The organism is Rhodococcus sp. RCBS9 (genome assembly GCF_029457415.1).
Taxonomy (GTDB): domain Bacteria; phylum Actinomycetota; class Actinomycetes; order Mycobacteriales; family Mycobacteriaceae; genus Rhodococcus_F; species Rhodococcus_F qingshengii.
Genome location: NZ_CP120422.1, coordinates 1,657,933 through 1,770,142, shown reverse-complemented (window position 1 = coordinate 1,770,142; position 112,210 = coordinate 1,657,933). Strand labels below are relative to the sequence as shown.

116 protein-coding genes and 1 tRNA gene (2 of these 117 running past the window's edge) are annotated in these 112,210 nt (G+C 62.1%); 70 read left to right on the top strand and 47 right to left on the bottom strand.

Going from position 1 to position 112,210, the window contains the following annotated elements:
• A protein-coding gene (locus P0M12_RS08455) for an alpha/beta hydrolase (protein WP_019745522.1) crosses the window boundary here: on the bottom strand, positions 1-67 show its start. It extends 776 nt beyond the left edge of the window; 67 of the gene's 843 nt are visible here — the first part of the coding sequence; it begins with the start codon at positions 65-67; its stop codon lies off the left edge, out of view.
• Between the two features lie 146 nt (positions 68-213).
• On the opposite strand from P0M12_RS08455, the gene P0M12_RS08450 reads away from it, so the two are divergent.
• Positions 214-1,323 carry a DUF6670 family protein gene (locus P0M12_RS08450; protein ID WP_277377587.1) on the top strand — a complete coding sequence of 370 codons (1,110 nt, stop codon included), beginning with the start codon at positions 214-216 and terminating at the stop codon, positions 1,321-1,323.
• An 18-nt stretch (positions 1,324-1,341) separates the two neighbouring features.
• The gene (locus P0M12_RS08445) at positions 1,342-1,917 is read left to right on the top strand and encodes an AAA family ATPase (RefSeq protein WP_277377586.1); all 576 of its coding nucleotides are present in this window, start codon (positions 1,342-1,344) and stop codon (positions 1,915-1,917) included.
• Here P0M12_RS08445 and P0M12_RS08440 read toward each other — a convergent pair.
• Together P0M12_RS08440 and P0M12_RS08435 are read right to left on the bottom strand one after the other, a co-directional pair.
• Positions 1,900-2,544 (bottom strand): SUMF1/EgtB/PvdO family nonheme iron enzyme, encoded by a 645-nt coding sequence (locus P0M12_RS08440; RefSeq protein WP_030536540.1) that lies wholly within the window; start codon positions 2,542-2,544, stop codon positions 1,900-1,902. The two genes, P0M12_RS08445 and P0M12_RS08440, sit on opposite strands and share 18 nt — an antisense overlap.
• A gap of 26 nt (positions 2,545-2,570) precedes the next feature.
• Positions 2,571-4,091 (bottom strand): PucR family transcriptional regulator, encoded by a 1,521-nt coding sequence (locus P0M12_RS08435; protein ID WP_277377585.1) that lies wholly within the window; start codon positions 4,089-4,091, stop codon positions 2,571-2,573.
• A gap of 175 nt (positions 4,092-4,266) precedes the next feature.
• Between P0M12_RS08435 and P0M12_RS08430 the strand changes: the two genes are divergently transcribed.
• Positions 4,267-4,731 carry a nucleoside deaminase gene (locus P0M12_RS08430; RefSeq protein WP_003940577.1) on the top strand — a complete coding sequence of 155 codons (465 nt, stop codon included), beginning with the start codon at positions 4,267-4,269 and terminating at the stop codon, positions 4,729-4,731.
• Positions 4,728-6,059: a cytosine permease gene (gene codB, locus P0M12_RS08425; RefSeq protein ID WP_030536542.1), complete on the top strand. Its 1,332-nt coding sequence runs from the start codon at positions 4,728-4,730 to the stop codon at positions 6,057-6,059. Before P0M12_RS08430 ends, codB begins: the two co-directional genes overlap by 4 nt.
• A gap of 94 nt (positions 6,060-6,153) precedes the next feature.
• Here codB and P0M12_RS08420 read toward each other — a convergent pair whose 3' ends face one another.
• Entirely contained in the window at positions 6,154-7,017 is an 864-nt protein-coding gene (locus P0M12_RS08420) for a mechanosensitive ion channel domain-containing protein (RefSeq protein WP_277377584.1), read from the bottom strand.
• Positions 7,018-7,103: 86 nt separating this feature from the next.
• On the opposite strand from P0M12_RS08420, the gene P0M12_RS08415 reads away from it, so the two are divergent.
• From P0M12_RS08415 to P0M12_RS08400, 4 genes are all read left to right on the top strand, one after another.
• Positions 7,104-7,742, top strand: a complete 639-nt coding sequence (locus tag P0M12_RS08415; protein ID WP_003939783.1) for a DUF2461 domain-containing protein — start codon at positions 7,104-7,106, stop codon at positions 7,740-7,742.
• A 428-nt stretch (positions 7,743-8,170) separates the two neighbouring features.
• Positions 8,171-9,163 (top strand): ABC transporter substrate-binding protein, encoded by a 993-nt coding sequence (locus P0M12_RS08410; protein WP_007729992.1) that lies wholly within the window; start codon positions 8,171-8,173, stop codon positions 9,161-9,163.
• An 83-nt stretch (positions 9,164-9,246) separates the two neighbouring features.
• Positions 9,247-10,032: an alpha/beta hydrolase gene (locus P0M12_RS08405; protein ID WP_050654629.1), complete on the top strand. Its 786-nt coding sequence runs from the start codon at positions 9,247-9,249 to the stop codon at positions 10,030-10,032.
• 70 nt (positions 10,033-10,102) lie between these two features.
• Positions 10,103-10,831, top strand: a complete 729-nt coding sequence (locus tag P0M12_RS08400; RefSeq protein WP_081558480.1) for a Clp protease N-terminal domain-containing protein — start codon at positions 10,103-10,105, stop codon at positions 10,829-10,831.
• A 69-nt stretch (positions 10,832-10,900) separates the two neighbouring features.
• Here the strand turns inward: P0M12_RS08400 and P0M12_RS08395 are convergent, their stop codons facing one another.
• Positions 10,901-11,104, bottom strand: coding sequence for a cold-shock protein (locus tag P0M12_RS08395; protein WP_003939930.1), 204 nt, complete (start codon positions 11,102-11,104; stop codon positions 10,901-10,903).
• A gap of 346 nt (positions 11,105-11,450) precedes the next feature.
• On the opposite strand from P0M12_RS08395, the gene P0M12_RS08390 reads away from it, so the two are divergent.
• A complete protein-coding gene (locus P0M12_RS08390; RefSeq protein WP_277377583.1) occupies positions 11,451-12,500 on the top strand; it encodes an ABC transporter substrate-binding protein in 1,050 nt (349 codons plus the stop codon).
• Positions 12,501-12,546: 46 nt separating this feature from the next.
• Complete coding sequence (locus tag P0M12_RS08385) at positions 12,547-13,266, top strand: dienelactone hydrolase family protein (protein ID WP_030536547.1); 720 nt, start codon at positions 12,547-12,549, stop codon at positions 13,264-13,266.
• Here the strand turns inward: P0M12_RS08385 and P0M12_RS08380 are convergent, their stop codons facing one another.
• A complete protein-coding gene (locus tag P0M12_RS08380; protein WP_030536548.1) occupies positions 13,267-13,992 on the bottom strand; it encodes an SDR family oxidoreductase in 726 nt (241 codons plus the stop codon).
• Positions 13,993-14,064: 72 nt separating this feature from the next.
• Between P0M12_RS08380 and P0M12_RS08375 the strand changes: the two genes are divergently transcribed.
• A complete protein-coding gene (locus tag P0M12_RS08375; RefSeq protein ID WP_099698127.1) occupies positions 14,065-14,604 on the top strand; it encodes a MarR family transcriptional regulator in 540 nt (179 codons plus the stop codon).
• On the opposite strand, the gene P0M12_RS08370 is transcribed toward P0M12_RS08375, so the two are convergent.
• Genes P0M12_RS08370 through pcaH form a run of 6 tightly spaced genes read right to left on the bottom strand, consistent with a single transcriptional unit; the run spans position 14,605 to position 20,533 of the window.
• On the bottom strand, positions 14,605-15,816 hold the full coding sequence (locus P0M12_RS08370) for an acetyl-CoA C-acetyltransferase (RefSeq protein ID WP_007730007.1): 1,212 nt from the start codon (positions 15,814-15,816) through the stop codon (positions 14,605-14,607).
• Between the two features lie 24 nt (positions 15,817-15,840).
• A complete protein-coding gene (locus P0M12_RS08365) occupies positions 15,841-16,665 on the bottom strand; it encodes an IclR family transcriptional regulator C-terminal domain-containing protein (RefSeq protein WP_007730008.1) in 825 nt (274 codons plus the stop codon).
• Complete coding sequence (pcaD, locus tag P0M12_RS08360) at positions 16,662-17,843, bottom strand: 3-oxoadipate enol-lactonase (RefSeq protein WP_054188426.1); 1,182 nt, start codon at positions 17,841-17,843, stop codon at positions 16,662-16,664. The genes P0M12_RS08365 and pcaD overlap by 4 nt, the downstream gene beginning before the upstream one ends.
• A complete protein-coding gene (gene pcaB, locus P0M12_RS08355; protein ID WP_030536552.1) occupies positions 17,840-19,168 on the bottom strand; it encodes a 3-carboxy-cis,cis-muconate cycloisomerase in 1,329 nt (442 codons plus the stop codon). Before pcaB ends, pcaD begins: the two co-directional genes overlap by 4 nt.
• A gap of 11 nt (positions 19,169-19,179) precedes the next feature.
• Entirely contained in the window at positions 19,180-19,821 is a 642-nt protein-coding gene (pcaG, locus tag P0M12_RS08350) for a protocatechuate 3,4-dioxygenase subunit alpha (protein ID WP_007730014.1), read from the bottom strand.
• Positions 19,814-20,533 (bottom strand): protocatechuate 3,4-dioxygenase subunit beta, encoded by a 720-nt coding sequence (gene pcaH, locus P0M12_RS08345; RefSeq protein WP_007730015.1) that lies wholly within the window; start codon positions 20,531-20,533, stop codon positions 19,814-19,816. The genes pcaG and pcaH overlap by 8 nt, the downstream gene beginning before the upstream one ends.
• 171 nt (positions 20,534-20,704) lie before the next feature.
• On the opposite strand from pcaH, the gene P0M12_RS08340 reads away from it, so the two are divergent.
• Positions 20,705-21,451, top strand: a complete 747-nt coding sequence (locus P0M12_RS08340; protein WP_030536554.1) for a CoA transferase subunit A — start codon at positions 20,705-20,707, stop codon at positions 21,449-21,451.
• Positions 21,448-22,095: a CoA transferase subunit B gene (locus P0M12_RS08335; RefSeq protein WP_003940102.1), complete on the top strand. Its 648-nt coding sequence runs from the start codon at positions 21,448-21,450 to the stop codon at positions 22,093-22,095. Before P0M12_RS08340 ends, P0M12_RS08335 begins: the two co-directional genes overlap by 4 nt.
• A 63-nt stretch (positions 22,096-22,158) precedes the next feature.
• Here P0M12_RS08335 and P0M12_RS08330 read toward each other — a convergent pair whose 3' ends face one another.
• Positions 22,159-23,037: an AraC family transcriptional regulator gene (locus P0M12_RS08330; RefSeq protein WP_064114170.1), complete on the bottom strand. Its 879-nt coding sequence runs from the start codon at positions 23,035-23,037 to the stop codon at positions 22,159-22,161.
• A gap of 154 nt (positions 23,038-23,191) precedes the next feature.
• On the opposite strand from P0M12_RS08330, the gene P0M12_RS08325 reads away from it, so the two are divergent.
• The 4 genes from P0M12_RS08325 to P0M12_RS08310 all read left to right on the top strand — a co-directional run bounded on the left by P0M12_RS08325 (position 23,192) and on the right by P0M12_RS08310 (position 27,293).
• Positions 23,192-23,764, top strand: coding sequence for a peroxidase-related enzyme (locus P0M12_RS08325; RefSeq protein ID WP_003940498.1), 573 nt, complete (start codon positions 23,192-23,194; stop codon positions 23,762-23,764).
• A gap of 133 nt (positions 23,765-23,897) precedes the next feature.
• Complete coding sequence (locus tag P0M12_RS08320; RefSeq protein WP_277377582.1) at positions 23,898-25,595, top strand: hypothetical protein; 1,698 nt, start codon at positions 23,898-23,900, stop codon at positions 25,593-25,595.
• Positions 25,567-26,184 (top strand): sortase, encoded by a 618-nt coding sequence (locus P0M12_RS08315; RefSeq protein ID WP_064114176.1) that lies wholly within the window; start codon positions 25,567-25,569, stop codon positions 26,182-26,184. The genes P0M12_RS08320 and P0M12_RS08315 overlap by 29 nt, the downstream gene beginning before the upstream one ends.
• Before the next feature lie 26 nt (positions 26,185-26,210).
• Positions 26,211-27,293 (top strand): M20/M25/M40 family metallo-hydrolase, encoded by a 1,083-nt coding sequence (locus P0M12_RS08310; RefSeq protein WP_064114177.1) that lies wholly within the window; start codon positions 26,211-26,213, stop codon positions 27,291-27,293.
• On the opposite strand, the gene P0M12_RS08305 is transcribed toward P0M12_RS08310, so the two are convergent.
• Complete coding sequence (locus tag P0M12_RS08305; protein WP_042446970.1) at positions 27,254-28,279, bottom strand: LacI family DNA-binding transcriptional regulator; 1,026 nt, start codon at positions 28,277-28,279, stop codon at positions 27,254-27,256. The two genes, P0M12_RS08310 and P0M12_RS08305, sit on opposite strands and share 40 nt — an antisense overlap.
• A gap of 234 nt (positions 28,280-28,513) precedes the next feature.
• On the opposite strand from P0M12_RS08305, the gene P0M12_RS08300 reads away from it, so the two are divergent.
• The 8 genes from P0M12_RS08300 to P0M12_RS08265 are packed head-to-tail and all read left to right on the top strand — an operon-like array spanning position 28,514 to position 35,489.
• Complete coding sequence (locus tag P0M12_RS08300; protein WP_003940276.1) at positions 28,514-29,356, top strand: BtpA/SgcQ family protein; 843 nt, start codon at positions 28,514-28,516, stop codon at positions 29,354-29,356.
• A 2-nt stretch (positions 29,357-29,358) separates the two neighbouring features.
• Positions 29,359-30,258 (top strand): PfkB family carbohydrate kinase, encoded by a 900-nt coding sequence (locus tag P0M12_RS08295; RefSeq protein ID WP_042924967.1) that lies wholly within the window; start codon positions 29,359-29,361, stop codon positions 30,256-30,258.
• Positions 30,255-31,262 carry a substrate-binding domain-containing protein gene (locus tag P0M12_RS08290; protein WP_019745494.1) on the top strand — a complete coding sequence of 336 codons (1,008 nt, stop codon included), beginning with the start codon at positions 30,255-30,257 and terminating at the stop codon, positions 31,260-31,262. The genes P0M12_RS08295 and P0M12_RS08290 overlap by 4 nt, the downstream gene beginning before the upstream one ends.
• A gap of 2 nt (positions 31,263-31,264) precedes the next feature.
• Positions 31,265-32,035: an ATP-binding cassette domain-containing protein gene (locus P0M12_RS08285; RefSeq protein WP_003939830.1), complete on the top strand. Its 771-nt coding sequence runs from the start codon at positions 31,265-31,267 to the stop codon at positions 32,033-32,035.
• Positions 32,032-33,075 (top strand): ABC transporter permease, encoded by a 1,044-nt coding sequence (locus P0M12_RS08280; protein ID WP_003939698.1) that lies wholly within the window; start codon positions 32,032-32,034, stop codon positions 33,073-33,075. Before P0M12_RS08285 ends, P0M12_RS08280 begins: the two co-directional genes overlap by 4 nt.
• On the top strand, positions 33,030-34,121 hold the full coding sequence (locus tag P0M12_RS08275) for a phosphotriesterase (RefSeq protein WP_277377581.1): 1,092 nt from the start codon (positions 33,030-33,032) through the stop codon (positions 34,119-34,121). The genes P0M12_RS08280 and P0M12_RS08275 overlap by 46 nt, the downstream gene beginning before the upstream one ends.
• On the top strand, positions 34,114-34,866 hold the full coding sequence (locus P0M12_RS08270; RefSeq protein WP_003939869.1) for a glutamine amidotransferase: 753 nt from the start codon (positions 34,114-34,116) through the stop codon (positions 34,864-34,866). The genes P0M12_RS08275 and P0M12_RS08270 overlap by 8 nt, the downstream gene beginning before the upstream one ends.
• Complete coding sequence (locus tag P0M12_RS08265) at positions 34,863-35,489, top strand: TenA family protein (RefSeq protein ID WP_030536563.1); 627 nt, start codon at positions 34,863-34,865, stop codon at positions 35,487-35,489. The genes P0M12_RS08270 and P0M12_RS08265 overlap by 4 nt, the downstream gene beginning before the upstream one ends.
• Before the next feature lie 97 nt (positions 35,490-35,586).
• Here the strand turns inward: P0M12_RS08265 and P0M12_RS08260 are convergent.
• Positions 35,587-35,660, bottom strand: a tRNA-Met gene (locus tag P0M12_RS08260).
• Between the two features lie 53 nt (positions 35,661-35,713).
• A complete protein-coding gene (locus P0M12_RS08255) occupies positions 35,714-36,424 on the bottom strand; it encodes an FCD domain-containing protein (protein ID WP_058226614.1) in 711 nt (236 codons plus the stop codon).
• Between the two features lie 98 nt (positions 36,425-36,522).
• Here P0M12_RS08255 and P0M12_RS08250 point away from each other — a divergent pair, with 98 nt between their 5' ends.
• The 4 genes from P0M12_RS08250 to P0M12_RS08235 are packed head-to-tail and all read left to right on the top strand — an operon-like array spanning position 36,523 to position 40,286.
• Positions 36,523-37,272 (top strand): (Fe-S)-binding protein, encoded by a 750-nt coding sequence (locus P0M12_RS08250; RefSeq protein ID WP_277377580.1) that lies wholly within the window; start codon positions 36,523-36,525, stop codon positions 37,270-37,272.
• The gene (locus tag P0M12_RS08245) at positions 37,269-38,789 is read left to right on the top strand and encodes a LutB/LldF family L-lactate oxidation iron-sulfur protein (RefSeq protein WP_277377579.1); all 1,521 of its coding nucleotides are present in this window, start codon (positions 37,269-37,271) and stop codon (positions 38,787-38,789) included. Before P0M12_RS08250 ends, P0M12_RS08245 begins: the two co-directional genes overlap by 4 nt.
• The gene (locus tag P0M12_RS08240) at positions 38,786-39,412 is read left to right on the top strand and encodes an LUD domain-containing protein (protein ID WP_042446955.1); all 627 of its coding nucleotides are present in this window, start codon (positions 38,786-38,788) and stop codon (positions 39,410-39,412) included. Before P0M12_RS08245 ends, P0M12_RS08240 begins: the two co-directional genes overlap by 4 nt.
• A gap of 58 nt (positions 39,413-39,470) precedes the next feature.
• Positions 39,471-40,286, top strand: a complete 816-nt coding sequence (locus tag P0M12_RS08235; protein WP_042446953.1) for a mycofactocin-coupled SDR family oxidoreductase — start codon at positions 39,471-39,473, stop codon at positions 40,284-40,286.
• Positions 40,287-40,292: 6 nt separating this feature from the next.
• Here P0M12_RS08235 and P0M12_RS08230 read toward each other — a convergent pair whose 3' ends face one another.
• Positions 40,293-40,931, bottom strand: a complete 639-nt coding sequence (locus tag P0M12_RS08230; protein ID WP_003940076.1) for an LON peptidase substrate-binding domain-containing protein — start codon at positions 40,929-40,931, stop codon at positions 40,293-40,295.
• Complete coding sequence (locus P0M12_RS08225; RefSeq protein ID WP_003940372.1) at positions 40,931-41,407, bottom strand: DUF309 domain-containing protein; 477 nt, start codon at positions 41,405-41,407, stop codon at positions 40,931-40,933. The genes P0M12_RS08230 and P0M12_RS08225 overlap by 1 nt, the downstream gene beginning before the upstream one ends.
• A 140-nt stretch (positions 41,408-41,547) precedes the next feature.
• Between P0M12_RS08225 and P0M12_RS08220 the strand changes: the two genes are divergently transcribed.
• Both P0M12_RS08220 and P0M12_RS08215 read left to right on the top strand, forming a co-directional pair.
• Positions 41,548-41,892 carry a YciI family protein gene (locus P0M12_RS08220; RefSeq protein WP_007730031.1) on the top strand — a complete coding sequence of 115 codons (345 nt, stop codon included), beginning with the start codon at positions 41,548-41,550 and terminating at the stop codon, positions 41,890-41,892.
• Between the two features lie 6 nt (positions 41,893-41,898).
• Positions 41,899-43,140 (top strand): RNA polymerase sigma factor, encoded by a 1,242-nt coding sequence (locus tag P0M12_RS08215; protein ID WP_211920960.1) that lies wholly within the window; start codon positions 41,899-41,901, stop codon positions 43,138-43,140.
• Between the two features lie 8 nt (positions 43,141-43,148).
• On the opposite strand, the gene P0M12_RS08210 is transcribed toward P0M12_RS08215, so the two are convergent.
• Together P0M12_RS08210 and P0M12_RS08205 are read right to left on the bottom strand one after the other, a co-directional pair.
• Positions 43,149-44,561, bottom strand: coding sequence for an FAD-binding oxidoreductase (locus tag P0M12_RS08210; RefSeq protein WP_234551259.1), 1,413 nt, complete (start codon positions 44,559-44,561; stop codon positions 43,149-43,151).
• A gap of 61 nt (positions 44,562-44,622) precedes the next feature.
• Positions 44,623-45,201 carry a hypothetical protein gene (locus P0M12_RS08205; RefSeq protein WP_211920958.1) on the bottom strand — a complete coding sequence of 193 codons (579 nt, stop codon included), beginning with the start codon at positions 45,199-45,201 and terminating at the stop codon, positions 44,623-44,625.
• A 633-nt stretch (positions 45,202-45,834) separates the two neighbouring features.
• Between P0M12_RS08205 and P0M12_RS08200 the strand changes: the two genes are divergently transcribed.
• The gene (locus P0M12_RS08200; RefSeq protein ID WP_139182788.1) at positions 45,835-46,119 is read left to right on the top strand and encodes a hypothetical protein; all 285 of its coding nucleotides are present in this window, start codon (positions 45,835-45,837) and stop codon (positions 46,117-46,119) included.
• A 633-nt stretch (positions 46,120-46,752) separates the two neighbouring features.
• Here the strand turns inward: P0M12_RS08200 and P0M12_RS08195 are convergent.
• A complete protein-coding gene (locus P0M12_RS08195; protein WP_193594905.1) occupies positions 46,753-47,352 on the bottom strand; it encodes a TetR/AcrR family transcriptional regulator in 600 nt (199 codons plus the stop codon).
• 140 nt (positions 47,353-47,492) lie between these two features.
• On the opposite strand from P0M12_RS08195, the gene P0M12_RS08190 reads away from it, so the two are divergent.
• The 3 genes from P0M12_RS08190 to P0M12_RS08180 all read left to right on the top strand — a co-directional run bounded on the left by P0M12_RS08190 (position 47,493) and on the right by P0M12_RS08180 (position 50,218).
• The gene (locus P0M12_RS08190; RefSeq protein WP_007730036.1) at positions 47,493-48,638 is read left to right on the top strand and encodes an acyl-CoA dehydrogenase family protein; all 1,146 of its coding nucleotides are present in this window, start codon (positions 47,493-47,495) and stop codon (positions 48,636-48,638) included.
• A 73-nt stretch (positions 48,639-48,711) separates the two neighbouring features.
• Positions 48,712-49,473 (top strand): SDR family oxidoreductase, encoded by a 762-nt coding sequence (locus P0M12_RS08185; protein ID WP_003939707.1) that lies wholly within the window; start codon positions 48,712-48,714, stop codon positions 49,471-49,473.
• Positions 49,474-49,570: 97 nt separating this feature from the next.
• Positions 49,571-50,218 carry a TetR/AcrR family transcriptional regulator gene (locus tag P0M12_RS08180; RefSeq protein ID WP_134932101.1) on the top strand — a complete coding sequence of 216 codons (648 nt, stop codon included), beginning with the start codon at positions 49,571-49,573 and terminating at the stop codon, positions 50,216-50,218.
• 2 nt (positions 50,219-50,220) lie between these two features.
• On the opposite strand, the gene P0M12_RS08175 is transcribed toward P0M12_RS08180, so the two are convergent.
• Positions 50,221-50,682: an SRPBCC family protein gene (locus tag P0M12_RS08175; RefSeq protein ID WP_277377578.1), complete on the bottom strand. Its 462-nt coding sequence runs from the start codon at positions 50,680-50,682 to the stop codon at positions 50,221-50,223.
• An 89-nt stretch (positions 50,683-50,771) separates the two neighbouring features.
• Between P0M12_RS08175 and P0M12_RS08170 the strand changes: the two genes are divergently transcribed.
• From P0M12_RS08170 to P0M12_RS08160, 3 genes are all read left to right on the top strand, one after another.
• Positions 50,772-51,398, top strand: a complete 627-nt coding sequence (locus P0M12_RS08170) for a TetR/AcrR family transcriptional regulator (protein ID WP_030536574.1) — start codon at positions 50,772-50,774, stop codon at positions 51,396-51,398.
• Between the two features lie 737 nt (positions 51,399-52,135).
• Complete coding sequence (locus P0M12_RS08165; protein WP_021331879.1) at positions 52,136-53,428, top strand: MFS transporter; 1,293 nt, start codon at positions 52,136-52,138, stop codon at positions 53,426-53,428.
• A gap of 104 nt (positions 53,429-53,532) precedes the next feature.
• A complete protein-coding gene (locus tag P0M12_RS08160; protein ID WP_073512607.1) occupies positions 53,533-54,036 on the top strand; it encodes an NUDIX domain-containing protein in 504 nt (167 codons plus the stop codon).
• A gap of 175 nt (positions 54,037-54,211) precedes the next feature.
• Here the strand turns inward: P0M12_RS08160 and P0M12_RS08155 are convergent, their stop codons facing one another.
• Together P0M12_RS08155 and P0M12_RS08150 are read right to left on the bottom strand one after the other, a co-directional pair.
• A complete protein-coding gene (locus tag P0M12_RS08155) occupies positions 54,212-54,631 on the bottom strand; it encodes a hypothetical protein (protein WP_125052065.1) in 420 nt (139 codons plus the stop codon).
• A 237-nt stretch (positions 54,632-54,868) separates the two neighbouring features.
• Positions 54,869-55,888: a Gfo/Idh/MocA family oxidoreductase gene (locus tag P0M12_RS08150; protein ID WP_042923914.1), complete on the bottom strand. Its 1,020-nt coding sequence runs from the start codon at positions 55,886-55,888 to the stop codon at positions 54,869-54,871.
• Between the two features lie 361 nt (positions 55,889-56,249).
• On the opposite strand from P0M12_RS08150, the gene hisD reads away from it, so the two are divergent.
• From hisD to P0M12_RS08115, 7 genes are all read left to right on the top strand, one after another.
• Positions 56,250-57,572, top strand: a complete 1,323-nt coding sequence (gene hisD / locus P0M12_RS08145) for a histidinol dehydrogenase (protein ID WP_042923916.1) — start codon at positions 56,250-56,252, stop codon at positions 57,570-57,572.
• Positions 57,569-59,002, top strand: a complete 1,434-nt coding sequence (locus P0M12_RS08140) for an aspartate ammonia-lyase (RefSeq protein ID WP_042923920.1) — start codon at positions 57,569-57,571, stop codon at positions 59,000-59,002. Before hisD ends, P0M12_RS08140 begins: the two co-directional genes overlap by 4 nt.
• A 153-nt stretch (positions 59,003-59,155) precedes the next feature.
• Complete coding sequence (locus tag P0M12_RS08135; protein ID WP_257237590.1) at positions 59,156-60,742, top strand: GMC family oxidoreductase; 1,587 nt, start codon at positions 59,156-59,158, stop codon at positions 60,740-60,742.
• A gap of 41 nt (positions 60,743-60,783) precedes the next feature.
• Positions 60,784-62,583 (top strand): thiamine pyrophosphate-binding protein, encoded by a 1,800-nt coding sequence (locus tag P0M12_RS08130; RefSeq protein WP_031330783.1) that lies wholly within the window; start codon positions 60,784-60,786, stop codon positions 62,581-62,583.
• Between the two features lie 31 nt (positions 62,584-62,614).
• Positions 62,615-63,451 (top strand): sugar phosphate isomerase/epimerase family protein, encoded by an 837-nt coding sequence (locus P0M12_RS08125; protein WP_054188413.1) that lies wholly within the window; start codon positions 62,615-62,617, stop codon positions 63,449-63,451.
• A 50-nt stretch (positions 63,452-63,501) separates the two neighbouring features.
• Entirely contained in the window at positions 63,502-63,642 is a 141-nt protein-coding gene (locus tag P0M12_RS08120) for a hypothetical protein (protein WP_156778931.1), read from the top strand.
• A gap of 125 nt (positions 63,643-63,767) precedes the next feature.
• The gene (locus tag P0M12_RS08115) at positions 63,768-63,920 is read left to right on the top strand and encodes a hypothetical protein (protein ID WP_164490599.1); all 153 of its coding nucleotides are present in this window, start codon (positions 63,768-63,770) and stop codon (positions 63,918-63,920) included.
• Here the strand turns inward: P0M12_RS08115 and P0M12_RS08110 are convergent.
• Genes P0M12_RS08110 through P0M12_RS08100 form a run of 3 tightly spaced genes read right to left on the bottom strand, consistent with a single transcriptional unit; the run spans position 63,913 to position 66,822 of the window.
• Positions 63,913-64,692, bottom strand: a complete 780-nt coding sequence (locus P0M12_RS08110) for an ATP-binding cassette domain-containing protein (RefSeq protein WP_019745466.1) — start codon at positions 64,690-64,692, stop codon at positions 63,913-63,915. The genes P0M12_RS08115 and P0M12_RS08110 overlap by 8 nt on opposite strands.
• 33 nt (positions 64,693-64,725) lie before the next feature.
• Positions 64,726-65,694, bottom strand: a complete 969-nt coding sequence (locus tag P0M12_RS08105; RefSeq protein WP_054188412.1) for a sugar ABC transporter substrate-binding protein — start codon at positions 65,692-65,694, stop codon at positions 64,726-64,728.
• 48 nt (positions 65,695-65,742) lie between these two features.
• Positions 65,743-66,822 (bottom strand): ABC transporter permease, encoded by a 1,080-nt coding sequence (locus tag P0M12_RS08100; protein WP_021331893.1) that lies wholly within the window; start codon positions 66,820-66,822, stop codon positions 65,743-65,745.
• 346 nt (positions 66,823-67,168) lie between these two features.
• Here P0M12_RS08100 and P0M12_RS08095 point away from each other — a divergent pair, with 346 nt between their 5' ends.
• Positions 67,169-68,710, top strand: coding sequence for a PucR family transcriptional regulator (locus tag P0M12_RS08095; protein WP_021331895.1), 1,542 nt, complete (start codon positions 67,169-67,171; stop codon positions 68,708-68,710).
• A gap of 924 nt (positions 68,711-69,634) precedes the next feature.
• Entirely contained in the window at positions 69,635-70,681 is a 1,047-nt protein-coding gene (locus tag P0M12_RS08090; protein WP_081377525.1) for a LacI family DNA-binding transcriptional regulator, read from the top strand.
• Between the two features lie 29 nt (positions 70,682-70,710).
• On the opposite strand, the gene P0M12_RS08085 is transcribed toward P0M12_RS08090, so the two are convergent.
• Positions 70,711-71,874, bottom strand: a complete 1,164-nt coding sequence (locus P0M12_RS08085; protein ID WP_042923934.1) for an iron-containing alcohol dehydrogenase — start codon at positions 71,872-71,874, stop codon at positions 70,711-70,713.
• 63 nt (positions 71,875-71,937) lie between these two features.
• A complete protein-coding gene (locus P0M12_RS08080) occupies positions 71,938-73,428 on the bottom strand; it encodes a CoA-acylating methylmalonate-semialdehyde dehydrogenase (RefSeq protein WP_277377577.1) in 1,491 nt (496 codons plus the stop codon).
• A 114-nt stretch (positions 73,429-73,542) separates the two neighbouring features.
• Between P0M12_RS08080 and P0M12_RS08075 the strand changes: the two genes are divergently transcribed.
• Positions 73,543-74,436 (top strand): LysR family transcriptional regulator, encoded by an 894-nt coding sequence (locus tag P0M12_RS08075; protein WP_042924016.1) that lies wholly within the window; start codon positions 73,543-73,545, stop codon positions 74,434-74,436.
• Between the two features lie 127 nt (positions 74,437-74,563).
• On the opposite strand, the gene P0M12_RS08070 is transcribed toward P0M12_RS08075, so the two are convergent.
• Positions 74,564-75,142 carry a TetR/AcrR family transcriptional regulator gene (locus P0M12_RS08070; protein ID WP_042923936.1) on the bottom strand — a complete coding sequence of 193 codons (579 nt, stop codon included), beginning with the start codon at positions 75,140-75,142 and terminating at the stop codon, positions 74,564-74,566.
• A 34-nt stretch (positions 75,143-75,176) separates the two neighbouring features.
• On the opposite strand from P0M12_RS08070, the gene P0M12_RS08065 reads away from it, so the two are divergent.
• Positions 75,177-76,154, top strand: a complete 978-nt coding sequence (locus P0M12_RS08065; protein WP_047272155.1) for a DMT family transporter — start codon at positions 75,177-75,179, stop codon at positions 76,152-76,154.
• Here the strand turns inward: P0M12_RS08065 and P0M12_RS08060 are convergent.
• The 6 genes from P0M12_RS08060 to P0M12_RS08035 form a co-directional block, all read right to left on the bottom strand.
• On the bottom strand, positions 76,141-76,962 hold the full coding sequence (locus P0M12_RS08060) for a tyrosine-protein phosphatase (protein ID WP_047272157.1): 822 nt from the start codon (positions 76,960-76,962) through the stop codon (positions 76,141-76,143). The genes P0M12_RS08065 and P0M12_RS08060 overlap by 14 nt on opposite strands.
• Positions 76,963-77,000: 38 nt before the next feature.
• Positions 77,001-77,414 carry a phage holin family protein gene (locus tag P0M12_RS08055; protein WP_020970904.1) on the bottom strand — a complete coding sequence of 138 codons (414 nt, stop codon included), beginning with the start codon at positions 77,412-77,414 and terminating at the stop codon, positions 77,001-77,003.
• 27 nt (positions 77,415-77,441) lie between these two features.
• Complete coding sequence (locus P0M12_RS08050) at positions 77,442-78,419, bottom strand: DUF1214 domain-containing protein (RefSeq protein WP_003940299.1); 978 nt, start codon at positions 78,417-78,419, stop codon at positions 77,442-77,444.
• 65 nt (positions 78,420-78,484) lie between these two features.
• Positions 78,485-78,793: an SHOCT domain-containing protein gene (locus P0M12_RS08045; RefSeq protein ID WP_030537230.1), complete on the bottom strand. Its 309-nt coding sequence runs from the start codon at positions 78,791-78,793 to the stop codon at positions 78,485-78,487.
• A gap of 1 nt (position 78,794) precedes the next feature.
• A complete protein-coding gene (locus P0M12_RS08040; RefSeq protein WP_083056591.1) occupies positions 78,795-79,232 on the bottom strand; it encodes a DUF6325 family protein in 438 nt (145 codons plus the stop codon).
• A complete protein-coding gene (locus P0M12_RS08035; protein ID WP_030537228.1) occupies positions 79,229-79,603 on the bottom strand; it encodes a PLDc N-terminal domain-containing protein in 375 nt (124 codons plus the stop codon). The genes P0M12_RS08040 and P0M12_RS08035 overlap by 4 nt, the downstream gene beginning before the upstream one ends.
• Positions 79,604-79,773: 170 nt before the next feature.
• Between P0M12_RS08035 and P0M12_RS08030 the strand changes: the two genes are divergently transcribed.
• Positions 79,774-81,309: a LuxR family transcriptional regulator gene (locus P0M12_RS08030; protein ID WP_221742394.1), complete on the top strand. Its 1,536-nt coding sequence runs from the start codon at positions 79,774-79,776 to the stop codon at positions 81,307-81,309.
• On the opposite strand, the gene P0M12_RS08025 is transcribed toward P0M12_RS08030, so the two are convergent.
• Complete coding sequence (locus P0M12_RS08025; RefSeq protein WP_030537226.1) at positions 81,244-81,831, bottom strand: TetR/AcrR family transcriptional regulator; 588 nt, start codon at positions 81,829-81,831, stop codon at positions 81,244-81,246. The two genes, P0M12_RS08030 and P0M12_RS08025, sit on opposite strands and share 66 nt — an antisense overlap.
• Before the next feature lie 95 nt (positions 81,832-81,926).
• On the opposite strand from P0M12_RS08025, the gene P0M12_RS08020 reads away from it, so the two are divergent.
• The 4 genes from P0M12_RS08020 (at position 81,927) to P0M12_RS08005 (ending at position 86,748) form a co-directional block, all read left to right on the top strand.
• Positions 81,927-83,705, top strand: coding sequence for an ABC transporter ATP-binding protein (locus P0M12_RS08020; protein WP_007729612.1), 1,779 nt, complete (start codon positions 81,927-81,929; stop codon positions 83,703-83,705).
• A gap of 75 nt (positions 83,706-83,780) precedes the next feature.
• Positions 83,781-84,992, top strand: coding sequence for an acyl-CoA dehydrogenase family protein (locus P0M12_RS08015; protein ID WP_277377576.1), 1,212 nt, complete (start codon positions 83,781-83,783; stop codon positions 84,990-84,992).
• Positions 84,989-86,014, top strand: a complete 1,026-nt coding sequence (locus P0M12_RS08010) for a phosphotransferase family protein (protein WP_007729609.1) — start codon at positions 84,989-84,991, stop codon at positions 86,012-86,014. The genes P0M12_RS08015 and P0M12_RS08010 overlap by 4 nt, the downstream gene beginning before the upstream one ends.
• Complete coding sequence (locus P0M12_RS08005) at positions 86,011-86,748, top strand: SDR family oxidoreductase (RefSeq protein ID WP_277377575.1); 738 nt, start codon at positions 86,011-86,013, stop codon at positions 86,746-86,748. Before P0M12_RS08010 ends, P0M12_RS08005 begins: the two co-directional genes overlap by 4 nt.
• Positions 86,749-86,752: 4 nt before the next feature.
• On the opposite strand, the gene P0M12_RS08000 is transcribed toward P0M12_RS08005, so the two are convergent.
• A complete protein-coding gene (locus P0M12_RS08000) occupies positions 86,753-87,298 on the bottom strand; it encodes a hypothetical protein (RefSeq protein ID WP_007729604.1) in 546 nt (181 codons plus the stop codon).
• Positions 87,299-87,442: 144 nt separating this feature from the next.
• Here P0M12_RS08000 and P0M12_RS07995 point away from each other — a divergent pair, with 144 nt between their 5' ends.
• Genes P0M12_RS07995 through P0M12_RS07980 form a run of 4 tightly spaced genes read left to right on the top strand, consistent with a single transcriptional unit; the run spans position 87,443 to position 89,922 of the window.
• Complete coding sequence (locus tag P0M12_RS07995; protein ID WP_003940613.1) at positions 87,443-87,943, top strand: methylated-DNA--[protein]-cysteine S-methyltransferase; 501 nt, start codon at positions 87,443-87,445, stop codon at positions 87,941-87,943.
• Positions 87,930-88,484 (top strand): sigma-70 family RNA polymerase sigma factor, encoded by a 555-nt coding sequence (locus tag P0M12_RS07990; RefSeq protein ID WP_080961251.1) that lies wholly within the window; start codon positions 87,930-87,932, stop codon positions 88,482-88,484. The genes P0M12_RS07995 and P0M12_RS07990 overlap by 14 nt, the downstream gene beginning before the upstream one ends.
• Positions 88,481-89,080: a methylated-DNA--[protein]-cysteine S-methyltransferase gene (locus P0M12_RS07985; RefSeq protein WP_007729599.1), complete on the top strand. Its 600-nt coding sequence runs from the start codon at positions 88,481-88,483 to the stop codon at positions 89,078-89,080. The genes P0M12_RS07990 and P0M12_RS07985 overlap by 4 nt, the downstream gene beginning before the upstream one ends.
• Positions 89,077-89,922, top strand: a complete 846-nt coding sequence (locus P0M12_RS07980; protein WP_277377574.1) for an AlkA N-terminal domain-containing protein — start codon at positions 89,077-89,079, stop codon at positions 89,920-89,922. The genes P0M12_RS07985 and P0M12_RS07980 overlap by 4 nt, the downstream gene beginning before the upstream one ends.
• 4 nt (positions 89,923-89,926) lie before the next feature.
• Here P0M12_RS07980 and P0M12_RS07975 read toward each other — a convergent pair whose 3' ends face one another.
• From P0M12_RS07975 to P0M12_RS07955, 5 genes are all read right to left on the bottom strand, one after another.
• Positions 89,927-92,152, bottom strand: coding sequence for an MMPL family transporter (locus tag P0M12_RS07975; protein WP_277377573.1), 2,226 nt, complete (start codon positions 92,150-92,152; stop codon positions 89,927-89,929).
• Between the two features lie 102 nt (positions 92,153-92,254).
• Positions 92,255-93,805, bottom strand: a complete 1,551-nt coding sequence (locus P0M12_RS07970; RefSeq protein WP_058226599.1) for a bifunctional 3'-5' exonuclease/DNA polymerase — start codon at positions 93,803-93,805, stop codon at positions 92,255-92,257.
• Positions 93,806-93,851: 46 nt separating this feature from the next.
• Positions 93,852-94,715 (bottom strand): biotin-dependent carboxyltransferase family protein, encoded by an 864-nt coding sequence (locus P0M12_RS07965; RefSeq protein ID WP_064074238.1) that lies wholly within the window; start codon positions 94,713-94,715, stop codon positions 93,852-93,854.
• Entirely contained in the window at positions 94,712-95,344 is a 633-nt protein-coding gene (locus tag P0M12_RS07960) for an allophanate hydrolase subunit 1 (protein WP_065351446.1), read from the bottom strand. The genes P0M12_RS07965 and P0M12_RS07960 overlap by 4 nt, the downstream gene beginning before the upstream one ends.
• Complete coding sequence (locus P0M12_RS07955; RefSeq protein WP_065351445.1) at positions 95,341-95,820, bottom strand: MarR family transcriptional regulator; 480 nt, start codon at positions 95,818-95,820, stop codon at positions 95,341-95,343. The genes P0M12_RS07960 and P0M12_RS07955 overlap by 4 nt, the downstream gene beginning before the upstream one ends.
• A gap of 74 nt (positions 95,821-95,894) precedes the next feature.
• Between P0M12_RS07955 and P0M12_RS07950 the strand changes: the two genes are divergently transcribed.
• On the top strand, positions 95,895-96,728 hold the full coding sequence (locus P0M12_RS07950; RefSeq protein ID WP_064443692.1) for an alpha/beta hydrolase: 834 nt from the start codon (positions 95,895-95,897) through the stop codon (positions 96,726-96,728).
• Between the two features lie 4 nt (positions 96,729-96,732).
• On the opposite strand, the gene P0M12_RS07945 is transcribed toward P0M12_RS07950, so the two are convergent.
• Positions 96,733-97,176, bottom strand: coding sequence for a hypothetical protein (locus P0M12_RS07945; RefSeq protein WP_054188400.1), 444 nt, complete (start codon positions 97,174-97,176; stop codon positions 96,733-96,735).
• A gap of 49 nt (positions 97,177-97,225) precedes the next feature.
• Here P0M12_RS07945 and P0M12_RS07940 point away from each other — a divergent pair, with 49 nt between their 5' ends.
• Positions 97,226-97,504: a hypothetical protein gene (locus P0M12_RS07940; RefSeq protein ID WP_058037626.1), complete on the top strand. Its 279-nt coding sequence runs from the start codon at positions 97,226-97,228 to the stop codon at positions 97,502-97,504.
• 134 nt (positions 97,505-97,638) lie between these two features.
• Here the strand turns inward: P0M12_RS07940 and P0M12_RS07935 are convergent, their stop codons facing one another.
• Together P0M12_RS07935 and P0M12_RS07930 are read right to left on the bottom strand one after the other, a co-directional pair.
• Positions 97,639-99,015 carry an NAD-dependent succinate-semialdehyde dehydrogenase gene (locus tag P0M12_RS07935; protein ID WP_039973099.1) on the bottom strand — a complete coding sequence of 459 codons (1,377 nt, stop codon included), beginning with the start codon at positions 99,013-99,015 and terminating at the stop codon, positions 97,639-97,641.
• A gap of 99 nt (positions 99,016-99,114) precedes the next feature.
• On the bottom strand, positions 99,115-100,428 hold the full coding sequence (locus tag P0M12_RS07930) for a DUF3533 domain-containing protein (RefSeq protein WP_007729572.1): 1,314 nt from the start codon (positions 100,426-100,428) through the stop codon (positions 99,115-99,117).
• Positions 100,429-100,599: 171 nt separating this feature from the next.
• Between P0M12_RS07930 and P0M12_RS07925 the strand changes: the two genes are divergently transcribed.
• The 9 genes from P0M12_RS07925 to P0M12_RS07885 all read left to right on the top strand — a co-directional run bounded on the left by P0M12_RS07925 (position 100,600) and on the right by P0M12_RS07885 (position 110,510).
• Positions 100,600-101,232, top strand: coding sequence for a DUF4178 domain-containing protein (locus P0M12_RS07925; protein ID WP_065455864.1), 633 nt, complete (start codon positions 100,600-100,602; stop codon positions 101,230-101,232).
• A complete protein-coding gene (locus tag P0M12_RS07920) occupies positions 101,229-101,729 on the top strand; it encodes a DUF2617 family protein (RefSeq protein ID WP_047272090.1) in 501 nt (166 codons plus the stop codon). The genes P0M12_RS07925 and P0M12_RS07920 overlap by 4 nt, the downstream gene beginning before the upstream one ends.
• Before the next feature lie 26 nt (positions 101,730-101,755).
• A complete protein-coding gene (locus P0M12_RS07915) occupies positions 101,756-102,133 on the top strand; it encodes a DUF4247 domain-containing protein (protein ID WP_050793959.1) in 378 nt (125 codons plus the stop codon).
• Positions 102,134-102,162: 29 nt separating this feature from the next.
• Positions 102,163-102,633 (top strand): DUF350 domain-containing protein, encoded by a 471-nt coding sequence (locus P0M12_RS07910; protein ID WP_003939942.1) that lies wholly within the window; start codon positions 102,163-102,165, stop codon positions 102,631-102,633.
• A complete protein-coding gene (locus P0M12_RS07905; RefSeq protein WP_277377572.1) occupies positions 102,633-104,207 on the top strand; it encodes a polyamine aminopropyltransferase in 1,575 nt (524 codons plus the stop codon). Before P0M12_RS07910 ends, P0M12_RS07905 begins: the two co-directional genes overlap by 1 nt.
• 141 nt (positions 104,208-104,348) lie before the next feature.
• Positions 104,349-105,911, top strand: coding sequence for an acetolactate synthase large subunit (locus P0M12_RS07900; protein ID WP_007729556.1), 1,563 nt, complete (start codon positions 104,349-104,351; stop codon positions 105,909-105,911).
• Between the two features lie 49 nt (positions 105,912-105,960).
• Positions 105,961-106,638 (top strand): GAP family protein, encoded by a 678-nt coding sequence (locus tag P0M12_RS07895; protein ID WP_007729555.1) that lies wholly within the window; start codon positions 105,961-105,963, stop codon positions 106,636-106,638.
• Positions 106,639-106,656: 18 nt separating this feature from the next.
• Positions 106,657-108,552, top strand: coding sequence for an SEC-C domain-containing protein (locus P0M12_RS07890; protein WP_275232532.1), 1,896 nt, complete (start codon positions 106,657-106,659; stop codon positions 108,550-108,552).
• Between the two features lie 35 nt (positions 108,553-108,587).
• A complete protein-coding gene (locus P0M12_RS07885; RefSeq protein WP_277377571.1) occupies positions 108,588-110,510 on the top strand; it encodes an SEC-C domain-containing protein in 1,923 nt (640 codons plus the stop codon).
• Positions 110,511-110,546: 36 nt separating this feature from the next.
• On the opposite strand, the gene P0M12_RS07880 is transcribed toward P0M12_RS07885, so the two are convergent.
• Entirely contained in the window at positions 110,547-111,977 is a 1,431-nt protein-coding gene (locus P0M12_RS07880) for a coniferyl aldehyde dehydrogenase (RefSeq protein WP_007729546.1), read from the bottom strand.
• 109 nt (positions 111,978-112,086) lie between these two features.
• On the opposite strand from P0M12_RS07880, the gene P0M12_RS07875 reads away from it, so the two are divergent.
• Positions 112,087-112,210: the beginning of an enoyl-CoA hydratase gene (locus P0M12_RS07875; RefSeq protein WP_003939812.1), read on the top strand. 674 nt of this gene lie beyond the right edge of the window; only the first 124 of its 798 coding nucleotides appear in the window; it begins with the start codon at positions 112,087-112,089; its stop codon lies beyond the right edge, outside the window.

Sequence of the window (112,210 nt, the reverse complement as noted above, 5' to 3'; positions counted from 1 at the left end):
GTGTCCACACGTCGTAGACGATCTTGGTACCGGCGACTCCGGTGAACGACGACTCTTCGTGCTGCATTGTTGCGCCCTCTCTGCGACCGGTTCCGGTACGCGGATTCTCACATGCTATTCGCCCGGTGGGCAGGGCGCGGGTGTTCAGGGTGTGAGGTCGTCGAGGAAACTTCGACACTTGTTTGTTACGGCTGGTTACATTAACTTAGGGGCGTGACCGGACAAACCGTTGATCGTTCCGACCCTGTTCCCGCCACCCGCTCGCGCCGATTGTGGCGACCCGCGGTTCGGGCTTTGCTGGACGGCGCGCTACCGCTGATCGACAAGCGAATGGCGGAATCGGTACGCCCGTTCGATCGGCCCGAGATGCTGCGTCCGCACCTGGCTTCGCGGAAGTTTGCGTGGACGCACTACGGGATCTTCGTTCCCCGGCTGCCAGGGCCTTTCCGTTACCTCAACACCATGACGTTGATCGGTGCAACCGGGACGGTGGTGTTCGACAACGACTATCTCGCTGCACCCGACGCGCGAAACACCGCAACCGTGCTGAGTTCCACCGCAGCGCCGGGCCATCACTTCTACCGGGCGTACGACGCTGCCGATGAGTGTGCGTTCGAAGAAGATGGTTCGCGAATCGCCTTCGGTGACAACCTGTTCATCGAGAACAGCTATCCGAACTTCCGAGTCACCGGGCGATACGACTCATTCGACGTCGATCTCGAGATCGTGGCAACGGACCAAGCGTCGTGGTTCGTGCGTAATCCCGTCTACGACCACGTCAGTCTGCTGGCACAGTGCTCCGGAACAATTGCGAGTCCGGATGGACCGGTGAGTATTTCGGCTCCGTGCACCGTCGAGTACGCGCGGTGCATGACACCGCAATCGTTGACTCGCCGCGCGCTTCCCGAGTCGTGGAAGCTCCCGGCCGACTTTTTCACCTACCAGATCGTTCAACTGGACGACCGGCATCAGTTGTTGCTCACCGATGTTCGAGCGTCAGGGGTTACGGCGTGCAAGCTCGCCTACATTCGGACTGTCGACGGTAGTGCGAAGGTCTTCGACGACGTCGAGTTCGACGTGCTCGAGTACGCCGACGCATTGCACGTCGACCCACAGGGTCGCGAGATGCGTGTGCCGCGCGTACTGCGTTGGCAGGTACGCGATCACGGCAGGACGGTCGTGGAGTTCGAGGCCGAGATCGACTCGGAGTGGCGCTACGGTCACGGCAAGGGATACGTCGGCGCGTATACCTACCGGGGAAGCTTCGACGGTGCGTCGATCAACGGCACCGGTTACATCGAATGGGTGGACTGCGAAGTGTAAGGCCCCTAGGGTGTATCGGTGCCTTTCGTAGACCCCGCCGCGCTGACGATTCGTCCGCAGAAGATCCTTGTCGCGGGGACTTCCGGTGCCGGAAAGACGACTCTCGCCGGTCGAATCGGGCGGCTTCTCGAGATCGAACACACTGAGCTGGACTCGCTGTTCCACGGGCCCGGCTGGATTCCGCTCGACAGTTTCGAAACCGAAGTACGACGCTTTTCCAGCGAGCCGGCCTGGGTGACCGAGTGGCAGTACGGTGCGGTGCGTCGACTTCTGGCCGAGCGTGCGGACCTGATGCTGTGGTTGGATCTGCCTCGGCGGACGGTGATGCGCCAGGTGATCACACGAACCGTGCGTCGGCGATTGCAGCGAGAGGTGTTGTGGAATCGCAACATGGAGCCTCCACTGCACACCATTCTGTTCGATCCGGATCACGTGGTGCGCTGGGCCTGGCGAACCGACGGACGCAACGCCGAGCGAATGGCCACGGTTCTTGTCGATGTGCCGTCGTTGCCGATAGTTCGGCTGCGCAGTCGAGAAGAGATCGAGGCTGTGCTCGAAGTCCTCGGCCGTCTGCCCTCAGATCGTTTGAGCTAGGCGAAATCCCAGGTCGTCGATTGCAAACGTCGGATGGCTTCGCCTCCTTACGGTAGCGCCGCAACCGCGCTCGCTTTCGGCCCAACTGCCGCCGCGGAAGATCCGGTACGTGCCGTAGACCTCGGGGTCGTAGAGATCCCAGCACCATTCCCAGACATTGCCGATCATGTCGTACAGGCCCCAGTTGTTGGGTGCCTTCGTTCCGACGGGACGAGCCCTACCCTCTGAATTGTCGCTGTACCAAGCAATCTCGTCGATCTCGCCGTAGCGGTAGCCGGAGGTGCCGGCCTTGCATGCGTACTGCCACTCGGCCTCGGTGGCGAGCCGGTAGCCAGTTGCGCCCCGGTCCCACTGCGGAGAATCGGTGTCGACGTCTCGATATGCGGGTGTCAGACCGTCCGCGACCGAAAGTGCGTTGCAGGTTGCGATGGCGTCCTTCCATGAAAGGTTGACCGCTGGTTTGCTCGAATCGTCCGACGAATCTCCGTGAAGCAGCGCCCTGGTGGTGAGATGGCGTGCGAGGCGGAAGGATTCGACTTTCGAGGTCCACGCAGTACCTTTGCGGTCGTCCCGAAGGTGCACCTCGCCGGCAGGGATCTCGATCATCAACTCCGCTGCTCCGGTCATTCGTTCATCATCGCAGAGGTTGTCGCTCACCCGGGGAGACGCTCGAACGCTGCTTGTGGATCAAGGCCGGTGCGCATGCGCCATGCGGTCAGCGCAAGCCCGAGGCAGACCACCTGTGCCGGATCGTCGAGGGAAACACCCATCAGCTTCTCGATACGCGTGAGCCGTGCATAAAGCGACTGACGCCGAATGCCGAGGAAATCCGCGGTTCTCGCCTTGCCGCCCCGATGTGCGAGGTACGCGTCGAGCGTTCGGACGAGATCGGCGGAATGTGCTGTGTCGTATGCGATCAGCGAACCGAGTTGCTCGGTTACGAACATGGACAGCGAAGCGGGTGTCGTTCCGGCGGCGAGCAGTCGTTGGACGCCGACGTCCCTCGCGAGGATCACTCCGGTCCGGGTGCCGAAGCGCCGCGCGATCTGGACGACTTCGCGAGCTTGCGCGACCGCAGCCCCGACGCCCGACAGGTCCGCGACCGGCGTCGCCACTCCGAGCGTGCGTACCGCGGAACCGCCCGGCCCGCGGCGTAGCAGCTCGTCGGCTTCGGTGAACGCAGTCCGCACTCGAGCGGGGGATGCGGACGCCCACCCGTGCGCGAGCACGATGACGTGATTGGCCGCAGTCCCGACGACACAGGAGCCGAGCACGGCCCGTACGGCGTCGCGTACTTGGTCAGCGAGCTCTCGAACCGGGGTTTGCCGATCGATGTCGACAGCGGCGACGAGGACGTGGTGCCCCTCCGACAACGGCGTCCACCCGGCCGCTGTCAGTCGCTCGGACAAGTCGCCGTGCGATGTGAGCACACCGCCCACCACGTCGGTGATCACCGATTGGGCGAGTGACTGTCTTGGGCCGAGATCGCCGTGACGGCCGAGTTCCAGAGCTACCGCGACGGCGGCGCAGTTTGCGACGGCGGTTCGGCGTGTGGTTGCCGGCCCGCACAGGACAAGTCGACCGAGTGAGTTCGTCGGGCCGCGTACGTCGTGGATAGTGCGTTCGGTCTCGGATCGCTCTGCGCCGGTTGTGCTGCGCTCGACGGTTCTGCCATCCGCGTCGAGCAGATCGACGCCGCACCCCGCGAGTCGTGACACTTTGTCGAGCAGCGCGGTCATGCCCTGGCCTGCAACCACGAGACTCAGAAGTTCTTGCCAGACAGGCTCGCCCGCTTGCGCCGAACCGAGAGTGCGGCGGAGCATGAGGTCGTGAAAGTCTTCGACCATCCGCTCGAAGGGCACTACTGCGTGCAGGGCCAAGAACGCGAGTCCCCGTCGGCGCGAAGCTTCGACGAGTTCGGGAGGGGCCGTGAGGAACGAGCGCCCGACTTCCATCGCGAGTGCGACGCATCCCGCGTCCGCCAATTGGTCGATGTAGGCGGTGAGCTGCTCGGGAGATCGCCCGTGCAGACCGAGGCCCGTGGTCAGAAGGACCTCACCTCCGGACAGCAGCCCACCCATCTCGTACACCTCGGACGAATGGACCCAGCGGACCACCGCGGTATCGATGTCGCCCGCGAGCACCTCGATTGCGGCGGCCTTGAACGAGGGCATCGCAAGAACTTGTCGCAGAGTCGGGAGCATTTCTATATCGTCCGCCGAGGGGGCACTTCGTCATAGAGCTAGTTCTGCCGAACTGACAGGTTGTCCCTTGTCGGGCTGTTACCACCGTGGTCGGATTGTGACACGAGCCACAATCGACGATTTTGGTCAGACTCCAGGAGCGCACATGAATCATCCGGCACACACCGATGAGTATTTTCTCGGACTTGCGATCGAACAGGCGAAGATCGGTTGGGAGGAGGGCGGCGTGCCGATCGGCGCGGCGCTGATTCACCGGGGCGAGGTTCTCGCAGTCGGACGTAACCGTCGGGTCCAGATGAACAGCGCCATCCGTCATGGAGAGACCGACTGCATCGAGCGCGCCGGACGACTGCCGGCCTCGGTGTATCGCGAGTGTGTCCTCTACACGACTTTGTCGCCGTGCTTCATGTGCGCCGGAACTGCGCGCCTGTACGAGATCCCTCGAATCGTGGTCGGCGAAAATCGTTCCTTCGAGGCATCGGAGGAATGGTTGCGCAGCAGCGGAATTCAGGTCGACGTCGTCGACGACGCGGAGTGTGTGGCACTGATGGACCGCATGCTGGCCGAGCGCCCGAGCCTGTGGCTCGAAGACATCGGCGAAGTTGTATGAGCAGCGCCGTCGAACCTGCCACGGTCGCAGGCGATTCGGAGAGCCCAGGCCACCCGGTCGATCCTGACTATCCCGTCACTCCGGTTCCGCTTCATGCACGTAAGCCGTTCTTCTCGCTCGCGGTGGTGTTGTTGGGGTTCACCATCTTCACGCCGACGATGTTGGCCGGAGCAGCGCTCGGTACCGCGTTCTCGTTCTGGAAACTGATGGTGGTGATCGCCGCCGGATCCGCCATCTTGGGGGTCTACGTCGCCATGATGGGGTTCGTCGGAGCCCGAACCGGACTGACTACAGTTGTGATGGCGCGCTACAGTTTCGGCACTCGCGGGTCCAAGCTCGCTTCGATCCTGCTGGGCGGTACTCAGATCGGCTGGTACGGAGTCATCATCGGCACGATCGGTGATCTCACCGCGCAGGCATTGGGCTGGGAGTCCTATCTCGCGCGGGCGTCGGTGATGATCGCGGCGAGCATCTTGATGTGCGTCACCGCCTGCTACGGCTACCGCGGAATGTACTGGGTTTCGCTCGTCTCGACGCCCTTGATCCTGGCGTTGGCCTGCTGGGTCGTGTTCCGGTCCCTCGAAGAGGTCGGTGGATTCTCCGGCCTGGTCTCGGTTCAACCGCAGACGACCATGACGATCGCGCTCGCAATCACCACTGTCGTCGGCACGTTTGTATCGGCGGGAACGCAAGCGCCCAACTGGACCAGATTTGCTCGCTCCGGATCACAAGCGGTGTGGGCCTGCGTTATCGGGTTCCTCCTCGGAAACGGATTGATGATCCTGTTCGGCGCCATCGGAGCCATCACGTTCCACGAGGGTGACTTCGTGTTGATCCTCTACAACCTCGGGCTTGTCGGCTGGGGCCTGGTCTTGCTGTTCGGAAACCTCTGGAAGAGCAACGCAGACACCGCATACGCCTTCGGAGTGGCCGGTGCCGAACTGTTCAGAAAGCCTCGCAAGACCCCGTTCGTCATCGGTGGATGTGTGATCGGCACGGCGCTCGCTCTGACCGGTGTGCACAACCATCTGGTCGACTACCTGAGTCTGCTCGGAACTTTCATCCCGCCATTGGGCGGCGTGATCATCGCTGACTTCCTGTGCCGGTGGCGGCGAGGCATTCCCGAGGGATACACCCCGCAGCCGGTCCACTGGCGAAACCTGGCCGTCTATGCCGTCGCAGCGTTCCTCGCTTGGCTTTCCGGTGAGTTCGAGGTGGGAATCCCACCGCTGATCGGAATCGTGGTAGCAATTGCTCTGACGATGTTCCTGCACAGGGCGTTTGGCAACAGATCGGCAGATCGGGAGGTCTCGACCTCCACCGTCTGAATCATGCTTCAGGCACCAGCGAGCCCCCGGCGGTATCGACCGCGCCGGGGGCTCGCGTAATTGATGGAAAGGGTAGCCGATTCCGTCTCAACCGTCAGCGCAGAACAGGCAGGTAAGGTGCCTCGATTCCCTGCTCTTCGAACGCAGTCAGCGCCGAGCGTGCAAATGCGCGCTGGACTGCCCATTGGCGCCCAGGCTTGACCTGCGCCGTCACTCGAATGGTAATTGCCTCGGCAGTAACCGAATTGACTCCCAGCATCTCCGGCTTGTCGATCATGTCCGCCCTGATCGGTTCGGACTCTGCCGCCTCGAGGACAGCTCGCGTCGCCACCTCACACGCTTTGTGCACGTTCGCATTGTGGGCGATCGGGAGATCGAGAACTGCAGTGGCGTAACCCTGACTCATGTTGCCCACTCGCAGGATTTCGCCGTTGCGGCAATACCACAAGGTGCCGTTGACATCTCGAATCGTGGTGACGCGCAGGCCCACTGTTTCGACGGTGCCGACCGCGTCGCCGAGATCGACGACGTCGCCGAGATCGACGACGTCGCCGACACCGTACTGATCCTCGAGCAACATGAAGATGCCGGAGAGGAAGTCACGCACCAGGTTTTGTGCACCGAAACCGATGGCAAGGCCGATGACGCCGGCGGATGCGATGAACGGCGCGACGTTGATCCCGAGGATGCCGAGAATCTGCAGCACACACCAGACCAGGATGACGATGGACACCGTCGATTTGAGTACCGAACCGATGGTCCGGGCTCGCTGCGATCTGCGCTCGTTCACCTTGGCGTTCGGAGACTTGCGAGGCTTCGACATTCGATCGATCCCGCGGTGCAGTGCGAAGCGCAGAACGACTGCGAGTGCCACGTAGATCGCGATCTCGACGGGTCGGTGAATCAACCAGTCTCGGTTGGTATCGGTCAGTTCCCATGCTTGTATTTCGGAAATCATCTCCATGCAGTCTACGGATTCGGGCCGATCCGGGCATCGGTGCAGGGCAGACGGTCCAAAGCCGAACAGGCAGCTAGGCTTACGTCATGGCTGCGTTCACTGGCATACCCGTTGCTGCACTCGACTTCTACGAAGACTTGGAGGCCGACAACAGCAAGACCTGGTGGGCAGCGCACAAGGAGACGTACGACGAAGTGGTTCGTCGTCCGATGGCGTCGTTGACCGCGGCGTTGGAGGACGAATTCGGCACGGCCAAGCTCTTTCGGCCGTATCGTGACGTTCGATTCTCGAAGGACAAGATCCCGTACAAGACGCACCAGGGAGCCTTCGTCGGTCTCGCCGAGAGCTGTGGCTACTACGTGCAGATCGACGCGGCAGGGTTGATGGTGGCCGGTGGTTTCTACGCCAGCAGTTCGGAGACCATCGCGCGTTATCGTGCGGCTGTCGACGACGACGTTCGAGGCCCGGAGCTCGAGAAGATCCTGGCCTCCGTCGAGAAGGCCGGATTCACGATCGGCGGCGACAAGCTCAAGACGGCGCCTCGCGGATACACGGTCGATCACCCGCGGATCGAATTGCTGCGTCACAAGTCGCTGACTGCTGGTCGTAGTTACCCAAGCCCGTCGTGGCTGGACAGCGCCAGGACATTGAAGGAAGTTCGCACTGCGTGGCGCGCACTGACGCCTTTGGTCGAATGGTCCGGACAGGTGCTCGGACCGAACTGACCGTCCGACAGAAAAGTGTGACGTAGCCGTAGGAGAGTTCACCTCGAGTTCATCAAAACTCGAGACGCCTGGGGCTAGCGTGGTGTGTGTAACCGAAAGTTTCGGCCCCGCTTCGAGTCGCAGCGCCGCAGTTCGAAGCCATTTTCTCTCGATCGACATCGTGAACAACCCGTGTCAGTGGAGACCATCATGGCTATGTTTCTCGCTCTCGTCCTGATCATCTCGGTCCTCGGAATCGTCGGCACCTACCTCGCGTTCAGTGCGGTCTACTTCGTCGAGATGCGCAAACTCGACAAGTAAGGGGTGCGAATTGGCCTGATTCGACTATTTCTGGGCCGATCGCGACGACCCTCCCTGCGTACGCTGTTAGGGCATCCTTATCCGCTCGCAACAGTGGATGAATCATTTCTTTTGGAGGTTCGACACGCATGCCCGCTCAATCCACGCTCTTGCTTCCCGAGGGCTACTCCGACAACCGCCTCGTTTCGGACCTCACACGTCGGCAGTTCGGCTTCGGTGCCGGGATCGCCGGGCTGGGCGCGTTCCTGGCGGCCTGCGGTGACAGCGGGAGCAGTTCGGGTGAAACCGAAATGCGTTCTGTGACGACACCTCTCGGAACGTACGACATTCCTGTCAATCCGAAGAGGGTTGTCGCGATCGACTCGCGGCTCGATCTGGAACCTGCTGTAGCTCTGGAACTTCCGCTCGTCGGCTACACGTACGCCCAGGCGACACCGTGGGTGCCTATCGATTCGTCGGTACCGTTCCTGTCGGAGATCCCCAACCGCGAGCAGATCTTGGCGCTCGAGCCCGACCTGATCGTGTGCCTGAACTACGAGAGCGAGTGGTGGCCGGTGGCCGAGATGTCCACCATCGCACCGGTTCTGACGACAGAGTTCACCGACGACTGGCGCACAAACCTCTCGCGGTTGTCGGGCTGGCTCGGTCGAACGGCCACACTCGATCGATTGACGCTCGACTACGACAATCTGATTTCCGACATCCGCAGTCGTCATGCCGAGAAGATTGCGTCCAAGACCGTCGCCAGTGTCTCGTTCATGCCGGACACGAACACGCTGTACGTCACGAGCATCCGTACCTCCGAGAAGGGCGACAAGCCCAGCGACATGACGCTCGGCGACATCGGTGGCAAAACCGCCACCTCGGAGGGGCTCGATCCCGAGGGCGGCGTCAGCCTCGAAGGCCTCGACGTGCTGGCCGGCGTCGACGGCTTCATGATCACCGAGAACGAGGACAGTGCCGCGTACCAGGCATTGGTGGCGAGCAAGCTGTGGCAGCGACTCCCGGCAGTGCAGGCGGGCAACGTCACCAGTCTGGGTGGCTCCACGTTCTACGGTTCGATCTACACGATTTCGTACGTGGCACAGGGTTGGGATGCCCTGTACAACAAGATCAGCTGAAGCCTCTGCCGACCGGACCGATGAGTTTAGGTAACGCGGGCGGTCTAATCAGGTAGGCATTGACCAGACCTGAGGAGATCGACGTGCAAACAGAGCAATCCCCAGCGGTAGTGCAATCCCGCGACGGTACGACCATCGCATACGAACGCTCCGGTGCCGGACCAGCAGTGGTCCTGGTCGCCGGAGCGTTCTGCGACCGCGGATGGTTCGATTCCCTGGCTGCAGAGTTGGCGGCGGACTTCACGGTGTACTCGTACGACAGGCGCGGACGCGGGGACAGCGGTGACAGTCGCGCGTTCTCGATCGACGCCGAGGTGGAGGACTTGCGGGCGGTCGTCGCTGCCACCGGTGAAACACCGCTCGTTTACGGATTGTCGTCGGGTGCCGCGCTGGCTTTGGAGGCCGCTGCGCAGGCCGTTCCTATGCGTAAGCTCGCCGTCTACGAGGCGCCGTACATGGACGACGACCAGCGTGACGAGACTGCCCAAAGTGACCTGGAGCGATTGATTGCGGGCGGCGACAGGGAAGGTGCTGTGACGCGTTTTCTGGATCTGACCGGCGCGTCTCCGGAGATGGTCGACGAGATCAAGCGGAGTGCCGATTGGCCCGACATGTGCGCCATCGCGCACACCTTGCCTTACGACGTCGCTGTGTGTGATCACGGCTGTCAGTCGCTCGACTGGCTTGCCTCCATTACCGTCCCCACGTTGGTCATGTACGGCGGTGACAGTGGTCAATGGGCACCTGCCTCGGCGACGAGAATCGCTGCAAAAGTCTCGGGGACAAAGACTTTGGAGATCCCCGGTCAGGGCCACGGCGTCGCCGACGACGCTATTGTCCCGGCTCTGCGTGAATTCTTTTCCGGCTGAGCACTGGGCGGCGAAGACGATCGTCAACCTAGGGTTGACGCTTTCGATTGCGTCAACCTATGGTTGACGCATGAGCAAACCAGTGGAAATGACCAACAAGGTTCGACTCGACGACCTCATCGACGCGATCAAGAAGGTGCACACCGATGCTCTCGACCAACTCTCCGACGCCGTGATTGCCGCTGATCATCTCGGTGAAGTTGCAGATCACCTGATCGGTCACTTCGTCGACCAGGCGCGCCGGTCGGGAGCGTCGTGGACGGAGATCGGCGCGAGCATGGGTGTCTCGAAGCAGGCTGCGCAGAAGCGTTTTGTTCCCAAGGCGCCGAGTGATCAGAAGCCGATGGATCCGAACGAAGGGTTCAACCGGTTCACTCCCCGGGCGAAGAACGTCGTCATGGCCTCGCAGAACGAAGCCCGCGCCGCCGGTAACGCAGAGATCCGGCCGGAGCACCTGCTCCTGGGGCTCGTCGAGGAGCCTGCCGGGTTGGCTGCGAAGGCGATAGTGGCGCAGGGCGTGGAGCTCGGATCCGTCCGAGCTGCAGTGGCCGGTGTACTACCGGCTCCGACTTCCGAACTACCAGAACTCATTCCGTACGACGCTCGTGCGCGCAAGGTCCTGGAACTGACGTTCCGTGAGGCTCTTCGCCTGGGCCACAACTACATCGGAACCGAGCACATCCTGCTCGCGCTGCTCGAACTCGAAGACGGATCAGGTGTTCTGGCTGATCTCGGAATCTCGAAGTCGGTGGCGGAGTCGAACATCGTTGGAGCGTTGGCCGTCATTCAGGATCAGTGATTCAGAGGTGAATCCGATGCAGAAGAGGGCCGCACCCTTGCGGGTGCGGCCCTCTTCTTGTGTCACTGATCAGACAGCGCGCACATTGGTGGCCTGAGGACCCTTCTGGCCCTGGCCAACCTCGAACTCCACACGCTGGTTCTCGTCGAGCGACTTGTAGCCGTTGCCCGAGATTTCAGAGTAATGAACGAACACGTCCGGTGTTCCGTCGTCGGGAGCGATGAAACCAAAGCCCTTTTCGCCGTTGAACCACTTCACGATGCCCTGTGCCATACCGATACTCCCTACAAACTCGATCCGGGCCCTCACATCGAAGTCCCGATCTCGATATGTCTATCCTCCCACGCCGCGCAAGTCGAACGGTGGGCGACGTGCAAAAGACGGTAATTCGGAAGCTTTCGAGGAGGGAATGGCAACTGATCTTCGACTGATTTTCGACGCTGGAGCGACCCGATCGCCGAAGGCAGGGACTGGTGGCTCGCCCAACTGCCTGCGGTGATAGATCAGCGGGAATGTACTTGTCCGCTCGAGAACGGTCCATTTTTATCGCTCCGATCTCTCGGAATCGCAAACGTAGGAACCCTATGGAAGATGAGGGTGGGCTAACCTCTCTTTCGCTGTGCCCTCGGCGCGCGCAGCAGTCGCCGAGAAGGAGAGTGCATACATGTACGGAACGATTTGTGAATCCACGACGTCTGAACTTGTGGACCAGCTCAGTCGCCGTGGGTTCTTCGGGGTCGGCGCAGTGGCAGCGGCCGCCATCCTTGCGGGGTGTTCGACTACATCAGATGCTTCTGATGCCGGCGAACAACGTGAGGTGACCAATGCGCTCGGAACCACCACGATCTCGGGAAAGCCGGAAAGGATCGTTGTTGCCAGCGACTTCACGGATCTGGAATTCCTGCTCTCGCTCGGTGTTCACCCAGTCGCTTACGGCAATACGGGTGCGTGGGACCGCGGTGCACTGCCTTGGCAGAGCACCGCTGGAATAGCCGACCTCGAAAGCTTCGGCACCACAGGCGAAATCAACCCGGAAATCATCGCGCGCTACTCGCCGGACCTCATCATCGGAATGAAGACTTATCTCGAACCGGCAGCCGAGAGGCTCAGTCAGATCGCGCCGGTCATCGCGCTGGACTGGACCACCTCGTGGCGTGACGGCGTCGCCACGGTCGGGCAGGCCGCATTTGTCGACGAGGCCGCTGCTGCAGCGATCGCCCGGACCGACGCCCTGATCTCCGACACCGCAGCTTCGCTGAACGGCTTGGGTGGCAGAACGATCATGATCGGCTCGATGTACGGCGATCAGTTGTATGTGCAAGGGGATGCCAGTGCGCCCGGGGTTCTGCTGCGCGAACTCGGACTCGACTATCGCGGATACAACGCCGAGCAGATGACTGCGCTGTCGATGGAGCAGGCGGAGGTACTCGCACCCGCAGACATTTTGCTCAGCCTCGCTTCTGATCAGGAAGCGACGACGAGGTTGGAGAACTTCGCAGTTTTCCAGAACCTCCCCGCGGTGAAGGCGCGAGCCTATGCGCCGGTCGAACTTCTGCTCTCGAATGCCTTTGTCGACAATTTCGGTCCACTGAGCGCGCCGTACGCCTTGCCGCAGCTCGCCGAGGTCTTGACCGGGCTTGCGGCGGGCCAGGGGAAACAACTCCCCTGACCTCGCTTCCGAGCGTACGGACCCTGCGTCGGCCTAGCATCGAAACATGGTGGACATAGATCTGACGGGCCGCGCCGCAGTAGTCGGCGGATCACAACCGCTGCGAGCGATACTCGAAACCCCCACTACCCCCGGCCCGTGGCCGGGGGTAGTGATGATTCACGAGGCCTTCGGGCTCGAGGAGGTGATGCAGCGGCAAGCCAAGCGGCTGGCCGCTGCGGGATTCCTGACGCTCGCTGTCGACCTCTACAGCGCGGGCGGGGCGAAGCGGTGCCTAGTGCCCACCATGACGTCGATGCTTCGAGGACACGGCAAGGCGTTCACCGACATCGAAGTCGCTCGCAGTTGGCTGGTGGAATCCCCGGACTGCACCGGAAAGATCGGTGTCATCGGATTCTGCATGGGCGGCGGCTTCGCGATGGTCAGCGCCGGAGATTTCGACGCTGCCTCGGTCAATTACGGTCAGCTTCCACGCAAACTCGATGAGGCCGTGGTGGATGCGTGCCCGATCGTCGGGAGTTTCGGAGGCAAGGACTTTTCGCTCCGGGGCGCGGCAGCGAAGCTGGAGACGGCGCTCAGCAATGCCGGTATCGAGAACGACGTCAAGGAGTACCCCACCGCCGGCCACGCGTTCCTCAACGACGCGGAGGCCGGACCCAAGGTGCTTCGTCCTTTGGAGCGCATCCTCGGAATCGGTCCCGATCCTGTTGCAGCGCAGGATGCCTGGAAGCGAATCGACTCGTTCTTCGAGCGCCACCTGGCGTGATCAGCGACTGGTTCTCTCACCGCCGTTGACTGCCAATACCTGACCGGTGATCTGCCGGGCACCCGGTGAGGCCAAGAAATGGACGGCTGATGCGATGTCGTCCGGGGTTCCGGCGCGCTTGGTGCTGGTGGATTCGATCAGCATCGCGCGACGCTCGTCCGTCAGAAAGTCCCGGAAGAACTCGGTGTCGGCGATGTAACCGGGGGAGACGATGTTCGCCGTGATGCCTTCTGGGCCCAGTTCGGCGGCCAGATCGACATTCCACGTCGCAACTGCTGCTTTGGCAGCGCCGTACGCTCCAGCTCCCTTGTCGGCGGCAATCGATCCGATGGTGATGACGGCACCGCCACTGGGGATTCGATCTCGAACTGCTGCTGTGGTCAACACCGCCGAGATCAGATTGGAGTCCAGATTGGCCCGCCACCCGGCGGCCAGGGATTCCAGATCTGACGGCGCTTCGCGATCGAAGTCCGTGTTACCGCCGGCGCAGTGCACCACGACGTCGATGGTTCCCGGAAGTGAATCCTGCAGCCGCTTCAGGTCTTTCGGGTCGGAGTTGTCACACGTCAAGGCGTGAACATTATCGCCCAACTCCTCCGCGGTCTTTTCGAGTGGTTCCGTGCGTCGGCCGGTGACAAAAACGGTGTCTCCGTCTCGGGCGAACGCCGCTGCAACTGCGCGCCCGATCCCTGTTCCGCCGCCGGTTACCAGAACTGTGCGTGTCATGCCTACCTCCGTGAGCTACGTTTAGACCTATACGAAGAACGTATCATTTAGAGCTAAACGAGGTGTGCAGTGGTGGGCGACTACAACCCGGACGACGCGGTGGACGCGGTCGCGTTGGCCTGGCTTCGCGAAAGGCCGGGCACGCCGGTAGAGGGCATCGGCATCGTGACCAGGCTGTGGATGTGCGCCAAGCTGCTCGGTGAGGATCGCCGACGGGTACTCGCCTCGGCCGGTGCGGACACAGCCACGCTGGACCTACTCAGTGTCCTGCGGCGATCCGGCGAGCCGTATCAGTTGACGACTCGCCAGATCACCGAGCAGACCGGAGTCACGGCCGGTGCGATCTCGCAACGACTCGCGCGCGCGGAGAACGCGGGTCTGGTGGAGAGGTCCTCCGCCGCGCAAGGGTCACGAATAGTGCTCGTGACCCTCACTGCCGCCGGTCACGAGCTGGTGGAGCAATTGGTGGACCGAGTTCTCGGCCGTGAAGCCGAACTGACGTCGATTCTCACCGAGCAGCAGCAGGCCGAACTCACCGAACTGCTGCGTGTCTTTCTCGACGGCCTACGCGGCGAACTCGGTGACTCCGGCGTCGCGCACGTCGGGGCTTGATCAGGACAGGCGCTCGAAGACCGCAGCCAGGCCCTGCCCGCCGCCGATGCACATCGTCTCGAGGCCGTAACGCGCTTCGCGACGGTCCATCTCGCGCAACAGGGTGGCCAGGATTCGTCCACCCGTAGCTCCGACCGGATGTCCGAGGGAGATGCCGGAGCCGTTGGGGTTGATGCGTGGGTCGTCGGCCTCGAGATTCCAACTCTGCAGGACTGCAAGTGCTTGTGCCGCAAAGGCTTCGTTGAGTTCGATGACGTCCATGTCCGCCAGGGACAGCCCGAGGCGGCCGAGTGCCTTCTCCGACGCCGGTACGGGGCCGATGCCCATGGTGCGCGGCGGAACGCCCGCAACGCTCCAACTCGCGAGGCGTGCGAGCGGTCGCAGTCCGAGGGTACGAGCTTTGTCGGCGGTGGTGACGATCGCCAGTGCTGCGCCGTCGTTCTGACCGCTGGCATTACCTGCAGTCACGGTGGAGTCGGGGTCGATCTTTGCGCGCATGGGACGAAGGCGCGCAAGCGATTCCATCGAGGTGTCGGCGCGTGGATGCTCGTCGGTGTCGACGAGCAGGGCCTCGCCCTTGCGCTGCGGAACGGATACCGGAACGATTTCTTCGGCGAAGACGCCGTTCTTCTGTGCTGCGACGGCACGCTGATGGGACTGAACCGCGAGTGCATCTTGATCCTCGCGGCTGATGGAGAACTCGGCGCGCAGGTTCTCTGCCGTTTCGATCATTCCGCCGGGAACCGGGAAGTCACGTCCGCCGGCTGTGACGCGGGCGCGCGCGAGACGATCGCTGAGCGCAACTCCTTCACCCTTGACGCCCCAACGCATTCCGGTTGCGTAGAACTCGGCCTGGCTCATCGACTCGGCACCGCCCGCGAGGACCAGGTCACTGCCACCGGACTGAACCTGCATGACGGCCTGGATGACTGCCTGTAATCCCGACCCGCACCGGCGATCCACCTGCATGCCGGGAACATCGATGCCCAGACCCGCGTTGAGCGCCGCGATGCGTCCGATCGCCGGAGCCTCACCGTTCGGCGAAGCCTGGCCGAGAATGACGTCGTCGATCTCCGCGCCGGAAATGCCGGTACGCGTGACGAGTTCGGTGATCAGCGTCGAGGCGAGATCTTCCGGGGCTACGTCACGGAAGACACCGCCGAAGCGGCCGACAGGGGTACGGAGCGGTTCACAGATGACAACGTCAGGCATTGGTTCTTCCTTGGGTCTGCTCGGTCAGCGGGTGGCAGCCGAGTGATTGTTGGACGACTGAGTACGTCCGAGATCGACGGAGATGGCGTCCGCAGTGGCGACTGCGGCCGGAACCAGTTCACCGCGAACAGCTTCGGCGCTGTAGCGGGCGGCTTGGGTGGAGATGTTGACGGCCGCGACCACGTCACCGGTCGCGTCCCGGATGGGTGCGGCGAGCGAGCGCAGACCCTCTTCGAGTTCCTGATCGACAATCGCGAACCCGTCGGCGCGAATCTTCTCGAGTTCGGCACGCAGTCCGTCGGCGGTGGAGATGGTCTTGCCGGTCAGGCGGGCGAAGGACACTCGGGCGAGGTAGGCGTCCAGTGCGTCGTCCGGCAAGCCGGCGAGCAGAACTCGACCCATGGATGTGGCGTACGCGGGAAAGCGCGTGCCGATGGTGATGGAAACCGTCATGATGCGGCTGACCGGAACACGAGCCACGTACACGACGTCGTCACCGTCGAGGATCGACACGGACGTGGATTCACGGACCTTGGCGGACAAGGCTTCCAGATGCGGCCCGGCGATCTCGGGAAGGGACAGACTGGAGAGGTAGCTGTAGCCGAGTTCGAGGACACGGGGCGTCAACCAGAACACCGAACCGTCAGTACGTACGTATTCGAGTTCGACGAGCGTGAGTAGGAAGCGGCGAGCAGTCGCACGCGTGAGATCGGTGTGCCGGGCAACCTCGCTGAGGGTGCGACGCGGGTGCTCACCGTCGAAAGCCTTGATGACGGAAAGCCCACGGGCCAGCGACTGCACGTAGTCCGGGGACGGTCCCGGCGCCTGCTCGCTGCTGTTCTCACTCATGTTGTCTCGTTCTCCTCAGGTTCGGCCGAGAGGTCCGCGAGTGCTTGCTTTCCCAGCGCAAAAGCCAAGTTGCTGTTCGGCACACCCGCATAGACCGCGGTATGGAGAAATACTTCCACGAGTTCGTCGGGATCGATCCCGGCGCGCAGCGCAGCGCGAATGTGCATGTCGAGTTCGTGTTCGTTGCCGACGGCAGTGAGGATCGCGAGAGTGAGGAGCCTGCGGGTGTGGTGATCGAGGCCGGGGCGCGACCAGATGTCACCCCACGCCGTGCGAGTGATGAAGTCCTGGAAAGGGGCGGTGAACTCGGTGGCACCGGCAATGGAACGGTCGACGTGGGCGTCGCCGAGCACCTGGCGTCGTATGGTCATGCCGGCCGACACCGCGGCGCTACGTTGGGCGAGCGCAGATGTGTGCGAGGCAATATGCGTTGCAAGTAGTTTGGTGACGCGCCCGGCCTGTTCGACGCTGGCGAGGTGTGCGCCGGGATCAACGACGTGCAGTACCGCGTCGGCGATACCGTCGGCGATCGCGCTCAACGTCGCCGGAGGCGTCGCCGGATCCTGCTCGCCAGCGATGAGGAGCGTCGGAGCGACGATGCGGGCCAGGTCGGCGCGGCCGTCCCATACCGAAAGCGCCTCGCAGCAGGCGGCATAGCCCTCGTCGGGTGTGGCTTTGACCATTGCGACGTGGCGGGCAACTAGTTCCGGATCGTTGTCGGCCAGACCCGGCGTGAACCAGCGTCCGACGACGGCGGCCGCGATTGACGCGATACCGTCCGCACGGACAGCCCGAGCACGATCGATCCACGGCTGAGCCGGGGCGAACTGCGAGGACGTGCACATCAAGGTCAACGTCTCGACGCGAGTGGGGTGGTGAGCGGCGATCCACTGGCTGACAGCGCCGCCGAGGGAGAGCCCGACGAGATGTACGGACTCGAGTTCGAGCGAATCGAGGAGAGCGATGACATCGCCGGCAAGATCGGCAATGGAGTAGGGGCCCGCAGGCACCGGTGACTTGCCGTGGCCGCGATGGTCGACGGCGATGACGCGGTAGCGATTCGACAGCGCGTGAATCTGCGGCTGCCACATGGACAGATCGGATCCGAGTGAACCCAGGAGAACCACTGCCGGGGCATCGAGATTGCCGGTCTGTTGAAAGTTGAGCGCGACGCTCATCGAGATCCTCCTGTGGGGCGTTCGGCGAGGGCGCGGTCGACCAGATCGGTGGCGTGGCCCAGATAGTGTGCGGGGTCGAGTAGTTCGGCGATCTCGGTTTCGCTCAGGTGCTCTGCGATGGCGGGATCACGATCCAATCTGGTTCCGGAAGTGGCTGCCGCGGTGACGATGTCGCGCGCTCGATCAGTGTGTGCGGACAGGGCCTTGGTGACACGCTCGGCGAGAATCAGGCCACCGGTGATGTCGAGATTGCGAGCCATCGACTCGGTGTGTACTTGCAGGCCGGTGAGGCTCACGGAAAGCTGGTGCGCCGCTCCGCCTGCCAGACGCAGGAGATCGGTGACGGTTTCCCACTCGGCGTGCCAGGGGCCTGCAGCGCGGGCGAATTCGTGATCCATGTTAGACAGGGCTGTGGCGACCAGTGCGGGAGCACGTCGCGCTGCTGCGCGGGCGGTGATGGCCGCGACGGGATTCTGCTTGTGCGGCATGGCCGATGAGCCGCCCGGAGCGCTTTCGGCGACCTCGGAGAGTTCGGTGGACGCCATGACGGTGATGTCGGTGGCGGGCTTGGAAACGGCGCCGGCGACGATACCGAGCGTGGTCGCGAGTTCTGCGATGGTCACGCGGTCGGTGTGCCAGGGAGCAACCTGCCTGGCCAGGCCGAGTTCGTCTGCCAGTGCATCGGCGATCCTGAGCCCGTCGGGATACAACGCAGCGAGTGTGCCTGCGGCGCCGCCGAATTGAACCGGCAACGTGGACAGCACGATCTCGAGGCGAATCGCTGCGGCGTCGAGTGCAGTGAACCAACTCGATGCCAGTAGCCCGAAGGTGGTCGGAAGTGCCTGCTGGCCCAGAGTTCTCGCGACCATCGGAGTGGAGCGATGGAGGCGGGCGAGGTGGGCGGCGGAATCGGCGGCGCGGGTCAGGTCGGCCAGAACCACCGCGCCCGCGCGTCGCGTCAACAGCATCAGCGCACAGTCCATGATGTCCTGACTGGTGGCGCCCGGGTGCACCACGGAGGCAGGCACACCCTCCTGTCCGACCCTTTCGCGCAGCATCTTCACCAGCGGAATGACGGGATTTCCGCCGGCGGCCGACGCGCGGCCGAGCGCCACGATGTCCAGACCGCCCGGTTGTGAGAGTTCGGCCGCGGCAGCAGCCACCGCGGCGCAATGTTCCCCGTCCGCCAATCCGACGGTGGCCATCGCACAACTCAGTGCGGCCTCCACGTCGAGCAACGCGGTGACCCACGCCTGGTCGGACAGGTGCTCCGATACGCGGGTGGCCCCGAACACCGGGTCGAACAGTGCGCCGCGAGTGGGCATGTGTACTCCTCTTACAGTTCGAAGAAGGGCGTCTCGACGCCGTTCGCGTCCTCGTCCTGAACATAGACCGTCCAGGAGTACCCACCGTCGACCTTGGTTGCAACCAGCTTCGCGCGTTCGGTTTCGCTCAGTGAGGACAGCACCGGATCTGTTGCGTGTGCGTCGGCGTCTTCGGGGAAGTACAAGCGGGTGACCAGGCGGTCGAGCATGCCGCGAGCGAAGACCGACACGTTCACGTGTGGGGCCTCGTCCGCATCCGTTTCAGTGGGCTGCGCACCGGGCTTGACAGTGTTGACCAATGCAGTGCCCGTGGGATCCGCTGCGCTGCGGGCGAATCCGCGAAAACCAGCCGGAGTGAGCTCCACTGCGCCACGGGGATCGTCCGGATGGTTGAAGCGTCCGAGTGTATCGGCCTGCCATGTTTCGATCATCGCGTCGGCGACGGGTGTACGGGCGCCGTCGATCACCGTGATGGCCAGCGTGATTCGTCCGGGGGTATCGGCGGGAGCGGCGTCGGGGCCGTCCGTCCAGGGGAGGCCGATGTGCCAGTACGGCCCGACGGTCTGAGAGGGCGTGACACCGAAGGGGGCGGTGGTGAAGTCGCCGGGGACTACCGGATAAGTGGGTGCGGGCTTCGCGGTGTGATCAGTCATCGTGGTCTTCCTCGTTCTCGAATACGGAGGCGTTACGGCCGCGCAGGACGATGTCGAAGCGGAACCCGAGAGCCCAGTTGGGGACTGTGGCGTCGTAGTCGAAGACGCTGACCATGCGGTGACGTGCTGCTTCGGGTACCGCGTTGTAGATCGGGTCCTGGAAGAACATCGGATCGTCGGGGAAGTACATCTGCGTCACGAGGCGCTGCGTGAATGCCGTGCCGAACAGCGAGAAATGGATGTGTGCCGGTCGCCAGGCGTTGTCGTGGTTCATCCACGGGTAGGCGCCCGGCTTGATCGTGGTGAAGCTGTAGTGGCCGTTCGCGTCGGTGACGCAGCGACCCAGGCCGTTGAAGAACGGATCCAGCGGCGCGGGCCAGTTGTCGCCGGTGTGGCGGTAGCGTCCACCGGCGTTGGCCTGCCATACCTCGAGCAGTGTGTGGGGGACGGGTTTTCCGTCGCCGTCGAGTACGCGGCCGTGAACGACGATGCGCTGTCCCTGTGCTTCGCCGCCGTTGGCAATGGTCAGGTCGTTTTCGCCGGCGCCGACGCGATCCTCGCCGAATACCGGCCCGGTGAGCTCCGTGAGCCGCTGGGGGAGCAGCTTCAGCGGCTGCTTCGGGTGGCGAAGGGAAGTCGTCTTGTAGTCCGCGAAATCGGCCGGGGCGTTGACGCCAGTCGGCCGCTGGTACCTCGGCGGTAGATGCAGCATAGGGAACCTCGTCGTTCGGTTACGTGAAGTTGTTCGCAATGTGTACATGTGTTGCGCTCTGCGAACAGAATAGTTCGTAGATGTGACCCAGGCAATGCCGGGGGCGAAAAATGTTCGTTATGCGGACGGGGGTTCACAATACGTACGGGTCGCGCTACTGTGATCGACATGATGGACAAAGTCATTCCCACTGCTGCCGAGGCCGTCGCCGACGTGCCGGACGGCGTCACGATCGCTGTCGGAGGTTTCGGGCTCGTCGGAGTGCCGGAAATCCTCATCGATGCGCTCCTCGAGCAGGGCGCGACATCACTCGAAACGGTGAGCAACAACTGCGGCACCGACGGGTTCGGGCTCGGAGTGCTTCTGGAGAAGGGGCGTATCCGTCGTACTGTCAGCTCGTACGTCGGCTCCAACAAGGAGTTCGCGCGTCAGTACCTTTCCGGTGAGCTGGAAGTCGAACTCACGCCGCAGGGCACGCTCGCCGAGCGCATGCGCGCCGGGGGAGCGGGCATCCCCGCGTTCTTCACCCCGGCCGGCGTCGGCACCCAGGTCGCCGACGGCGGCCTGCCACTGCGTTACGACGGCAGCGGCGGCATCGCAGTTGCCAGTCCGCCCAAGGAAACTCGTGACTTCGACGGCGTCACCTATGTGATGGAGCGCGGCATCGTCGCCGACTATGCACTGGTCCATGCCTGGAAAGGTGACCGGCACGGCAACCTCGTCTACCGCGCGAGTACCCAGAACTTCAATCCGGCTGCAGCAACGTCGGGGCGCATCACCATTGCGCAGGTCGAGCACCTCGTAGAGCCGGGTGAGCTCGACCCCGCCGAGATCCACACGCCGGGCATTCACGTTCAGCGTGTTGTCCACGTCGGCCCCGTGACGGTCGGCATCGAGAATCGGACGGTACGAGCATGACTTCTGTACTACCCACCAAACTCACCCGCGAAGAGATGGCGGCCCGCGTCGCGCGCGAACTCGAGGACGGGCAGTACGTGAACCTCGGCATCGGTATGCCGACGCTGGTTCCGAACTACCTCCCGACCGACATCACCGTTGTATTGCACTCGGAGAACGGCGTTCTGGGCGTGGGGCCGTACCCGACCGAGGACGAACTCGATCCCGAGCTGATCAATGCGGGCAAGGAGACCATCACCGTTCTCCCCGGTGCGTCGTTCTTCGACTCCTCAGCGTCGTTCGGCATGATCCGCGGCGGCCAGGTCGACGTTGCCGTGCTCGGTGCCATGCAGGTCAGTGCCACCGGAGACCTCGCGAACTGGATGATCCCTGGCCACATGGTCAAAGGCATGGGCGGCGCGATGGATCTGGTCCACGGCGCAAAGCGCGTCATCGTGATGATGGAGCACGTCTCGAAGAAGGGTGAGCACAAGATCGTCGAGAAGTGCTCGCTTCCGCTGACCGGTAAGGGCTGCGTCCAGCGAATCATCACCGACATGGCCGTGATCGACGTGACTGACGACGGTCTCCGCCTGGTGGAGACGGCGCCGGGCATCAGCGTCGAGGACGTGGTTGCTGCTACCGGAGCGAAACTTATTCTTTGACAGTCTGTTTCATCTGATGGCTCAGCCGCCGGGTCGTGACTTCCATCCGACCTGGCGGCTGTTTTACGCCCCGACGTCGCTCAGCTCGCTCTCGACCGGAATCCAGAGCTCGAACCGTGCGACGGTGAAATCGTCGTTGTATTCGGTACGCATGATCTCGGGACCAGGTACGGAGCGAAAAGGGTTGGCAGGAAACCATTCCGTGTAGATATCTCGCCACAAATACTGCACAGATTCGATTTCCGACCCGTCGGCGGTGAAGACGGCCCACGTGTGTGCGTCGACCGTCAGCAGATCGAAACCCGTGGGTGAAGGTTTGCCGGTGACCACTCCCAGGTAGTAATCCAGTTCTGTGCCTTCGGTTCTGGGATGCGCCAAATTGTCGACGACACTGACGATTCCCGCCGGGTCCTGATCGGAGAGCTCGCGCAACCCTCGCAACGCAACCTTGTCCACGGAGCGGGTGAAATCTTCGATCGCAGAATTGGGACCTTCGTGAACCAATGGAACCCGGGTCTTGAACCCGACTACCGTCAGGGCAGGTTTGTCCACAAGCATGTAGTCCATCGGTGTGGCTCCTTCCAGTGTCACGTGAATGACAAGTTTCTGTTGGGATTTGAGAACGGCGGGAGCGCGTTTGACCGCGCCGGGGCTCACGCCGTGAAATGCGGTGAACGCTCGTGTGAAGGCTTCCGCGGACGAGTAGCCGTACTTCACGGCGGTCTCCAACACTCCTGATCTGCTGACGGACAACTCGGCACCAGCCAGGGTGAGTCGACGTCGACGGATGTATTCGGATACGGGAATGCCGGCCAGGGCCGAGAACATCCTCCGAAAGTGATACTCCGAGGTGGTTGCCAGCCTTGCCATCTCGGCTGTCTCGATCTCGCCGCTCAGATTGCTTTCGATGTAGTCGAGCGCGCGGTTCAGTCCGTCGATCATCGTGTCTTCCTGTTCACGGGTTTCACGCTACGCAGATCACTTGGGCCGTACCCGACTATCCGTGCCCGAAAAAGTAGGGCAGGAAATGCATCTGGACAACTCAGTTAATCATCATTATCTTGAATCGAACATCGATGGCTGACCAGGAGGCACAGTGAGCACCCGTTTTCCGCAGGCTGAATTGACCGAGGTGCCCGAGGACATCGCCGCCAAGATTCTCGAGATCCAGGAGAAGTCGGGGTTCGTGCCCAACGTCTTCCTGATGTTCGCTCGGCGCCCAGCCGAGTTCCGGGCATTCTTCGCATACCACGACGCGATCATGCTCAAGGAAGATTCCGCACTCACCAAGGGTGATCGAGAAATGATCGTCACCACGATCTCTGCGGCCAACAAATGTACGTACTGCGTTGTCGCGCACGGCGCAATTCTGCGTATCTACGAGAAGAAGCCGCTGGTTGCCGACCAGGTTGCGGTCAACTATCGCACCGCAGAAATCTCCGATCGTCAGCGCGCGATGCTCGACTTCGCCACCAAGGTGAACTCCGCCTCGCACGAAATCGCCGACGCCGACTTCGACGCCCTTCGTGTGCACGGCTTCGGCGACGAGGACGCGTGGGACATCGCCGCGATCACTGCATTCTTCGGGCTCAGCAATCGCATGGCGAGTTTCTCCGGCATGCTGCCCAATCCGGAGTTCTACCTGATGGGGCGCGTTCCGCGGTCCTGATTACTGCGGGTAGAGCAGCAGCTCTCAATTTTTCGGACCGACCGGTCGTAACGTCTGGAAGTCAGCCGACGAAGTAAAGGCTGTCCACGCCGGAATTGCCGTCTTCGTAAAGAAGGCCGAAAGGTTGAGCGCTATGTCGGAGAAGTCCATCGCCCATTCTCGGAGGGTCCGCTCTGCGGCCGCCGGTGCCGTACTAGCTCTCGGATTGGCGGTGGGCGGCACGGGAATTGCATCGGCAGAGCCGGAAACCGTGTGTACCCCGAGCGCTGATCCGCTGGTGACCTGCGCCGAGGAAGAGGCAGCTGCCACCACCGACGCCGACGCGGCGACGAGCACCGAGACCACGCCGGAGAAGGTTGAAGCCGGGGTCGCGGGCACGGGCAGTGCCGAAACCGCTGGTACGGTCGCTGCAGCACTGGCGGAAGCCGAAGCAAAAGCCAAGGCAGCTGCCGACGCGGCAGCGAAGGCCGCCGAAGCAGCCGCGACGGCAGGGGTCGACTCGTCCGCAGCGACAGACACTTCGGTGAAGGCGACCGAGGCAATGACCCAGGCGAGCGTCGAGGCAACCAAGGCGGCGGTCGAATCGACGCAGGCCAAGGCGGAGGCCGGGGCAGCGGAACAGTCTGCCAAGGAAGCGGAAGAGGCGGCCAAGGTTGCGGAGTCCGCGGCGGCCGATGCCAAAGAGGTAGCAAAAACAGCTCAGGCAGAAGCTGATGCGGCTGCAGCCAAGGCTGCGGAACTCGAGGAAGCAGCGAAGGCCGCCGGTTCGGGGACCAAGACCGAGGAGGCGGCACGCGCTCGCGCCGAGGCTAATGCTCTGCAGGCCAAGGCCGATGAGGCGAAGGCTGCCGCGGATGCAAACGCCAAACTGGTAGCGGACAAGAACAAGGAAGCCGAGGAAGCCTTCAAGAACTGGGACATCGCGAAGGGACTCGCCGCAAAGGCTCAGGCGTTGGCCGCAGCTTGGAATGCCAAGCAGCTCGCGATCACCGTCAAGGAAACTCAGAAGGTGGCCACCGCCGCCGAAACCACCGCCAAGGCAGCCGAGTCCGCAGCCGCCACCGAGGTAGAAGCTGCCACCGCCGCCCGTAAGGCCGCAGATGAAGCGGCAGCTACCGCAGCTTCCGCACAGAAGGACGCTGCCGCTGCGCAGAAGGCCGCGGAGACGGCGCAGGCCGAGGCCGATGCTGCAGGGGAGGCGGCCACCGACAAGCGAGCAATCGCCGACGAAAAGGCTGCCGAAGCCGCCAAGAAGGCCGAAGCTGCCGAAGCAGCGAGTAAGAAGGCGCAGGATCTCTACCTGGCCGCCGAAGACGCGAAGGCGGCGGCCGACGCCGCAGCAACAAAGGCAAAGGAAGCTCAGGCCGCCGCAGCCGCCGCAAAGGCCGAAGCGGATGCAGCGCAGAAGATCGTCGACGAGCTCAAGGCAAAGGGCGAGAAGGAGATCGACAACGGAACAGGCGTCGGCGGTGAAGTGATCATCGGTGAGCACACTGACGACGGCTCCGGGGTCACGAAGGTCGACGAGACCACCGCTGTAGTGAACAAGACCGGCGTCAAGCTGGTCGGCTACTACAACAACAAGGGAGCCTTCGACGTCGTCGACTACTACGTCACCGATGCCGACGGCGATCCGGCGCTCGCCGGAAGCCTGCCCCCGGTCGACCTTGCTCTCGGTGACACCGCAAGCAGCAGCACCAGCGGTAGCAGCAACTCCAACCTGCCGGCTGTATTGATCGGCGTCGGAGTCGTGGGCGCTGCCGCCGCAGCAGCTACGACGGTGGTTGTTCGTCGCAAGCGTCATGACGGCCCGGGCAACACGTCTGCGTAGCCTCGGTCTCTCGGCGGTAGCGATCCTCGCCCTCCTCGTATCCGGATGTTCGGGCGAGAACGCGGTATCGCTACCTGACCGCTCGCCGGTGCAGTCGCATATCGCGGCTGCACCGGCTTCGGTGACCGTCGATCCGGCAGAACCCGAGAGGATCGAGTTGAGGTCTGCGTCCGGGGTCACGTACCTGAGCAGTCCGTTGCACTCGGAGAAACTGATGCGCGGCGGCGAGAGTGGGCAGCAACTGAATCCCGTCGACGAACTGCCGGTGTGGTGGGGTGAAAGCGGAATGCCGGGAACGTCGACCACACAAACAGTTGTCGTGGTCGGCCACAACTACACCACTCGCGAAGCACCGTTCCGGGCGCTCCGGGTAGTGGAGCCGGGCGATCGAATTCTCCTGGGTACACCGAACGGCACACTCGAGTACGACGTCGAAACAGTCGGGCCGCTGCACAAAGGTTCGCTGCTGGGCGCTCACGAGTTGCGCGAATCGGTTCCGGGACGGCTGATCCTCGCCAATTGTGATGTCGTCGAAGGAGAGTCGACCGACGACAATTACGTTGTCATCGCCCAGCTGGCAGCGCACTGAATCCGTGGCAGTGTAAGAATAGGGACATGGATTCCCTCGGACTTCTCTCGGAACTGGTAGCTCTCGACACGGTCTCGGGGGAGGCCGCTCCTCAACGGCGGGTGATGGATTCGATTGTCTCGTTGGTTCTCTCACGTGCGCCACAGGCGAAGGTGGAGTCAGACCTGACCGGCAATCATCCCTGGGCCTTGATCACCAACGAAGCTGCACCCTCGGCAGCCAGACTACTGTTCGCCTGCCACGTGGACACGGTGCCAGTGGGCACTGTCTCCGACTGGGAGTTCGACCCGTACGCCGCACAGGTCGACGGCGAATTGTTCCTCGGCAGAGGGACATCGGATATGAAGGCCGGCCTTGTTGCCGCTACTGCCGCGGTTGTCGACGCTTTCGAACGTGGAGTCCCGGTCGCACTACTGCTGACGAGCGACGAGGAAATCGGATCGCTCGGGGCTGTTCGTTCGGCCGACGCCGTTGCGAATCTCGAGGTCGGGGCTGTCATCGTTCCCGAGGCGACCGGCAATCGCATCAACCTGGGGCACCGCGGCGCACTGTGGCTCGAAGTGTCCGTCAAAGGAAAAGCCGCGCACGGGAGTACACCGCAGCGAGGAACCAACGCCGTCCTCAAACTGCTTGACGTCGTCGACCGAGCCCGGCGTGAGCTTCCGCTGTCGTCCGACGCGTTTCTGGGTGCCGAAACCTGGAACCTCGGCTTGGTCGGCGGGGGTTCGGCTCCGAACATCGTGCCGGACAGTGCACGTGCGGTGATCGATCACCGCACGGTGGGAGACGGCGCCGACCTGCTCGCGTGGTGGCGAGCCCAACCAGAAGTCGACTCGGTGGAGACGTCGATTCATCTGGGAGGTGTGCGTACCGACGCGTCGGATCCGTGGTTGGCTACCTTGCCTATCCCTGTTGCAACCGAACCGGTTTCGTACTTCACCGACGCTTCGGTACTGGCCGCCGCCGCCCCTGGTGCTCCCGTCGTGATCTGGGGCCCTGGCACTCCCTCGCTGATGCATGCGGCCAACGAAAGCGTCAAGGTCTCCGAACTGGACGATGCGATCGCTGCTTACGGTGCGGTTGCCGCCGCTTGGCCGACGGTGGACTGACGGACAATCAGTTCAGGAGCAAGCGCGATGTGGGCTGTCGACTCGGAAGAGTTGTTCATCGCCTGATCCAGAAGTCGCACAGCTTCTTCCGCGATTCTTTCCTGCGGCTGCCCGACGGTGGTCAACGGCGGGTTGCACAATTCGGAGAACGGGATGTTGTCGAAACCGGTGACCAGAACGTCGCCGGGAACGTCGATGCCCAATGCGTGACAGGTCTGCAACACACCGAGTGCGATCAAGTCGTCGGCGCAGACCAGGGCGTCGGGGCGAGTTTTGCCGGTCAGGATGATGTTGGATGCCGTGCGCCCCCACTCGATCGAGTACTCGCCGAGTTGTGTCCACTCGTCACGAGTTTCGATGCCCATTCGATCCGCGTGGCGGAAGAAGCCGGCCCGGCGAAGTTCTGTTGACGAATTGGTCAGCTCGGAACTGATGAAGGCGGCTGATTGCGCGCCACGCTCGGACAGATGCTCCATCACCAGGGATTGAGCGGCGTCGTCGTCGACGCCGACCCAGTCCGTCTGGGTATCCATTGCAAACCGGTCCAGTTGAACGACCGGAAGCGTTGCCGCGCTGGCTCGGACGGCTTCTGCACTCAGCTCGCCGTGGCACGGGCTGATGATGATTCCGTCCACTTGCCGGGAGACGAGCGACTTGAGTCGCTGCGCTTCCACGTCGGGATCGGAACGAGAATCGCACAGGAACAGTTGTAGTCCGCGCCGAGCGAGGACGTGTTCGACGTTGACCACCAGCGAAGTGAAGAAGGGGTTCGCGATACTCGGAACCACCATTCCGACAGTGTCCGTCCGATTACGACGCAGCGAGCTGGCGATGATGTTTCCCGAGTATCCGAGAGAATCCGCGGCTCGTTTGATCGTCGCTGCAAGCTCGTCCGAGACAGGGCGGGATCCGGACAGTGCCCGCGACACGGTGGCCGTCGACACCCCGGCCAGTTCCGCGACATCGCGAATGGTCGCCTTGCGCATGCGTCCCCCGTTTTCTGCTCGATTCGGGTCCGAGGTTATCGAACCGCACGGTCCAGTGTCCCGCATGTAACGCGATTGAGGCAATCGTTTACAAATTCGAATTGTGAAATCCTTGACACAACCCGGTGTTGATCGCATAACCTGCTAATTCATCAAGGCAATCGATTACATCGTGTGCAGATCTTGTGCATGGACATACAGCGCAAATCTTGCGCATGGAATGGGGTAGCTGAAGTGACCGCATCACCGCTCGGAGTCTTTCCGCCCAAGCCCTCGGCGCTGGCAGAGATGTTCACCGGCACGCCATCTCTCATCGGGGCCATTCACCTCCCGGCCCTGCCGGGCAGCCCGCACTACACCGGGCAGCCGGTTTCGGAAATTGCTCGCTTCGCCGTCGAGGAAGCACACGCGTATGTCGACAACGGTTTCGACGGTGTGATCGTCGAAAATCACTGGGACATACCGTTCCTCAAGCCCGGCGAACACGGATACGAAACCGCCGCGAGCATGGGAGTCATCACGGCAGCGGTGGTCGGCGAGTTCGGCAAGGCCGTCGGCGTCAGCATCCTGTCCAACGCCGGCGAGTGCGGAGTGGCCGCAGCGTGGGCGGCAGGCGCGAGTTTTGTGCGCGTCAATCAGTGGGCAAATGCCTACATTGCCAATGAGGGCTTCATCGAGGGCCAGGCCGCCAAGACGACGCGCTTCCGCCATCGCATCGGCGCCGACCCGGTCCGGATCTTCGCTGACGTGCACGTCAAACACGGTGCGCATGCCATTGTCGCGGACCGCACTGTCGCGGAACAGACCGAAGACGCCGAGTTCTTCGACGCAGATGTTCTGATCGCGACGGGTTCGCGCACCGGTGACGCCGCTTCGGTCGACGAGGTTTCCGTGATCCGAGACAACACCGTTCTTCCGGTGATCATCGGATCCGGCATCACGGCTGCCAATGTCGCAGCGCTGATGAAGGAATGCGACGGCGCGATAGTTGCATCCTCGGTGAAGGACAATGGACGCTGGTGGGGACGGGTCGCAGGCGAGAAGGTCCGCGAACTGTCCCGGGCCGCAGGAAAGTAACCATGATTGTCTTTTGTGGATACGCCAACAACGATGTGACGGTACATGTCCCACACGTACCGGTACTCGGTGAGCGCGTTCAGGCAACGGCCATCAGTCAGATCGACGGTGGAATGAATGCAAATGCTGCGGTATCCGCGGCCAGAATGGGCGCGCAAGTGATCTTTGCCGGTGCCGTGGGCCCGGACGCGCGGTCCACCGAGTTTCTCGAATCCCTCGAGGCAGACGGCGTCGACACCAGTTGGTCGCCGCGAGATGCGTTCCTGTCGACGGCAGTTGTTCTCATCGCGCAGGACGGCGATCGCTCCATCATCAGCCAGGACGACCCGAACGATGCCGAACGCATCGGAGTTGTCGTCACCCGATTGGCCGCTGCCGGCGGTGGACGACTGTTCCTCGACGGATACCGTGCGGTCTTCCTCCCGGATGAATTGCCGGGAAGCGTAAGTCTGGTAATCGATCTGGACGGTTGTGAAAACAAAGCCGCGGCACTGCGCGCGTTCGCTCTGGCCGACCACGTCGTCGTAGGGCGTGCCCTGTGGGAAGGCGAGTTCGGGATCGGTTTCGACCAGTGGCAGACTCTGGCCGCCGAGCACCACACCCACCTGCTGGTGACCGACGGCTCGCGAGGTTGGACACTGGCCACACCGGACGGCGAGGTGACGAGCGAACCGGCAGTAGTGGTCGACGTCGTCGATGCCGTCGGGGCCGGTGATTGCTTCGGCGGTACGTACATCGCTTTTGTCGACGCCGGGCGCTCACCGGTGGACGCCGCACGACTCGCCGGGGCATCGGCTGCATTGGCTTGCGCCACCGCAGGCCCCCGCGGATGCCCCACCCGAGATGAATTGGACAGCTTCACAGCAACATTGACCCCTCACACCCTTTTGGAGACTCGATGATGAAACGTGCATTGCCTCTGGCGCTGGGAGCTGCAGTCGCGCTCACGCTCACCGCTTGTGACTCGGCTTCGTCGAGTGACTCGAAGGACGCATCGGGGGGCTCGTCCATCCCGCAGCCGACCCGGGTCGCCGAAAGCTGTGACGGGACGAACGGCAAGCTCAAGGTCGGTCTGGTGACCATCAACCTCCAGGCGCTGTACTTCAACCAGATCAACAATGCCGCGAAGAACGTCGCGGACAAGGCAGGCGTCGACCTGCAGATCATCAGCGGCAACGACGATTCCGTCGCGCAGGCCAACGCCTTCGACAATCTGATCGCCGCCGGAGTCGACGCGATCATCGTCGATGCAATCGACACGGACGGAATCAAGCCGTCGGTGGTCAAGGCCAAGAACGCGGGCATCCCCGTCGTCGCGGTGGACGCGACCATCGACGATCCGGCACTGTCGACTCAGGTCGGTACGGCCAACGCCGAGGGTGGCGCCAAGATCGGAAACACCTTGGCCGACGTCGCGAACAACACCGGAACGGTCGGTATCGTCGGCGCGCTCAACAGCACTGTTCAGTTGGAGCGGCAGAAGGGCTTCACGGAGACCGTGACCGGCCGCGGAATGACCGTCGGCACCGTCGTGGACGGACGTAACATTCAGGAGAACGCACAGACCGCGGCGGAGAACCTGCTGACCGGCGGTGGCGACATGAAGTACGTCTACGCAACCGGTGAGCCGGCACTGATCGGTCTCGTCGCGGCGGTCAACAGTCAGAAGGCGCAGGATCGCATCGAAGCAGTCGGTTGGGATCTTTCGGATCAGGCGGTAGGCGGACTCAAAGCCGGTTGGCTTAAAGGCGTGGTCCAGCAGAACACCTTCGAATTCGGCCATGAGGCAATGAATTCGGCAATCGACCTGGCTTGCGGACGCGGCGCTCCGGCAAACATCCCGGTTCCCACCCAGATCGTGACCCCGGAGAACGTGGCCGACTACATGTACTACTTGGAGAAGTAATCATGGCACCTCCACTGATCGAACTCTCGGGCATCACCAAGTCGTACGGACCGGTGAAGTCCCTTCAAGGAGTGGACCTTCGGCTGGCGAAGGGTGAAGTACTCGGAGTGGTCGGCGACAACGGCGCCGGTAAGTCCACTCTGATGAAGATTCTCGCCGGTGCGGTTCAGCACGACGGCGGCGAAATGCGCGTCAACGGTGAACCAGTGCGCTTTTCGACGCCTCTCGACGCCCAGCAGAAAAAGATCGGAATCGTCTACCAGGATCTGGCTCTGTGCGACACGCTGGACGTCGCCAGCAACCTGTTCCTCGGCAGAGAACCGCGAAAAGGCCCCTTCCTCGACCGGCATGCCATGCACGAGAAGGCGGCTCACATTCTTGCCGACCTGCATGTCAAGGTGAAGTCGACCTACCAGGAGATCGGGCAACTGTCCGGCGGACAGCGGCAAACCGTCGCGATCGCCCGCGCAGTCTCCTTCCGCCCAGACGTACTGATCCTCGACGAGCCCACCGCAGCGCTTGCCGTCGCCGAGGTCGAGTCGGTGCTCAAGCTGATCACGGACGTCGCAGCGGCCGGCGTGGGCGTCATTCTCGTGACACACCGCCTGCAGGACCTGTTCCGCGTGTGTGACCGAATCACGGTCATGTACGAGGGGCAGAGTGTCGACGACGTTCCGATCGGCGACCTCAACATCGAGTCCCTCGTCGGACTCATCACTCGAACTCCGGTGCCGCAACGGACATCGGCAGCAACACAGGGAGCCACGGCATGACCACTCTCGAGAAGACCCAGGCGCCGATCGAGCGCAAGCTCGCCGCGAAACCCTCCTTGTGGGACAGCGTCAACAAGCCCACCCTCGCGATGCTGGCGGTGACAGTTGCTGTCGCAGCCGTCTTCTCGGCGACCACGTCGTCGTTCCTGACATTCACGAACCTGTCGAACCTGGCAACCCAGATCGCTCCGGTTCTGATCATCGCGGTGGCGATGACTTTCGTGATCACGGCAGGTCAGATCGACCTGTCCGTCGGTGCGATCGTCGCGTTCGTCGCGGCGATGAGTGCCGAGCTTATCCAGGCCGGCGTCGATTCGTCCCTGGTCTTCGTCGCCGCCCCGGTGATGGGTGCGGCCTGGGGCCTGGTCAACGGATGGCTCGCTGCCTATCAGGGTATTCCGCCGTTCATCGTGACTCTGGCGACGATGTCCGTCATTCGCGGTATCGCGCTGTATCGGACCGAAGGATTCTCCGTTCCGGTTCCTGCCGACACTTACTTCGCGAAGCTCGGAACTGCTGAGTTCCTCGGGTTCTCCGCCAGCGCCTGGATTGCTCTCGTCGTCGTGGTCATCGGAGCAATTGCGCTCAACCGCATGCGCTTCGGGCGCTATGTCACCGGTATCGGCTCCAACGTCGAATCCGTGCGACGGTCCGGCGTCAACACGCGTCGTGTGCTCATGATGACGCTCGTCTTCACCGGCTTGGCTGCCGGTATCGCGGGACTGCTGATCGCGGCTCGACTGGGCTCGGGTTCGGCCAACTCCGCAACGGGATTCGAGCTCACCGTGATCACCGCGGTGGTTCTCGGTGGCACCAATCTCTTCGGCGGTCGCGGCACCGTGATCGGTACCGTCATCGGCGCCGTCCTGACCGGAATCATCGCCAACGGATTGACCCTGCTCGGCGTGAGCCCGTTCCTGACGCCGATCATCACCGGTGTCGTTCTGCTACTGGCCATCTGGATCAACATGCGCGGACATACACTGAGCGCGCTGTGGCGACACCTGCAGTCCGCACCGTCGGGGCCTGCACGCTCATGAGCAAGGTTCGTACTGTCACGGGAACCGTGGACAGCTCGGAACTCGGACTGGTTCTCACACACGAACATCTGCACAACGACGTCACCGGTGCGTACACCGAGGCCCCGGATCCGGTTGTGGCACAGCGGTTGGCCGGTCCGGTACGCGCCGAGGATGCCTGGCTTCTTCACGACAATCCGTATTACAGTCTCGACAATTGTCGAGTCGACGACGGATCGGCCGTGGTGGAAGACCTTGCGGACTTCGCCCGCCTCGGTGGTCGGACGATCGTCGATCTGACACCGCCGGGACTGGGCCGGGCACCGGAGAAGCTGGCGGAGTTCTCGCGAAAGTCAGACGTGCGAGTGATCATGGGTTCAGGGTGGTACCTCGAGACGACCCATCCGGTCGAGGTCCACGAACTCGGTGTCGACGATCTGGCAGGTTCGCTCGTCGAGGAGTTCGATCCGGCAAAGGAATTGGCTCCTGGCGTGATCGGGGAGATCGGAGTCTCCCCGCTCTTCACTCAGAACGAGGCGAAAGCGTTGCGGGCGGCATGCATCGCCCAGCGCGAGGTGGACGTGCCCCTGTTCGTCCACCTTCCGGGCTGGCAGCGCGTGGGACATCACGTCGTCGACATCGTGGTCGACGAGATGGGCGTCGATCCGCAAGCAGTGGTCCTGTGCCACATGGACCCGTCCGGACACGACGCCGACTACCAACGATCGCTCGCCGACCGCGGTGTCTTTCTCGAGTTCGACATGATCGGGATGCCTTTCGATTTCCCCGGCGAGGGTCTTTCTCCGCATCCGGCGGAAACAGCCACTGCGGTAGCCGGATTGGTCACCTCCGGTCACGCATCACAGCTCCTGCTCAGTCACGACCTCTTCCTCAAATCAATGCTCAGAAAGCACGGCGGAAACGGATTCTCCTACGTACCACTCGCCTTCGCCGCCCGATTGGTGCGCGCAGGTGTAGATCCCCAGCAAGTGTCCGCATTGATGCGAGACAACCCGAGGTCGCTCTTCGAGCAGGCCGCGAAAGGAAACAGAAGCAGTCATGGGTAAACGAGTACTGATCGCCGGCGAGAGCTGGATGACGACGTCGACGCACGTCAAGGGCGTCGACGAGTTCAGTGTCCATTCCTACGTCGAGGGAGTCGGCCCGCTTCGGGATGCGCTCACCTCACGTGGCCACGACGTGACACACATGCCCGCACACCTGGTGCCGACGCAGTTCCCCGGTACCGCAGAAGCACTGTCGCAGTTCGACGTCGTCGTTCTCTCCGACATCGGAGCGAACTCGCTGCAGCTGGCTCCCGGCGTGTTCGACCAGTTCCGCGCCGGCGAGGATCGCCTTGTCGCGCTTCGTGACTGGGTGAACGCCGGCGGCTCACTGATGATGATCGGTGGTTACCTCTCGTTCTCCGGGTTCCAGGCGCGAGCAGCTTTCCGCCAGACCGCGATCGCCGAGGTACTGCCCGTGACGATGCTGGCCGAGGACGATCGCGTCGAGACACCGGCCGGGATCGTTCCCACCGTCGTCGATGCTGCTCACCCGGCTCTCGGTGGTGCCGGCGATTCCTGGCCGGCGCTCCTGGGATACAACCGCGTCGTCGCGAAGGACGGTGCCGTGGTTCCCGCCACCATCAACGGCGATCCGCTTGTCGCTGCCGGTGAATACGGCGCCGGACGGTCGATCGTCTTCACCTCGGACTGCTCGCCGCACTGGGCTCCGCCGGAGTTCTGTGAGCAATGGCCCGGATACACCGACCTGTTCGACGGCTTGATCAGTTGGGTCGCCGGCGAATGAGTCGCTCCTCAGACCTGCTCGCGCGGCAGCAGAGTAATCTCGCTGCCGCGCGGGCGGTTCCATTCATCGAGGACACCATCGGCGGGACGTTGAGTGATGAGGGATTCCGCCGGTACCTCGTGATCGAAGAGGCATTTGTACTGACGGCCGTCAAGGTGTTGGGGTTGGTGGTCGCCGAATCCCCGACGCTCGACGACGCGCTCGACCACGTGACGTCGATGTCGAACCTGGTGGGCGAGCAGCGCGAGTATTTCGCGCAGTTGCGTTCCCGCTTCCCGTACGAGGGGGACGCAGCGGCGCTGGTCGAGGAGTCGGCCGTGCTGTCGACGCACGCCTTGACTCTCGCTCGCGAAGAGGGCAGGGCGGCGGCGCTGGTGGGCATGTACGCCGCGGAAACCCTGTATCTGTCGTGGTGCCGGGAGGCGGCGGCAGTGAGGGTAGATCGCGAACCAGCGTTGCAGGACTGGGTGGACATGCATGTCGCTCCGCCGTTCGTGTCTCAGGTGGCGGTGCTGGCGTGCGAGGTGGACGCCATGCCCGAGTCCGTCACCGACGAGGACCTGGATCGGTGGTTCTCCGGCATGCTGGTCGCAGAGATCGATTTTCACAACGTGGTGGTGTGAACCACTGCTGTGCGCCTTTATTAACCCCCGGCGGTTAATAAAGGCGCACAGCAAAAGGCCCGTAGGTCGCTTTCGCAACCTACGGGCCTCTTCTTTGTAGCGGGGACAGGATTTGAACCTGCGACCTCTGGGTTATGAGCCCAGCGAGCTACCGAGCTGCTCCACCCCGCGTCGGTGTGAAACCAACAGTACACGACTTCTGGAGGCGCAATTACCACCCCCTGTCACCGGCTGGAGTGCGCGCTTTCCGAGTAGTAACCGCGGATGTGTCCGACTATGCGCTGACGTGCGAGTTCGCCGTCACCCGCGTTGACCGCATCCACCAATCCTCGGTGTTCGTCACGCAGTCGCCTGCAGGTGCTCGGCCAGGTGTCGATCTGGACGCCCGCGAGAACGTAGGCCTCGATGGACTCGCGCAGGCCGGTCATCATGGCTGCGATCACCTGATTGCCCGCCGCGTCGGCGAGCGCCACGTGGAACTGTGCGTCGAGTAGCAAGAATTCCTCGGCCGAGAGAGCTGCGTCCTCCATCGAGTCGAGCAGTTCGACGGCCGCGCGGAGGTCGGGTGTCGGGGTCCGCGATGCCAGGGACTGCATCACCTCGGATTCGAGAACGAGTCGTGTCTTCACCACATCCGAGACCGGAAAGCCTTGTGCTGCAACCTGCATCCGCATCAGCATGGTCATACCGCCGGTCGGTTTGGCCACGATCATCGCGCCGGACGTCGGGCCGGAGCCAGTCTGCGCCTTGAGGAGGCCGAGTGCTTCCATGACCCGCAACGCTTCTCGGACCGATGACCGTCCGACGCCCAACTCTGCTGCCAGAATTCTCTCTCCCGGCAGGCGCTGGCCAGGAGACACCTCGCCTGAAACGAGCCGACGTTCGAGGTGGCTCAGTACTTGTTCCCACGCTCGCGGGCTCGGCTCGGTCGGCATGAGGCAAGAGCATAACCGGGTGGACGCCGTTTATGGGGTGGCCTGTCCGGGGATGTATTACTGTGGTCAGACCACACCGACAGATTGCGGGGAACCACATGCGAGTAGCGCTGTTCGCCACCTGCATCGGGGACACGATGTTTCCCGACGCCGTCAAGGCCACCGCCCTCCTGCTCACCCGTCTCGGGCACGACGTCGTGTTTCCGTCCGGGCAGACTTGCTGCGGGCAGATGCACGTCAACACCGGCTATCAGCCAGGCGCACTACCGCTGGTCGCGAACTACGCCGATACCTTCGGTGATGCGTCGATCGACGCCGTTGTCGCACCATCGGGGTCGTGCGTCGGCTCGGTCCGTCATCAACACGAGATCGTCGCCGAGCGCTACGGCACCGCGTCGCTGTGTGGACAGGTGCAGACCGTGAAGGTAAAGACGTACGAGCTTTCCGAATTCCTCGTGGACGTTCTCGGTGTCACCGATGTGGGTGCGTACTTCCCGCACCGAGTCACCTATCACCCGACCTGTCACTCACTGCGCATGTTGAGGGTGGGGGACAAGCCACTTCAGTTGCTGCGCAACGTCCGCGACATCGATCTGGTCGAACTCCCCGAAGCAGATTCCTGCTGTGGATTCGGCGGCACCTTCGCCATCAAGAATGCGGAGACTTCGACGGCCATGCTGGCGGACAAGATTCGCCACGTTGCGGACACCGGCGCCGAATTCTGCAGCGCCGGAGACTCGTCCTGCCTCATGCACATCGGCGGCGGTATGTCACGACTGCAGATGGGCGCCAAGACCATTCACCTCGCGGAGATTCTGGCGTCGGTGGAAAGCCGGGTGCACGCATGAGAGCTGTGACGCTGGGTCTGCCCAGCTTCCCGCCGAGGTCGCCCGAGGGTGCAGGGTTCCTGCGAGGTACTGAGAAATTCCCCGTCGCAGCACATCACGAGCTGGCCAACGCGCAACTGCGACGCAATATCGGCAAGGCGACGCACACCATCCGTGCCAAGCGCATCAACGTGACTGGAGAGCTGCCCGATTGGGAAGAGCTGCGTGACGCGGGTTCGGCGATCAAGGCCGACGTCATGGCGCGGTTGCCGGAACTGCTCGAACAGTTCGAGGCTGCAGTCATCGCGCGCGGTGGGCAGGTGCATTGGGCGGCGGATGCCAACGAGGCCAACGCCATTGTGACCGAACTTGTCAAAGCCACCGGCTCCGACGAGGTCATCAAGGTCAAGTCGATGGCCACGCAGGAGATCGGTCTCAACGAGCATCTCGAAGCCCACGGAATCACCGCCTACGAGACCGATCTCGCGGAATTGATCGTCCAACTCGGCCACGACAAACCGTCGCACATCCTGGTTCCCGCGATCCATCGCAACAGGTCCGAGATTCGGGAGATATTCCTTCGTGAGATGCCAGATGTCGACCCCAACCTCGGGGAGAACCCGGCCGAACTTGCCGCTGCTGCACGAAAGTTTCTGCGCCACAAGTTCATGACGACGCCGGTCGCCGTCTCCGGCGCCAATTTCGGCATCGCGGACACGGGCACTCTGACCGTCGTGGAGTCGGAGGGCAACGGGCGAATGTGCCTGACCCTGCCGAAAACACTGATCACCGTGATGGGCATCGAGAAGATTCTGCCGACGTATCAGGATCTGGAGGTCTTCCTGCAACTGCTGCCGCGGTCCTCGACGGGGGAGCGGATGAACCCGTACACCTCCATGTGGACCGGCGTCACGCCCGACGACGGTCCACAGGAGTTCCACCTGGTCCTCCTCGACAACGGTCGGACTGCCGCGCTTGCCGACAAGATCGGGAGGGAAGCCCTGAGCTGCATACGGTGCTCGGCGTGTCTGAACGTGTGCCCGGTCTACGAGCGCACCGGCGGTCACGCCTACGGATCGACCTATCCGGGACCGATCGGCGCGGTGCTGACTCCGCAGCTCGCGGGCATGCATGGCAAAGACGATCCCAACTCGACGCTTCCCTTTGCCTCGAGTCTGTGCGGTGCGTGCTTCGACGCCTGCCCGGTCAAGATCGACATACCCTCGCTGCTCGTCGAATTGCGGCACCAGAAGGTCGAGCAATCCGGTGTCACGGCAGAGTCTTTGGCGATGAAAGCCGCCTCTCTGGCGATGTCGACCGAGGGCCGGTGGACGTTGGCTCAGAAAGCTGCCGGGCTCGGACGCGTCGTGGCCGGCAGGAAAGGGAAGATCTCTACGTTGCCACCTCCATTGAACGGTTGGACAGCTGCCAGAGACATTCCCGCACCGCCCAAGCAGACCTTCCGATCCTGGTGGGACTCCGACGAAGGCCGCGCGGCATTGGACGAGGCTCGTCGTGACGGGAAGGCGGACAGATGAATTCACGTGAAGTGGTGCTCGGACGCATTCGTGATGCCATCACCTTGGCGCCCGCCCGCGAAGGCGAGATACCGCGAAACTACCGGACTGGCAGAACCATGTCCGACGAGGAACTCATCGATTTGTTCGTCGACCGTCTGGTGGACTACAAGGCGCACGTTCACCATTGCGCTGCAACAGAAATCGCCGAGGCCGTCGCCGGAATACTGAGAGAGCACGGACTACACAGTCTGGGGATCCCCGCCGGCCTCGACCGATCATGGGTAGCCGGATTCGACGGAACGCTGGTGGTGGACAGCCCGGACGTACCGGCTCCTGAACTCGAGAACCTCGACGCCGTTGTCACCGGCTCGAAGGTATCGTGCGCCGAAACCGGCACCATCTTCCTCGACGCCGGTCCATCGCAGGGACGTCGTGCGTTGACACTGGTACCGGACACACACATCTGCGTCGTGTATCGCAGCAGTGTGGAAGTGGGAGTGCCGGAGGCGATTGCGAAGCTGACACCGGAGCGCCCCACCACCATGATCAGCGGCCCGTCGGCGACCTCCGACATCGAACTCGAGCGCGTCGAAGGTGTCCATGGTCCGAGGAATCTTCACGTCGTCATCGTCGACGGTTGATTCCCGTCGAGCGGGAACTCACAGGCAGGCGGCCTCATCAGCGTCTAACGTCCCGGCCATGACACAACTGTTGGCAGGCAAGGTCGTTTTCATCACCGGTGCAGCGCGGGGTCAGGGACGCAATCACGCGATTCGACTCGCGCAGGAAGGTGCAGACGTCATCGCTGTCGACGTGTGCGCGTCGGTGTCCGAAGACGTGGGTTACGCGGCCGCGACTGAAGCCGACCTCGAAGAAACGGCTCGTCTCGTGCGCGCGGAGGGGCGCGAGATCGTCACCGCTGTAGCGGACGTCCGTGACCTCGAGGCGCTGCGGGCGGCGGTGGCGTCGGGCGTCGACAAGTTCGGTCGCCTCGACGTCGTGATTGCCAATGCGGGCATCGCTACGTGGAACCGTTTCTGGGAGATGCCTGAAGAACAGTGGTCGACGCTGGTGGACATCAATCTCAATGGTGTCTGGCGCACGATGACAGCTGCGGTTCCTGCAATGATCGAAGCCGGCAACGGTGGTTCCATCGTGATTGTGAGCAGTGCTGCCGGCGTCGCCGAAGCGCCCGGCTGCGCGCACTACTCGGCGGCCAAGCACGGCCTCGTGGGTTTGGCTCGTACTGCTGCAACGGAATTGGGAAGCTTCGACATTCGAGTCAACAGCATCCACCCTGGCGCGGTGGAGACCGAGATGGGCAACGATCCCAACGTCGGTAAGGTACTCACTACTCATCCGGAGTACATGAACTCGTACAAGTGGCCGCTCACGTCCGTCCCGCGCACCACCGTCGAGGACATCTCCAACGCCGTCGTCTACCTCGCGACGGACCTCTCCCGCGCGGTCACCGGGACGAAGATCGTCATCGACATGGGTCAGACGATGGCGTAGTTGCGCTCAGAGGAGATTGAACTGCGCGACCTCGATGGTGTTCTCGACTGCCTCCGAGAGTGTGCGAATACGTTCGTCGGCGCCTGGCGCGGTCAAAATCGCCAGGCGATCGGCGTCACCCATTGGAATGCTCCTGGCGAGGGCATACAGCCGAGAACCCAGCGGATCCAAGGGATCCGGTGGGACGGGCATTCGCGGAGTCTGTTCGCCGGCCCGAAGTGCGAGCTTTCCCAGCATTCCGTACATGAACTCGATGCGCTCGAGGAGCGAGTCGTATTCGTAAGCAGTGACTGGTGTTCCGTTGTTCTCGTCAGGCCACAATTCGACCTCGGCAAGTGGGTAGGGATCGTCTGGCAGCCATCGATTGACCCGGATGCGGTCTTCGGTCCGGCAATACAACTGATACCGCCCGGCACCCATGGCGACATGAGACTCGATCCGAGCCAGAGTGCCGACGTCGTGACGTGATTCGCCGCCACCGACCTCGTGGCCACGAGCGATGAGCACTACTCCGAACAGTGGGCCGTCGGCAGCTTCGAGAACGTTCTCGACCAGTGCGCGATACCGAGGTTCGAAGATGTTCAGGGGCAACACCTCACCCGGTAGCAAAGCGGAGCCGAGCGGAAACATGGGGAAGATGGGCATCAGGGGATTCTCAACCTCGGAATCGGAGGGGCGGGGAAATCGCCGGGGCGATCGATTTCGGCGAGCAGGTGTTCGGACCACGTCAGTAGACCGGGGATATCGAGGCCGTGCGGACTCTCGACCTCGTAGTGCCTGATGCGGTCGTGACCCTGGCCGAGGAGTGAGACGGCGCCGGTGTTGTTGCCCCGAAGCAGATGGGTGAGCCCGACGGCCAACTGAGCCAGTCCCTGCCACAGGTCACGTTCCTCGGGCGGCGCGCTTTTCCACGTTCCTTCGAGAATCTCGTGTGCGTGGAAAGGCATGCCGTGGTCGAGGAGGCGCTGCGCCTCGGTGATCGACTCGTCTGGTGGCAGGCGTACATCGTCCGGAATGCGCGGGACACCGCCCGCTGCGTCGCGTGGCAGTGGACGTCCGAGTCCGTCACGGGGCCGCGAATTGAGGGGTTTCCCAGCGGCGTCCCGGTCGCGTTCGGTCATACACTCAGCCTAACGGCAGCGCCTCGGCCGAACTCGCCAAAAGTTTTTTCGAGTCGCCTGTCGATTCCGGGGAGAACCGTTCGTCGTCATGTTGTAAGGCAAGAAAGCCGCAAGAAAAACAACAGACCAAGGAGTCAGTCATGAAGTACATGTTGCTCATCTACACCGCACCCGGCGGAGACACCGAACCCCAGTGCACGTTCGAGGACTGGCAGCAATACGACAAGGAAATGAAGGACGCCGGCATCTGGGTGTCCGGCGATGCTCTCGCCGACCTGACCACCACGACGACGGTTCGAGTCTCGCAGTCCGGGGAAAAGACCGTCACCGACGGACCCTTCGCAGAAACCCGCGAGATCCTCGGCGGCTACGACGTCATCGACGTTCCTGATCTGGATGCGGCGCTGGCCTGGGCCGCGCGGTGCCCCGGCGCGCGCGACGGCGGCAGCGTCGAGGTGCGTCCACTGGCCGGGTTCGGGGACTGATTCGCCGTGGACGAGCAGGCCGAGAACTCCATCGAGTCAGTGTTCCGGGAGGAACGCGGACGACTCTTGGCCTCGCTCGTCCGCCGCTTCGGTGATCTGGATCTGGCCGAGGAAGTCACCTCCGAAGCCGTCGAGGCCGCGTTGGTGCACTGGCCCGTGGACGGAGTGCCGGCTAAACCCGGCGCCTGGCTGCTGACCACGGCGCGTCGTAAAGCCGTCGACAGGCTTCGTCGTGATCAGGCCTATGCGGCGCGATTGGCGGTGATGCAGGTGGACGCCGATCGTGCCGACCCGGCGCCGCCCACGGTCGACGGAGAACTTCCCGACGAGCGGTTGCAGCTGTTCTTCACCTGCTCGCACCCAGCGCTGGCCGAGGACGACCGAATCGCACTCACCTTGCGTTGCCTCGGCGGGTTGACGACGCCCGAAGTCGCTCGGGCCTTTCTCGTTCCTTCGGCGACGATGGCGCAGCGGATCGTGCGCGCGAAGAAGAAAATCCGTCAGGCTCGGATTCCCTTCCGCACTCCCAGCGCCGAAGAACTCCCGGAACGTTTGCCCGGTGTTCTGCAGGTGATCTACTCGGTGTTCACCGAGGGGTACGCAGCGAGTTCGGGTCCGGATCTGCAACGCGTCGACCTGGCGGTGGAGGCGATCAGGCTGGCGAGGATCTTGCGCGCATTGCTTCCCGATGAGCGCGAGATCGCCGGGTTGCTTGCATTGATGCTTCTCGTCCACGCGCGTCGGGATGCCCGTACCGACGCCGCCGGCGGGATCGTGCTCCTCGAAGACCAGGATCGCGGGTTTTGGGACCAGCCGATGATCGAGGAAGGCAGCGACCTCGTCGTAGTCGCGTTGACCGGGGGAGCGCCGGGGCCGTACGGGGTGCAGGCCGCCATCGCCGCATTGCACGACGAGTCCGCAGATGTGGAGAGCACCGACTGGCCACAGATCTGCGCGCTCTACGGAGTGCTTCTCACGTTGACGCCTTCGCCCGTCGTCGCAGTCAACAGGGCAGTGGCGCTGGCGATGCGCGACGGCGAGGAGGTTGGGCTGGCAGCTTTGGAAGAACTGGCAGCGGAGCCCAAACTTACCGACTACCACCCGTATCACCTTGCACGCGCCGAACTGCTCGCGCGGTTGGGACGCACCGACGCGGCAATGTCTGCATACCGACGTGCGCTGAATCTGGTTGGTACGGAACCGGAGCGGGCCTACCTGGAGCGTCGGTTGGGTGAGATCTCCGACTGATCGGCGCCTCAGACCAATTCGAGTCTTCGGGCCATGTCGGACACGAAAACACCTGTCGGATCGATATTTCTGCGTATCTGGATCCACTCGTCGATTCGCGGATACATCGAGTGGAAACTTGCTGCGGTAGTCCGAGAGTCCTTGGCGGTGTAGAGGCGACCGCCGAATTCGAGTACCCGTTTGTCGAGGGAGGCGACGAACTCACCCAGGCCGGACTTGATCGGGAAGTCGAAGGCGACGTTCCACCCGGACATCGGAAAGCTCAGTGGCGCTGCGTTTCCCTCGCCGAAAAGTTTGAAGACGTTGAGAGCTGAATAGTGTCCCGAACGCTGGATATCGCGGATGATGCTCTTGAATTCGTCCACCGCGTCGACGGGCACCACGAACTGGTATTGCAGGAATCCCTTGGACCCGTAGGCACGGTTCCACTCACCGATGAGGTCGAGCGGATGGTAGAACTGCGTCAGGTTCTGCACCTTCCCGACGTAGTTGCCGCCGGTGCGGTAGTAGAACTCGCCGATCGCTGACGCCGAAAGCTTGTTCATCAAGCCGTTGGGGAAAACATCCGGTGTCGTGAACAGTTGTGGCGCATCGAATTTCAACGGATTCTTCTGCAATTTCAGCGGAAGCTGGTCGACGGTCGCCAACGAACCACGCGTGATCGAGGCCCGGCCGAGCTTCGGCGGCGCACTGACTGCATCGAACCAGGCGCTCGAATACGTGTAGTCGGCTTCGCTGCCGTCGCTGTGAAAAGCGACGGTTTCATCAAGACTCGCGGTCAGAGCGCCGTCGTTGGCGAAATACGCCGTTTCGGTCGGCGTCATCTCGAGGGTGACGCGCAGGATGATCCCGGTCAGTCCGATCCCGCCGACGGTAGCCCAGAAGAGCTCGGATGTCGGGCCATGCGGCTCCAAGGTTCGGATACTGCCGTCAGCAGTGAGCAGATTCATCGAGCGGACATGATTTCCGAAGCTGCCCTCGGTGTGGTGGTTCTTGCCGTGAATATCGCAGGCGATCGCTCCGCCGATGGATACCTGGCGTGTTCCGGGGAGAACCGGGACCCAGAGGCCGAACGGTAGTGCCGCGCGCATCAGCTGATCGAGAGAGACTCCCGCGTCCATCTCCACGAGACGGGACTCGGCATCGATCTTGTGAATTCGACGGAAGGCGGTCATGTCGATGACCAACCCGCCGGTGTTCTGTGCGTTGTCTCCGTAAGACCGGCCCAGACCACGAGCGATGACTCCACGTCGGAGGTGCAACGGCTTGTCCGCGTTGTCGTCTGCGACGCGGGCGACGGCCTTCGCGATCGCCTCTACATCAGGAGTCGAAACGACATGCGAGGTAGTTCGGGCTGTGCGACCCCAACCGCCGAGGACGGTGGACGCAGCGGTTGGCAGATCGGTAGCGTAGTCGGGCACGAAATCCGAGGGTACCTGTTTGCGGACCACCCGGTCTGAAACCGATGGATGCTCGGTTCGCCTATCGCGGGACGTCGAGATCGAAGTACAGGGTCTCGGACCAGTAACCGAGGCCGAGCTCGCGTAGCGGTTCCTCGACGCTCTCCTGAGTCGGCGTGAACAGTCGCTCCCAGAAGCTTGGCTTGACGGGTGCGAGCGTGGCCAGCGCCGCCTCCATCTCGGCGTCGATGTCCGCCAGACCGGTCATCAGGGCCGCGCCCTGTTCGGCGAACGGTTCGTCGTCCATGTCGAAGATCTCGCCGCACTCGAGGACGAAGTAGTGGTCGGGTTCGGTGTGGCTGCGCAGGAAACGCAGCGCATCGCCGGCCATCGTGCCGAGTTCGGGGTGATCGATTCGGCCGAGGAAGTCTTCGAGCCGGGCGATACCAGGACCACAGGGCGCGGTGACCGCGATCAGGTCGGGGGTGTCGTCCCAGATGATCGACTGTTGGGCGAAGGGATTCACGGACACAAGGATCCTCGGGACCAGCGGTATCGCGTACGACCACTCGGAGATACCGGTGAGACCTCGGGCGCGAGCGGCAGCCGGATTCTCATGCGGAGCAACAGGAGTCGAGTAGAGATAGGTGCGGTTGGCCACTGGCCGAGTCCTTTCTGCGGTCGGTACCTGCGACGCGCGCGATCTAGACCCATACGTCGAAATGCCTTCAAAATGTGTCGGAGCGTCTCGTAGGGCCTAAGTCATCTCTGTCACATTCGCAAAGGTGCAGTGCGACGCGCAATTTCTCGGATTCTCAATTCTCCGAGTTGAATTTGAAGAGAGCGGTCAACTTCATCCCACACCGGCCGTGCGAACCATCGAACGCATCTGACAGGGCCCCACAATATTCTGTCTGGACGCGACAAACTCACCAGGGCGGCCGAGATCAGAGGAAATGCACCAAAAACAGCGACTGTCCAAGTGCTAGGGAGGTCAGCGACAAAGAACAGGGTAATGAATGCGACCCATAGCAGCGCGTAAAACTTCGAAGTTGTTTCCAGTTTCCACCGCCGTGTGGACCGATACACCGACCACCGTAAGTGGGTAAAAAACCAAATAGCTGAAGTAGCGATAATCGCAGAAGTAAACGACCAACCGAAGGACTTGGGCTCAGAGGCAGGGGCTAGCAGAATTACGCTGTATGCGAGGGACGCGAACAAGAGCGAGACGGCCAGGCAGTGCACAATAAGTATGAAAACTGATCGAAAGTTTCGTGTGGATACTGAGGCTGACATGCCGAAAACCTCTTGCCGACGATTTTCAAGCTGGTTGATCTTTTGGTTGATTTGGCTGATGGACCGGCGACGCATCGCTGCATTGTCGGTCTTAAGCCTGATCGATGCAGTCAGCACCAAGCAGCCGAACGCAACGAGTGTCGATAGCACAGCGACGCCTGTGGCCAGCCTGGGCACTCCGATCGTTGAGGGCCAAGCCACCAAAGAAACCGTGAATGCAACCATCGACGATACCGCCGAAAATCCCGTTAGCACCGCACTCCAGAAGTTTGTTTCGACCTGATCGATTACGCTGCGGCTTGGAGTCGCGAAGCTCACCGAGATGGTAATGGTAGCGATCAAACCGAGGACTGCCAAAGAAAATGTCAGCGATGTCCCTGGGTCGACCCAACCGGTCACGTTGCTCAACCACTTGTCGAATTTGCCTTCGGGGGCTGATTGTGGCCAACCTTCGGCCCACAGAATGGCCGTGCAGAACAAGCTCAGGATAGTGGTGGACACTAGTCCCCACCAAAACCTCCCGCGCGAGAATTTGTGAGCCGCGTCGATAGATTCCGCCGGTGGCAATCGAAATTGACCAGAGTCTTCCTGTTGCGTCGACGAGCGGACGTTATGTGCAAACAACCTATCCTGCCGTTGATACGCGCGCCGAGCGTTCAGCGCCGCAAGTATCGCCACACCCAGAGTTGCGATGCTTGCCGCCCCTGCGAGATCTAGCCGTTTCCATGTGTGAAACCTCAACAACGACCCCTCATCAGTACATGTCGGTATATCCGTGCGGAGCGAAGCTGGCTCTCTACGGGCCCCGGATCCCATTTGCTGTGGCCGACGGTATCCGAAGAAACGTCTAATCAACCACCGGCAATGTCTCACTCGACAGCCAGAATCAGCGCAATCCGAACACAAGGGTGTCGGACTAGCTCGCGCCCACCATCCTCAATGCCAGGTCTCCGTACAGTTTTCCGATGTCTTCCGGATTCGTGTAATTGCCGGCTGGGAACCAGCGGCACACGTCGACGCACAGGGACATCAAGGCGAGGGTGACGCCTTCGGCATCGGGGATCGTGAAGTCGCCCGACTGGACGCCGGCGTCGACAACCTCCCGAACCACCCGCGTCGTGCTGCGGCGAAGAGCGACGACGGTTCGGTAGTGCTCTGGTGTGAGGGCAGTGAGTTCGTACTGGACGACGCGAGCGAGTGAGTGGTGCCCGGCCTGCCAACTGGCGAAGGTGCTGATCAGTTCCTGCAAACGAACGGACGGTTCTTCACCAGGTCGGTCGGCGCCCTCGACCACCTTCAACGCTTCGGTGTGGCCTTCGAAGCTGATCGCGAAAAGCAGCTCTTCTTTCGAGCGGTAGTGCGGGTACATGGCGGCGGGACTCATGTCGAGTCGCGCGGCGATGTCACGGGTGGTGGTGCCGCCGTAGCCCGCGGAGGCAAAAGCGTCCACGGCTGCCGCGCGGATACGGGCCGCAGCTTTGGAGGGGCTGATCACCACGTCAGGTGAATCGCTCACGGTTTCCTCCAGGTGTGACGGATTTCGATGTTGACAATATCCCGCTCTCGATTCACTATAAGCAGGTGCTTAGATTCTAAGCGAATGCTTAGGAACATCGTTACGTGTGGCTTTGCCACGCCGAAAGGAAGCAACTCGTCATGCGTCGCACTCTGTACGGACCCGATCACGAGGCATTTCGCGAATCTGCTCGCGAATTCGTCAACCGGAACATCCTTCCGGTCGCAGAGAAGCTGATCGACCAGCGCTTCATCGATCGTGAAATCTGGCTCGAAGCGGGACGCAACGGCTTCCTCGGACTCGAGGTTCCGGAGGCGTACGGCGGAAGCGAAGCCGGCGACTACCGCTTCAACGCGGTTCTGGCCGAAGAGCTCTCGCGCGCCAGTGCAGCTGTTGCCTCGAGCTTCGGCATTCACGCCGACGTCGTTGCTCCCTACCTCGTTCAGCTCACCACCGAAGAGCAGAAGCAGCGTTGGCTGCCCAAGTTCTGCACCGGTGAGATGCTGACGGCCATCGGCATGACCGAGCCTTCCGGTGGATCCGACCTCGCCTCGCTCAAGACCACTGCGGTCAAGGACGGCGACGACTGGATCATCAACGGCTCCAAGACCTTCATCACCAACGGCTACAACGCCGACCTCGTGATCGTGGCGGCTCGGACCAGTCCCGAGAAGAAGTCCAAGGGCATCACCCTCTTTGCCGTCGAGACCGGCATGGAAGGCTTCGAGCGCGGACGCAAGCTCGACAAGGTCGGCCAGCACGAGTCCGATACCGCCGAACTGTTCTTCGAGAACGTTCGCGTGCCGTCCACCAACATCATCGGTGAGATCGACCGCGGCTTCATCCACATGATGGAAATGCTGCCGCAGGAGCGCGTCGGCGCTGCGGTGTCCAACATCGCGCACGCCGCTCCGATCCTCGAAGAGACGCTGCAATATGCCAAGGACCGCAAGGCTTTCGGTCAGCCGATCGGCTCGCTGCAGTGGAACAAATTCCTTCTCGCGGATCTCGTCACCCGCATCGAGGTCACCCAGGCCTACGTCGACAACTGCGTCGCGGCACACGCTGCCGGCGAGCTGACCGCCATCGACGCCGCCAAGGCTAAGTGGTGGACCGCGCAGGTGCAGAACGAGGTCCTCGATCACTGCGTTCAGTTGCACGGTGGCTACGGCTTCATGACCGAGTACCGCGCCGCTCGCGCGTGGATGGACGCCCGCGTCACCAAGATCTGGGCAGGATCCAACGAGATCATGAAGGAACTCATCGGCCGCGATCTCGGCCTGTAATTTCGCAACTGCAGTCGATACGTCACTGCAACCGCCACTTCCCGAACCCGACGACACAGGAGCATCACCGCGCATGTCTGTTCTCGACAAGTTCTCTCTGACCGATCGAGTGGTCATCGTGACCGGTGCGTCGTCGGGCCTCGGGGTGGCGTTTGCGAAAGCCGCAGCAGAGGCCGGCGCGGACGTCGTCCTCGCTGCTCGCCGCGTCGACAAGCTCGAAGACACGGCCAAGCTCGTGCGTGACGCAGGCCGCGAAGCATTGTGCGTGGCCACCGACATCGTCGATCCGGCTCAGGCTCAGAACATGGTCGACGCCGCGATGGAGAAGTTCGGCCGCGTGGACGTGCTGGTCAACAACGCCGGCGTCGGAACTGCCGTTCCGGCGACCCGCGAGACCCCGGACCAGTTCCGCGCCGTCATCGACATCAACCTCAATGGGTCCTACTGGGCAGCGCAGGCCTGCGGCCGCGTCATGCTCCCGGGCAGCTCCATCGTCAACATCTCGAGCATTCTCGGATTGACGACCGCCGGACTCCCGCAGGCCGCCTATGCGGCGAGCAAGGCAGGCGTCGTCGGTTTGACCCGCGACCTCGCACAGCAGTGGGGAACGCGCAAGGGCATTCGCGTCAACGCGATCGCGCCCGGCTTCTTCAAGTCGGAAATGACGGACCAATACAACGACGGTTACTTGGACGCGATGGCTCCGCGCCTGATCCTCGGCCGCATGGGCGATCCGGAAGAGCTCGCGGCCACCATGGTGTGGCTCGCGTCCGAGGCCGGCGGATACGTCACCGGTCAGACCATCGCCGTCGACGGAGGAATCACCATCACCTGACGCCGATGCCGAGATGTCGCCGGCTTTGCCGTATAAGTAGCTGGTGACCTCTCGCGCCGAACCTCAGGAGAACTGGGAAGACCGTCCGCCACCATCCATGGCTGCGACGGAGCTTCTGCGTGACCTGCCGGTGACTGCCCGCGGCGTCCGTACCAGGGCTTCTCTGGTCGCAGCGGCTCGAACGGTGTTCGAGCGCGCAGGGTATCTCGACGCCCGTCTCACGGACATCACCAAGGAAGCTAACTGCTCCACCGGCACGTTCTACACCTACTTCGACAACAAAGAGCAGATCTTCGCCGCAGTTCTCGACGTCGCGCAGGAAGACATGCTGCACCCAGGCATGGGACGGGTCCGCGACGTCGACAATCCGTATGCGGTCCTCGAATCGAGCAACCGTGCCTACCTGACGGCTTTTCGCCGCAACGCCAAACTGATGGGTCTGCTCGAGCAGGTATCGCACATCGATCCGGCCTTCGCGAAACTGCGTCGGGACCGAGCCGAGACCTTCATTTCTCGTAATGCCCGAGCCATCGAACGCTTGCAAGCAGCTGGCAAGGCAGACGCCTCGTTGGACCCGCTGCTGGCTTCCCGAGCACTGTCGGCGATGGTGAGCCGTCTTGCCTACAGTTCATTCGTCTCCGAGGAACCTGGCGCCGACGGCAACCCCGTCCCGTTCGAGGACGTCGTCAAGACGGCTACTCAGGTGTGGGCCAACGCGCTGGGACTCGAAGGCCACCGCGGGTAGTTTCAGCCTTCGCCGCGGGCCGCGAACTGCTCCTCGAGGCTGTGGCGCAGTGTTTCCTCGCTGTTCTTGACAGCGTTTTCGACGAACGGCCCGATCAATCGGCCGAGTGCCTTGCCGGCAATGCCGCCGGGCAGTTTGTAGGCGAAGTCGACGGAAAGCTCGGTCTTGGAATCGTCGATCGCGGCGAACTCCCACGTGGACGAGTTGGATACACCGCCGAGCGAGGACAGCTTGATGATCCGATTCTTCTCCCATTCGGTGACCTCGAGTTTGGAGCGCAACGTGCTCGGCCCGATCTGCATGGCCGTGTCGAACGTGGCGCCGAGTCCCTGATCGAACTCTCCGAACGGGGTGAACTCGGAAACACCGAACATCCACGTCGGGACATTGCGGTAGTTGTCGATGTAGTCGAAGGCGACATCAACCGGCACGGCAGCAACCGCGGTGTGGCGAACATGGATCATGACTGGTCCCTGTCTTTCGGTGAACACCGACTCTAACCAATGGCTCCGACGTGTTCGGCGGCGGCGCAAGAGCGATCTACGGTATCGGTATGACGAACGAGCTTCCGGTACGCGGGTCCTGGCGCGATTACGAAGACCTGGGACTACCGAAACCGCTCGCTGCGGCGTTGGAGGCGTTCGTCGAGCAGGGCTATCACGGGACTTCGATCCGTGACGTCGCGTCGCGGTCCGGGCTGTCGGTGCCGGGGCTCTACCACCACTACCCGTCCAAGCAGGCTCTGCTGATCGGTCTGGCGACCGTTGTGATGACGGAGTTGTTGGAGCGAAGCCGCGCCGCCGAACTCGATGCCGGGGACGATCCCTCCGATCGCTTCGACGCGGTGATCGAATCTCTGTTGCGGTTCCACATGTTTCGGCGCGAGCAGTCGTTCGTCGCCTCCTCGGAGATCCGCAGCATGGAGCCCGACAGCCGGGCTGGTTACATCGCCCAGCGCGACGAACAGCAGAAGCAGGTGGACCGGATCGTCCTCGACGGCGTCGCCTCGGGCGTGTTCGAAGCCGACCATCCCGAGGACGCCAGCCGAGCCGTGGTGACGATGTGCGTCGCCGTCGCGGTCTGGTACCGACCGGACGGTGAGTTGTCTCCGGACGAGTTGGTGGAGAGGTATTTGGAGATAGCGAGGCGCATGGTGGGGGCGAAGCGGGTGGGGGAGTGACGGTGGGGGCGAAGCGGGTGGCGAAGCGGGTGGGGGAGTAACTGCTGTGTGCAGTGTCGCGGAAGGCGGTCGCCAGCGTTTGGTGTCGGCCACGACGCGTTCAACCTCGCTTTTGTTTGCCTGGGAAATCGCGTAGGTCGGTCGCATTGACCAGCGCGCGGACACGGTTTGCTGCGTTGCGAAGGCGTTCTCCAGCTATCGGATTCCGGACGGCCGCGGCGGCCAACGACTTTGCAACAGTGGCGACTTCATCGCCGCCGGGGATCAGTAGGCGGTCAGCGCCGGCCAGGAGGCTTGCGAGTGCGGTCTCGCGGGTGACCGTCCACGCGTCGTTGCAAAACAGTGCAGGCTCGCTGTAGCTACTTTTACACCGGCACGAGGCTCACCTTCGGGCACACGGCTCGGTCGATCGATTACCAGTGCGCTGATTCTTGCCCTATTGACTCTTCCACGTGCGGTGATACGTTTAACCGCACGAGAATGGTGAATGTTATCCCCCGGTGTCGTTACGCGCAATGATGCAGTGCGCAGTGTCGACCTGGCGGGCGTGCGGCTGCGGGGACTGTTTGGCCTAGGATGTGCGCGATATGTGCATATTTATGGTGAATTAGTTCTCGCACTGCGCATCGTTGTTGTGATGGCGACTCCGTAACGTGATTTGGACAACGCTGATTGCAGTACATGACGTGCCTCGCAACCCTATTGAGGGGCAAGCGTGTGCAGATTGAGGACTCACAATGACTACGAACATTTCGGAAGACCGGCCGGCGCTGAGCCTCCAGCGAATTCGGCTTGCCCGGGTTGCGACATTCTTTGGATTCGCGCAATTGGGAGCGGTCATGCTCACGTGGTCGACGAACACCACTGCGCTCCGTGCTCACCTGGGGTGGTCGGGGGAGGGCGGAGACTCGAATTTCGGGCTGGTGGCACTGGCGATCGGCGTCGGCGCTGCAGTCGGCTGCTTCCTCATCGGGCCGTTCGTCGACAGGTACGGTCCGCGAGCCACCTGTATGCCGACGATGATCATCTACCCGTTGATGTATATCCCGTTCGCGTTCTTGCAGGGTATTGCCAGCGCAATGTTCCTCGGCGTGATGATCGGCCTGTTGAGAGGTGCCTTCGATACCGCCTTCAACACACACGGTGTGCAGGTGGAGCGTTACTACGGCAGGCCCATCATGTCTGCGTTCCACGCGGCCTATCCGGCAGGCGGATTCGTCATCGGCCTGGTGGCCAGTGCAATCGCCCGTCACTATGTCGAGAGCCCCGCCGTGGCCTACATCTCGATCGGTGTCACGATGTCGGTTCTCGGAGCTGTGTTCGGTCGCTGGCTGTTGACTCGCGATGAGCTGCTTCCCCCGGCTGCCGCAGTCGCGATCGAGAAGCAATCGACAACCGAGAGATCGGCGTCGACGACGACTTTGCTGATCATGGCCGGATTCGGCCTCTTGATGCTGGCATCGATGCTCAGCGAAGGCGCAATTCTGGACTGGGGACAGGAGTTCGTCCGGCGCCATGCCGATACCAGCGCAGGTATGGCTGCGACAGCTGTGACCTTCTACTCCGGTGCACAATTCGTGGGGCGCCTCTTCGGCGACCGGCTCGCCGAGTACTTCGGTGCGCGCGTCATCGTGGCCGTCAGTGGTGTGATCGGATTCGTCGGTGCCTTGCTCGCGATCGGGGGTGCGTCAGCTCCGTTCGCCCTGGTGGGATTCGTTCTCCTGGGGCTCGGGCTGGCATGCATGGCTCCGCTGATGCTCTCTGCTGCCGGCCGTCGTGACCCCGAGAACGCCGGAAGAAACATCGGAATTGTCAATGCGATCGGCTACGTCGGCATGCTCGCCGGGCCGGCTGCGATCACGCTCATCGTCGACGGATTCGGAATCGGCTGGATGCCGGCGCTGCCGGCAATCTTGCTCCTGCTCATCGCCGTCGGCGGTCCTGTATTGATGAAAACCGTTCCGCGATACTCGGAAACTGAACGTACGGGAAATGCTCCGAAGCCGGAGCATCACACGGTCTCCCACTGAGGTCGAACAAGCAGTGGCCCACGTGCGAGTACATCGAAATCCGGTGTACTCGCACTGGTGTCACCGAACGGAAGGAAATTCTGTTCGGGATTTGAGGAAGAAACATGAGCACCGGCGGACCTTCGGAGTCGATCAGACGTTCTGCGCGAGCGCTGATCGTGGATCATTCGTATCGAATACTGTTGTGCAAGTTTCGATCTAGATCCGATGAAACCTATTGGATCACGCCCGGTGGCCGTTGTGAGGAACGTGAGACCCCACGCGGCACACTCGAGCGAGAGCTTCGAGAAGAGGTAGGGCTCGAACTACGCACGACGCAGCCGCTCGTCTGGCGCCAAACGATCATCGATCCAGAGCACTTTCCCGGATTCAGCGGCGTCGACAACTTCTATTTCCTGGTTCGAGTTCATGAATTCGAACCACGAGGGGCACTGACCGACGCAGAATTGCGCGATGAGCACCTACACGGTTTCAGATGGTGGAGTCTGGAAGAGATCGAGAACTATTCGGGTTCGGCCCTTTTCGCGCCTCACGATATCGCCGAGAGACTCGATCTCACCCTTCGTCGCGGCTCGCCGTGCCCGGTAGTGTGTTTCGGCTCGGATTGATCCAGGTTGCTACTCGTACAGAATCGGTCCGCGCGATCGCTGGCGACACCGACGCCACGTACATGACAAGACACCGACGCTCTGTACAGGAGAATATGCCGCAACTGGGCAGCGACCCGTCGTAGACAACCCCGTGGACGACTCGTGATGCCAATGCCGTTCGAGGTCGACGGGGTTATGTTCGGCGCACCAGGACTGTGCCGTTGGTCGCAGAGTTGGTTCCAGACACGTGAAACATTGCGTGCGCCCAAGGGCGGTCCGCGTTCAGCAACGAATTCTCTTCGATCATCCTGTCGTCGTGATAGCCCTGTGGATCCTCGCCGAGCTCGACCAATCGTTGTCGCGCTGTCTCCGGTGCGGTGTCGACCCACACTGTCGCGTCGTACAACATCCGCAATGAACGGCGGATCGACCCGGCACCTTCCACGAGAAGCAACGTCGTCTGGTCAGGGACAGCGATATCGCGAGGCTTGTCGTGGTTCGGCTGGAAGGTGAATGGAAGCCCATTTCGCCGGATAGGTTCCAGTAATTCCTTGGCGAGCAAGGTATCCCAGCCAAAAAATGTTCGACTGCACGCGATGTCATCTGTGTGCACGATGACCGTCCCTGTACAGTTTGCCGATAACAGTGCGGCCAGCGTCGACTTGCCGGAACCACCCCTCCCATCGATCCCTACGATTGCCGGGCCGCGCCCAACTGAACCGGCCCGCAGAAGTTCCACGAATTGTGGGATCGCGAATCTATTCCAATCCGTATTTTCGTCACGCTCAGTGGGACGTTTCATGAACCTCTACCTTGGATCGAACCAGCTCCGAGTGTGAATTGTGAACGGCTACTGTCCACAGAAGTCGACTGGGACCCGGTTACCCGTCCTGGCCGACTCGAGTATCGAGATGCTCACTGCCAGTGCGTTGGTCGCGTCGAGTCCGTCGACGACTGGTCGGCCGTCACCGCGCGTGGCACGGGTGAAGTGTTCCAGCGTGATGTCGTACGTGTGCCGGCGGTCTTCGACATCGATCTCGTGCGATCCCCGGCGATCGTGCAGAACGACCGACCCGATGGGTTCCGGAGTCATGACGTCGGCTGCATGAAGGCTGCCGGCTGTCCCGTGCACCTCCACATACGTGGGTGCGAATGGCGTAGTGAAAGTGTCGTGGAATCGTACAAGGACGTTGTTCTCGTAGAGAATCGACGAGGAGGCTGCATCTTCGGCTTCGGTCACCCAATCTCCTTGGGCCACAGTGATCGCGCTCGCCGTCAGTGCTCTTGTGCCGAGTAGCGGATTCACGACGGAGGCGTTGTGGCAGGAAAGATCCATGACGGCGCCTGATCCCGGCGTGCTACCGAGTCGCCACCCTCGCAAACGTTCGGGTAGGAGCGACGTGTGGCGAACACTGACCGACAGAATCCGGCCTATGTCGCCGCGCGCCACTGTGCGTCGAATGGCCTGGTGCGTACCTGCTGCGGGCAGGTGGTGGTTGACGCCTAGGACTACGCCGGCGGATTCGCAAGCGGCGGTCATCTTCCGCGCATTGTCGATGCTCGTCGACAGCGGCTTCTCACAGAGAACGTGTTTTCCGGCTGCTGCCGCCGCGCACACCTGCTCGAGGTGGCGATCATTTGCACTGGAGATGTAGACCGCATCGATGAGGGGATCGCTGAGCAGATCGTTCAGCTTGTTCGTTCCGTTCGATATCTCGTTCCGACGTGCGTACTGCTCGGCATGGTCCGCATTTCCGCTGTACACGGAACTGATGTGGTGGCCGGTCCTTCGCAGTGCGGGAATCATTCTCGTTTCGGCGATATCACTCGCACCGACGATTCCCCAGACGAGATGCGGTTGTTCGCTCATCGAAGTATTCCTTCTCGGGCATCGACGATGTCGAATAGACAGCGACGGCTCCGGGTATCGGCCGACTCGACGTCAGGAGTTCGGCGCGGACGAAATCTGGTAGGCCAACCCTACGAAGTGGCGATAGATATCGACAGCGCCAAAACGTGCAAGCGTGAGCCGCTGATCGACCACTGTGAGCAGGCGCGAGCGCTGCACCTGCTCTGACCGTGAGCTTTCGAACGACCGGCATATCATGCACGGGTTGGGCAGAATTTGGCAGAAGTGGTTCCCCCTATGTGTCTGTCCGCTGGATCACTTCGCAGGAAAGCTAGGGCTATCAGTTTGATTTCATGCCTCACCTCGAAGGAGCAACCCGCCAATGTCGTTCGTTCTCAAAGCCGCAGTCGGCGAACCAGCGCAGCGTGCCAGCAATCCGGCGGTGGTCGACACTGTCGCGGGTGTGATCGCAGACATTCGTGCCAACGGTGACGACGCGGTCCGCAAGTACTCTGACCGTTTCGACCGGTGGTCACCGGATTCGTTCCGGCTCGACGAAGATCAGATCCGCGAGATCGTCAAGTCCGTCCCGACAACGGTCCTCGAGGACCTGCAGTTCGCGCAGCGTCAGATTCGCGACTTCGCCCAGGCGCAGCGCGACACCATCACAGACCTCGAGGTCGAGACTCTGCCCGGCGTGTTCTTGGGGCACCGGAACATTCCGATCGACGCGGCTGCAGCTTACGTTCCGGGTGGCAGGTACCCGCTGACAGCGTCGGCGCACATGACGGTGCTGACCGCGAAGGTCGCAGGCGTCGAACGCGTCGCGGCTACGACGCCCCCGAATGACGGGCTTCCGCCCCAGATCAGCATCACCGCAATGCATCTCGCCGGGGCCGACGAGATTTTCGTGCTCGGTGGCGTACAGGCGATTGCAGCGCTGGCTCTCGGTACCGAGACGATCGATCCTGTCTCGATCCTCACGGGGCCGGGCAACGCATACGTGGCAGAGGCAAAGCGTCAACTCTTCGGTGAGGTCGGAATCGATCTCTTTGCAGGTCCCACCGAAACACTGATCGTTGCCGACGAGTGCGCCGACCCGTTCACCATCGCAGTGGATCTACTCAGCCAGGCTGAACACGGTCCGGATTCACCGTGTGTGTTGATCACGACGTCCGAGGCTGTGGGCAACGAGGTGATCAAACACATCGACGCATTGCTACCCGGTCTGGAGACGAACGCGATCGCCGGGCCCGCTTGGCGCGACCACGGACAGATCCACGTTGTCGAGACTCTCTCCGAAGCATATGAACTCGCGGACAAGTTTGCCTCCGAGCACGTACAGATCCTGACGCAGAATCCGCGTGAAGCGCTCGACAGCATGAGCAACTACGGTGCCCTTTTCCTGGGGGAAGGAACGTGTGTTCCATACGGCGACAAAGTGATCGGGACCAACCACGTACTTCCTACTCTTGGCGCTGCGCGCTACACCGGAGGGCTCTGGGTAGGGAAGTTCCTCAAAACCCTCACTTTCCAGGAGGTGCGCGATCCGGCGGCGAGCGCCAGGATCGGCGAGATCGCTGCGCGACTGTCCCGACTGGAACGCTTCGAAGGCCACGCCCGTTCAGGTGACCTGCGTGCGGCGAAGTTCGGTGGAGCCGAACTACCGTGGGGCGAGATCCCGGTGGCGGCAAACCTCAAATGACGATGCGCATCGAGCACGACCTGCTCGGTGATCGCGAAGTGCCTGCGGAGGCCTACTACGGCATCCACACGCTGAGAGCACTGGAGAACTTCCCGATCACCGGTATTCCTCTCTCGGTCCACCCGGACATGGTATCGGCGTTGGCTGCGGTCAAGCAGGCCGCTGCTCGGGCGAACGCCGACCTCGGAATCCTCTCGCCCGAGCATGCAGCGGCGATCGAGCAAGCTTGCAAGGAGATTCGTGCGGGCAGGTTCACCGACCAGTTCGTCGTCGACGTCATTCAGGGTGGTGCCGGCACGTCATCGAACATGAACGCCAACGAAGTGGTCGCGAACCGCGCGCTCGAAATTCTCGGCGGCGAACGGGGGCAGTACCAATTCCTCCATCCGCTCGAACACGTCAACATGAGTCAGAGCACCAACGACGTCTACCCCACCGCGATCAAAATCGGCTTGCAAGGTGCCGTCACCAGGCTTCGAGGTGCGATGGACGAACTTGCAGGCGCATTCGCGGAGAAAGCAGCCGAGTTCTCCCACGTGCTCAAGGTCGGGCGGACTCAGTTGCAAGACGCGGTCCCGATGACTCTCGGTCAAGAGATCGTCACGTTCGCCGTGATGATCAAGGAGGACTCTCAGAGACTGGAAGAGGCCGCTCGGTTGATCTCGGAGATCAACCTGGGAGGGACGGCGATAGGTACCGGTCTCAATGCGCACCCGGAGTACGCCAGACGTGTGCGTGAGCATCTGGTGTCGATCACCGGTCTCGACATCTCGACGGCATCGGATCTCATCGAAGCAACCCAGGACGTCGGGGCCTTCGTTCAGCTGTCGGGAGTGCTCAAGCGTACCGCGGTCAAACTGTCCAAGATCTGCAACGATCTGAGATTGCTGTCCTCAGGCCCACGAGCAGGTCTGGGTGAGATCAATTTACCTGCGGTGCAGGCAGGTTCGTCGATCATGCCCGGAAAGGTCAATCCGGTCATTCCGGAAGTGGTCAATCAGATTGCCTACCGGGTGGTGGGAAACGATCTGACCATCACCATGGCTGCCGAGGCGGGTCAACTGCAGCTCAACGCATTCGAACCGGTCATTGCACACAGCTTGTTCGAGACTGCAGAACTCCTCACGCGGGGCTGCACTGTGTTGCGCGAGCGATGCGTGATCGGCATTACCGCCAACGTCGAGCATCTCGAACGAACGGTCGCGGCTTCGATCGGTGTCGTGACCGCGCTCAATCCCTACATCGGCTACACAGCCGCGACGGAATTGGCGGCGGACGCGCTTGCTTCCGGTCGTACCGTCGTGGAGTTGGTGCTCGAACGCGGGTTGTTGGGCAAGGAGGATTTGGACGCGATCATGGAGCCTGCGAATTTGGCACGAACTGCAATCGTGTCGGCTCCCGATTTCGATCCACTCGTCCCGTCGACCTGACCAGGTCTTCAGGGCGGTTGACACCGCACATGTGGGCGGTATCGTTTAGTGATACGTATAACTACTTGCAGTCCTGTTGTGTCAGGATTGACAGAAGCTGAGTCGGCACGGTTCAAGGACGTACCGCGCCAAGCCAGCCAGGAGACGGAAACCATGTTCGAAAAGACACGAATGGACAGTCATCCCCCCTGTAAGAGCAACTACGACGTCATCGTCGTGGGAAGCGGAATGGGGGGTGGAACGATGGCATACGCTCTCAAGGATTCCGGCCTCGATGTGCTCTTGATCGAGAGGGGAGACTTCCTTCCACAGGAACGTCAGAATTGGGACCCCCGAGCGGTGTTCGAGAAAGATCGGTACAAGAACGCCGAAAAATGGGTCGACACCGAAGGGCGGGAGTTCGCCCCCGGCACCTACTATTACGTCGGCGGAAACACCAAATTCTACGGTGGCTCGTTGGTCAGGTTCAGGAGAGAGGATTTTCAGTCCTCACGGCATCACGACGGTGAATCGCCGGCATGGCCGTTCTCGTATGACGATCTCGAACCCTACTACGCACGTGCCGAGCAGGTGTACAAGGTTCACGGCGACCACACCGACGACCCGACGTTGCCACGCGACCAACCATTTCCGTACCCTCCCGTAGGGCACGAGCCAGCGATACAGCAGGTCGCCGACGACATGCGTAAGGCGGGTTTCACCCCTTCCAATCTCCCTCTCGGTGTCGACCTTCGGCAGGGTGGGTCATGTATTCGATGCAAGACATGCGACGGGTTCCCCTGCCGTACCTTGGCGAAATCGGATGCCGACGTCTGTTGCGTGCGACCCGCACTCGATTCGGGCAACGTCGAAATCGTCACGAACGGGTACGTGGAGAAGGTGTTGACCGACGATTCCGGACGTCGAGCATCAGGCGTCGAAGTGACCCATCGCGGCGTCACCTCCACAGTACGTGCGGATACGGTCGTAATCTCCTGTGGTGCGGTCAATTCTGCAGCGCTGCTGCTACGTTCGGCCACATCTGTCCATCCTGACGGGCTCGCTAATTCCTCCGGAATGGTCGGTCGTAACTACATGGTGCACATGAACTCGATCATGGTGGCCATCGACCCACTCAAGAAGAACAAGTCCGAATTTCAAAAGACGTTGTACTTCAACGACTTCTACCTGCGTGGCACTGACGATCATCCGTATCCGCTAGGCCACGTGCAACTGATCGGGAAGCTCCAAGCGGAGATGATCAAGGGGCAACGGCCCCACATCCCCAAATGGGCGTTGAGCCTTGCCACGAACCGTAGTACCGATTGGTGGCTGTTCACGGAGGATCTGCCCAACCCTGAAAATCGTGTCACGCTGACTCCCGGAGGGCGTATCCAGATCGCATGGAAACCGAATAACGTCCGGGCACACGAGGTTCTGGTTCGCGAGACGCGAAAAATGCTTCGCAAGATCGGATTTCCGGTGGTCATCAGTGAAGGAACAGGGATAGAGGTCAACTCGCATCAGGCCGGAACCGTTCGGCTCGGTACCGACCCGGCTACATCGGTCCTCGATCCGAGTTGCCAGGCACACGATGTCGACAACCTGTATGTCGTCGACTCCTCCTTCTTTCCGTCGCTCCCGGTGATGAATCCGGCGCTGTCGATCGCGGCGAACGCGTTGCGTGTTGCAGATTCGATCATCGCTCGAAGCGGCGACTCCACGGCGGGTGCATCGCACGGCTCGTCGATCTCTGCATAAATTGCTCACCCCCAATTCTTTTCGATTCGAAAGTGAAGAACATGACTGTGCAAAAGCTCACCGGTGGCCAGATGGTGGTCGACATACTGATCCGTGAAGGAGTTGAAAAGGTATTCGCTATTCCGGGACACGGCAATACGGCGTTACTTGATGCGTTCGTCGACCGGGCCGACGAAATCGAGTTGGTTCCCGCCATCCACGAGCAGGGCGCCGCACACATGGCCGACGGCTACTACCGCGCATCGGGCAAGATCGCGGCCGTCTGTACTTCCATCGGACCGGGAGCGACAAACACCGTAACCGGAATCGCGACTGCGTTCGCGGACTCGCAGCCGATGATTCTGATCACCGGCGCCGTTCACACGTATATGGAGAACCGCGGCGTCCTCCAGGAGATCGATCGGCCGCACGGGAACAATTTCCCACGGATGGTCGAGCCGGTCGTCAAGCGCTGGTGGCAGCCCGGTCGACTCGAGCAGCTACCTTCCGCGATGGCTCAGGCGTTCAACACGATGCTCGAAGGTCGCAGAGGGCCTGTCCTGGTGGATATCCCGCAGGACCTGCAAGCTGAGTACGGCGACTATGTTCCAGAGTTGTACTCGCGCCGAGCTCAGACCCGGGCGACTGGTGATCCCGTCGCCATTGCCGAGGCAGCCAAGCTACTGGCGGGTGCTAAGCGTCCCGTGATCCTCGCTGGCGGAGGCGTCATCGCAGCCGAGGCCGGTGCGGAACTCCTCACACTGGCGGAACGTCTCGGCGCTCCCGTGACGCACTCCTTCCAGGGCAAAGGCGCATTCCCTGCAGACCACGATCTGTACGCGTGGCCGTGCGGCGACATGGGATCGATTCCGGGTAACGGAGTCACCAAGACCGCCGACGTCATTCTTGCAGTGGGTTGCCGGTTCAGCGATCGCATCACGTCCTCGTATCGCCCAGGAGTCACATTCGACATCCCTAACACGAAACTCGTTCACATAGACATCGACGGATTCGAGATCGGCCGCAACTACCCGGTCGAGGTCGGGATCGTCGGCGACGCCAAGACCTCGCTCTCGTCTCTGATCGACGAACTCGGCGCACCGGCAGCGGATTACGACTTCCGGGCAACCGACTACTACGCCGAACTTCAGGACTTGAAGGCACAGTGGGACGAGCACCTGCGCCCTATGCGTGAGACCGACTACTTGCCGATGACCAACTCGCGGGCAATGGTCGAGATCCGAAAGGTCCTTCCGCGTAACGGAATTCTGGTCACCGATTCCAGCAACCCGGCAAACCAGGCGTTCAACGAATTCCCGATCTACGAGCCGAAGAGCAACATCGTTGCCGGCGGATTCTCCGGAATCGGATTCGGTGTACCTGCCGCGATCGGCGCCGCGATCGGCGCACCGGACAAGCCGGTTCTCGCGCTCGTCGGCGATGGCGCGTTCCTACAGACCGGCACGGAGATCGCAGCTGCCGCCATGAGCGGCGTCAATGTCGTCTTCGTCGTTCTGAACAACGGTGGCTGGGAAGCAATCAAGGACCTCCAGATCAATCTCTTCGGCGCGGAACGGGAAATCATCTCAGGCTGGAAGTTGCCGGATGGATCCCCGTACTTCGCCGATATCACTGCGTTCGCGCAGTCCCTCGGATGCAAGTCCGAGCGAGTCGAGGATCCCGCAAAGCTCGGCGCCGCTGTTCAGCGCGCATTCGAGACCGAGGGCCCCGTAGTCATCGAGGCGATCAGTGCTCGCGAGCTGCCCTGGACCGAGATGCATGCAATGGGTTGGTGGGATATCACCGTACCGGCCTACCACGGCGAAGTTCGAGACGACTACGTGAACCAGCGCGGCTTCTGACCCACCCCTCACCGGAAAGTAGTTGTAAGTCATGGGCAACATCAAACTCGGACTTAATCTGGAGTTCGCGCGATACGAGAACGGCTCTTTCGATTGGGCCATGGACCAAGCTGCCGAGATCGGCTACAAGTACGTCGAGCCGATGGTGCACTGGGGTCGTGAACTGCTCAGTGCAGCAGGATATTTCCACAGCCGTTCCATGCTCGACGATCCGTTGATCCTGCGGAATGCGGCCGAAGATCGCGGTCTCAGCATCTCGTCGCTGTCGAGCCACGCGCCACTCGCCAAGCCGGAGGTGGCAGTGGAGTACTTCCGCCAGGCCATCCGCTACGCCGCGGAGGTGGGTTCTCCGATGATCATGGTCGACGATGGACCCACCCCGTCCTGGACCACGGAGGAAGAGAACTACACGCTCATGCGGTACACCCTGAAGGAGGCAGCGCTGGTCGCGGAGCCCCGGGGTATCAAGATCGCAATCGAGACCCACGGGCCGTACACCGCGACTCCGGAGCGCCTCGACAAGATCATGAATTTGGTCGACAGTCCTGCCCTGACGATCAACCTCGATACCGGAAACAGCTACCTGAGTGAGAACGATCCGCACGAGTGGCTCGAAGCCATCATCGGTCAGGTCACGCACTTGCACGCCAAGGACATTGCGGTGGACGACGCGAAACGTCTACGCGGAAAAGTGAGAGGCATGCTGGGATGCGCCTGCGGTGAAGGTGTCATCGACTGGAAGCGCATCGTCGACACGCTCGCCGCGGCCGACCACGACGTCGTCTTGTCGGTGGAGTGCGGCACGCTCGACGCCGCGAAGAAGAGCTACACCCACCTCAGCGCATTGATCGAAGCAGTCGGTCAGTAGCCGTGTTCGGTTTGGAGACGCATCCGGGAAACATGAATACAGTCGTGATCATGAACCCGTCCGTGATGAAGCAGAGGATTCCGAACGGTGAAGTACCGACCGTCGAGGAGTTCGTGACAGCCCCGCCTGCCTTACGCGCACTGCCGATCCCGCGGATCGAAGCCGTCGATGGCCGAGTACAGATCAACTAACCGAACACCGAAAGTGCTCGGGCCCAACCTCATCAGGTTGGGCCCGAGCACTTTTCGTCTCGGCGGCTGTAGTTCTGCCTCGTCTGGGGCGGTGGGGGCCAGAGGGGTGACGGAAAGGGTCTCGGATGTCCGACGCCGACGCCGACGCCGACGGTGACGGTGACGGTGACGGTGACGGTGAGTATCGGATCCGCGACACGAACAGGCCCGTCGAAAGTCGTGGTGACTTCAGACGGGCCTGTACGTCGATCTGCCTGCAGCTACAGCTGCTTACGTGACGGCCTCTGCAGGTCGAGCGCCGGTGATCATCGAGACGATCTCGTCGGCGGTGGTTTCCTTGGTGTTTCGGCACCCGACGACCTGGCCTCGCCGGAAAACGTACACCCGGTCGGTCAGTTCCAGCACCTGTTGCATGTTGTGGCTGACGATGATGACCGCGACTCCGCGTTGTTTGAGGCGTTTGATGATGTCGTGGACGTGGGCGGTCTCCTGCAGGCCCAGTGCCGCTGTGGGTTCGTCCATGATGATGAGCTTCGATCCCCAACCGGATGCGCGGGCGATGGCGATACCCTGGCGCTGGCCACCGGAAAGACCCCGAACGGTCCGGTGTACCTCGGGCACGTTCACTCCGATCTCCGTGAGCAATTCGGTTGCACGCTTGGCCATCTTGCGTCTGTTGAGCACGCTCAAGCCGCCCAAGTTGATCAGCTTCTCTTCACGCCCGAGGAACAGGTTGGTCAGGACGTCGAGGTCGTCTGCGAGTGAAAGATCCTGATAGACGGTTTCGATCCCGGCTTCGCGTGCATCGATCGGGCTTTGGAACTCACAGTCCGCACCGTCGAATCGGATGGTGCCATCACTCGACGGTTGCGCGCCGGAAAGGATCTTGACGAAGGTGGACTTGCCTGCGCCGTTGTCGCCCATGATGGCGATGTGCTCACCGTGTCCGACGCTGATGGAGGCGCCTTGCAAAGCTTTGACGCCGCCGTAGAACTTGGAGAGGTTCGTAGTCTGGAGAAGAGGCTCGGTGGTGTTGGTGATAGTACTCATTGAGGTGGTTCCGATCTGGGGGGTCGTCTCGAATCAGTACGCTGCGGGAGAGTCGGCGACATTGGCGGATGTTACGGGCGGGATCGGGACGAAGATCTTGGGTTGCACCGTGCCACCGTCCAGCAGGGTCAGCATGGCGGCGACAGCTTCTCGCGCCATCTCCTTGGGATCACCGTTGATGGTTCCGTACGTGTCTCCCGCGAGGATGCTCTCGCGCATCTCTTCCGGATAGTCGTTGCCGACGAAGACGATTTCGCTTCGGCCCATAGACTTGGCCAGGCGGGCGCCCGCAGCCAATTCAGGTCCTTGCGCGACAACGGCGTTGATCTGCCCCGCCGGATACTTCGCGAGCCAGTCCTGGGTCAGGCTGATGGTCTTGTCGTTCGCCCAGTTGTTCGGCTGCTCTTCTACGAGCTTGACGTCGGGGAAGTTCTCCTGCAGTTCGGCACGGAATCCTTCCGACCGACCGATCTGCGGCCCACTGCCGAGGATGCCGGTCATCAAGGCGACGTTGCCCCGATTGCCTATTGCTCCTGCGACCATCTTCGCCTGCTCGCGTCCGACCTGAACGTCGTCGGTCCCTACGAACGAGGAGACCGGGGCGTCTTCGGACAGCGCCAGGGAGAATGCGATGACCGGGATTCCTGCTGCTTCGGCTCGTTTGATAGACGGAGTCATGCTGTCCTGGTCGCTGGGGGCGAGGAGAATGGCGTCGACCTTCTGCGTGACCAGCTGGTCCATTCCGCTACTCATCTGAGCGATGTCGTTGTGCCCGTTGACAACACTGAGCTTGTATCCCGCAGCTTCAGCTTCTTCTTGCACAGTCGAGATGGCTACGTTCATCCATGGGTCGACGCCGACGTCGTACACCACGAAGCCCAATGTCTTGTTCGCACCCGAGGAAGGTGCGGTTCCGCAGGCCGTGAGTGCGACGGCGACGAACGCAGCCAGGCAAAGGGCAAATGCGGTTTGGATCGTTCGAGAAGTTCTTCTTACGGTCATGTGTTTTCACTCCTGGAATGTGGTTGGCTGCGAGGGGAATCGGATGTATCAGCGTTTGCGGGCGCTGCGGAACGCTTCGAAGCCGACTGCGAGCAGAACGGCCGTACCCGTCAGCGCCGGCTGCCAGTAAGCGGACACGCTGTACAGGTTCAACGCGTTTGTCAGGACGGTGAGCGACAGGATGCCGATCACCGCGGAGCTGATGCCGCCGACTCCGCCGGTGAGTGGTGTGCCGCCGATGATGACGGCGGCGATGGCGAGAAGTGCCCACTGTGTACCTGTTGCCGGACTCCCGATTCCGGAGATCGAGACAAGAAGAATTCCTGCGATGGCGGCGCACAGCCCGCCGATGGCATAGACGGCAATCAGAACCCGATCGACATGGATTCCGGCGCGGCGCGACCCTTCCTTGTTGCTCCCGACGGCGTAGATGTGCTGGCCGAAGAGCGTGCATCGTAAGACGAACAGCAGAATCAGGATGACCACGACGAATGTAAGACTGGCAAAGGAGATTCCGGCGATGTTCTTCAAGCCCAGATCGGTCCATCCGGAAGGAAGAGGAGCGATCGGGGTGGCGCCGGTTGCGGCGTACAGCAGTCCGGTGACGACGGCTTGTGTACCGAACGTGGCCACGAATGGGTTGATGCCGATCTTGGCTACGAGGATGCCGTTCACGAAGCCGGCGAGTAGACCGGCGACCAATCCGACGAGAATTCCGATGGCTATACCGTGCTGGAGACTGACGTACGCTGCAGCGCATCCGGCTGCCGCTGCCACGATTCCGACCGAGAGATCGAAGCCACCCGAGATAATCATCAGCTGCATACCGCCGGCAATGATTCCGACCATCGCCGCCTGTTGCAGCACGTTGAGCAGGTTGTCCGACTGCCGGAAGATCGGGTTGGCGATGCACAGAATCACCACCGATGCGACCAGTACAGTCAGCATCACCCGCTGAACGACCTGCGAAGGTGTGCTCGGCAGAATGCGTTTGAGCAGAGCCGGTAGCCATTCCTGCGAGGATGCGTGGGGCGGCTGAGGTGCCGCGGAACGAGTGGAACGGCCGACGTCATCGACAGAGATTCCCGCGCTTGGCGGCCGTTTCTGCTGGTCTTCGGTCAGGGGCATTGAGGACTCCTCGAAAGGGTGTTTCGGTGTTCGGTCGAAAGAGCGAAATCAGGTCACCCGGTCGCACGGCGTTGTGCGTGTCGAGATTCGGATCGGTGCCCTGCAGTTCGCGTTCGGTTCGAGAATCGGTAGCGATTACTCGGACGGTGGGCCGGCAGTACAGGGGCGCTGAAACAAATCTTCGGACAGGTAGGAAGCGGGTTCGCCATGTGTCTCAACTCTGTTTGGCGACCCCCGGCGAAGCCCTGGGGTTGTAGAAATACTGTCCTGTGACTGCATTCACAGCTAGACGCAAGCCGGGAAAGATGTCTCGGCTGGACGACACGTTTTGTGTAGTGTCTTTGACATGTCTTTCACGGTTGCGGACGCTCTGGAACTCTCACTGATCCGCGCGGCCGGTCCTCACGTACTCACCAGCGGAACGGATCTGGATCAACGCGAAGTCCGATGGGTTCACTCGTCCGAGATCCCCGATATCGCACGATTTCTCAGCGGCGGCGAATTGTTGCTGACGGCGGGCCTCGGTATAGGGGAAACAGAAGCCGAGCAGCGTGCTTACGTGAAGGCGGTTTCTCGAGCCGGTGCGGCAGCTCTGGTGATCGAAGAATCCGGTCGCATGTTCGATCGAGTTCCTCAAGCTGTTGTGCAGGAAGCCCAACAAATGCTGCTTCCGGTGATCGCGCTGACCCACGAAGTGTCGTTCGCCGGAGTCTCCGCCCAGGTGCACGAAATTCTGACCGAAATGCGACTTCGGAGCCTGACTCGTGAACGTGAGGTCGAAGCAACATTCTCGGGATTGCTGCTCGACGGCGCAGACCATCTCGGAATAGTGGAGACTCTGGCGGCGCTCACCGACAGCACGGTGGTTCTGGAAAACATCGCTCACCGGGTGACGGTCTATTTCTCAGTGGACGGTGTCGAATTCGACGACGACGAGTGGAATCGTCACGCCAGAGTATCGCACGACAATGAAACTGATTGTGTCCGAAGGCCCGTCGTCATGCGTGGTCAACCGTGGGGGTGGATCCACGTGCTCCAAGGACAATCGCCGACCGCGCCGTTCTCGGCTGAATTCGCGGCGGAGCGGGCAGCAGCAGCGATCGCGATCTCGCTTCTCACCGATCGTAGCCGCGAGGCGCGTGACGATCAGCGCAGTACCGCTTTGATGACACACTTGCTGCTGGGAGAAATTTCCGGCGATGAGTTCGTGAAGCAGGCCAGTCGTCTGGGGTATCGGCTCGGATCTGGCCTGATGCGAGTGTTCGTGGCCAACAAGAATACTCGTGACGATTCTGCTGGAATCCGGCCCAAGCGCAGGAGCAGTCCCAATGCGATCAGTGCCGACATGGGTGATTACATCGTCACGGTGGCGCCGGAAGTGAGTGGCCGTCCGCCGGAGATCGAGGATCTTGTCGGTTTCGTCGGTGCGGGTGTCGGTGTGAGCCGCGCTATTTCACGTGACATGGTTGCTGTCGCGCTCACTCAAGCGCGCAGTGCTGCCGCGGTCGCCCGAGCTTCTGGTGGTGTCCTTCACTTCGACGAACTGGGGGTCGAGCGGATTTTGGTGACCCTGGCGCAGGGCCCGGAACTGGCGAGCTTCGTCGAAGACGAATTGGGTCCGTTGTTGACGAAGGATGCGCACTCGGCCAGTCCGCTACTGCCGACACTGCGCGCATTTCTCAGCGTCGACGGTCGCAAGACTGAAGCGGCGGACAAGCTCTACGTGCAGCGCAGAACTCTGTACAACAGGTTGGAGCGGATCTCGACGATTCTCGGGAAATCCCTTGATGCCCCGGAAACGCGGCAGCGCTTGCTGTTGGCAGTCAAAGGTCTCGAGCTGCTGGAGGGGTCGGCGATCAGTTCGTCGCGACGTTCCGGAAGGAACTAGCATTCCGACTTCGATGAGGGGGACGGCGGTGCGGGCTGCGCGCGCGGCAATGAGACGGCCTGTTGCCGGCAATCCGCACAGGGAACCACCGGGCAGTCCCAAGATGACGAAACCGAATCCGCTGGTGGTGAGCTCGAGTGCATTCTTGACGTCGGGTGTCCCTGTCGCCCAAGAGGCTTGGCAAGCTCCGTGAAGTGCGAAAGATGACAAGCAATGCCCATTTCGTGCGGTCGAGCACGAACGGCGACTTCGGCTAGAGCATTTCGTTGATTCCCTTCATAGAAGAGATGAGTGAATCGTATCACTAGGTGATACGATTCACTCATGTCGGTGGTGGTAAAACAAGGTGAAGGTTGAGATGTGGCGCGACAGGCGAAAGTATCGCAAACCGCGGTGTCGCGCCTACCTTCTCCCGAAGTGTCCAGTCGGGGCAATCGCCGCTGTCGACAGTACGTCTCACGGACGTCGTCGTGTGTACATATGCGGGACCTTCAGTGCAGAAACATCTTTCAGGCTACCGAGCTACGGCAGGAGTGGGGCGACGAACATGGCTGGTCACCGTATGGAGGAAGAAGTGGGGTACGTCTGTGTCACGTGTCGCCATATCGGTTCGTCGTTGCCTATGCCCAAGCCGTCTGTGCCGCTGGCCGTGCGAGCTCGATGCAACCTCTGTGGCGAGATCGACACGGCGATGTCGGGGCGGAAAGACGATGTGCCATACCGTGTCGAGCTCTTCGGGGGCTTTCGTAGAGCTTGGACGCATGCAGTCCGGTGTGGGCGAATGTGTGAACACCATCTACTGTGACGACAGGTCAACCGAAGCCAACACTCGGTTGAAACGAGACCACGATAGAATTCGTGAGATCGTCAAGGGTTACGGCGGATGATTCGTCCGGAGCAAGGGGAGTCGCTTCAGTGGTTACGATGAAGGACGTGGCGCGGGCAGCAGGCGTCTCCCAAGCCGCTGTCTCATACGCGTTCAGTAACTCTCCGAAAGTTTCTGCATCGCAGCGTGATCACATCTACGCAGTCGCTCAGTCTTTGTCCTACGCCGGGCCGAACATCGTCGGCAGTAGCCTGCGCTCCGGCCGAGTCGGAGCGGTTGGCATCATGGTGATGGAGTCGTTGGGGCACGCACTGGAAGACCCGTCGACCATGCTGTTGATGAAGGGGGTAGTCGAAGTCAACGAACTCGCCGACGTTGCCCTGACTTTGTTGCCGTTGGTCTCCAGTAGGGAAGAAGGATTCAATTCTCCCGCGGTCAGAGGTTTGGTCGACGGAGTCGTCCTGCACAATGTGACTCCTACCCACCCGATCATTGCGGCCCTGATTCACTCCGGAACGCCGGCAGTTGCGATCGATTCACCCGCGGACTGCGGCTTGCCGTTCATCGGAATCGATGATCGCGCTGCAGGATTCAAGCAGATGGCCCATCTCTTGGATCTCGGGCACCGAAGAATCGGTGTGGTCTGCGAACGTTTGAACATCGGTGGCACCGACGGGTCGATCTCCAAGACAGTTGTCGAACATTCTTCCGAGCGGGTCCAGCGAGATCGGATCCTCGGGTACTTCGATGCTGCAACTGCGCGGGGAGATGCCGGTGTCTCGATCGAGGTTTACGAGGCTTCAGGTATCGATCGTGACAGCGGCGTCCGTGCTGTCCGCTCGATGGTCGAGAAACTGAATCCGACCGCAATAGCCACGACGTCAGATGTCTTTGCCGTCGCTGCCTTGAGCGTGCTTCGTAGCATGAATATCCCAGTACCTGAGGTTGTTTCGGTTGTCGGATTCGACGATGCCCCCATCGCCGAACTCATGGATCTGACCACTGTGCGTCAACCGCTGGTGGAGAAGGGCCGCGCCGCAGCCTCCATGCTGCTCGACAATATCGACGGCGCGAAGCGAAGGCAGAAGATCTTCAAAACCAAGCTGATCGTCCGAAACTCGACAGGCCCGGTCAGCACAGTCTGAACGAGACCATGCTGACCGGGCCGGAGTGGTCAGGATCGATAGACTTTCCGGTACAGTTCGGCGATTTCCTGTGCGCTGGGCACCACCGGGTTGTTCGACGGAGAACCCGACGCCAACGCCTGGTCCGCCATCAGTGGAATGAGCTCCTCCCAGCGAGTCTCGTCGATGCCGAATGTGCGCGGACTGGGTACCTCTACGTCGACGCACAAAGTATCGATGAAGTCGACCAGCTTGTGCGAGGCCGCCTCGTCTGAGTCGCCGCGATCTGCCGCGCCCAGCTGCCTGGCGCAATCGGCGTATCGATCACGCGCCCCGGGTATGGAGAACGCGGTGATCGCCGGAAGCAGCATTGCATTGGAAAGTCCATGCGCCACATGGAAATGTGCGCCGATCGGACGACTCATCCCATGTACCAGGCACACGCTCGCATTGGAGAACGCCATACCCGCCTGAGTGGAAGCATGCATCATCTGTTCGCGCGCCTCCCGATCTGAGCCGTCACGGTACGCGCGCAAGAGGTACTCCCCGATTGTCTTCATCGCAGACAGTGCGAGCCCGTCCGAGATGGGGTTTGCCTTCTTACTGACGTAGGCCTCGATCGCGTGTGTAAGTGCGTCGACACCTGTGTCGGCCGTCAGTCTCGGCGGCATCGACATCGTGAGGTCTGAATCGACGATCGAGGCGATCGGAAGAAATGAAAGTCCAGGGCACAGCATCTTCTCGTCGGTGGTGACATCCGTGATGATCGTGAATTGTGTTGCTTCCGAGCCACTTCCTGCCGTCGTCGGGATGGCGATGATCGGAAGCGCCGGCCCCGCGTACACCCGAGGGGCTTTGAAATCGCGCATGACGCCGCCCTGCTTGAACAAGACGGCAAGTGCTTTTGCCGTGTCCATCGGGCTGCCACCGCCGAAGCCGATGATCGAGTCGGCATCGTGGGCGGTCAGAGCGTCGAGACCAGCCTGTAGAGAATCGGTAGTGGGGTCGGGAACCGTCTCGGAGAAGAGTGCGGCCTTCTTTCCTGCTGCTGCAACGATCTTCAGCAATCGATCGGCTGAACCATTGCTGACCATGAATGCGTCGGTGACGAGAAGCGGACGCTCGATGTTCAGATCCGTCAGCACTTCGCCGAGACTCTCGACGGACCCAGGACCAAGTTTCAAGAACCGGGGAAATGAAATGTTGGCAACCATGCCGATCCCTTCGAATGTTGTGAATGTATTTCCCAGCCCGTGGTATTCGGACGGGATAGGGACTCAGTTGTTTTCGGGGAAGCCGAGGTTGATGCCGCCGTGGCTGGGATCGAGCCAGCGGGTAGTGACGACCTTCCCGCGGGTGAAGAAGTGGACACCCTCGGTACCGTGAGCGTGCGTGTCGCCGAACAGGCTGTTCTTCCAACCACCGAAGCTGTAGTAGGCCATGGGGACTGGAATAGGGACGTTGACCCCGACCATACCAACCTCGATCTCGTTCTGGAAGCGACGTGCTGCGCCACCGTCATTGGTGAAGATCGCGGTGCCATTCCCGAATGCACTCGAATTCACCAGGTCGAGTGCTTCGTCGTAGGAGTTCACCCGCACGACCGAGAGCACAGGGCCGAAGATTTCGTCTGTGTAGATGCTCATGTCGGTGGTGACGTGGTCGATCAGGGTCGGGCCGAGCCAGAATCCGCCCTCACCACCGTTCGCCTGCACTTGCCTGCCATCGACGACGAGTGTCGCGCCGGCGGCCTCACCGGCGTCGACGTAGGAGGCGACCTTGTCGCGGTGGGCCTTGGTCACCAGAGGGCCCATGTCTGAGTTCTTCGTGCCGTCACCGGTTTTCAGGGTGCGGGTCCGCTCGGCGATCTTGCCGACGAGTTCGTCGGCGATGTCGCCGACGACGACCAGTGCCGAGATCGCCATGCAGCGCTCGCCGGCCGAGCCGAATCCGGCGTTGACCATTGCGTCGGCGGCCAGATCGAGGTCTGCGTCAGGCAAGACGATCGCGTGGTTCTTCGCTCCTCCGAGAGCCTGAACGCGCTTTCCATGGCTGGTGCCGGTGCTGTACACGTACTGGGCGATGGGGGTTGAACCGACAAACGAAACGGCCTTGATCGCAGGGTTGGTCAGAAGTTCGTCGACAGCTGTCTTGTCGCCTTGCAGGACGTTGAACACGCCTGCTGGAAGTCCTGCCTCGGCCCAGAGTGCCGCGATCCACAGCGAAGCAGATGGAACTTTTTCGGACGGCTTGAGTACTACCGTGTTTCCGGTGGCGATCGCGATGGGGAAGAACCACATCGGGACCATCGCGGGGAAATTGAACGGCGAGATTATCGCGACCGGGCCGAGTGGTTGACGGATCGAGGTGACGTCGACGTTCGTCGAGGCATTCTCGGTCATACCGCCCTTGAGCAGGTGCGCGATGCCACAAGCGAATTCGACGACTTCCTGGCCTCTTGACACCTCGCCGAGTGCGTCGGAGAGGACTTTGCCGTGCTCGGCGGTGATTATCTCGGCGAGTTCGTGCTTGCGGGCATTGAGCAGTTCGCGGAACGCGAAGAGGATTGCGGTTCGCTTGGCGAGCGAACTGTCGCGCCAATCGGGAAACGCAGCAGCAGCTGCGTCGATAACGGCGCGTGCGTCTTGCACGCTGGCGAGCGCGACACTGCCAGTGACGGCGCCGGTCGCAGGGTTCGTGACCGGAGCGGAGTTTCCGCTCGAACCGGGGGCGATCGTGTTGTCGATCCAATGTGCGATGACAGTCATGACTATTCACTCCTGAGGCTGGGGTTGATTCGAGTCTGTGCCGCAGAATTGCCGTCGTCAACAAGTAAGATCGCAGTACTCAATGCAAAATTGCAGCCAAGAACAGGAATGGCGATGTTTACTTCTGACAACCTGCGCTTTCTGCTGGAACTGTCACGCACGGGGCGCATTTCGGATACGTCGAAGCGGCTGGGGGTCGATCAGACCACTGTCTCCAGGAGAATCTCTAGGCTTGAAAAAGACATGGGAGCAAGGCTTTTCGATCGCGGCGTCTCGGGCTGGCAGCTGACCGAGGCGGGCAGGCGATTGGTTCCCTACGCGGAGAGTATCGAGTCGACGCTACTTTCTGCGCTCGGTGAGACGACCGCCTCGGCGTCGCCGAGCCTCAACGGGACGGTCCGGATCCTGACCCCAGACGGCTTCGGTGCCTTCGTCTTGGTTCCGGGCCTGCGCTCTGTCCGTGTCCGGCACCCGGATTTGTACACCGAAGTGCTGACTTCGACTACCCACGATGTGTTGACCGGGCGTGACTTCGACGTCGCCGTCACGTTGGAGCGTCCCTCTCCCCGATCTGTGGTCGTCAGCAAACTTGCGGACTACAACTTGCGGCTTTACGCCTCGCGTCGGTATCTGGAGACGCACGAGTCGATCTCGTCGGTGGACGACCTACGTCATCACACGCTCGTCTGGTATGTGGACGCGTTCTTGGATGTCGAACCTCTGCGTATCCTCGACCGGATACTGCCCACCGGGCGGGCGCAGATCCAGACCAATAACATCGCTGGTCACTACGAGGCGGTCAGGCACGGTGTGGGAATCGCGCCCTTGCCGACATACATCGGCGCGACCGACGATGACCTCGTGCCGGTGCTGCGTGACGAGTTCGTAATTCGGAGGTCGTATTGGCTCGTTGTCCCGCGCGAGCTGATCAGATTGGCCCGCGTACGGGCGATAAGCGATGCCTTGCATGAGATTGTCGACAGGAATCCCGACCTCCATGCGCGGTGATGTGCGTTTCCTGTATTCCCCGGGTTGGGCGATGGTTGACGGTCAGTTTGTAGCGCCTGAGGAATGATCGCGATGTCAGGTGTGGACGCTGTCGAAGGGTCTTGTGGAATGTGCGAAGAGGGGTGGGTTACCCCGAGGTCTTCAACAATTCGAGGGCTGCGTTCCGGCCGGCACCGAAGGGGTTGGTGCCGATACCGATCCCGTCTGCGACGAGGGCACCTTCGTGAAGCAGCATGATTGCCTCGACGAGACGTTCGTCGGCTAGTCCGTCCGTCGCCAGAATGCGCCGGAAAAGGTCTGACATCTCCCGCTTTTGTTCGGCGATGACAGCGAACACCGGATGTGAGTGATCGCTGAACTCGGCGTGCGCGTTGATCATGCTGCACCCTTTGCCTCCGCTCGCCTTGGACCAGGAGGCGGAAGCGTCGAATACCGCACTCAACTGTTCGGCGCGGCTAGCTCCGGCTGATGCGAGCTTCTCGTCGCGAAAGATTCGCCACCGCCGATCTCGAGCCCTCAGGTATTCAACGACGAGACCGTCTTTCGAGCCGAACCGTTCGTACAAAGTCTTCTTCGTGACCCCGGCGTCCAGTGCGACGGTATCCACGCCTACGGCATGAATCCCCTTTTCGTAGAACAGCTTCGACGCAGACTCCAGAATGCGACGCGCTTTCGGAGTCAATTCGGGTGTGGATTCCTCTGCCATGGACAAAAGTATACCGATCTGTATAGTCGAGTTCATGAGTAAACAGATCGGTATACCTCGGATCGTGACCTCGAGATCTGCCGTGACGGCTACCTTGTCGGTCCTGTTCGTCGTGTGCTGGAGTTCGGGATTCATCGGGGCCAAACTCGGCGCCGGCAGTGCCGAGGTCCCCACACTGCTGATGTGGCGTTTTCTCCCGCTCGCGGTGGTACTGCTCCCGATTGTCTGGCTATCCGCCCGGCGCCGGAACACGATGCCCACACCGCGGGCTCTCGGCAGGCAGGTGGTGATCGGGATGCTCTCCCAGAGTGGCTACCTGTTGTCGGTGTACTGGGCAGTCGATCTCGGCGTGAACACCGGAACCACAGCGCTGATCGACGGTATTCAGCCGCTGGTGGCTGCCGCGCTGCTCGGTCCGGTCCTCGGTGTCGCAGTCCCGCGTATGCAGTGGATCGGGTTGGCGATCGGAATGGGCGGCGTCGCGATGGTCACGGCAGCCGATGCCGGGGCCGGTAAATCGGCGCCGTGGTGGGCGTACGCGATTCCGTTCCTGGGGATGCTCAGCCTGGTTGCATCCACCTTCGTCCAACAACGCGCTCACACGTCCACGCCACCTCTGCAGGCTCTGGCCATCCACTGCTCTACCAGCGCAATAGTTTTCACGACACTGGCGGTGGCCTCAGGTGTCGCCGTACCGCCAAGCGTCAACACATTCTGGATCGCGTTGCTCTGGTTGATCGTGTTGTCCACCTTCGGTGGTTACGGGCTGTACTGGTTGTTGCTCCGCCGCATCGGCATTACGTCCGTCAACACCCTGATGTTCTTGATCGCCCCCGTCACCGCGGTCTGGGGCGCACTGATGTTCGGAGAATCCTTCACTCCGTTCACCGCGCTCGGCTTGGCGGTGGGCATCGTCGCCGTCGTCGTGGTCACCCGGGTGGGCAATCGCCCGAAGAAGCAGGACGAGGGCACGGATTCCTGCCCGGCGAGAGCTTCGATCACGTCGCGCTGATGAAGGCCGATCGGGATGTGAACCGCTCGCGGAGCGCGGTGAGTTGCTCTGCGGTGAGCTTCAGTCCGTTGATTGCGTAGTCCTCGACGGTGCCGAAGTGCGTGCGCATTTCGTCGAGAGCTGCGTCGAAATAGCTGTCACGGACTCCGAGGAGGGGTCGTAGCACTTCTGCGTCAACGCCTTTGCTCGCGGCGAAGTCGAGGATCGGTTCTGTCATGGGGGCCAGATCGGTGTTCGTCTCCAGGTAGTCGGCGCGTACATCGGCTTCGTCGGCCCCGAGGAGGAGTAGGAAAGAGGTCGCGGCCCACCCGGTTCGATCCTTGCCGGTGGTGCAGTGGAAAAGTGCTGCCCCGGAGCGTTTTTCGTCGATGAGGTCGAGATAGAACGTGCGATAGGCGTCGAGAGCGGACGGCAGGCTGACGAAGTTGCGGTTGGCTTCCTCCATCTGTGCGATCCCACGTCCATCGCTGATGGTCTCGGCGTATGCGACCGGGTCCGTCATGAGTAGTCCAGTGGCCGCGGCGTTTTGGGCATTGTCGGCAAGTACGTCGAGCCAGACTGTGCGCGTCGAGTCAGGGAGATTGTCGAGTGCGCCGTCGCGCTCGGCGGCGGTCCTCAGGTCGTATACCGTCCGGACGTCCAAGTCGGCGACCGCGGCAAGGTCGTCGCCGTCGAGTTTCGCCAGAGTCGCCGAACGATAGAGCGCGCCCGCGCGGACGGTGCCGTCCGCAACAGGAATGCCACCGAGGTCCCGGAAGTTCGGAGCGGTCTTCAGGAGAACGCGGCGATCGAGCGGGTGAGTTGGCATGGCTGACTCCTTGTGGGTTCCGTTTCCGAACTGATCATTCATGCCTTCTGCACACTGCGCACGAGCTTTTCGGCATTGCGTCTCTTGATCCACTTGTCGATGACGAGAGCCATGAAGATCCACCCTCCCAATGCCGTGATCACCCACACGATGATCGGGGCGAGGATCCAGGACCCGACGCCGCTGATCTCGATACCGTCGGGGACCAGGGTCGCAACCCAGAGCGCGAGCAGTGTGGCGACCAAGCCGACACCACCCGCGAGCGGAGCCGCGTAGTGCAGTGCCACGCTGAGCACGAATGGGCCGAGGATCATGTGTGCGAGGGTGAATACACCGATAGCGGCCAAGAAGCCGTTCACGCTCAGGCTGACCCCGGGAAGAGCAAAATGCACGACGATCAGCGCGATCGCGCCGAGAACACATTGCGAAATGAGCTGAAATAACAGACGCATGGCTTGTACCTCCGTGATCAGGTCGAGTCACCCGAGAGTGGTGTGTGCGTGGGGAACGCTTTGCTGCAGGGCTTCGGGACGAGGCGCCGTCCAGGTGCCGTCGAGCACGGAGGGACGGGGGCGGTACAGGCGCAGTACGTAGTTCCACCCGGGCATGATGGGCAGTGCGTTCGCGACGCCGTCGAGATGGACCCCGAAGCGAATGGTGGTGCTGCCGTCGGAGTCTGGGGTGGCCGTGAGGCTGTTGATGCTGTTGACGCCCAGAGCGTTCTCTTCGAAGTATCCGGCCGCGTTGTACAGCGAGACCGACCAGAACGCATCCACGGGAACATCGTTCAGGCGGAGACGGTATTCCCCGACCGGGAGACGTTCGTCGAAGTTGACGTAGGTGGCCTCGTACTCGGGAAGGCCACCCCAGCCGGATGCGGTACCGAGCAGGTGCCTGATCGGATCGACTTCCGCAGCGGTACCGAATGAATGGTCGTACGTGGTGATGCCACGCGCGAGTGCGAGGAGTGCGTCGCGGGTCTCGGTCTGCGATTGCTCGTCGTAGTCGGGCAACGGGAACTCTCCCGTTCCGCCGCCGTCGATGTTGAGGGCGTCTTGCAACCGGTTCACCTCGGCGACGTCTTCGGGGCTGTTCGGATCGACGAGGATGCGCACGATCAGTGCGGCGTAGTCGGTCCCGACCAATTCACGCGTGAGCAGGTGCTCTCCCGGGTCGCGCAGGATGACGGGACCGAAGTGATCTTGACTGACCACCCACACGGAGATGTAGCGCTCGCCGGTATCGGGCACCGTGATGGTGACGTTCTCGCGCACGTCGATGATCGCGCTGCTGTACAGAGTGTCGCGGTTCTGGCGGATGATCGGCTGGTTGTCGAGTGACCCGAGATCACGAGTGTGGTTCCACGTGCCCAGGCCGACGCCCGCGGCCAGGCGAGCGAACATGAGATCGGATTCTGCCCGATTGAAGTTCAGGACGTTGACGGCGATCGTGGACATAGTGGGTTCCATTCGGTGTCGGGGTACGGAAGCGGGCGCGGTAATCCATGGCCCGTCGGGGTGAATCAGCCGAGCAGTCGCGCTTTCGCGGCTTGGAACTCGGCCTCACTCAGCAGGCCTTGTGATTTGAGGTCGCCGAGTTTCTGCAACTCGGTAACGAGATCGACCGGGGCCGCGGGTGCGGGTGTGGGCATCGGGAGTGCGGCATGCTGCTGGGCGAATTCGTACTGCGCCTGCTCGTAGTCGGCCTGAGCTCTCCTTTGCCGGCGGGTGGCCATACCGTCGCTGACGGCGGTCGCGGTACCGGTGACGACCGCGGTGCGGGCGGCGAGGCCCAGTAGTCCGGGGCGGCCTCGTCTCGGGATGTACGGCATGTCAGACCTCCAATTCCGGGATGATCGTGTCCATGAGGGCATTGACGACGGGTGCGGGTATCCGCTCGTAACCCAGTAGCACCGCGCCTGACGCAGCGGTGCGGGCGGCGAGCTCACGCTGATAGACCAGCTCGAGCGCGACCAGCAGCGCTGTGGCACCGGTGGGAATGGCTGCCGCGAGTTCGGTGATGTCCTCATGCCCGAGCAGACCGGACGCGCCGAGCATCTCGACGTTGATCTCGAAGCCGTTCGGCAACTCCTCGACTTCGATGAGGGTGAGTTCATCGTCCTCGGACTTGGAGATGACGATCAGATCGAGCAGCCGCACCAGGCCGGTATCCGTAAGGTCGGTCAGTGCGGAGAGCGCGGCCGGGTCGAGGCTCTGCCCAGGCAGGCCGAGAAGGTAGAAGTCGACGGGGCCGAAACGCGCGGCACTCACGAGAGGACCTTCAGCTTGAGTGCGGCGAACTCGTCCTCGCTGATCGCTCCGGCTTCGAGCAGTGCTGCGGCTGCGGCGATCTCCTCGCTGGGGCTCTTCCCCGCGACCTCGCGGATATACGATTCGGCGGCCTTCTCGGCGTCGCGTGCGGCCTTGTTGCTGCGTTCCGTCATCCCTTCGCCGCGGGCGACGAGATAGACGAGCGCGGTGAGGATGGGCAGGAAGAGTAGGAAGAACACCCAGACGGCCTTCAACCAACCGCTGAGCTTGTGGTCGCGGAACAGGTCGGCGATGATCGCGAACAGCGCGAAGAGATATCCGATGAAGACGGTTGCCCACAGCATCCAGCCGAGGCTTTCCCAGAAGCTCATGTGTCTTATCCGTTTCGTGTCAGGCCTGCGCACCGGGATTCCGCCGACTATCGCATTTCGGTTGATTCCGGCAATTCTCACTGGTTTCCGCAGGCTTCGATCGCGGTCTCATCCGAAGCGGATGAGACCGGATTTCCACGGACATCGAACGTCTCGAGTATCTTCGACACATGATCGAAGCCGTGCGTGACGCACTCGCCTCTGGTGAGGCGGAGCAGGCTCGACGAGTCCTGCGGAAAAACTGGCTTCGTTTGATTCTCGAATCTCACACCAGGGAACTCGAGCAGCTCTGCCTTGCTCATCCCGATCCCCACGATCCGCACATCCTGCTGATACGGGCGTGCTGCCGCGATCTCAGCGGTGATCCGTACGGCGCTGAGTTTCTCCGCGGGCAGGGTCTGCGGGTGGCGTCCGACGATTTTGTCGTCTGCTTCACCGACCTGCTGCTCGCTCCGGACACCTCGACCAAGGCCGTCATCGCCGATCGCGCGCGTCACGCGCTCGCCCAGTGCGAGCCCGAGGACGATTACCCGTCCGCGCTTTTCCTCCTCGGATGGACCGAGGTCAGGCTTCGTCGTGACCTTCCTCGTGCCATCGCGCTACTTCGCTCGGCCGGCGACGAGGCGCAGTTGCAGTCGCGCACGGAGACATTGCGTCTTGCACAGTCCAACTTGGCCTTTGCGCTGACCCACGCGGGAGCATTCACCGAAGCCGAACAGATCCTCGACGGCCTTCCTGCGCGAGATGTGGCGTCCGATTGGGAACGCTTCGAAGGTGGACTCCCACAGTCGAATCGAGGGTGCATCGCTTACTGGCGTGGCGACTTCGAGGAAGCGATCGCTCAGTTCGACTCGATCATCGTGGAGGGCAGTCCCGGAACCAACTTCGAGGCGCTCGCCCGTCTGTACCTGGTGATGAGCCTGATCGCTCTGAACCGGGAAGACCGGTACCACAACGCCGCTCGTCTGCTGCGAGGCGTGAGCACTGCGGACAAGCACGGCATTCCTTGGGATACGCTGCGGCGCGTCACCACGGCCTGGCTCGCCCACGCTCAAGGACAGGACGAGCAAGCTCGCCGCATCGCAATGCCCACGCTGACCAGAACAGGTGCTGCGGTCGCTCACGCGCTTCTCGCGGAGCTCTACCGAGTCATGGGGGATCCGGAACCGTCGGCTCAAGCGCTTCGCTTGGCAACCTCGGCCGCGCTGCCGCGATACGCGCTGGTGAGCACCCTTGTCACGTCTGCCGCCCTGAGCTCCGTCGCAGGGTGTGGACCGCAGGCACACGAGCAGTTGGATCGTGCGCTGGCCGAGGCAATCCCCGAGCGCATTCTCGCCCCATTTCTGAGCGGCGATCCGGTAGTTGTCGACCTCCTGACAGCGCACGCGGTCCGGGGGTCGAGACACCAGGAGCTCCTACGCACGATTCTGGAAAAACGGGGCCAGCTCTCTGCCAAACTCGCCGGAGTCCTGACGGAACGTGAGAAAGAGATCCTCACTTTTCTGCGAACTACGATGACTGCAGACGAGATCGCTGCGCACCTCGGCATCGCCTATCCCACTGTGAAGACTCACATTCGCTCGATCTACCGCAAACTAGGCGTGACCAAACGGCGTGCCGCAGTCCAAGCAGCCGACAACCTAGACCGCGGGATCGGGGGCGATTCCGCGGCGGAGGCTGCGAACCGTCAGGTCCAAGGCTTGTAGGCGCGTCCCGGAACCACGGTTCACGTAGTCCATCGACGTGTAGAGCAGTGACCACAGCAGGTTCTGCACCCAGTCCGAACCCATGTCGGGGTCGATGGAACCGTCGGAGTGTCCGCGCTCGATGGCATCGGTGACTGAGTCGTCGTTCGACGCGGACTCGGCAAACGAATCTTCTTGATACACACCGGGAGTGAAGAACAGGACCGTCAAGAGGTCGGCCAGTTCGAAGTATTCATGGCACAGGCGAACCAGCGCTTCGGCTCCCGTACCCTCGCCGAGTCGAGCTGCTGCTGCTGCCTCTCCGACGGCGCGGGTGGCCTCGGCCGCGACTGCGTCGACCAGGTCTGACCGTTCGGGAAAGTAGCGGTGCAAAGTGGTCCGGCCGACCTTTGCGGCCGAAGCGATCTCGCTGAGGGTCGCAGCAGGCTTGGATGCGAACACCGAAACGGCAGCATCGAGGATGGCCTTCCGTGTGCGCTCGCGGGTCGCGCTTTGTTCTGGTGCGCTGTGGATCGTTGTCACGAATCCGAAGCGTAGCCGTGTCCGGTTTCGGTATCCAGTGTTTCCGAATCGGAATTTCTCTTGCCCTTTATGGAACATTCGTGTTCCATAAATTCATGCTTGAATCCGACGCTTCTCAGCCCGCACCGAAATGGAGCAATCTCCGCGTCCTCTCGGAGTTCGCTCGACCGCATCTGCCGTCGCTCCTTCTCGGATTGGTACTGGCGCTGTGCGGCTCGGCGGCGACGCTGGCAACGCCGATGGTCACCAAGTGGGTTCTCGACACCCTCGATACCGGTGCGTCGCTGAAAGGACCTATCCTCACGCTCGTCGTCCTTCTGATCGTCGGTGCCGTGCTCGGTTGTGCTCAGTGGATCGTTCTCGGAACCGCCGCCGAGAAGGTTGTCTTCGACGCCAGGTCGTCGCTGGTGAAGCGATTCCTGGCGGCGACCGTACCTTCGCTGCAATCGCGATCCGTGGGTGAATTGGTCACCCGGGTCACGTCTGACACCTTGCTGCTGCGGGAGGCTGCGTCGTCGGCCGCGGTGAATATTCTGAACGCAGCCGCGTTGACCATCGGAACGATTGTTCTGATGGGCGTACTGGATCTGCCGTTGTTGGGCGTCACCATGGTGGCAATCGTGTTCGCCTCCATACTCTTTGCCGTTCTGATGCCTCGGATTTCCGCAGCCGAAGCGCGAACCCAGGAATCGCTCGGTCAGCTCGGCGGCGTACTCGAGGGTGGCTTGCGTGCGATCCGGACGGTCAAGGTTTCCCTCGCCGAGGATCGCGTCGGCGCTCTGGTGACGAACAATGCGTCCGATGCGAAAAAGCATGCGATCACGGCAGTTCGAGTGTCGGCAACCGCGTGGACTGTCGCGTGGACCGCCATTCAAGGATCGATCATTGCCATCCTCGGCTTTGGTGCCTGGCGAGTCGCCGACGGCGAAATGGCAGTCTCGACGCTCATCGCGTTTCTGCTCTACGCCTTCACCCTGATGGGGCCGGTGTCGGAGCTTGCGCAGAACGTGACCTCCGTTCAGTCGGGAATCGCGGCAGCTATCCGGATTCGCGAGATGCAGTCGTTGCCCACCGAGCAGTACGACGAGGTCGTGGACGTGGTCGCGAAAACCAACGCTGCCGCGCCGCTGATCGAGTTGCGCGACGTCACCGTGAGCTACCACGGATCGAACCAGCCGGCGTTGCGCGATGTCTCGCTGGTCATTCCGACGCGTGGGCACATGGCCATCGTCGGCCCGTCGGGTGCAGGAAAGACGACCTTGCTCTCGACCGTGCTGCGATTTGTCGAACCGCGATCGGGTGAGGTTCTCCTGCATGGAGTCGGTTACGACGCGCTCGATCACCGCGCTGTGCGCGAGAGTCTCGCATACGTGGAGCAGGAGACACCGGTGGTGCCCGGAACGATTCGGGAGAACGTCGTCTTCAGCCATCCCGATGCGACGGACGAAGAAGTCCAGGCCGTTCTGCGCTTGCTCCGGCTCGACGACGCGATCGAGGCCCTGCCCAACGGACTCGACACCGCTCTGACGGCCACTTCGCTGTCGGGCGGCCAACGTCAGCGGATCGCGATGGCGCGCGCAGTTCTGCGGCCGAGTGCTTTGCTTCTGCTCGACGAAGCCACTGCCCAGGTCGACACGCTCACCGAAGCCGCGATTGTCGACGCGATCAACGAACGTGCGCGCACCGGGGCCGTGGTGACTATCGCTCACCGGCTCTCGACGGTGCGTGACGCCGACTGGATCGTGGTCATGGAAGACGGTCGGATCCGCAACATCGGCAACCATGACGAGCTCATGGACAAGGACGATCTGTACCGCGACATGGTGGTTGCCGGCCGGCTCGATCAGGGCGAGGCAATGCTCGAGGATTGTTGACCCGACGCGTCGGCGTGTGCGAGAGTGCTGATACCGAGCGATCGCTCGGTCGGGATGTTCTTTCGGAGGTGGCTGGTGGCAATCGATCTGACGTACGCGCCCGAGGTGGTGGCGCTGATCGAGAAGACGCGCGACTTCACGCGCAACGTAGTGCTCCCCATCGAAGACGAACACGCCGGTGACATCGCTGTAGCGGGTGGCGATGCAATCCGCATCGAGATGCAGTCGGCAGCAAAAGAAGCCGGTGTCTTCGCCCCGCATGCGCCGATCGAGTACGGCGGACACGGACTCAACATGAGTGATCGCGCGCCGGTCTTCGAGGAAGCCGGCTACTCGCTATTCGGGCCGACGGCGCTCAACATCGCGGCGCCGGACGAGGGCAACGTTCACATGCTGGCCCACGTGGCGAACGAAGCACAGAAGCAGCAGTTCCTCGCGCCGCTCGCAAGCGGGGACATGCGGTCGGCATTCGCCATGACCGAACCCGCGCCGGGAGCGGGATCCGATCCTTCGGCTTTGAACACCCGCGCCGAGAAAGTCCCCGGTGGCTGGAAGATCAACGGTAAGAAATGGTTCATCACCGGCGCCGACGGCGCCGGGTTCTTCATCATCATGGCGCGCACGTCCGGTGAGCCCGGGCAGCGCGGCGGAGCGACCATGTTCCTGGCGCCGACGGATGCTCCCGGCCTGGTAGTGGGTCGACACATCGACACCCTCGACAAGGCCATGATCGGCGGGCACTGCGAGGTCACGTTCGAGGATCTCTTCGTACCCGACGAGGCCGTTCTCGGTGAGGTCGATCAAGGTTTCGCCTACGCGCAGGTTCGCCTCGGTCCCGCCCGCATGACGCACGTGATGCGCTGGCTCGGTGCAGCGCGCCGCGGCCACGACGTCGCCGTGGCCAGGGTTGCCGAACGAGAAGGCTTCGGCTCGAAACTCGGTGATCTCGGAATGATCCAGAAGATGGTCGCCGACAACGAGATCGACATCGCAGCCAGCCGCGCACTTCTGGTGCAGGCCTGCTTCGAACTCGATCAGGGCGGGCACGCGAGCAACGCGACGTCCATCGCCAAGACCTACGCTGCCGAGGCGATCTTCCGGATCGTGGACCGCTCCATTCAGATGTGTGGCGGAATGGGCGTGTCCGGCGATCTGCCGCTGGCACGCTTGTCCCGCGAAGTGCGTCCCTTCCGCGTCTACGACGGCCCGTCCGAGGTTCATCGCTGGGCAATTGCGAAACGTGTTGTCGGAGCTGCGAAGCGCGCTGCTCGGGAGGAGTCGAAGTGACGGACTTTCCAGGACTCGATCTCGCGGCGCTCCACAAGTATCTGCAAGCCGCAGGCGTCGAGGTGAGCGGTGAGTTGCGAGCCGAACTGATTTCAGGCGGCAAATCCAATCTCACCTACGGAATCTTCGACGACAACTCGAAGTGGATTCTGCGTCGTCCACCCACGGCCGGCCTCACGCCGTCGGCGCATGACGTTGCGCGTGAGTTCCGAATCACCTCGGCGTTGCAGAACACTGCCGTGCCGGTCGCGCCGACCGTCGTGCTGTGCGAGGACGCCTCGGTGATGGGTGCGTCGTTCACGGTGGTCGAGTTCGTCACCGGTCAAGTGATCCGAACCAAAACCGAGTTGGAAGCTGTTCCGGCAGCGCAGGTCACGCAGTGCACCGACGAGTTGGTGCGTGTTCTCGCTGCACTGCACGACGTCGACTACACCGCAGTGGGTCTCGGCGAACTCGGCAGACCCGACGGTTACGTAGCCCGCCAGGTGAAGTTGTGGGCCGGTCAATGGTCACGCGTCAAGACCGAGGACTCGGCCGACGTGGACAGGTTGGCGTCGAGCCTCGCGGAATTGATTCCGGCGGAATCAGCCTCGTCGATCGTTCACGGCGACTACCGGATCGACAACACGATTCTCGCGGCGAACGACGTCACCAAGGTTGCCGCAGTGGTGGACTGGGAACTGTCGACGCTGGGCGATCCGCTGGCGGACATCGCGATGATGTGCGTCTATCGGCATCCCGCGCTGGATCTGGTTCTGGGTGAGCCTGCTGCGTGGACGAGCCCGTCGCTACCGTCCGTTGTCGATCTGGCGCAACGGTATTCGTCCGTGTCGGGTCGTGAACTGGCGCATTGGAACTTCTACATGGCGCTCGGGTTCTTCAAACTCGCCGTCGTGGCGCAGGGCATCGATCACCGATTCCGAGCAGGAGCCACCGTCGGCGGGGGATTCGACAAGGCTGGATCTTCTGTGCCGGAACTGATCTCGGCCGGACTCAACGCACTGCAAGGGAAATTCGAATGACTCGATCAGCACTGGTCACCGGCGCCTCCAAGGGAATCGGGCTCGGCATCGCAACACGCTTGGCTTCGCAAGGGTACGGGCTGACCATCACAGCGCGTGATACCGAGCGGCTCGCCATTGTCGCCGAAGAACTTACGCGCGCCGGATCGCCGGACGTCGTCGTCTCGGCCGGCGACATGGCGGACGAGAACTTCGCCGCAGCACTCGTCGCCACACACAATGAGCGATTCGGCTCCATGAGGGCTCTCGTCCTCAACGCCGGAGTGGGAACCAGTGGGCGAGTAGCGGATTACCCGATGCGACGTTTCGACAAGACCGTTGCCGTCAATCTCCGAACACCGTTTGCACTATTGCAAGCGTCGCTGCCGCTCCTGCGTACAGCGGCGGACGCGGACCTTGCCGGCGGAGCGAAGGTGATCGCTCTCGCCTCGATGGCCGGTGTGTATGCCGAGAGCGGCCTGGCCGTCTACGGAGCCACCAAAGCTGCGCTGATTTCGATGGTCGAGGCACTCAACGCCGAGGAATCCGGAAACGGCGTCAGTGCGACGGCCATCGCTCCCGGTTACGTCGACACCGACATGTCGGCATGGACACACGATCGGATCACACCGGACACCATGATCAAGGTCGACGACATCGTGGAGTTGGTGGACGGTCTGCTCAAGCTCTCGTCTCGAGCGGTCGTTCCGAAGGTCGTCATGGCGCGGGCCGGGACCAACGGCTACTCCGCCTGAAATTTCAATCCAGCTTGGCTTCGCCCCGCTTGCGAAAGAAGTGAAAGCCAGGCACCCCGACGATCGCCTGCCGCAGGTCCTTGACCACTCCGAGGAGTTCGTGGATCTCGGGCGAGACGGAGTCCAAGGTTCCGAGGATGGGCAACACCGCGGCCACCCGGTCGGTGAGCTCCGGTAGTTGGTCGATCAGCTTGATCGCGGCGCTGACCTCTGCCTCGGAAAGGTCGTCGGCGAACCTGGCGGCCAGCGGCGCGAGCTGTAGGGCGATGGGCTCGTAGATCTCGAGGAGTTGTCCCGCGATGTCCGACGTCTGCTCGACGGCCTCGACCAGTGTCTCAGCGCGAACGGTCACGGCGGCGGCTCCGATGACGACGCGGTCGGCGTTGTCGGCGATCTGGTTGATGCGCGCCACCAACCTCTCGACCGAGAAGAGGAGCGCCTCGAGTCGAGTGGGCAGGGTGACCGCAAATGCGACCGTGGACAGGGACCAGTGCACCACGTCGCCGACGGAGCGGACGACGGTGGAGCTGCCGGGCAAAACTAGAGCCATCCCTCGATACTGCCTGATGTGACGTCAAAGTACAGGTAAATCTCACATTCACGAGGCCCGCGGCGTCTTCGAGGTGTCGGTGCCGGCGCGGACAATCACTTCACCCGCTGCCTGCCGCACCGCGCAACCTGGAAGGATCGAGACATGACGGCTATCCGTACGCACACTGTGATCGACTCGCCGATCGGAGCGTTGACGCTGGTAGCAGCAGGTGACGACCTCTGCGGTCTGTACATGGCGGAGCATCGCCACAAGCCGGACGAGTCCACGTTCGGTGATCGTTCCTCGGCGGTCTTCGGTGAAGTCGAATCGCAGCTCACCGAGTACTTCGAGGGTGATCGCACGGAGTTCTCCGTGCCGCTGGCGCCCGTGGGCACCGAGTTCCAGAAGCGGGTGTGGGACACCTTGCGAACGATCCCGTACGGCGAAACCTGGACCTACATGGAGCTCGCGCAAACTTTGGGTAACCCGCTTGCGATCCGAGCTGCCGCCGCGGCAAACGGCAAGAATCCGATCAGCATCATCGTTCCCTGTCATCGCGTGGTCGGTAGCGACGGAAGTCTGACCGGTTTCGCCGGCGGCCTCGAACGTAAGCGGTTCCTGCTCGACCGCGAGCACGGCGGCGAATCGGATGTCCTCTTCTGATGCGCTCGGCTCACAATTCGGTGATCGGGAACGTCTACCGGTCGTGACACTCAAACCGTTCGAAGACGTCGTGACCGAATACGGTGCAGTGGTCCTCCGTGTCTGCCGCGCGGTGGTCGGGCCCGTCGACGCCGAGGACGCGTGGTCCGAGACGTTCATCGCGGCGATGCGGGCATACCCGGATCTGAACCCGGACGCGAACATCGAAGCCTGGCTGGTCACCATCGCGCACCGCAAGGCAATCGACATCACCCGAGTGCGTGCCCGCGTGGCCGTGCCGACAGACGACGTTCCGGAATTGCCGACGCGAATCGGCGTGCCGGGCACGTGGGATCACGAACTCTGGGACGCACTCGAACAACTACCACTCAAACAACGTGCGGCGGTCGCCTATCACTTTCTGGGTGGGCTGCCGTACGCAGAGATCGCGGACATCCTCGGCAACACGCCGGCAGCCGCCAGACGCGCGGGTGCCGACGGTATCGCCACCCTGCGAAGAACCTACTTGTCCGCTACCGCTGCGGAAGGGAGTCACTCATGAGTAACGATGTGTTCGAGGCACTTCCAGCCGTTGACGCCGACGCCATGATCCGCCTACGGGCGCGCCTGGCTGCGCAGGCGTCCGAAGCCGAATTGATCGACGTGGCATATCGAACCGTCGATTCGCCGGTCGGAAAGCTGCTGCTGGCGGCAACTGATGTCGGCCTGGTGCGGGTTGCCTTTGCCGTCGAAGGGCACGACCTCGTTCTGGAACGATTGGCGGACACCGTCAGCCCTCGTGTGCTTCATTACCCGCGCAGGCTGGACACTGTCGCTCGCGAGTTGGACGAGTACTTTGCCGGTGCGCGTCGAGAATTCGATCTGCGCTTGGATTTCCAACTCGCGAAAGGGTTTCGACGCGAAGTGTTGCGTCATCTTCCCGAGATCGAATACGGCCACACTGCAAGCTATTCGGTGGTCGCGGCAGCGTCGGGAAGCCCACGTGCGGTGCGTGCCGTCGGGACCGCATGTGCAAAGAACCCGCTGCCGTTGGTGGTCCCGTGTCACCGGGTGGTGCGCAGCGACGGCAGCCTCGGGCAGTACGCGGGTGGCCCCGAACTGAAAGCGATTCTGCTGGATCTGGAAGCCGGCCGGTGAGCGCAATGACGCTGCGCTTTCAGGCGCCCTATGCAGTCGAACCGCTCACCGGTGCCCTGCGGGCTCACTGCGTCGCAGGCCTCGAGCGTCACGACGACGGTGTTCACACCAGAGTCGTACCGTTGCCTTCCGGACCCGTTGTCGTGTCGGTGTCGTGGACCGACGACGGTGTCGTCGTGGATTCCGATGTGCCGGTAGCGGATTCCGCAGTGCTGGAGGTGATCGTGCGCCGTTGGCTCGACCTCGACGCCGATCACACTGCTGTCGAAGCGGCGTTCGGTAGTGATGAGTTGTTGGCCCCACTTGTTGCCGCCCGTCCAGGATTGCGTGTGCTCGGTTCGGTGGACGGGTTCGAGACCGCAGTGCTCACTGTTCTGGGACAACAGGTTTCGCTCGGCGCGGCGAGGACGTTCGGTGGTCGTTTTGTCAGCGCATTCGGAGCGCCGGTGCAAGGGGATTTTCTTGCCTTCCCTGATCCGGACGTGGTTGCAGCGCAATCAACCGAGGGCATACAGAAAGCCGTCGGATTGACCACAGCGCGCGCAAGAACAGTGCACACGCTGGCAACTGCGGCAGCGAACGGCCTCGACCTCTCCGGGAATGCGGATCCTGTCCAATTTCGGCGAGAGCTGTTGGCGCTAAAGGGGATCGGACCGTGGACCGCTGACTATCTCACCGTCCGGATTCTCGGTGATCGCGACGCATTCGTGCCCGATGATCTGGTGTTGAAACGTGCGCTGGGGGTCTCGACGGCCAAAGAAGCCGCAGCGTTGTCCGAGCGCTGGCGACCCTGGCGAGCCTACGCGCTCTTTCATCTGTGGACCAAGGAAGCGTTTCTGTAGTCGGTCAGTCTTTCGCGCGCGCCAGTTCGGACGGCCACCAAATACGTTTCCCGAAGTCGTGAGAGAGTGCCGGCACCAGGACGCTGCGCACGATGATCGTATCGAGCAGCACGCCGAAGGCCACGGCAAATCCGATCTCGGCGAGGAAGACCAGTGGCAGGATGCCCAGTACGGCAAATGTTGCGGCCAAGACGATTCCGGCTGACGTGATCACACCGCCCGTCACCGCAAGACCGCGCAGTACACCTGCACGGGTGCCGAATTCTCCGGTCTCCTCCCGGACTCTGGTCATCAGGAAGATGTTGTAGTCGATACCCAGCGCGACGAGGAAGACGAAGGCGAACAGCGGGAACGATTGATCCGCCCCGGCGAACCCGAATACGTGTGTGAAGAAGAATCCGCTCACACCGAGGGTCGCCGCGAATGAAAGCACCACGGTGACAATGAGAATCACCGGGATCAGCAGAGCGCGGAGCAAAGCGGCCAGAACCAGGAAGATCACCACCAGCACGATCGGGATGATCAGGTTTCTGTCGCGGACCGAGGCCGCCTGGACATCGAGGGTGGTGGCCGTGCTGCCGCCGACGAGCGCGTCGGCGCCGGGCACGTCGTGGACGGCAGTCCGCAGTCGCTTGACAGTTTCGAGTGCCTGCGGCGAATCGTAGGAGTCGGCGAGGGTTGCATTGATCATGGTTCGGCCGTCGATCGGTGCAACGGTGAAAGCCGCAGGGGCGCAACCCGCAGCGGCGGCTTGTGCGAAGGCAGCGGGGTTGGTCTTGATCAAATCGCTGACCTTCGCGACGTCCACCTGGGTGCAGACGGCGCCGGGATCCTGCGAGATACCTTCGACGCCGCTGGCTGCTTTGATGACGGCGTCGGCCTGGTCGGCGTTTGCGGTGATCACGGCCGGTGCGCCGGCTCCGGGATCGAACTTCGAGTCGTAGAGTTCTTGTCCGACAACGGCGTCGGGACGATTGGTGAAGCTTTCGGTGGATGTCAGGCCATCGGTTTCGAGACTGCCGATCCCGGCCGCGAACAGGATGATCAACAACACTGTGGCGCCGATCCACAGTGGGCGGTCCTTGCTACCGACGGCCTCGGCGATCTTGCCCCACATCCCGTGCGTCGTAAGGTCTGCGGCGTGATCGACCTTGGGCTTGCGCGGCCAGAAGACCCACCGTCCGGTGGCGGCCAGAGCGACCGGCATGAACGTCATCATCACCAGATAGGTGCAGGCGATCCCGATGGCGGCGACGGGTCCGAGGCTCTTGTTGGAGTTGAGTTGAGAGAACGTCAGGCAAAGCAGACCGAGAATCACGGTGACAGCCGAAGCGGTGATGGCCGGCGCAGACTCGCGCCAGGCCTTGATCATCGCGTCGAAGCGGTTGGGATACGTGTGCAGTTCTTCGCGATAGCGAGAGATCAAGAGTAGGGCGTAGTCGGTACCGGCACCGATCACCAACACGAAAAGGATGCCTTGAGATTGTCCGGTCAGAGTGAGTAATTCGGCTTTCGCGAGGAAATAGATCACCATCGACGACAAGCCGATGGCGAGGAGCGCGGAGAACAGCGGGAAGAACCACAACACCGGCGATCGGTACACGACAAGCAGGATGAGGATCACGACCAGGAGTGCCGCGCCAAGGAGCGCTCCGTCCAGACCGGCAAAGGCGTCGATGAACGCAACGAGTAGCCCACCTGGCCCGGCTGGGAGTACCTCGACATCACCAGCTGCTTGTTTTGCTGCGTCGATGACGTTCTGCTCGGTGGTCGCCAGGACATCGCCTGCCACGGATGTGTCTCCGTCCTTGGCGACGAGTGGCACGAAGATCGACGCAGTTGTGCCGTCGGCGGAGTACTGAGTGGGTTGCATTCCGTCGGCGTCTACCCCGGAGATGCCGGCAATGGCGCCGTACGCCGAGTTGATTGCAGATTTGTCCGCCTCGGTGAGGGCCGAATCTCGATGGAACAGAACAAAACCAGGGATCGTCTCGACTGCGAGGAAGTTCGCGGATTGATTGCTGACGATCGTCGATTCTGCGGAACTCGGCAGGTACGAGGCGTTGTCGTTCTTCTGAACCTCGGCGAGTTTGCCCTGGAAAGAACCGCCGAATCCGCCTGCGACGAAGGCAAAGATTGCAAGCGCGATCACGGTGAAGATCGGCACGCGAAGGCGTTTGACCGTTCCGCGCTCGTTCCGTTCTGCATCAGTTGTATCCAGCTTGGTCATGGTTCTCCTCGAACACAGTCGACCAGCACCAACAAAGCAACGTTTTCCAGTAGAACACGCAATACGGGCGTGGTGGAACCACTTGGAGTGGAATTGACGACGCTACGAAGTGCCTTTGCCGTAAGTCTCGCGGGCTGCGACGTCCATAGGAAAACGAACGACTGTGTCGCCGAACAACAATCGAGTTGCCGAAGCCGCGGCGGCCAGCACGTGGGCGGCACCTGACTCGGGGTTTCGGGTATGCACGACCACTTCGTCGTGCTGGAAGAAGACCAACTCGCCGTCCGGATCTTCGGCGAGGCGGCGCCTGAGGTCGGCGAGCAGGCACAACGCCCACTCGGACGCAGTGGCCTGAACGACGAAGTTTCGCGTGAAACGACCGCGGGCGTGAGCGTCGCCGTGGGAGTAGAAGTCGGGAGACGGTGGGGGACAGGCCCGGCCGAGCAGTGACTTCACCACCTCGCCGCGCTCACCTGCCTTGGCAGCTTGCTCGACGTACTCGACGGCGACCGGGAATCGCTTCCGCAACAAGATGAGCAGTGCTTTGGCTTCACCCGCCGTCGCCCCGTACAGGACTCCGAGGATTGCGACCTTGGCTTTTGCGCGATCCCCGCCGAAGGCTTCTGCACCGACAAGTGCGTACAGATCGTCGTCGCCGGCGGCGGCCATCATGCGGCGGTCGCCGGACATGGCGGCCAGAATTCGGGGCTCGAGCTGACCGGCGTCGGCGACGACGAACACGTGGCCCGGATCGGCGACGACGCTCGAGCGCATTGTCTTCGGAATCTGGAGGGCCCCGCCGCCTCGACTCGCCCACCTGCCGGACACGACACCACCAGGAACGTAGATCGGACGGAATCGATCTCCCCGCACCCAACTGTCCATCCACTGCCACCCGTTGGTGCTGTACAGCTTGGCGAGTTCGCGATGACGAAGGAGTAGCGGCACAGCCGGATGATCGATCTCCTGCAGAAACCACTTGCGCGTCGACGGAAGTTCGATGCCCTGACGACCGAACGCCTCGGTGATCTCCACCGAAGACGAAGGATTGACGGTGCGCCCGAAGACCTCACTGATCTGTGCGGCAAGTTCCTGCATACGAGCGGGGAGGTCGTATCCCGTCGGCCGCGGCCCCAGCCGTTCTTCGAGGAGTTCGCGATGCTTCTGCGTCGAGAACGGAAGGCCCGTGTGCGTCATCTCGGCGGCGCTGAGAGCGCCGGCCGATTCTGCTGCGATCAACAAGTCCAGTCGAGCGTCCGCGCCGATGGTTGCGCGCTGCTCGGCGAATTCGGTGACGACGGCGAGGGGATCGAGAACGGGTGCAGTGTCGAAGAGTCCGAGTCGATCGTCGTCGAACTCCTCGGCGGGCGGTGACGGTTTGCCGGCGCGCATTCCGAGTATCGCGCGGGTCAGGGAGATGTCGTGGCACCGCTGAACCCGTACGCCTGCCCGCAGTAGAGGTGGGTACACGGTCGCCGTACTCGGCCACACCCACCGCGGGTGCTCGGCTTCCTCGATGGTGCGTACCGCTGCGATCAGGTCGGGGTATTCGACGGGATCGGCGAGCGGCGTTCCAGCGGGATCGGTCCGTAGGACAGTTGCCGTCACAGCTCCCGTGGACGTCGTACTACCGGGGACCAGGACAACTCGCACGACATCAGTGTGACGGCTGGGTCCGACACGCTATCGCTCGGCGTGCTCAGGCCCTGACGAACCGGATGTGTTGACCCGGGCGGGCTTGGCCGAGTCGGTCGATATCTGCGTCCGCGACCACTCCCACCACCGGATAGCCGCCGGTGATGGGGTGATCGGCGAGGAACACGACAGGTTGGCCGCTGGGTGGGACCTGGATCGATCCGAGTGCCACGCCTTCGGTGGGCAGTTCGGTGTCGTCTGTTCTTCGAAGTAGTTCGTCGGCGCCGACGCGATCGACGCGTGCGCCGATTCGGTCCGAGTCGGTCGAAATCGCCCATCGGCCCTGGAGGAGTGTTTCGGGGTTGGTGAATCGATCTGCGCGAGGACCGAACACCACTCGAATGGCGAGAGTCTCGTTTGCCATCGGCGGCACCGGTGCGAGGTCGACGGCTGAGAACGTGGTCGGCGATGGCCCGATCGGGAGAAAAACACCAGGCTCGAGAGGCGCCGGACCGATCCCGGACATCGTGTCGGTGCTGCGCGATCCCAGGATCTCGGGAACCACAATGCCGCCTCGGACGGTCAGATACGTCCGCAGTCCACTCGGTGCGTAGTCCAGGCGGACGGTCTGACCAGCCCGCAGATCGATCACGCTCGAATGCCCGACCGGAATGCCGTCGCGGTAGGCCTGTGCCGGCGCACCGGTGAACGCGATCGTTGTCGGTTGCTGCGCCCGAAGACTCAGCCCACCCAGGAGGACCTCGACACCGGCTGCGCCCTCGTTGTTGCCGACGAGCCGATTGCCAAGCCTGAGAGATCGCCTGTCCGCCGCACCGGAAACCCCGACACCCGAGCGAAGATGACCTATCCGTCCGAGGTCCTGGATCAGGCTCAGCGGCCCGGTGTCGAGTATCTCGAGGCCGTTCATCGTTGTTCCTCGTTCACGAAGCGCACGCGTCTGCCGGGCTGAACGGTGGCCGGTGGTGTGGCGTTCAGATCCCACATCACGGCATCGGTGCTCCCGATGATCTGCCAGCCACCCGGTGATGCACGCGGGTAGACCGCGCTGTATCCAGCGGCCAGGGCGACGGAACCGGCAGGCACAGCGGTTCGTGATTGCGTTCGACGCGGAACGTCGAGCCGAGTGTCGCCTGAAGTCAGGTAGGCGAAGCCGGGCGCGAATCCGATGAAGGCGCAACGCCACATTGCCCCGGTGTGGGCCGCAACCACCTCGGATCGGCTCATACCAAGTGACTGTGCGACGTCGTCGAGGTCGGGCCCGTCGTACCTGACGGCGATGGTGAGTGCATCCGTCTCGGAATGCTCGTCTGTGGTCGCGGCAGAATCGGTCTGCTCGAGATCGTTCAAGCGCTTCCGGACGTACGTGAGATCTGCCGCCGGGGTGCACGTGACCAGGACCGTGCGAGCTGCGGGGAGGAAGTCTTCGACCCCGACCGGGGTGTTACGCGTCAGTGCTTCGGTGAACGCGAGAACGCCAGCTTCGGAATCGAAGTCCACGAGCAATGCGCGTTCTCCCGCGGGAAGTATGCGAGTCACAGGGAGGGCTCCCTATCGACTCGAGTCCGCTCCACGTCCGCTCGCATCGCGGCGATGAAACTCGCGATGGTGGCTCGCTCTGTGGCGGTGTAATTCCCGACGGTGCTCGCAGCGCGTGAAATGAGGGGGCCGAAGTAACTCTCGCCCAGAGTGACCGCCGATGGTGTGACCTGCAAGAGCACCCGTCGACGGTCTGCTGAGTCTCGCTCCCGAGCTACGTGGCCCGCTTTGACCATCCGGTCGACGAGCGCGGTCACCGACGCCGAGTTGATACCCAGCTGTGCGCCGAGCCAGCCTGGTGTCGCCGGTGTGTCCGAGCGCTCGGCATCGAGAAGGCAGATCAACGCGCGCACGTCGGTGGAGTGCATTTTGTACTTGTTCGCAAAGCCGGAAACCGCCACGTTCAAGTCGACGGTAAGTGCGCGAAGCGAGTGGACGATCGCCATCGCTTCGTCTTCTGCATCGCCGACGCTCAAGGATGCCTCCAGCCCTGGTGTGTTGTCTCTTGATTGTCTACTATCTCGATAATCGAGAGAAATGGGGGTGGGGGATGGACTTCAATCGCGCATACGACGCTGTACTGACCAAATGGCCGCAGAAACCGCTGGGTGTGGATCTCGCGGGGCGGTTCGGTAACACGCATGTGAACGTCTGTGGGCATGCAGACTCGCGGCCGTTGATCCTTCTGTCCGGGGGAGGTGCCACTTCGACGGTGTGGTTCGACAATGTTGCGACGCTGTCGAAATCCCGGCGTGTCTTTGCTGTCGACACCATGGGCGATGCCGGGCGGAGCGTTCCGAATGGTGATCCGATGAAGTCCGTCGACGATCTGATCGAGTGGATGGACTCGATAGTCGATTGCACCGGGGCCGGCACCGTTGATGTGATCGGACATTCCTATGGCGCAATGATTGCGTTGGCCTTTGCGCTGCATCGACCGAATCGTGTCGGGAAACTTGTTCTGCTCGATCCTAATTCGAGTTTCTCCGGCATGAAGGCGGGCTACCTTCTGCGTGCGCTTCCGCTGTTGCTCTCCCCGTCGCGAGCACGCCGACGGCGACTGTTGGATTGGGAGACAGGTGAGTTGAGTATCGACTCCGACTGGCTGTCTCTTGTGGAAGTGGGCACTTCGGATCTACCGCGACCCGATCTCGTAGTGCCTCGACGTCCGTCGAAGGAGGACTTGAGCGCACTGGATGTCGAGTTGCTGGTGGTCCTCGCGCAGGACGGACGGGTGCATGATGCGGAAACGGTGTCGAAGTCAGTGCGGCAGAGGGTACCTGCAGCACGCGTCGAGGTGCTGAAAGATGCTTCACATCACAGCATTCCGATGGTTCCCGCCGATGAAGTCAACCGGGTGCTCGTCGACTTCTTGGAGGGCTAGCGGATCAGGGTGCGACGACGCACCCCGGACCGATCGGGGTGGCCGGATTGACCATGACCGTTGCGACCGGCCCGCCCGCGGACGTCTGGTAGGCCATCAGGGAGTGCTCACCGGGTGCGGTCGGAGTCCACAGCGTGACTGCGTGGCCGAGCACCACCGGCAAGGTGAAGTAAGGATTGACGGTGTCCCAGATCAATTCCTGCGGGAACATGGTCGACGCCCGGTTCATGTCGACAATCGAGACGTTCGGCTCGTTCAACGCTGCTGTCCTGGCAACCACCAGATATGTGCAGCCCGCTCCGTACGGCGTCGTCGGTCCGCTGCTGAGACCCGGAAGGATCGTGACGTCGACTACGTCCGCGGAAGCTGACGTCGCGGAACAGATGGCTGCGCCCGCGCAGAGGGCGGCGGCGATCACGGAAGTGCGAGCGATACGTGAAAGTGTCATACCAGCAGGTCGGTTTTATCTGGGTGGGCGTTACAGGCAGACTGACCGGATGCGCGCACTTCACGTTCTGCTGGCCGGCTTCGGCTTCCTGCTGGGGTTCCTGATTATTGTTGTCTCCGGCCTGATCGAGTGGGCGTCCTTCGCCTCCCGAACCGATTTCGCCTTCGTCGGTGACTCCGCCGTGTCGGTTGGTGTTTCCAACGAGGCGATCTACACCGCCGTCGCTGCTCCACTGGTGGGTGCACTGTTGGGCTGGGGGTCAGCTGTCATCGCGACGAGGTTCGGGTGGAGCCTCACTCGTGGGGGTGCCACGCCGGCAAGCGAGTGACCAGGCAGCGGACCCGCTTGCTGGTCCGTGGGTTATGAGGAAAGGCCCCGACCTCCATCGAGGTCAGGGCCTTCCTTTGCGCCGAGCTACTTCTGTGTCGAGCTACTTCTGTGTCGAACTACTTCTGTGTCGAACTACTTCTTCGAGACGCGGAGCAGCTTCTTGTTGACGAACTCGTCCATTCCCCACGGACCCAGCTCGCGGCCGACTCCGGAGCGCTTGACTCCGCCGAAGGGCAGACCGGGCAACGTCGTTCCGTGCTCGTTGACGAACGCCATTCCCACGTCGAGATCTGCAGCGACCGACCGGGCGGAATCGAGATCGCTGCTCCAGACGGATCCGCTCAGGCCGTAGACCGACGAATTGGCAAGTTCCACAGCCTCGCTGGCCGACTTGACCTTGTAGACGACTCCGGCAGGTCCGAACAGTTCTTCGCTGTAGGCCCGCATGTCCGGTGTCACGTCTGCGAGCAATGTCGGTTGAACGTAGGCGCCCGGGCCGTCGATCTTCTTTCCACCGGTCAGCAGCGTGGCACCCTTGGACACAGCGTCGTCGATCTGCTCGATCAGAGTGTCTGCCGCGCTCTGCGAAGAGAGCGGACCCAAGACTGTGGATTCGTCCAACGGGTCACCGGCAGTGACGGATTCGAAGGACGTCGCCAACTTGTTGGTGAAGTCGTCGTAGAAATCTTCGGTGACGATGAAACGCTTGGCCGCGTTGCAGGCCTGGCCGGCATTGGACAGACGTGCCTTGGTTGCGGACTTGACGGTGGCATCCATGTCGTCGGAATCGAGGACGATGAACACGTCTGATCCGCCGAGTTCGAGGACGACCTTCTTGAGATTGCGTCCGGCAGTTTCGGCGACGCTGGTTCCGGCGCGTTCGCTGCCGGTCAGTGACACACCTTGAACTCGGGGATCGGCGATCATGTCCGCGATCTGCTCGTTGGTCGCGAAGACGTTGACGTAGGCGTCGTCCGGCAATCCGGCTTGTCGCAGAATCTCTTCCATCAGCAGCGCCGACTGCGGACAGTTCGATGCGTGCTTGAGAATGATCGTGTTACCGAGCATCAGATTCGGTGCCGCGAAGCGGGCGACTTGGTAGTACGGGAAGTTCCACGGCATGACGCCGATGAGAGCGCCGATCGGTCGCCGGTACACAACCGACTCCTCGGCCCCGGGAACGTCGAGTCGTTCTTCCTCGAGCAGTGCCGGACCGTGGTCTGCATACCACTGATAGATCGCGGCCGAGAGTTGTACTTCGCCCTTGGCCTCGCGGACCGGCTTACCCATCTCCAAGGAGATCATTCGGGCCAGTTCGTCTGCGCGCTCTGTGTACAGTTCGGCGGTCTTGCTCAGGACTGCCGCACGCTGCTGTGGCGCACTGTTGCGCCAGGTCAAGTAGCCGCGATGCGTGTTCGCAAGTGCGGCTTCAACTCCGGCGTCATCCAAAGTATCGAATTCCCTGACGGTTTCACCTGTCGCGGGATTGACTGTTTTGTAATTAGCCATAGTTGTACAACGTGCGGAAGGGGCTCGAAGATTCCCGAAACGCGCAATCACATTGAATCGGCTCAACAGGTTTCGATCAAATCCCGGCTGGGTACCATGTCACGCCACCTTGGGACGATGGGTGCGCTCGTAGCCCTTGCGGTCGTAGAAACGGGTGGTCACGATGCCGAGTACGACGCCGATCAGTAGACCCACCAACGTCATCCAGACGGCATGCAGCAGGCCTGCCTCACCGCGTGCGCCGAAGAACAGGATCGATCGCGTGCCCATGTAGATCTGGTGCATCGGCTCGAATTGCGCCAGCCAGGCATACAACCTGGGGCTGGCTTCGAGGGGGATGGTGCCACCGGACGAGGGCAGCGCGAGAATGACGAACACGAACAGGTTGATCAACATGCCCAACGAGCCGAACGCGGCCATCACCGACATCGCCGTGATGCCCACCGCTGTGATGACCAGCGCGCCGTACTCCCACAATGCAAGCCCGTGAGTGACCGGCATTCCGAGGGCGCGACTGATCCACTGGAACAACGCGGAGACTATGCCGGACAACACGATCATGAATGCCCATTTGACGAGCAGCGTTCGAAACCTGTTGATACCCACAACGTCGTTCTGAACGAAGAGTGGACCGAATTCGGTAGGCGCGTATCCGAGCATGCCGTCCACCAAGGAATTGACCACGGTTGCTCCGGTGAATCCCGCAAGGACCAACAGCAGCGCGAAATAGAATGCCACCAAACCGAATCCGGTTCCGTCGGGAAGCGGATCGTGGGCAACCGTGAGTACGTTCACCGGGTTTTCGAGCAGCAGGCGGCTCGCTCCGGAGATCTGGGTTCCGGTGCCTCCCGCTTCCAACTGCGCGGTGACAAGGGCGGTGAGTTGCTCGCCCATGTTCTTGTTGACCGAGGCGAGGGCTGTGGTTCCGATCGACTGGACCAGCGATGCCGAGACGGAACCGGCGCGAGGATTGGTGTAGATCGTGATGATCGGTTGCTCTACGTCACCGGCGACGACGCTGGCCTCCGCCAGGATGATCGTCCTCTTCGTGAAATCACTGGGAATCACGATCGCGCCGTACAGCGTGCCGGAGTTCAACCGCGATTGGGCTTCGGCGATACCGATCTGCTGCAGGTCGATCTTCTGGTGGTCGATTCCGCTTTCGAGGCCGGCGACGATGTCGTTTCCGAAGTTCTTGCGGTCGGCGGGGTCGCCACCGGGGAGGGTGTCGCCCTCGTCCTGGTTGACCAGGGCGATCGGGAACTGGTCCAGGTGTTTCTTGGGGTCGAGTATCCCGCCCATGTACAACGCTGCCAGCGCAGACATCAAGAGGGTGACCACTATCAATGGTGTCAACCAGAATCGTGGTGTGTGCATGACGGTGCGGGCAGACGGCTCCGTGTTCTTGCTCATCGTCAGTCGACCGGCTTTCGTTCGCGCGGAGTTCCTCGGGCTGAGCGTAAACGCAAAGGTGCGCCGGGGCAGTCTTTCGATCTGCCCGCGGCGCTGGAGACCTGTCCGGTCGGCGACAGGCCGGATTGCCGGCAGTCTCATCCGAAAAGGCTGAGAACGGATCGGTAGGGTATGGCCCGCGGCAACCCTGCCGAGACGATTTCGGAGAAACCGTTGACCAACGTGCTGATAGTTGTCCTGATACTCGTAGTGATCGCTGCCGTCGTGTTTGTGATCCTGCGTGGACGCCAGGGCAAGCCGAGTGCTCGCGTCGACCCGCTCGCCGACTATCCCGAGGTGTACGACCCCCACAAGATCGGGGTCGGCGACATCATCACGTACGCGGGTATCGACCATGTTGTTCGAGGGACCATCACGCTCGACGAAGAGGGGTACATCTGGCGTGAGCACCTTCTCGACGGTTCGACCGGTCGTCGTTGGCTGACGGTCGAGGACGACGAGGGCGAATTGGAGATGACTCTCTGGATGCGTCGAGAAGGAACCAACCTGGTCCCGAACGGCGACGTCATTCTCGACGACAAGGTTCACCGCAAGATCGAAAGTGGAACGGCGAAGTTCACGGCCGAGGGTACTACGGGTACGGCCCCTTCCGGCTCGATGGAATACGCGGACTATGCGACCGCCGACAAGACCGGCCTGATTGCATTCGAGAAGTGGGCGCGCGGACAGTCGTGGGAGGTTTCCACGGGACGGGCGGTCACTCGCAGCGAACTCACCGTCATCCACTCGGGCCCCCCGGAATGAGCCTGTATCTACTCGACGTGGAGCCGACCGACGTGGATGCCTCGGCACTGGGGTTGGTACTGGGAGCTCCTGCGCCACCGACCCTCGCCGAGTTGGTGATCGGAACTTCCGACGCGACGCTGACACTCGGAGTGCTCGGGGCTTCGCACGTGGTGACGGCCTGGGCGTCGGGAAAGAAACTGACCGAACAGGTTTCGTGCGATGCTCTTGCAGTCGGCGGTGAACCACTGCCCGCAGTGGAGTCCACGCAAAACTACCGGTTCGAGTCTTCCTCACTGGTGCTGGACCGGGTCGAATTCGACTCGGAAGCTGCGTCGTTGAAAGAGTCCGCCGGCCACGACGGTTGGATCTGCGGATCCTTTCCCGGTGACGACACGGCTTTGACCGCTTTGTATGGCGTGCGAGACCGCCAGGGGTGGAGTTGGCAGAGTTGGCATTTGTACCCGGGGGAGGGGACAGGAGTGATCGTGAAGACACGCAGCAGGTGGCGCCCGTGAGGGGGCGGACGTGGTTGGCTCCGGTGATGCTGGCGGCCGCAATTGTCTTGTCGGCGTGCGGTGGTGGAGCCAAAGACTTCATCGCGGACAACTATTCCAAGACGTCCCAGGATGGCGACGTCGTGTTGTACTCGTCGAAAGATCCAGTGGGCACGACCGTCTCACGGATTGTCGACGCGGACGAACCAGCGGCGCGAAGTGCTGACGGCGGCAACGAATACCTGCGCTACGACGACGACATCGTCACTGTCAGTTCGGCTTCGGGCGGTGGCAGCACCATCAAGGTAGAGGACATCGACGGCACGTATCGCAGCGGCGGATACGCGTACCTGGGACCGGGCTTCAACCCGGGATCCCCGGCGGGTGGAAGCAGTGGCAGCGGCGGCTCGGGTAGTGCCAAATGACGGTAATGCTCAATGAGAAGGAGAACGGCGTGACGAACATCTTTGCATCCACTTCCGTCGAGATCGGAACGGTGGATCCGGCATTGCTCGTCGGGGGCGTTCTCGGCACCCTCGCCTACTTCGTCGTCGGTGCAGCGGTTCTGGCGACGGGATTCCTGGTCCTCGACCTCATGACACCCGGAAATCTCCGCCACCAGGTTTACGTCGACAAGAACCCGAACGCTGCGATTCTGTTGGCCTCCAATCATCTTGCGCTGGCGATCATCGTGGTGACGGCAATCCTGACCAGTTCGGACGGCTTTGCTCAGGGACTCGCCGACTCCGCGGTGTACGGACTGTTCGCGATCGTGTTGCAAGCGATCGCGCTGCGATTGATGAACGCATTCCTTCCCGGCAAGTTGGTTGCGCTGGTGCAGGATCCGAAGATGTGTGGCGCCGCGTGGGCTGTGGGTGTGAGCTTGCTGTCCATCGGTTTGGTGAACGCCGCAGCGCTCACCTGATGGTTGCCGCTGATCCCGATGTGACAGTTGACGAGCGTTCGACGATGCTCGGCCCGCGCGCACGCGTCCTTCTCCTTGCGGCTGTTGCGGCGTGCGCTGCGTGTGGCCTGATCTACGAGCTGGCCCTGTTGACACTCAGCGTGAGTCTGACCGGCGGCGGCATCACCCAGACGTCGTTGATCGTCGCGGGATTTGTTGCGGCTCTGGGTATCGGAGCGCTGGCCGCCAAACCTCTGCTGGGACACGCTGCCGTTTCGTTCGTGACGGTCGAGATACTGCTCGGGCTGATCGGCGGATTCAGTGCCGTCACGCTGTACGTGACCTTCACGTTCTTCGGTTCCAGCGCAGCAGTTCTGGTGGCGGCGACCGCGCTGATCGGCATCCTCGTCGGTGCCGAAGTGCCTCTGCTGATGACGCTCTTGCAGTCCGGTCGCAGCGACAACGACGCACAGAGCACCGGAAAGGTACTGGCCAACCTCAATGCCGCCGACTACCTCGGCGCATTGATCGGTGGTCTGCTGTGGCCGTTCGTACTGTTGCCGTGGGCAGGAATGATTCGCGGTGCCGCACTCACCGGCATGATCAATCTCGTGGCTGCGGCAGTGGTCGCGCTGATACTCCTTCGGTGGCAGCTCAGCCTGCGCGCACGATCGATCGCCGTCGTCGCAATGCTGTTGGCAGCAAGTTTGATCGGATGGTTGCTGATCGCGGCCTCGGACATCGAGACCACGTCGAGGCAGCGGCTCTACACCGATCCCGTGGTGGCCGCCGAGCGATCGGTGTACCAGGAAATCGTCGTCACCGAGCGGGGGAACGACGTGCGCCTGTTCCTCGACGGAGACCTGCAGTTCTCCAGTGTCGACGAGCATCGGTACACGGAGTCGCTGGTGTATCCGGCCCTGGTGAACGACCCCCGGCGCGTGCTGATTCTGGGCGGCGGTGACGGCCTCGCTGCACGGGAAGTGCTGCGAATGAGCAGCGTCGAGCAGATCGTTCAAGTGGAACTTGATCCGGCAGTCATCGAGTTGGCCAACACGCGTCTTCGTGATCTGAACGAGGGAGCGCTCGAGGATCCACGGGTGGACGTCGTACTCGACGACGCGTTTCGGTGGCTGCGAGAGCGTCCGGAACCGGGTTTCGATGCGGTGATCGTCGACCTCCCAGATCCCGACACCCCCGCACTTGGCCGCTTGTATTCGATGGAGTTCTACGGACTTGCCGCTGCCGCGATGAATCCGGGCGGGCTGATGGTCGTCCAGTCCGGCAGCCCGTACTCGACACCGGATGCGTACTGGAGAACGGTGTCGACGGTATCGGCTGTCGGACTGAGCGTCTCGCCCTATCACGTTTTCGTGCCGAGCTTCGGTGACTGGGGATATGTGCTCGCGCAAAGAGGTTCCACGCCGCCCGAGCTTCGTCTGCCCGCTGATGTGCCGGAACTACGGTTCCTCGACGAGCCGACGCTGGCGTCGGCCTCGGTGTTTCCTCGCGATCGCCCGAGGCGGGAGTTGGAACCCTCGACGCTCGACCGGCCACGCATCGTCGACGATATGCGCAAGGGCTATGAACGCTGAACTCCCGACCGAGTAGCTTGAATCGAGACTCTCGGCCACGACGGAGGTACGGATGACTGTTCGGATCGAGGAGCACGCACCGGGAGTTCGGTTGCTCACGATGAAGCGCAGGAAGCATTCGCAGCTTTTCATGAAGAAGAGGTGATCGAAATGAACGGTGCACAGTCGCTCATCCAAAGCCTGGTCGACTCGGGCGTCGAGGTGTGCTTCGGCAATCCAGGAACGTCCGAGATGCATTTTGTCGCCGCACTCGATTCCGTTCCGCAGATGCGGGCGGTACTCGGCTTGTTCGAGGGCGCCGTGACCGGTGCCGCGGACGGCTACGCACGGATCGCCGGAAAGCCTGCCGCGACGCTGCTCCATCTGGGCCCCGGTATGGCGAACGGACTGGCGAACCTTCACAACGCGCGCCGCGCCCACACACCGATCGTGAACATCGTCGGGGACCACGCGACCTACCACCACGGTTTCGACGCTCCTCTCGAATCGAACATCGATGCGCTGACCGAATGGTTGGAGGGGTGGAGTCGACGTTCCGAATCCACCGCGACCGTCGGTAGCGACGCGGCCGACGCCGTTGCCGCCTCGTTGAATCCGCCCGGACGCATTGCCACACTTGTCCTCCCTGCCGACGTCTCGTGGGGCGAAGGTGGAGTTCTTGCGGGTCCTCGGGACATGCCGCCGCGGGCGGAAGTTTCTGCAACACAGATCGACTCGGTGGTGGGCGCGCTCAATGCCGAGGGTCGCGCCACGCTACTGCTGGGCGGCGCAGCCTGTTCCGAAGCTGGGCTGCGCGCCGCTTCCCGAATTGCGGTCGCGACCGGTGCCCAGATTCTGATCGAGACTTTTCCAGCCAGGCTTCAACGAGGTGCGGGGCTACCGTCATTCGAGCGCTTGGGATACTTCGCCGAGCACGCCACCGAACAACTTCGCGGAACAACTCAGCTGGTTCTGGCCGGAGCGGTTTCGCCGGTCTCGTTCTTTGCGTATCCCGGAAAACCGAGCGATCTGTCACCGGAGGGTGCTGCGGTGACAACGCTGGCAAGCGTCGGCGACGATGTTGCCGGTGCACTGGAGGCAGTGGCCGAACTCGTGGCACCGGGAGTCGAACCTGTTTTGCAGGAAGCGAATCGGCCGGCGCTGCCGAGCGGGCCTCTGGACGTTCGAAATTGGGCCGACGTGATCGGCGCCCTGCTGCCAGGCGACGCCATCATCTCCGACGAGGCGGCGACTTCCGGTTGGGCGATCCCGATTGCCCTTGCCGGAGCGCCGCGCCACGACGTGCTCACGCTCACCGGAGGTGCCATCGGCCAGGGCATCCCGGTGGCGACGGGCGCCGCTGTGGCAGCGCCGGAGCGACCGGTGATCAATCTCGAAGCCGACGGAAGCGCGATGTACACCATCACGGCGTTGTGGACGCAGGCGCGAGAGATGTTGAACGTCACGACGATTCTGCTCAACAATCGCGCATACGCCATCCTGCGTGGCGAACTGCAACGAGTCGGCGCAGAAGGTGGCGGCGTCGTCGCACAGTCGATGCTGGATCTGTCATCTCCGAACATGGACTACGTCAAGATCTCCGAGGGGTTGGGAGTGCCCGCGTCGCGGGCGAACACAGCGGAGGAGTTGGCCGAACAGTTTGCCGCAGCGCTGGCGGAACCCGGCCCGCATCTCATCGAGGTCATGCTGCCTCCGACGTCGTGATTTCGACCTCGAATCGATCGTCGATCGTGCATTCAACTGGAGGTTTTCGGTGCTAGCTGCGATCGGTTTGTCTCTTCCGATTGCCCTCGGCCTGCTTTTCGTCTCGATGCCCATGGCGGTGATCGTGCTCGTCATGATCACCGCTGGAGCACATCGAGGGGCGGCATCTTTTCTACTCGGGTGGGTCCTCGGAATCTCGGCAGTCGTTGCAGCGACCATCGTGATCGCGGACTACTCGTTCGCGGAGTCGGAGTCGTCGCAGACTTCGGTGTGGTCGAGCGTCGTACGAATCGTGTTGGGCCTTGTTCTGTTCGGATTGGCGTACAAGCAGTGGCGAGCGCGACCGAGAGACGGAAGTGATCCGACAGTTCCGAAGTGGATGAAGAGCGTCGACGGGTTGACTCCGCGGAAGGCGTTCGGGTTGGCGTTCTTGTCCGCGGCGGTCAATCCCAAGAATGCAGCGCTGGCGGTATCCGGTGCGGCCACTATCGCGGTCGCCACGAATGTCGTTGCCCAACAGATTGTTGCCGCGGTGATCTTCACGGTCATCGCGAGCGTCGGCATCGCGTTGCCGATCCTGGTGAAGGTGTTCTCCGGCAAGCGTGCCGACGAGATCCTCGCGTCCGCGAAGGCATGGATGACCGCCAACAACGCGGTGATGATGACGGTCATCCTGACGATCCTCGGTGCGACCGTGCTGGGCGAGGGGCTCAGTGGACTGCAATAGGTCGCCTACCATTGGCGGGTGACTGATTTCGACGACGACGCTGCCGGTTCCATTGCCTCCGCTGCTTTGGCTGTTCTGCGCGAGCAAGGCCCGCTGAGTCTCGAAGAGTGGGCGACCCATCTCGAGGAGTACGGAACTGCGACCGAGTTGGCCGATGTACTCGAGTACCTGTCCGAACCGATGCTCGGGTACCTGCCCAACGGAAAGTACGTCGCTCTCGACACGGTCCTCGAAGGGCTCGTGTTCACTCACCGGCTCAGCGAAGTCGAAATTGCGTCGGACATCCTTGACGCGAGCCCCGACCTGGAACCGATCTTGGCATTCGGCGACGGCGAGGACGGGGCGATCCGGGTGGCCCTGGCGGAAGAAGCAGCCTCCGAACGCGGAGCTGCTCCCTTCCGGAGTCGACGAGTTGTGGTACTTCCGGCCGGAACCCTCGGCGAGTGCGCCGACGGTGATCTCGTCGGCTTGGCTGTCGAAGACGGAACACTTGCGTTTCGTCTGGTCGAGATCGAGGACGAACCCGATCTTGCTCCGGCGCTCGGCGAACTCTTCGAGGAGGACGGAGTAGAGGCCCTGGATTCTGTGTGCTGGCAACTCCTGATCGAGGATCCGTCACTCTTCACGGTTCCTGTTGCGCCGCTGGGTGAGATCTTCGAGGTGGCAGGTTACGAGCACGAGCGTGAGCTACTGGCTCGGCGGGGATTCGACTTCGACGCCTACGACCTGCAGATTCGGACAGCCTTGGTGGCCAGTACCTACGACCTGACCCACGACGAGGCAGTCTCTGCCGTTGCGTTTGTCGATCTGGCGGACCGCGGATACACCGACGCGGTCATCGCCGACTTCGATATCGCGGACTGGGCCCACCGTCATGTGAGCGCTGCTCCGGACTCTTTTGTCTCACTGGCAGATCCGGGTGCTGCAGTGGCCGTGTTCGATCTCGGATTTCGGAATCAGGACCCGGTGACCGACGCAATCCTCGAAGCGCTTGCCTCCGAACTGGCCGAGCGAGGGCCACGGTCGGTCAGGGCGGCGGCTCATTGGCTCGCCGGTAAGGCTGTCGATCGGCTGGGGCGCGTCCTCGAAGCGGAGGCGCACTACGAGAAAGCGCTCCTTGCCGAATCCGGTTGGGGTCCGGCCTTGTTCGAGCTGGCTCAGTTCGCGTCGGACCGCGGCGATGCGACCCGGGCGCTGTCACTGCTCGGGCGGATCGACGGCGGAAGTGAAGAGAATCTCTACGCCGTACTGCAGGACTTCGTCCCAGCCGATCACCCGGAACTCGGGCGAAACGACAAGTGTTGGTGCGGTTCCGGCCGCAAGTACAAGGTCTGCCACCTCGGAAAGGCCGATGAATCCGTCAAGGCGGACGGTCGGTGGCTGTACAAGAAGGCATGCCTGTTTGCGTTTGCCTCCGAATTCGTCGACATCGTGACCGGGCTCGACGATCTCGAAAACGAAAATCTCTCCGAGGACGAACTGATCGCGGCCACGATCTTCGACGGATCGGCACTGGACGTCGCTCTGTTCGAGGGTGGAATCTTTGCCGAATTCTTGGCCAGACGCAGCGAACTACTTCCGGAGGCGGAAGTTGTGACAGCCGCACAGTGGCTCGGAATCCGGAGGTCGGTGTACGAGGTGATCGAAACGTCCGACACCGGCGTCGTGCTGCTCGATCGTGGGTCCAAGGAGACCGTCACGGTTGCTCACTCGGTCGAAGGCGAGCCAGGTGATGTGATCAGTGCTCGGGTCCTGACGGCCCCCACTGGCGCGTTTGCGGTGGGTGTTGTGGCCATGGCTACGGAATCGCAGGCCGCGAGGGTACTCGAGGTTCTCGCTTCAGAAGATCTCGAGGCCGAAGAACTGGTGCGCGAGTTGCGCGGAGGCGCCGATCACTCGACCGATGACCGGTGACGATGTATCGAGTCGACCCCGTTAAAGTTGGATAGGTGAACGAACCGATGGATGCCAATGACTTGATCGCCGAAGCCGCGATGGAGTTGTTGCGTGAGCACGGCCCGCAGACAGCGGCGGACTGGGGCACCCTGTTGGCTGACGCCGGGCACGGTACAGCCGAGGACATGGCCGAATTTGTCGAGTACGTCGAGGACCCACTGCTCGGATACTTGAGTGAGGAGCGGTACGCCGCACTCGACACGTTGTTCGAGCATCGAGTGTTGACCCATCGCCTCACCGAAGCGGAGATCAAGTCCGGCGTTCTCGACGCGAACCCCGATCTGATGATGCTGCGGGTTTTCCTCGATCGTGACGACGACGAAATCCACGGCATCAGCGTCGTGCACCGCGGGACCGACGACGATCTTTTGGCTGATCGTGGGATCGAAGATCCGGAGTTCCCACACGACGAAGGCTTTCTGCTCGACACCGACACCCTTGCCGAGTGCTCGGTAGGTGACTTGATCGGATTGTTCGTCGCTGACCGTGAGCTGACGCTCTGCACCATCCCCGAGGTACTGGATCCCGCACCCGGATTCGGCGAGCACCTGGCGACGGTCCTTGCCGACATCGGTGCTGACACCCTCGATGCCATTGTCTGGCAGTTGATGCTCGACGAGCCGTCGCTGTTCCGTCAGCCGACCGCCCCGCTGGGCGAGATGCTCGAGGCGTCAGGTTACGTCCGCGACGGTGACTACGTTGCGGTCGACGGATTCGATTTCGAGGCATACCACCTGGCGAACCGGGCCCGCATGCTCGAGGTCCGCGAGAATCTGCACCCCGAAGAAGCCGCGTCGGTGATCGCCTTCGTCGATGTGGTCATGGCCGCGAAAGCCGAAGGCGTCGAGGATGTCTCGGACTGGGCGCGCAAGCAGATCAAGGAGGATCCGCAGGCCTTCGCCGGCCTCGCCGAGCCGCCCGCGGCTGCGGCAGCGTTGGAGCTGTTGTCCGAACTCGACGATCATGATTCCGTATTGCATTCTGTTGCAACTGCTCTCGCCGAAAAAGGGTCGCGTCGTGTCAAGCCGGCAGCGCACTGGCTGGCGGGCAAGGCTTCGGATCGTCTCGGCAAGATCCTGGCCGCTGAGGCGTCGTACGAATCAGCGCACGATCTCGATCCCGACTGGACTCCCGCGATCTTCGATCTGGCGCTACTGGCCGCCGATCGAAGCGATGTGACGCGCGCGCTGGCTTTGCTGGGCCGAATCGAGGGTGGCGAGTCCGAGGTTCTGCACGAGGTTCTTCAGCGCTACGCCCCGGCCGAGCACCCCGAACTCGGACGAAATGACAAGTGCTGGTGCGGTTCCGGGCGAAAGTTCAAGGTTTGCCATCTCGGTAAGTCCGAGGTGACGTTCGACGACCGGGCCAGCTGGCTCTACGTCAAGGCTCAGTTGTTCTCGCGCACGCCGGAGTACTTCGACGCCGTGTTCGATCTTGCGCTCATCCGTGCCGAGCAGTTCAACAGCGAAGAAGCACTGACGCTGGCCGTCGAAGGTGGTTTGGCCGTCGACGCTGCTTTGTTCGACGCCGGCATCTTCGCGGCTTTTGTCGAGCGCCGCGGAGAAATGCTGCCTGCCGACGAACGCGAACTGGCCGATCAGTGGTTGTCGATTCCGCGCTCGGTGTACAAGGTCGCCTCGACGGAGCCGGGACAGTTGGTGACCCTCAGCGACGTCCGCAACGGGCATCTGGTGAAGGTCACGGACGAGTGGGGCTCGCTGAACCTCGAGCCAGGCACACTCGTGTGTGCTCGTGTTCTTCCGGCCGGGTCCACGATGCGCACGTTCGGTGGCATCGAACCGCTTGCGGTAGCAGACAAGAAGGAGTTGATCCAACTGATCGAGTCCGAGGACACCGAGCCGGGTCAGCTGGTGGAGTTCCTCAGCCGCGGCCTTGCCGGTGCGCCTTTCCGGTAGCGTGAACTACCAAAAAGGCGCACGGGGCCGGAGGCCCTAGGGCGTTACCTGAGCCAACATCATCTGCTCGAAACCCTCACCGTACGGCGGGAGCATTCCCCACTCGCCGCGTGGGTCATGCTGCGCTGCTTCGAATACCGTTCGGGCGTGACTGAACTCGAGGAAACCCTCGCGGCCGTGGTAGTGCCCGATACCCGAAGCTCCGACGCCGCCGAAGGGTGCGTCGCTCAGCCCGGGGTGAGACATTGCGTCGTTGATGGTGACGCCGCCCGAGACGGTGCGTTCGAGTACGGATTCCTTCTCGTCCAGATCGGTTCCGAAGTAGTACAGCGCCAACGGTTTCGGTCGTGAATTGATGTCGGCGACGACGTTGTCGAGTTGGTCGTACGGCAAGACGACGACGGCCGGCCCGAAGATCTCCTCCTTCATGATCTGCGCGTCGGTCGGAGGGTCGACCACGATTCGCAGTGGGCGACGACGAGTGTCTGCGGAGAGTTCTTCGTCGGGAACGGTGATGATTCGTGCCCCACGTTCTTCGGCGTCCGCGATGTACCCCTCGATGCGTGCGAGGTGACGATCGCTGACTATCGAGACCATGTCTTTGTTGTCGGCGATCGTGGGAAACAGTCCCGTGAACTGGTCGGTGAACGCGTCGATGAATGCTTCCGTGTTCTCGCGCGGAACGTAGATCAGATCGGGAGAGACACAGAGTTGACCGGCGTTGGTGGACTTCGCGATAGCCAAACGCGAAGCAGCAGAGCTGATATCGGCACTGCGGCTCAAGACGCTCGGTGACTTGCCGCCGAGTTCGAGGGTGACCGGCACCAGGTTCTTCGCAGCATTGGCCATGACCAGCTTTCCGACGGTCGTGCTGCCGGTGAAGACGAGGTGGTCGAAAGGCAGCGACGTCAGCAGATCAGCGACTTCCGGGCCGCCGGTCACCACCGCGACCTCCACGGGGTCGAGAGTTCGACGCGCCGCCTCGGCCAGGACGGCCGCAGTATTGGGCACGATCTCCGACGGTTTGAGAACGGCGCGATTTCCTGCTCCGAGGGCGCAGGCGAGCGGGCTCAGGAGAGTGAACAGGGGAGCATTCCAGGTTCCGATGATGCCGATCGAACCCTTCGGCTGGTACGACACGTACGCCGTGGCACCCAACTGGTCCTGCATCGCTCCGGTAGCTCTCGGTGAGCGAATCATCCACTCTTCGAGCGAATCACGAACGTGCTTGAGTGAAACCATCGACCCGAGAACGTCATTCATCACCGAGTAGGCCGGGATTCGGCCGCCGAAGTCTTCGTTGATCGCCTCGGTCAGATCCTTGTGGTTTGCCACCAGGAGATCGACGACGCGTTGAATGCGCTCGCGTCGTGTCTGCGCGGACGGAAGACCAGCGGCTCGAGTTGCTTCCTGCTGAGCGCGCAGAATCTCTTCGAGATCAGTGGTGACGGCGGCATCGGTGCTCATGGGCACTCCTCGTAGTGGCGAAGTATTGACCGGACCGTATCGACGCGGTGCGAGTGGATGCCCTTTTCGTCTCGTTGACCGGGATGGATTCGATTGGTAGAGAGAACACATGTCGCAGACACAGGTAGAAGACACTGCAGTGAAGATTTCCGTCGAGGAATCGGTGGGACTCGGTTTCCTGACGCTCGATCGCCCGGCGCGGCGCAATCCGCTCTCGGCGGAGACCATGCGTG

Excerpts from the sequence above, each read along its gene's own strand:
- P0M12_RS08085 (WP_042923934.1), bottom strand. The coding sequence starts at position 71,874 with ATGGTTGCCAACATTTCATTTCCCCGGTTCTTGAAACTTGGTCCTGGG.
- P0M12_RS07930 (WP_007729572.1), bottom strand. The coding sequence starts at position 100,428 with ATGAGCAAGAACACGGAGCCGTCTGCCCGCACCGTCATGCACACACCA.
- pcaH (WP_007730015.1), bottom strand. The coding sequence starts at position 20,533 with ATGCTGCATCTACCGCCGAGGTACCAGCGGCCGACTGGCGTCAACGCC.
- P0M12_RS07925 (WP_065455864.1), top strand. The coding sequence starts at position 100,600 with ATGGCCCGCGGCAACCCTGCCGAGACGATTTCGGAGAAACCGTTGACC.
- P0M12_RS08060 (WP_047272157.1), bottom strand. The coding sequence starts at position 76,962 with ATGCCAACTCACCCGCTCGATCGCCGCGTTCTCCTGAAGACCGCTCCG.
- P0M12_RS08135 (WP_257237590.1), top strand. The coding sequence starts at position 59,156 with ATGTTCGAAAAGACACGAATGGACAGTCATCCCCCCTGTAAGAGCAAC.
- P0M12_RS07945 (WP_054188400.1), bottom strand. The coding sequence starts at position 97,176 with ATGACACTTTCACGTATCGCTCGCACTTCCGTGATCGCCGCCGCCCTC.
- P0M12_RS08150 (WP_042923914.1), bottom strand. The coding sequence starts at position 55,888 with ATGAGCGAACAACCGCATCTCGTCTGGGGAATCGTCGGTGCGAGTGAT.
- P0M12_RS07880 (WP_007729546.1), bottom strand. The coding sequence starts at position 111,977 with ATGAGCACCGATGCCGCCGTCACCACTGATCTCGAAGAGATTCTGCGC.
- P0M12_RS07990 (WP_080961251.1), top strand. The coding sequence starts at position 87,930 with ATGTCCTCTTCTGATGCGCTCGGCTCACAATTCGGTGATCGGGAACGT.
- P0M12_RS08435 (WP_277377585.1), bottom strand. The coding sequence starts at position 4,091 with ATGCCCTCGTTCAAGGCCGCCGCAATCGAGGTGCTCGCGGGCGACATC.
- P0M12_RS08165 (WP_021331879.1), top strand. The coding sequence starts at position 52,136 with ATGACTACGAACATTTCGGAAGACCGGCCGGCGCTGAGCCTCCAGCGA.
- P0M12_RS07985 (WP_007729599.1), top strand. The coding sequence starts at position 88,481 with ATGAGTAACGATGTGTTCGAGGCACTTCCAGCCGTTGACGCCGACGCC.
- P0M12_RS07950 (WP_064443692.1), top strand. The coding sequence starts at position 95,895 with ATGGACTTCAATCGCGCATACGACGCTGTACTGACCAAATGGCCGCAG.
- P0M12_RS08090 (WP_081377525.1), top strand. The coding sequence starts at position 69,635 with ATGAAGGACGTGGCGCGGGCAGCAGGCGTCTCCCAAGCCGCTGTCTCA.
- P0M12_RS08370 (WP_007730007.1), bottom strand. The coding sequence starts at position 15,816 with ATGCCTGACGTTGTCATCTGTGAACCGCTCCGTACCCCTGTCGGCCGC.
- P0M12_RS07940 (WP_058037626.1), top strand. The coding sequence starts at position 97,226 with ATGCGCGCACTTCACGTTCTGCTGGCCGGCTTCGGCTTCCTGCTGGGG.
- P0M12_RS08420 (WP_277377584.1), bottom strand. The coding sequence starts at position 7,017 with ATGATTTCCGAAATACAAGCATGGGAACTGACCGATACCAACCGAGAC.
- P0M12_RS08440 (WP_030536540.1), bottom strand. The coding sequence starts at position 2,544 with ATGACCGGAGCAGCGGAGTTGATGATCGAGATCCCTGCCGGCGAGGTG.
- P0M12_RS08410 (WP_007729992.1), top strand. The coding sequence starts at position 8,171 with ATGCCCGCTCAATCCACGCTCTTGCTTCCCGAGGGCTACTCCGACAAC.
- hisD (WP_042923916.1), top strand. The coding sequence starts at position 56,250 with ATGTCGTTCGTTCTCAAAGCCGCAGTCGGCGAACCAGCGCAGCGTGCC.
- P0M12_RS08125 (WP_054188413.1), top strand. The coding sequence starts at position 62,615 with ATGGGCAACATCAAACTCGGACTTAATCTGGAGTTCGCGCGATACGAG.
- P0M12_RS08070 (WP_042923936.1), bottom strand. The coding sequence starts at position 75,142 with ATGGCAGAGGAATCCACACCCGAATTGACTCCGAAAGCGCGTCGCATT.
- pcaG (WP_007730014.1), bottom strand. The coding sequence starts at position 19,821 with ATGACTGATCACACCGCGAAGCCCGCACCCACTTATCCGGTAGTCCCC.
- P0M12_RS08290 (WP_019745494.1), top strand. The coding sequence starts at position 30,255 with ATGATGAAACGTGCATTGCCTCTGGCGCTGGGAGCTGCAGTCGCGCTC.
- P0M12_RS08255 (WP_058226614.1), bottom strand. The coding sequence starts at position 36,424 with ATGCCGACCGAGCCGAGCCCGCGAGCGTGGGAACAAGTACTGAGCCAC.
- P0M12_RS08160 (WP_073512607.1), top strand. The coding sequence starts at position 53,533 with ATGAGCACCGGCGGACCTTCGGAGTCGATCAGACGTTCTGCGCGAGCG.
- P0M12_RS08065 (WP_047272155.1), top strand. The coding sequence starts at position 75,177 with ATGAGTAAACAGATCGGTATACCTCGGATCGTGACCTCGAGATCTGCC.
- P0M12_RS08050 (WP_003940299.1), bottom strand. The coding sequence starts at position 78,419 with ATGTCCACGATCGCCGTCAACGTCCTGAACTTCAATCGGGCAGAATCC.
- P0M12_RS08020 (WP_007729612.1), top strand. The coding sequence starts at position 81,927 with ATGCTTGAATCCGACGCTTCTCAGCCCGCACCGAAATGGAGCAATCTC.
- P0M12_RS08385 (WP_030536547.1), top strand. The coding sequence starts at position 12,547 with ATGGTGGACATAGATCTGACGGGCCGCGCCGCAGTAGTCGGCGGATCA.
- P0M12_RS07920 (WP_047272090.1), top strand. The coding sequence starts at position 101,229 with ATGAGCCTGTATCTACTCGACGTGGAGCCGACCGACGTGGATGCCTCG.
- P0M12_RS08115 (WP_164490599.1), top strand. The coding sequence starts at position 63,768 with ATGTCCGACGCCGACGCCGACGCCGACGGTGACGGTGACGGTGACGGT.
- P0M12_RS07975 (WP_277377573.1), bottom strand. The coding sequence starts at position 92,152 with ATGACCAAGCTGGATACAACTGATGCAGAACGGAACGAGCGCGGAACG.
- P0M12_RS08100 (WP_021331893.1), bottom strand. The coding sequence starts at position 66,822 with ATGCCCCTGACCGAAGACCAGCAGAAACGGCCGCCAAGCGCGGGAATC.
- P0M12_RS08315 (WP_064114176.1), top strand. The coding sequence starts at position 25,567 with ATGACGGCCCGGGCAACACGTCTGCGTAGCCTCGGTCTCTCGGCGGTA.
- P0M12_RS08200 (WP_139182788.1), top strand. The coding sequence starts at position 45,835 with ATGCCGAAAACCTCTTGCCGACGATTTTCAAGCTGGTTGATCTTTTGG.
- P0M12_RS08120 (WP_156778931.1), top strand. The coding sequence starts at position 63,502 with ATGAACCCGTCCGTGATGAAGCAGAGGATTCCGAACGGTGAAGTACCG.
- P0M12_RS08415 (WP_003939783.1), top strand. The coding sequence starts at position 7,104 with ATGGCTGCGTTCACTGGCATACCCGTTGCTGCACTCGACTTCTACGAA.
- P0M12_RS08000 (WP_007729604.1), bottom strand. The coding sequence starts at position 87,298 with ATGGCTCTAGTTTTGCCCGGCAGCTCCACCGTCGTCCGCTCCGTCGGC.
- P0M12_RS08240 (WP_042446955.1), top strand. The coding sequence starts at position 38,786 with ATGAATTCACGTGAAGTGGTGCTCGGACGCATTCGTGATGCCATCACC.
- P0M12_RS08305 (WP_042446970.1), bottom strand. The coding sequence starts at position 28,279 with ATGCGCAAGGCGACCATTCGCGATGTCGCGGAACTGGCCGGGGTGTCG.
- P0M12_RS08140 (WP_042923920.1), top strand. The coding sequence starts at position 57,569 with ATGACGATGCGCATCGAGCACGACCTGCTCGGTGATCGCGAAGTGCCT.
- P0M12_RS08230 (WP_003940076.1), bottom strand. The coding sequence starts at position 40,931 with ATGCCCATCTTCCCCATGTTTCCGCTCGGCTCCGCTTTGCTACCGGGT.
- P0M12_RS08105 (WP_054188412.1), bottom strand. The coding sequence starts at position 65,694 with ATGACCGTAAGAAGAACTTCTCGAACGATCCAAACCGCATTTGCCCTT.
- P0M12_RS08185 (WP_003939707.1), top strand. The coding sequence starts at position 48,712 with ATGTCTGTTCTCGACAAGTTCTCTCTGACCGATCGAGTGGTCATCGTG.
- P0M12_RS08340 (WP_030536554.1), top strand. The coding sequence starts at position 20,705 with ATGGACAAAGTCATTCCCACTGCTGCCGAGGCCGTCGCCGACGTGCCG.
- P0M12_RS08175 (WP_277377578.1), bottom strand. The coding sequence starts at position 50,682 with ATGATCCATGTTCGCCACACCGCGGTTGCTGCCGTGCCGGTTGATGTC.
- P0M12_RS08030 (WP_221742394.1), top strand. The coding sequence starts at position 79,774 with ATGATCGAAGCCGTGCGTGACGCACTCGCCTCTGGTGAGGCGGAGCAG.
- codB (WP_030536542.1), top strand. The coding sequence starts at position 4,728 with ATGAGCAGCGCCGTCGAACCTGCCACGGTCGCAGGCGATTCGGAGAGC.
- P0M12_RS08110 (WP_019745466.1), bottom strand. The coding sequence starts at position 64,692 with ATGAGTACTATCACCAACACCACCGAGCCTCTTCTCCAGACTACGAAC.
- P0M12_RS08095 (WP_021331895.1), top strand. The coding sequence starts at position 67,169 with ATGTCTTTCACGGTTGCGGACGCTCTGGAACTCTCACTGATCCGCGCG.
- P0M12_RS08310 (WP_064114177.1), top strand. The coding sequence starts at position 26,211 with ATGGATTCCCTCGGACTTCTCTCGGAACTGGTAGCTCTCGACACGGTC.
- P0M12_RS08235 (WP_042446953.1), top strand. The coding sequence starts at position 39,471 with ATGACACAACTGTTGGCAGGCAAGGTCGTTTTCATCACCGGTGCAGCG.
- P0M12_RS08380 (WP_030536548.1), bottom strand. The coding sequence starts at position 13,992 with ATGACACGCACAGTTCTGGTAACCGGCGGCGGAACAGGGATCGGGCGC.
- P0M12_RS08055 (WP_020970904.1), bottom strand. The coding sequence starts at position 77,414 with ATGCGTCTGTTATTTCAGCTCATTTCGCAATGTGTTCTCGGCGCGATC.
- P0M12_RS08330 (WP_064114170.1), bottom strand. The coding sequence starts at position 23,037 with ATGATCGACGGACTGAACCGCGCGCTCGACTACATCGAAAGCAATCTG.
- P0M12_RS08035 (WP_030537228.1), bottom strand. The coding sequence starts at position 79,603 with ATGAGCTTCTGGGAAAGCCTCGGCTGGATGCTGTGGGCAACCGTCTTC.
- pcaB (WP_030536552.1), bottom strand. The coding sequence starts at position 19,168 with ATGCCCACTCGCGGCGCACTGTTCGACCCGGTGTTCGGGGCCACCCGC.
- P0M12_RS07965 (WP_064074238.1), bottom strand. The coding sequence starts at position 94,715 with ATGAACGGCCTCGAGATACTCGACACCGGGCCGCTGAGCCTGATCCAG.
- P0M12_RS08280 (WP_003939698.1), top strand. The coding sequence starts at position 32,032 with ATGACCACTCTCGAGAAGACCCAGGCGCCGATCGAGCGCAAGCTCGCC.
- P0M12_RS08295 (WP_042924967.1), top strand. The coding sequence starts at position 29,359 with ATGATTGTCTTTTGTGGATACGCCAACAACGATGTGACGGTACATGTC.
- P0M12_RS07995 (WP_003940613.1), top strand. The coding sequence starts at position 87,443 with ATGACGGCTATCCGTACGCACACTGTGATCGACTCGCCGATCGGAGCG.
- P0M12_RS08075 (WP_042924016.1), top strand. The coding sequence starts at position 73,543 with ATGTTTACTTCTGACAACCTGCGCTTTCTGCTGGAACTGTCACGCACG.
- P0M12_RS08170 (WP_030536574.1), top strand. The coding sequence starts at position 50,772 with ATGACGAACGAGCTTCCGGTACGCGGGTCCTGGCGCGATTACGAAGAC.
- P0M12_RS08080 (WP_277377577.1), bottom strand. The coding sequence starts at position 73,428 with ATGACTGTCATCGCACATTGGATCGACAACACGATCGCCCCCGGTTCG.
- P0M12_RS07935 (WP_039973099.1), bottom strand. The coding sequence starts at position 99,015 with ATGGCTAATTACAAAACAGTCAATCCCGCGACAGGTGAAACCGTCAGG.
- P0M12_RS08430 (WP_003940577.1), top strand. The coding sequence starts at position 4,267 with ATGAATCATCCGGCACACACCGATGAGTATTTTCTCGGACTTGCGATC.
- P0M12_RS08190 (WP_007730036.1), top strand. The coding sequence starts at position 47,493 with ATGCGTCGCACTCTGTACGGACCCGATCACGAGGCATTTCGCGAATCT.
- P0M12_RS08265 (WP_030536563.1), top strand. The coding sequence starts at position 34,863 with ATGAGTCGCTCCTCAGACCTGCTCGCGCGGCAGCAGAGTAATCTCGCT.
- P0M12_RS08285 (WP_003939830.1), top strand. The coding sequence starts at position 31,265 with ATGGCACCTCCACTGATCGAACTCTCGGGCATCACCAAGTCGTACGGA.
- P0M12_RS08005 (WP_277377575.1), top strand. The coding sequence starts at position 86,011 with ATGACTCGATCAGCACTGGTCACCGGCGCCTCCAAGGGAATCGGGCTC.
- P0M12_RS08270 (WP_003939869.1), top strand. The coding sequence starts at position 34,114 with ATGGGTAAACGAGTACTGATCGCCGGCGAGAGCTGGATGACGACGTCG.
- P0M12_RS08320 (WP_277377582.1), top strand. The coding sequence starts at position 23,898 with ATGTCGGAGAAGTCCATCGCCCATTCTCGGAGGGTCCGCTCTGCGGCC.
- P0M12_RS08365 (WP_007730008.1), bottom strand. The coding sequence starts at position 16,665 with ATGAGTGAGAACAGCAGCGAGCAGGCGCCGGGACCGTCCCCGGACTAC.
- pcaD (WP_054188426.1), bottom strand. The coding sequence starts at position 17,843 with ATGAGCGTCGCGCTCAACTTTCAACAGACCGGCAATCTCGATGCCCCG.
- P0M12_RS08220 (WP_007730031.1), top strand. The coding sequence starts at position 41,548 with ATGAAGTACATGTTGCTCATCTACACCGCACCCGGCGGAGACACCGAA.
- P0M12_RS08245 (WP_277377579.1), top strand. The coding sequence starts at position 37,269 with ATGAGAGCTGTGACGCTGGGTCTGCCCAGCTTCCCGCCGAGGTCGCCC.
- P0M12_RS08045 (WP_030537230.1), bottom strand. The coding sequence starts at position 78,793 with ATGCCGTACATCCCGAGACGAGGCCGCCCCGGACTACTGGGCCTCGCC.
- P0M12_RS07915 (WP_050793959.1), top strand. The coding sequence starts at position 101,756 with ATGCTGGCGGCCGCAATTGTCTTGTCGGCGTGCGGTGGTGGAGCCAAA.
- P0M12_RS08335 (WP_003940102.1), top strand. The coding sequence starts at position 21,448 with ATGACTTCTGTACTACCCACCAAACTCACCCGCGAAGAGATGGCGGCC.
- P0M12_RS08180 (WP_134932101.1), top strand. The coding sequence starts at position 49,571 with ATGGCTGCGACGGAGCTTCTGCGTGACCTGCCGGTGACTGCCCGCGGC.
- P0M12_RS08395 (WP_003939930.1), bottom strand. The coding sequence starts at position 11,104 with ATGGCACAGGGCATCGTGAAGTGGTTCAACGGCGAAAAGGGCTTTGGT.
- P0M12_RS08225 (WP_003940372.1), bottom strand. The coding sequence starts at position 41,407 with ATGACCGAACGCGACCGGGACGCCGCTGGGAAACCCCTCAATTCGCGG.
- P0M12_RS08130 (WP_031330783.1), top strand. The coding sequence starts at position 60,784 with ATGACTGTGCAAAAGCTCACCGGTGGCCAGATGGTGGTCGACATACTG.
- P0M12_RS08400 (WP_081558480.1), top strand. The coding sequence starts at position 10,103 with ATGAGCAAACCAGTGGAAATGACCAACAAGGTTCGACTCGACGACCTC.
- P0M12_RS08250 (WP_277377580.1), top strand. The coding sequence starts at position 36,523 with ATGCGAGTAGCGCTGTTCGCCACCTGCATCGGGGACACGATGTTTCCC.
- P0M12_RS07905 (WP_277377572.1), top strand. The coding sequence starts at position 102,633 with ATGGTTGCCGCTGATCCCGATGTGACAGTTGACGAGCGTTCGACGATG.